Source organism: Kaistia dalseonensis, assembly GCF_030814715.1.
Classification (GTDB): Bacteria; Pseudomonadota; Alphaproteobacteria; order Rhizobiales; family Kaistiaceae; genus Kaistia; species Kaistia dalseonensis.
In genome coordinates, this window is record NZ_JAUSVO010000001.1 from 230,687 (window position 1) to 346,029 (window position 115,343).

Annotated in this window: 105 protein-coding genes, 1 tRNA gene and 1 pseudogene (2 of these 107 running past the window's edge); 38 read left to right on the forward strand and 69 right to left on the reverse strand. The window is 64.9% G+C overall.

The window, feature by feature from the left end:
* On the reverse strand, window positions 1-10 hold the 5' portion of the coding sequence (gene hutC, locus QO014_RS01060) for a histidine utilization transcriptional repressor HutC (protein WP_266346800.1). The gene continues 746 nt to the left of window position 1, outside the view; the window shows 10 of its 756 coding nt (coding positions 1-10); its start codon is at window positions 8-10; its stop codon lies off the left edge, out of view.
* Between the two features lie 106 nt (window positions 11-116).
* On the opposite strand from hutC, the gene hutF reads away from it, so the two are divergent.
* From hutF to hutG, 9 genes are all read left to right on the forward strand, one after another.
* Window positions 117-1,496 (forward strand): formimidoylglutamate deiminase, encoded by a 1,380-nt coding sequence (hutF, locus tag QO014_RS01065; RefSeq protein ID WP_266346801.1) that lies wholly within the window; start codon window positions 117-119, stop codon window positions 1,494-1,496.
* Window positions 1,497-1,525: 29 nt separating this feature from the next.
* A complete protein-coding gene (locus QO014_RS01070; RefSeq protein WP_266346802.1) occupies window positions 1,526-2,371 on the forward strand; it encodes a transporter substrate-binding domain-containing protein in 846 nt (281 codons plus the stop codon).
* A 363-nt stretch (window positions 2,372-2,734) separates the two neighbouring features.
* Window positions 2,735-3,457, forward strand: a complete 723-nt coding sequence (locus QO014_RS01075) for an ABC transporter permease (RefSeq protein ID WP_266346803.1) — start codon at window positions 2,735-2,737, stop codon at window positions 3,455-3,457.
* Window positions 3,458-3,466: 9 nt separating this feature from the next.
* Window positions 3,467-4,210, forward strand: a complete 744-nt coding sequence (locus tag QO014_RS01080; protein ID WP_266346804.1) for an ABC transporter permease — start codon at window positions 3,467-3,469, stop codon at window positions 4,208-4,210.
* A complete protein-coding gene (locus tag QO014_RS01085; RefSeq protein ID WP_266346805.1) occupies window positions 4,207-4,986 on the forward strand; it encodes an ABC transporter ATP-binding protein in 780 nt (259 codons plus the stop codon). The genes QO014_RS01080 and QO014_RS01085 overlap by 4 nt, the downstream gene beginning before the upstream one ends.
* Before the next feature lie 2 nt (window positions 4,987-4,988).
* Window positions 4,989-6,503 carry an HAL/PAL/TAL family ammonia-lyase gene (locus tag QO014_RS01090; protein WP_266347753.1) on the forward strand — a complete coding sequence of 505 codons (1,515 nt, stop codon included), beginning with the start codon at window positions 4,989-4,991 and terminating at the stop codon, window positions 6,501-6,503.
* A gap of 7 nt (window positions 6,504-6,510) precedes the next feature.
* The gene (gene hutI, locus QO014_RS01095) at window positions 6,511-7,713 is read left to right on the forward strand and encodes an imidazolonepropionase (protein WP_266346806.1); all 1,203 of its coding nucleotides are present in this window, start codon (window positions 6,511-6,513) and stop codon (window positions 7,711-7,713) included.
* Window positions 7,710-9,254, forward strand: coding sequence for a histidine ammonia-lyase (hutH, locus tag QO014_RS01100; RefSeq protein ID WP_266346807.1), 1,545 nt, complete (start codon window positions 7,710-7,712; stop codon window positions 9,252-9,254). The genes hutI and hutH overlap by 4 nt, the downstream gene beginning before the upstream one ends.
* Window positions 9,251-10,072, forward strand: a complete 822-nt coding sequence (gene hutG, locus QO014_RS01105) for an N-formylglutamate deformylase (RefSeq protein ID WP_370877051.1) — start codon at window positions 9,251-9,253, stop codon at window positions 10,070-10,072. Before hutH ends, hutG begins: the two co-directional genes overlap by 4 nt.
* 23 nt (window positions 10,073-10,095) lie before the next feature.
* Here hutG and QO014_RS01110 read toward each other — a convergent pair whose 3' ends face one another.
* Genes QO014_RS01110 through QO014_RS01140 form a run of 7 tightly spaced genes read right to left on the reverse strand, consistent with a single transcriptional unit; the run spans window position 10,096 to window position 18,560 of the window.
* The gene (locus QO014_RS01110) at window positions 10,096-11,115 is read right to left on the reverse strand and encodes a diguanylate cyclase (protein WP_266346808.1); all 1,020 of its coding nucleotides are present in this window, start codon (window positions 11,113-11,115) and stop codon (window positions 10,096-10,098) included.
* Between the two features lie 9 nt (window positions 11,116-11,124).
* The gene (locus QO014_RS01115; protein ID WP_266346809.1) at window positions 11,125-12,144 is read right to left on the reverse strand and encodes a chemotaxis response regulator protein-glutamate methylesterase; all 1,020 of its coding nucleotides are present in this window, start codon (window positions 12,142-12,144) and stop codon (window positions 11,125-11,127) included.
* 22 nt (window positions 12,145-12,166) lie between these two features.
* Window positions 12,167-14,455: a hybrid sensor histidine kinase/response regulator gene (locus tag QO014_RS01120; protein ID WP_266346810.1), complete on the reverse strand. Its 2,289-nt coding sequence runs from the start codon at window positions 14,453-14,455 to the stop codon at window positions 12,167-12,169.
* Window positions 14,452-15,165 carry a chemotaxis protein CheW gene (locus tag QO014_RS01125; RefSeq protein WP_266346811.1) on the reverse strand — a complete coding sequence of 238 codons (714 nt, stop codon included), beginning with the start codon at window positions 15,163-15,165 and terminating at the stop codon, window positions 14,452-14,454. The genes QO014_RS01120 and QO014_RS01125 overlap by 4 nt, the downstream gene beginning before the upstream one ends.
* Window positions 15,162-16,427 (reverse strand): CheR family methyltransferase, encoded by a 1,266-nt coding sequence (locus tag QO014_RS01130; protein ID WP_266346812.1) that lies wholly within the window; start codon window positions 16,425-16,427, stop codon window positions 15,162-15,164. Before QO014_RS01130 ends, QO014_RS01125 begins: the two co-directional genes overlap by 4 nt.
* Window positions 16,428-16,429: 2 nt before the next feature.
* Entirely contained in the window at window positions 16,430-16,894 is a 465-nt protein-coding gene (locus QO014_RS01135) for a chemotaxis protein CheW (RefSeq protein WP_266346813.1), read from the reverse strand.
* Between the two features lie 28 nt (window positions 16,895-16,922).
* Window positions 16,923-18,560: a methyl-accepting chemotaxis protein gene (locus QO014_RS01140; protein ID WP_266346814.1), complete on the reverse strand. Its 1,638-nt coding sequence runs from the start codon at window positions 18,558-18,560 to the stop codon at window positions 16,923-16,925.
* A gap of 223 nt (window positions 18,561-18,783) precedes the next feature.
* Between QO014_RS01140 and htpG the strand changes: the two genes are divergently transcribed.
* Window positions 18,784-20,667: a molecular chaperone HtpG gene (htpG, locus tag QO014_RS01145; protein WP_266346815.1), complete on the forward strand. Its 1,884-nt coding sequence runs from the start codon at window positions 18,784-18,786 to the stop codon at window positions 20,665-20,667.
* A 542-nt stretch (window positions 20,668-21,209) separates the two neighbouring features.
* On the opposite strand, the gene QO014_RS01150 is transcribed toward htpG, so the two are convergent.
* On the reverse strand, window positions 21,210-23,210 hold the full coding sequence (locus QO014_RS01150) for a sensor histidine kinase (RefSeq protein WP_266346816.1): 2,001 nt from the start codon (window positions 23,208-23,210) through the stop codon (window positions 21,210-21,212).
* 69 nt (window positions 23,211-23,279) lie between these two features.
* On the opposite strand from QO014_RS01150, the gene QO014_RS01155 reads away from it, so the two are divergent.
* The gene (locus tag QO014_RS01155; protein ID WP_266346817.1) at window positions 23,280-23,984 is read left to right on the forward strand and encodes a response regulator transcription factor; all 705 of its coding nucleotides are present in this window, start codon (window positions 23,280-23,282) and stop codon (window positions 23,982-23,984) included.
* A 15-nt stretch (window positions 23,985-23,999) separates the two neighbouring features.
* Here the strand turns inward: QO014_RS01155 and QO014_RS01160 are convergent, their stop codons facing one another.
* Window positions 24,000-24,737, reverse strand: coding sequence for a GntR family transcriptional regulator (locus QO014_RS01160; RefSeq protein ID WP_266346818.1), 738 nt, complete (start codon window positions 24,735-24,737; stop codon window positions 24,000-24,002).
* 108 nt (window positions 24,738-24,845) lie between these two features.
* A complete protein-coding gene (gene moaA, locus QO014_RS01165) occupies window positions 24,846-25,871 on the reverse strand; it encodes a GTP 3',8-cyclase MoaA (RefSeq protein WP_266346819.1) in 1,026 nt (341 codons plus the stop codon).
* Window positions 25,872-26,074: 203 nt separating this feature from the next.
* Here moaA and QO014_RS01170 point away from each other — a divergent pair, with 203 nt between their 5' ends.
* Window positions 26,075-26,443: a gamma-butyrobetaine hydroxylase family protein gene (locus QO014_RS01170; protein WP_266346820.1), complete on the forward strand. Its 369-nt coding sequence runs from the start codon at window positions 26,075-26,077 to the stop codon at window positions 26,441-26,443.
* 11 nt (window positions 26,444-26,454) lie between these two features.
* Here QO014_RS01170 and QO014_RS01175 read toward each other — a convergent pair whose 3' ends face one another.
* From QO014_RS01175 to QO014_RS01185, 3 genes are all read right to left on the reverse strand, one after another.
* Entirely contained in the window at window positions 26,455-27,942 is a 1,488-nt protein-coding gene (locus QO014_RS01175; RefSeq protein ID WP_266346821.1) for an ArnT family glycosyltransferase, read from the reverse strand.
* A 200-nt stretch (window positions 27,943-28,142) separates the two neighbouring features.
* Window positions 28,143-29,453, reverse strand: coding sequence for an ATP-binding protein (locus QO014_RS01180; protein ID WP_266346822.1), 1,311 nt, complete (start codon window positions 29,451-29,453; stop codon window positions 28,143-28,145).
* Complete coding sequence (locus QO014_RS01185) at window positions 29,453-30,118, reverse strand: response regulator transcription factor (RefSeq protein ID WP_266346823.1); 666 nt, start codon at window positions 30,116-30,118, stop codon at window positions 29,453-29,455. Before QO014_RS01185 ends, QO014_RS01180 begins: the two co-directional genes overlap by 1 nt.
* Before the next feature lie 270 nt (window positions 30,119-30,388).
* Here QO014_RS01185 and QO014_RS01190 point away from each other — a divergent pair, with 270 nt between their 5' ends.
* Entirely contained in the window at window positions 30,389-31,021 is a 633-nt protein-coding gene (locus tag QO014_RS01190) for a DedA family protein (RefSeq protein WP_266346824.1), read from the forward strand.
* A 35-nt stretch (window positions 31,022-31,056) separates the two neighbouring features.
* Here the strand turns inward: QO014_RS01190 and QO014_RS01195 are convergent, their stop codons facing one another.
* From QO014_RS01195 to QO014_RS01250, 12 genes are all read right to left on the reverse strand, one after another.
* Window positions 31,057-32,244, reverse strand: a complete 1,188-nt coding sequence (locus QO014_RS01195; RefSeq protein ID WP_266346825.1) for a pyridoxal phosphate-dependent aminotransferase — start codon at window positions 32,242-32,244, stop codon at window positions 31,057-31,059.
* A 76-nt stretch (window positions 32,245-32,320) separates the two neighbouring features.
* Window positions 32,321-33,898 (reverse strand): ABC transporter substrate-binding protein, encoded by a 1,578-nt coding sequence (locus QO014_RS01200; protein ID WP_266346826.1) that lies wholly within the window; start codon window positions 33,896-33,898, stop codon window positions 32,321-32,323.
* Between the two features lie 65 nt (window positions 33,899-33,963).
* Window positions 33,964-35,052, reverse strand: coding sequence for an S-methyl thiohydantoin desulfurase family protein (locus QO014_RS01205; protein WP_266346827.1), 1,089 nt, complete (start codon window positions 35,050-35,052; stop codon window positions 33,964-33,966).
* 10 nt (window positions 35,053-35,062) lie between these two features.
* Window positions 35,063-36,178 (reverse strand): S-methyl thiohydantoin desulfurase family protein, encoded by a 1,116-nt coding sequence (locus QO014_RS01210; RefSeq protein WP_266346828.1) that lies wholly within the window; start codon window positions 36,176-36,178, stop codon window positions 35,063-35,065.
* A complete protein-coding gene (locus tag QO014_RS01215) occupies window positions 36,171-37,727 on the reverse strand; it encodes a hydantoinase/oxoprolinase N-terminal domain-containing protein (RefSeq protein ID WP_266346829.1) in 1,557 nt (518 codons plus the stop codon). Before QO014_RS01215 ends, QO014_RS01210 begins: the two co-directional genes overlap by 8 nt.
* Before the next feature lie 24 nt (window positions 37,728-37,751).
* The gene (locus QO014_RS01220) at window positions 37,752-39,422 is read right to left on the reverse strand and encodes a dipeptide ABC transporter ATP-binding protein (protein ID WP_266346830.1); all 1,671 of its coding nucleotides are present in this window, start codon (window positions 39,420-39,422) and stop codon (window positions 37,752-37,754) included.
* Window positions 39,423-39,426: 4 nt separating this feature from the next.
* Complete coding sequence (locus QO014_RS01225) at window positions 39,427-40,317, reverse strand: ABC transporter permease (RefSeq protein ID WP_266346831.1); 891 nt, start codon at window positions 40,315-40,317, stop codon at window positions 39,427-39,429.
* Window positions 40,317-41,333, reverse strand: coding sequence for an ABC transporter permease (locus tag QO014_RS01230; protein ID WP_266346832.1), 1,017 nt, complete (start codon window positions 41,331-41,333; stop codon window positions 40,317-40,319). The genes QO014_RS01225 and QO014_RS01230 overlap by 1 nt, the downstream gene beginning before the upstream one ends.
* 178 nt (window positions 41,334-41,511) lie before the next feature.
* Window positions 41,512-43,956 carry a LuxR family transcriptional regulator gene (locus tag QO014_RS01235; RefSeq protein ID WP_266346833.1) on the reverse strand — a complete coding sequence of 815 codons (2,445 nt, stop codon included), beginning with the start codon at window positions 43,954-43,956 and terminating at the stop codon, window positions 41,512-41,514.
* A 68-nt stretch (window positions 43,957-44,024) separates the two neighbouring features.
* Complete coding sequence (locus QO014_RS01240; RefSeq protein WP_266346834.1) at window positions 44,025-45,341, reverse strand: alpha-L-fucosidase; 1,317 nt, start codon at window positions 45,339-45,341, stop codon at window positions 44,025-44,027.
* A 28-nt stretch (window positions 45,342-45,369) separates the two neighbouring features.
* Window positions 45,370-46,377, reverse strand: a complete 1,008-nt coding sequence (locus tag QO014_RS01245) for an aldo/keto reductase (protein ID WP_266347755.1) — start codon at window positions 46,375-46,377, stop codon at window positions 45,370-45,372.
* Window positions 46,378-46,384: 7 nt separating this feature from the next.
* Entirely contained in the window at window positions 46,385-47,662 is a 1,278-nt protein-coding gene (locus QO014_RS01250) for an L-fuconate dehydratase (protein WP_266346835.1), read from the reverse strand.
* Window positions 47,663-48,008: 346 nt separating this feature from the next.
* On the opposite strand from QO014_RS01250, the gene QO014_RS01255 reads away from it, so the two are divergent.
* Window positions 48,009-48,797: an IclR family transcriptional regulator gene (locus QO014_RS01255; RefSeq protein ID WP_266346836.1), complete on the forward strand. Its 789-nt coding sequence runs from the start codon at window positions 48,009-48,011 to the stop codon at window positions 48,795-48,797.
* Between the two features lie 73 nt (window positions 48,798-48,870).
* Here the strand turns inward: QO014_RS01255 and QO014_RS01260 are convergent, their stop codons facing one another.
* Window positions 48,871-49,902 (reverse strand): aldo/keto reductase, encoded by a 1,032-nt coding sequence (locus QO014_RS01260; protein WP_266346837.1) that lies wholly within the window; start codon window positions 49,900-49,902, stop codon window positions 48,871-48,873.
* A 63-nt stretch (window positions 49,903-49,965) separates the two neighbouring features.
* Complete coding sequence (locus tag QO014_RS01265) at window positions 49,966-50,916, reverse strand: nucleoside hydrolase (RefSeq protein ID WP_266346838.1); 951 nt, start codon at window positions 50,914-50,916, stop codon at window positions 49,966-49,968.
* Between the two features lie 510 nt (window positions 50,917-51,426).
* Here QO014_RS01265 and ku (QO014_RS01270) point away from each other — a divergent pair.
* Window positions 51,427-52,287 (forward strand): non-homologous end joining protein Ku, encoded by an 861-nt coding sequence (gene ku, locus QO014_RS01270; protein ID WP_266346839.1) that lies wholly within the window; start codon window positions 51,427-51,429, stop codon window positions 52,285-52,287.
* Here the strand turns inward: ku (QO014_RS01270) and ligD are convergent.
* The 8 genes from ligD to QO014_RS01310 all read right to left on the reverse strand — a co-directional run bounded on the left by ligD (window position 52,284) and on the right by QO014_RS01310 (window position 61,612).
* Window positions 52,284-54,833, reverse strand: coding sequence for a DNA ligase D (ligD, locus tag QO014_RS01275; RefSeq protein ID WP_266346840.1), 2,550 nt, complete (start codon window positions 54,831-54,833; stop codon window positions 52,284-52,286). The genes ku (QO014_RS01270) and ligD overlap by 4 nt on opposite strands.
* Window position 54,834: 1 nt before the next feature.
* The gene (ku, locus tag QO014_RS01280) at window positions 54,835-55,659 is read right to left on the reverse strand and encodes a non-homologous end joining protein Ku (RefSeq protein ID WP_266346841.1); all 825 of its coding nucleotides are present in this window, start codon (window positions 55,657-55,659) and stop codon (window positions 54,835-54,837) included.
* An 89-nt stretch (window positions 55,660-55,748) separates the two neighbouring features.
* Window positions 55,749-56,534: an SDR family oxidoreductase gene (locus tag QO014_RS01285; RefSeq protein ID WP_266346842.1), complete on the reverse strand. Its 786-nt coding sequence runs from the start codon at window positions 56,532-56,534 to the stop codon at window positions 55,749-55,751.
* Between the two features lie 138 nt (window positions 56,535-56,672).
* On the reverse strand, window positions 56,673-57,263 hold the full coding sequence (locus QO014_RS01290) for a DJ-1/PfpI family protein (RefSeq protein WP_266346843.1): 591 nt from the start codon (window positions 57,261-57,263) through the stop codon (window positions 56,673-56,675).
* Between the two features lie 65 nt (window positions 57,264-57,328).
* Window positions 57,329-58,279, reverse strand: a complete 951-nt coding sequence (locus tag QO014_RS01295; RefSeq protein ID WP_266346844.1) for a substrate-binding domain-containing protein — start codon at window positions 58,277-58,279, stop codon at window positions 57,329-57,331.
* Between the two features lie 59 nt (window positions 58,280-58,338).
* A complete protein-coding gene (locus QO014_RS01300; protein WP_266346845.1) occupies window positions 58,339-59,331 on the reverse strand; it encodes an ABC transporter permease in 993 nt (330 codons plus the stop codon).
* Window positions 59,328-60,884: a sugar ABC transporter ATP-binding protein gene (locus tag QO014_RS01305; protein WP_266346846.1), complete on the reverse strand. Its 1,557-nt coding sequence runs from the start codon at window positions 60,882-60,884 to the stop codon at window positions 59,328-59,330. The genes QO014_RS01300 and QO014_RS01305 overlap by 4 nt, the downstream gene beginning before the upstream one ends.
* Before the next feature lie 35 nt (window positions 60,885-60,919).
* On the reverse strand, window positions 60,920-61,612 hold the full coding sequence (locus QO014_RS01310) for a GntR family transcriptional regulator (protein WP_266346847.1): 693 nt from the start codon (window positions 61,610-61,612) through the stop codon (window positions 60,920-60,922).
* 98 nt (window positions 61,613-61,710) lie between these two features.
* Between QO014_RS01310 and QO014_RS01315 the strand changes: the two genes are divergently transcribed.
* The 6 genes from QO014_RS01315 (at window position 61,711) to lldD (ending at window position 68,412) form a co-directional block, all read left to right on the forward strand.
* Window positions 61,711-62,730 carry an Ldh family oxidoreductase gene (locus tag QO014_RS01315; RefSeq protein ID WP_266346848.1) on the forward strand — a complete coding sequence of 340 codons (1,020 nt, stop codon included), beginning with the start codon at window positions 61,711-61,713 and terminating at the stop codon, window positions 62,728-62,730.
* An 11-nt stretch (window positions 62,731-62,741) separates the two neighbouring features.
* Window positions 62,742-63,968 carry an iron-containing alcohol dehydrogenase gene (locus QO014_RS01320; RefSeq protein WP_266346849.1) on the forward strand — a complete coding sequence of 409 codons (1,227 nt, stop codon included), beginning with the start codon at window positions 62,742-62,744 and terminating at the stop codon, window positions 63,966-63,968.
* Between the two features lie 20 nt (window positions 63,969-63,988).
* Window positions 63,989-65,476, forward strand: coding sequence for an NAD-dependent succinate-semialdehyde dehydrogenase (locus QO014_RS01325; protein WP_266346850.1), 1,488 nt, complete (start codon window positions 63,989-63,991; stop codon window positions 65,474-65,476).
* A gap of 13 nt (window positions 65,477-65,489) precedes the next feature.
* Window positions 65,490-66,308, forward strand: coding sequence for an alpha/beta hydrolase (locus QO014_RS01330; RefSeq protein WP_266346851.1), 819 nt, complete (start codon window positions 65,490-65,492; stop codon window positions 66,306-66,308).
* A gap of 185 nt (window positions 66,309-66,493) precedes the next feature.
* A complete protein-coding gene (locus tag QO014_RS01335; protein WP_266346852.1) occupies window positions 66,494-67,252 on the forward strand; it encodes an FCD domain-containing protein in 759 nt (252 codons plus the stop codon).
* Window positions 67,249-68,412, forward strand: a complete 1,164-nt coding sequence (lldD, locus tag QO014_RS01340) for an FMN-dependent L-lactate dehydrogenase LldD (RefSeq protein ID WP_266346853.1) — start codon at window positions 67,249-67,251, stop codon at window positions 68,410-68,412. Before QO014_RS01335 ends, lldD begins: the two co-directional genes overlap by 4 nt.
* Window positions 68,413-68,743: 331 nt before the next feature.
* On the opposite strand, the gene QO014_RS01345 is transcribed toward lldD, so the two are convergent.
* The 5 genes from QO014_RS01345 to QO014_RS01365 form a co-directional block, all read right to left on the reverse strand.
* Window positions 68,744-69,091, reverse strand: a complete 348-nt coding sequence (locus QO014_RS01345) for a YcgJ family protein (protein ID WP_266346854.1) — start codon at window positions 69,089-69,091, stop codon at window positions 68,744-68,746.
* Between the two features lie 13 nt (window positions 69,092-69,104).
* Window positions 69,105-72,260 (reverse strand): efflux RND transporter permease subunit, encoded by a 3,156-nt coding sequence (locus QO014_RS01350; protein ID WP_266346855.1) that lies wholly within the window; start codon window positions 72,258-72,260, stop codon window positions 69,105-69,107.
* A gap of 4 nt (window positions 72,261-72,264) precedes the next feature.
* Window positions 72,265-73,392 (reverse strand): efflux RND transporter periplasmic adaptor subunit, encoded by a 1,128-nt coding sequence (locus QO014_RS01355; protein ID WP_266346856.1) that lies wholly within the window; start codon window positions 73,390-73,392, stop codon window positions 72,265-72,267.
* 276 nt (window positions 73,393-73,668) lie between these two features.
* Window positions 73,669-74,121, reverse strand: a complete 453-nt coding sequence (locus QO014_RS01360; RefSeq protein WP_266346857.1) for a hypothetical protein — start codon at window positions 74,119-74,121, stop codon at window positions 73,669-73,671.
* A gap of 13 nt (window positions 74,122-74,134) precedes the next feature.
* Entirely contained in the window at window positions 74,135-74,431 is a 297-nt protein-coding gene (locus QO014_RS01365; protein WP_266346858.1) for a hypothetical protein, read from the reverse strand.
* 489 nt (window positions 74,432-74,920) lie between these two features.
* On the opposite strand from QO014_RS01365, the gene QO014_RS01370 reads away from it, so the two are divergent.
* Complete coding sequence (locus QO014_RS01370) at window positions 74,921-75,943, forward strand: helix-turn-helix domain-containing protein (protein ID WP_266346859.1); 1,023 nt, start codon at window positions 74,921-74,923, stop codon at window positions 75,941-75,943.
* Window positions 75,944-76,392: 449 nt separating this feature from the next.
* On the opposite strand, the gene QO014_RS01380 is transcribed toward QO014_RS01370, so the two are convergent.
* From QO014_RS01380 to QO014_RS01410, 7 genes and pseudogenes are all read right to left on the reverse strand, one after another.
* The gene (locus QO014_RS01380; protein ID WP_266346860.1) at window positions 76,393-77,145 is read right to left on the reverse strand and encodes an SDR family NAD(P)-dependent oxidoreductase; all 753 of its coding nucleotides are present in this window, start codon (window positions 77,143-77,145) and stop codon (window positions 76,393-76,395) included.
* A gap of 52 nt (window positions 77,146-77,197) precedes the next feature.
* Window positions 77,198-78,169 carry a substrate-binding domain-containing protein gene (locus tag QO014_RS01385; protein ID WP_266346861.1) on the reverse strand — a complete coding sequence of 324 codons (972 nt, stop codon included), beginning with the start codon at window positions 78,167-78,169 and terminating at the stop codon, window positions 77,198-77,200.
* A 47-nt stretch (window positions 78,170-78,216) separates the two neighbouring features.
* Window positions 78,217-79,203: an ABC transporter permease gene (locus QO014_RS01390; RefSeq protein ID WP_266346862.1), complete on the reverse strand. Its 987-nt coding sequence runs from the start codon at window positions 79,201-79,203 to the stop codon at window positions 78,217-78,219.
* Window positions 79,145-80,050: an ATP-binding cassette domain-containing protein gene (locus tag QO014_RS01395; protein WP_307257658.1), complete on the reverse strand. Its 906-nt coding sequence runs from the start codon at window positions 80,048-80,050 to the stop codon at window positions 79,145-79,147. The genes QO014_RS01390 and QO014_RS01395 overlap by 59 nt, the downstream gene beginning before the upstream one ends.
* Window positions 80,051-80,272: 222 nt before the next feature.
* Window positions 80,273-80,725, reverse strand: a pseudogene (locus QO014_RS01400) (ATP-binding cassette domain-containing protein); the annotation flags it as partial.
* Window positions 80,726-80,762: 37 nt separating this feature from the next.
* Window positions 80,763-81,551, reverse strand: coding sequence for a glucose 1-dehydrogenase (locus QO014_RS01405; RefSeq protein WP_266346863.1), 789 nt, complete (start codon window positions 81,549-81,551; stop codon window positions 80,763-80,765).
* Between the two features lie 187 nt (window positions 81,552-81,738).
* Window positions 81,739-83,610, reverse strand: coding sequence for a sigma-54-dependent Fis family transcriptional regulator (locus QO014_RS01410; protein WP_266346864.1), 1,872 nt, complete (start codon window positions 83,608-83,610; stop codon window positions 81,739-81,741).
* Between the two features lie 297 nt (window positions 83,611-83,907).
* Between QO014_RS01410 and QO014_RS01415 the strand changes: the two genes are divergently transcribed.
* From QO014_RS01415 to QO014_RS01430, 4 genes are all read left to right on the forward strand, one after another.
* On the forward strand, window positions 83,908-84,981 hold the full coding sequence (locus QO014_RS01415) for an SDR family oxidoreductase (RefSeq protein WP_266346865.1): 1,074 nt from the start codon (window positions 83,908-83,910) through the stop codon (window positions 84,979-84,981).
* A gap of 29 nt (window positions 84,982-85,010) precedes the next feature.
* Complete coding sequence (locus tag QO014_RS01420) at window positions 85,011-85,427, forward strand: cupin domain-containing protein (protein ID WP_266346866.1); 417 nt, start codon at window positions 85,011-85,013, stop codon at window positions 85,425-85,427.
* Between the two features lie 112 nt (window positions 85,428-85,539).
* Complete coding sequence (locus QO014_RS01425) at window positions 85,540-85,767, forward strand: hypothetical protein (RefSeq protein ID WP_266346867.1); 228 nt, start codon at window positions 85,540-85,542, stop codon at window positions 85,765-85,767.
* Window positions 85,745-85,900, forward strand: a complete 156-nt coding sequence (locus tag QO014_RS01430) for a hypothetical protein (protein WP_266346868.1) — start codon at window positions 85,745-85,747, stop codon at window positions 85,898-85,900. Before QO014_RS01425 ends, QO014_RS01430 begins: the two co-directional genes overlap by 23 nt.
* A 171-nt stretch (window positions 85,901-86,071) precedes the next feature.
* Here the strand turns inward: QO014_RS01430 and QO014_RS24525 are convergent, their stop codons facing one another.
* The 6 genes from QO014_RS24525 to add form a co-directional block, all read right to left on the reverse strand.
* On the reverse strand, window positions 86,072-86,263 hold the full coding sequence (locus QO014_RS24525) for a hypothetical protein (RefSeq protein ID WP_370877055.1): 192 nt from the start codon (window positions 86,261-86,263) through the stop codon (window positions 86,072-86,074).
* Between the two features lie 88 nt (window positions 86,264-86,351).
* Complete coding sequence (locus QO014_RS24530; RefSeq protein WP_370877056.1) at window positions 86,352-86,861, reverse strand: FAD-binding protein; 510 nt, start codon at window positions 86,859-86,861, stop codon at window positions 86,352-86,354.
* Window positions 86,812-87,837 carry an L-glyceraldehyde 3-phosphate reductase gene (gene mgrA, locus QO014_RS01440; protein WP_266346870.1) on the reverse strand — a complete coding sequence of 342 codons (1,026 nt, stop codon included), beginning with the start codon at window positions 87,835-87,837 and terminating at the stop codon, window positions 86,812-86,814. Before mgrA ends, QO014_RS24530 begins: the two co-directional genes overlap by 50 nt.
* Window positions 87,838-87,891: 54 nt before the next feature.
* Window positions 87,892-88,410 carry a flavin reductase family protein gene (locus QO014_RS01445; RefSeq protein WP_266346871.1) on the reverse strand — a complete coding sequence of 173 codons (519 nt, stop codon included), beginning with the start codon at window positions 88,408-88,410 and terminating at the stop codon, window positions 87,892-87,894.
* The gene (locus QO014_RS01450) at window positions 88,410-89,786 is read right to left on the reverse strand and encodes an NtaA/DmoA family FMN-dependent monooxygenase (protein WP_266346872.1); all 1,377 of its coding nucleotides are present in this window, start codon (window positions 89,784-89,786) and stop codon (window positions 88,410-88,412) included. Before QO014_RS01450 ends, QO014_RS01445 begins: the two co-directional genes overlap by 1 nt.
* Entirely contained in the window at window positions 89,783-90,805 is a 1,023-nt protein-coding gene (gene add / locus QO014_RS01455) for an adenosine deaminase (RefSeq protein WP_266346873.1), read from the reverse strand. Before add ends, QO014_RS01450 begins: the two co-directional genes overlap by 4 nt.
* A 180-nt stretch (window positions 90,806-90,985) precedes the next feature.
* On the opposite strand from add, the gene QO014_RS01460 reads away from it, so the two are divergent.
* Window positions 90,986-91,873: a LysR family transcriptional regulator gene (locus QO014_RS01460; protein WP_266346874.1), complete on the forward strand. Its 888-nt coding sequence runs from the start codon at window positions 90,986-90,988 to the stop codon at window positions 91,871-91,873.
* Window positions 91,874-91,941: 68 nt separating this feature from the next.
* Here QO014_RS01460 and QO014_RS01465 read toward each other — a convergent pair whose 3' ends face one another.
* The 5 genes from QO014_RS01465 to QO014_RS01485 form a co-directional block, all read right to left on the reverse strand.
* Window positions 91,942-93,009 carry an extracellular solute-binding protein gene (locus tag QO014_RS01465; RefSeq protein ID WP_266346875.1) on the reverse strand — a complete coding sequence of 356 codons (1,068 nt, stop codon included), beginning with the start codon at window positions 93,007-93,009 and terminating at the stop codon, window positions 91,942-91,944.
* Between the two features lie 80 nt (window positions 93,010-93,089).
* Window positions 93,090-93,884, reverse strand: a complete 795-nt coding sequence (locus QO014_RS01470) for an ABC transporter permease (RefSeq protein ID WP_266346876.1) — start codon at window positions 93,882-93,884, stop codon at window positions 93,090-93,092.
* Window positions 93,881-94,774, reverse strand: coding sequence for an ABC transporter permease (locus tag QO014_RS01475; protein WP_266346877.1), 894 nt, complete (start codon window positions 94,772-94,774; stop codon window positions 93,881-93,883). The genes QO014_RS01470 and QO014_RS01475 overlap by 4 nt, the downstream gene beginning before the upstream one ends.
* Before the next feature lie 3 nt (window positions 94,775-94,777).
* Window positions 94,778-95,842 (reverse strand): ABC transporter ATP-binding protein, encoded by a 1,065-nt coding sequence (locus tag QO014_RS01480; protein WP_370877058.1) that lies wholly within the window; start codon window positions 95,840-95,842, stop codon window positions 94,778-94,780.
* Between the two features lie 285 nt (window positions 95,843-96,127).
* Window positions 96,128-97,021 carry a LysR family transcriptional regulator gene (locus QO014_RS01485; RefSeq protein WP_370877059.1) on the reverse strand — a complete coding sequence of 298 codons (894 nt, stop codon included), beginning with the start codon at window positions 97,019-97,021 and terminating at the stop codon, window positions 96,128-96,130.
* 112 nt (window positions 97,022-97,133) lie between these two features.
* Between QO014_RS01485 and QO014_RS01490 the strand changes: the two genes are divergently transcribed.
* The 3 genes from QO014_RS01490 (at window position 97,134) to QO014_RS01500 (ending at window position 99,091) form a co-directional block, all read left to right on the forward strand.
* Entirely contained in the window at window positions 97,134-97,886 is a 753-nt protein-coding gene (locus tag QO014_RS01490; protein ID WP_266346878.1) for an SDR family NAD(P)-dependent oxidoreductase, read from the forward strand.
* Window positions 97,887-97,975: 89 nt separating this feature from the next.
* Window positions 97,976-98,386: a nuclear transport factor 2 family protein gene (locus QO014_RS01495; protein WP_266346879.1), complete on the forward strand. Its 411-nt coding sequence runs from the start codon at window positions 97,976-97,978 to the stop codon at window positions 98,384-98,386.
* 546 nt (window positions 98,387-98,932) lie between these two features.
* Window positions 98,933-99,091 (forward strand): hypothetical protein, encoded by a 159-nt coding sequence (locus QO014_RS01500; protein ID WP_266346880.1) that lies wholly within the window; start codon window positions 98,933-98,935, stop codon window positions 99,089-99,091.
* Between the two features lie 135 nt (window positions 99,092-99,226).
* Here the strand turns inward: QO014_RS01500 and QO014_RS01505 are convergent, their stop codons facing one another.
* Window positions 99,227-99,961, reverse strand: coding sequence for a D-alanyl-D-alanine carboxypeptidase (locus QO014_RS01505; RefSeq protein WP_307257660.1), 735 nt, complete (start codon window positions 99,959-99,961; stop codon window positions 99,227-99,229).
* Window positions 99,955-100,818: a D-alanyl-D-alanine carboxypeptidase gene (locus QO014_RS01510; RefSeq protein WP_266346881.1), complete on the reverse strand. Its 864-nt coding sequence runs from the start codon at window positions 100,816-100,818 to the stop codon at window positions 99,955-99,957. Before QO014_RS01510 ends, QO014_RS01505 begins: the two co-directional genes overlap by 7 nt.
* 118 nt (window positions 100,819-100,936) lie before the next feature.
* Here QO014_RS01510 and QO014_RS01515 point away from each other — a divergent pair, with 118 nt between their 5' ends.
* The 6 genes from QO014_RS01515 (at window position 100,937) to QO014_RS01540 (ending at window position 105,055) form a co-directional block, all read left to right on the forward strand.
* Window positions 100,937-101,881, forward strand: a complete 945-nt coding sequence (locus QO014_RS01515; RefSeq protein ID WP_266346882.1) for an alpha/beta fold hydrolase — start codon at window positions 100,937-100,939, stop codon at window positions 101,879-101,881.
* Between the two features lie 178 nt (window positions 101,882-102,059).
* On the forward strand, window positions 102,060-102,266 hold the full coding sequence (locus QO014_RS01520; RefSeq protein ID WP_266346883.1) for a hypothetical protein: 207 nt from the start codon (window positions 102,060-102,062) through the stop codon (window positions 102,264-102,266).
* A 1-nt stretch (window position 102,267) separates the two neighbouring features.
* Window positions 102,268-102,780 (forward strand): RHS repeat domain-containing protein, encoded by a 513-nt coding sequence (locus QO014_RS01525; RefSeq protein WP_266346884.1) that lies wholly within the window; start codon window positions 102,268-102,270, stop codon window positions 102,778-102,780.
* Window positions 102,781-102,865: 85 nt separating this feature from the next.
* Window positions 102,866-103,927, forward strand: a complete 1,062-nt coding sequence (locus QO014_RS01530) for an RHS repeat-associated core domain-containing protein (protein ID WP_266346885.1) — start codon at window positions 102,866-102,868, stop codon at window positions 103,925-103,927.
* Window positions 103,928-103,937: 10 nt separating this feature from the next.
* Complete coding sequence (locus QO014_RS01535; RefSeq protein WP_266346886.1) at window positions 103,938-104,303, forward strand: hypothetical protein; 366 nt, start codon at window positions 103,938-103,940, stop codon at window positions 104,301-104,303.
* 116 nt (window positions 104,304-104,419) lie between these two features.
* The gene (locus tag QO014_RS01540) at window positions 104,420-105,055 is read left to right on the forward strand and encodes a hypothetical protein (protein ID WP_266346887.1); all 636 of its coding nucleotides are present in this window, start codon (window positions 104,420-104,422) and stop codon (window positions 105,053-105,055) included.
* 72 nt (window positions 105,056-105,127) lie between these two features.
* Here the strand turns inward: QO014_RS01540 and QO014_RS01545 are convergent.
* Window positions 105,128-105,220: transfer RNA gene (locus QO014_RS01545), tRNA-Ser, on the reverse strand.
* A gap of 176 nt (window positions 105,221-105,396) precedes the next feature.
* Between QO014_RS01545 and QO014_RS01550 the strand changes: the two genes are divergently transcribed.
* Entirely contained in the window at window positions 105,397-105,777 is a 381-nt protein-coding gene (locus QO014_RS01550; RefSeq protein ID WP_266346888.1) for a hypothetical protein, read from the forward strand.
* A gap of 70 nt (window positions 105,778-105,847) precedes the next feature.
* Here the strand turns inward: QO014_RS01550 and QO014_RS01555 are convergent, their stop codons facing one another.
* The 7 genes from QO014_RS01555 to QO014_RS01585 all read right to left on the reverse strand — a co-directional run bounded on the left by QO014_RS01555 (window position 105,848) and on the right by QO014_RS01585 (window position 114,701).
* Window positions 105,848-107,803, reverse strand: a complete 1,956-nt coding sequence (locus tag QO014_RS01555; protein ID WP_266346889.1) for a beta-galactosidase — start codon at window positions 107,801-107,803, stop codon at window positions 105,848-105,850.
* Window positions 107,804-108,053: 250 nt separating this feature from the next.
* The gene (locus tag QO014_RS01560) at window positions 108,054-109,787 is read right to left on the reverse strand and encodes a beta-L-arabinofuranosidase domain-containing protein (RefSeq protein WP_266346890.1); all 1,734 of its coding nucleotides are present in this window, start codon (window positions 109,785-109,787) and stop codon (window positions 108,054-108,056) included.
* A 78-nt stretch (window positions 109,788-109,865) separates the two neighbouring features.
* Window positions 109,866-110,621, reverse strand: a complete 756-nt coding sequence (locus QO014_RS01565) for an ABC transporter ATP-binding protein (RefSeq protein ID WP_266346891.1) — start codon at window positions 110,619-110,621, stop codon at window positions 109,866-109,868.
* Entirely contained in the window at window positions 110,618-111,391 is a 774-nt protein-coding gene (locus tag QO014_RS01570; RefSeq protein WP_266346892.1) for an ABC transporter ATP-binding protein, read from the reverse strand. The genes QO014_RS01565 and QO014_RS01570 overlap by 4 nt, the downstream gene beginning before the upstream one ends.
* A 1-nt stretch (window position 111,392) precedes the next feature.
* Window positions 111,393-112,370 (reverse strand): branched-chain amino acid ABC transporter permease, encoded by a 978-nt coding sequence (locus QO014_RS01575; protein WP_266346893.1) that lies wholly within the window; start codon window positions 112,368-112,370, stop codon window positions 111,393-111,395.
* Window positions 112,370-113,257, reverse strand: a complete 888-nt coding sequence (locus QO014_RS01580; RefSeq protein WP_266346894.1) for a branched-chain amino acid ABC transporter permease — start codon at window positions 113,255-113,257, stop codon at window positions 112,370-112,372. The genes QO014_RS01575 and QO014_RS01580 overlap by 1 nt, the downstream gene beginning before the upstream one ends.
* 181 nt (window positions 113,258-113,438) lie before the next feature.
* Window positions 113,439-114,701: an ABC transporter substrate-binding protein gene (locus tag QO014_RS01585; RefSeq protein WP_266346895.1), complete on the reverse strand. Its 1,263-nt coding sequence runs from the start codon at window positions 114,699-114,701 to the stop codon at window positions 113,439-113,441.
* A 309-nt stretch (window positions 114,702-115,010) separates the two neighbouring features.
* Between QO014_RS01585 and QO014_RS01590 the strand changes: the two genes are divergently transcribed.
* Window positions 115,011-115,343, forward strand: partial view of a DMT family transporter gene (locus QO014_RS01590; protein ID WP_266346896.1) — the 5' portion only. 573 nt of this gene lie beyond the right edge of the window; 333 of the gene's 906 nt are visible here — the first part of the coding sequence; its start codon is at window positions 115,011-115,013; its stop codon lies beyond the right edge, outside the window.

Consider the following 115,343-nt stretch of genomic DNA (forward strand, 5'->3'; position numbering starts at 1 on the left):
TTCTGCTCACTTCTTCATCACTCCGGCCGTCTGAATAATTGGCAGTCAAGAACGCTTGCGTCCAGCCTGATTTTGAATATCATACTTGTATGTACAGGTGATGGTGCCTTGAACAGATGAATCAGTCTAGTCCCCGATCCATCTTCGCCGAAAGGGCGCTCCTGCCGGAAGGCTGGGCGGTGAATGTCCGTATCGACATTGCCGCCGATGGATCGATCGGCGCCATCGCCGTCGACGCCGCGCCCGAGGGCAGCGAGATCGCCGCCGGCCCTGTCATCCCCGCTATGCCGAACCTGCATTCGCACGCCTTCCAGCGCGCCATGGCCGGACTCGCCGAGATCGCGGGTTCGGGAGAGGACAGTTTCTGGACCTGGCGGGAGGAGATGTACCGGACCGTCGGCCTGCTCTCGCCCGAGGATGTCGAGGCGGTCGCGACCCGGCTCTATGTCGACATGATGAAGGGCGGCTATGGCGCCGTCGCCGAGTTCCATTATCTCCATCACGATGCGTCCGGAAGCGCCCATGCCGATCCGTCGGAGATGTCGCGGCGCATCCTGGCTGCGGCTTCGACGAGTGGCATCGGCCTGACGCTGCTTCCCGTCTTCTATGCCCATGCCAATTTCGGCGGTGCGCCGCCGAGCCCCGGCCAGCGCCGTTTCGTCCATGATGTCGACGGCTTCCTGGCCTTGATCGAGGCGCTCCGCCCGGCCGCATCCGAAACGGGCGCGACGCTCGGCTGCGCCTTCCATTCGCTCCGTGCCGCGATGCCCGAGGAGATGCGCGCGATCCTCGGCGGACTTCCGGCATCCGGCCCGATCCATATCCATGTGGCCGAGCAGCAGCGCGAGGTCGATGATTGTCTGGCCTGGAGCGGCCGTCGTCCGGTCGCATGGCTGCTCGACGAGATGCCGGTCGATCATCGCTGGTGCGCGATCCATGCGACCCACATGAATGATGACGAGACGCGGCGCCTCGCCGCGAGCGGCGCGGTTGCGGGCCTCTGCCCGGTGACCGAGGCCAATCTCGGCGACGGCATCTTTCCGGCCGTTGCCTATCAGGCGGCCGGCGGGCGCTTCGGCATCGGCTCCGACAGCGAGGTCTCCACCAGCGTCGCGGAAGAATTGCGCCTGCTCGAATATGGCCAGAGACTCCGTGACCAGCGCAGGAATAGGCTGGCGCGCGGGCCGGGCCGTTCGGTCGGGCGCGATCTCTTCGATGCGGCCTGTGCCGGCGGCGCGCAGGCGCTCGGACAGAAGATCGGGGCGATCGAGCCGGGCAGGGCGGCGAGCCTCGTCGTGCTCGATGGCGCCGACGCGTTCATCGCGGCGGCGACGGGCGATCAGGTGATCGATCGCTTCCTGTTCGCGCTCGGCGATCGCGCCGTTCGCGATGTGATGGTTGCGGGAACATGGCAGATCCGGAACGGGCGCCATGAACGGGACGAAGAGATTGACCGCGCCTTTGCCGGCGCGGTTCGAAGACTGGCGCAGGGCTGAAGGCCCGGCCGAACAGAGGGGAATTCATCATGAAAGTCACGAAGCTGATCCTTGCCGGCGCCCTGGCGCTCGCGGCCTTCGCCGGTGCTCCGGCGCAGGCGAAGGAATGGAAGACCGTCACCATCGCGCTCGAGGGCGCCTATGCGCCCTGGAACCTGACCAACCCCGACGGCACGCTCGGCGGTTTCGAGCCCGAACTCGCCAAGTATCTCTGCGAGCATGCCAAGGTCGAGTGCAAGCTGATCACCCAGGATTGGGACGGCATGATCTCGGCGCTGAACGCCGGCAAGTTCGACATCATCATGGATGCGCTGTCGATCACGCCGGAGCGCAAGGAAGTCATCGCCTTCACCGTGCCTTATGCGGCGACGCCCGCCGCCTTCGCGACGCTGAAGGACAGCCCGCTCGCCAACCTCGCCGGCACCGGCACGACGATCAAGCTGACGGCCGACGTGGCCGAGCAGAAGAAGGCCGTCGAGGCGCTGCGCACGGCGCTGACCGGCAAGACCATCGGCATCCAGGCCGCGACCGTCTATGCCAAGTTCATCTATGACAATTTCGGCGATGTCGCGACGGTGCGCGAATACAAGACCTCGGCGGATCGCGATCTCGACGTGGTGGCCGGCCGCATCGACGTCGCCTTCGACGACGGCGTCTACCTGATCTCGGCCTTCGCCAACCCCGACACGGCCGATCTCGCCTTCACCGGCCCGGAAATCGCCGGCTCGATCTGGGGCGAGGGCGAAGGCCTCGGCCTGCGCAAGGAAGACACCGAGCTGAAGGCCAAGTTCGACGAGGCGATCAAATCCGCGCTCGCCGACGGCACGGTCAAGACGCTGTCGCTGAAGTGGTTCAAGGTCGACGTCGCCCCGTAAGGCGGCACTGCAGTCCGCGCGGCTCCGGCCAGCTTGAGACTTCGTCGTCTTCCGTCATCCCGGGCGAGGCGCAGCCGAGACCCGGGATCCATTCGGCCTGAGCCCCGATCATCTGCGCCCCGGGCTGTATGGATCCCCGCTTTCGCGGTGATGACGGAAAGTGGGGGCGGGGATGACGGCAAGTGGGGGCGGAGATGACGAAAAACGGGGCGCAGCGGAAAGCGAGGACGGGGCGGGAAGCCGGGCGGGGGCGGGACGTCAGTCCGCCGGCAGCCGGAGGGCCGAGCGTCCTCCGCCCGTCCGTCCGCCGCCCGTCCGTCCGCCGAACACCATCCTCTCCCAACTCACCGAGGAGCGTCTTGCATGGCCTTCATTGAAACGCTCGGTTTCGGTTCGACCGGCTGGGGCGGCCTGCTCCTGATCGGCGCGCTGACCACGCTCGCCGTGACGCTCGCATCGCTTGGCGTCGGCGCCGTGCTCGGCACGCTCGTTGCCTGGGCCAAGCTTTCCGGCAATCGCATCGCGGGTTTCGTGGGCGATGCCTATACGACGATCTTCCGCGGCGTGCCGGAATTGCTCGTCATCTATCTCGTCTATTTCGGCGGTTCGCATGCCGTCACCTCCGCCGGCAAGGCGCTGGGCTTCGAGGGGTTTCTCGGGCTTCCCTCCTTCCTTGCCGGCGCGATCGCCGTCGGCGTGATTTCGGGCGCGTACCAGGCCGAGGTCTATCGCGGCGCCTTCCTCGCCGTGCTGCCGGGCGAGATCGAGGCGGCGCGCGCGATCGGCATGCCGCGCTTGCTGCGCTTTCGCCGCATCATCGTACCGCAGATCCTGCGCTTCGCGCTGCCGGGCCTCGGCAATGTCTGGCAGTTGAGCCTGAAGGATTCCGCGCTCGTCTCGGTAACGGGCCTTGCAGAGCTGATGCGCACCTCGCAGGTCGCCGCCGGTTCGACGCGCCAGTATTTCCTGTTCTACATCGTCGGTGGCTGTCTCTATCTCGTGCTGACCAGCTTCTCCGATCGCGCCTTCGGCGCTGCGGAAGCCCATACCGGCAAGAGCTTTCGCCGCGGCCTCGGGCGGGCGTGAGGGCAGGCCATGGATTTTCCCTTTCTCATCGACACGCTCGGCAAGCTGATGGCGGCCCTGCCGACCACGCTCGGCCTGTTCTCGCTCTCGGTCACGATTGGCGGCCTGCTGGCGATCGGCATCGTATGGATGCGCGTCAGCGGCCATTTCGTGCTGGAGCGCTTCGCGCGGGCCTATGTCTTCGTCTTTCGCGGCTCGCCGCTGCTGATCCAGATGTTCCTGGTCTATTACGGCCTCGGCCAGTTTCCGGCCGTTCGCCACAGCCTGTTCTGGCCGCTGCTGCGCGAGCCCTTCGCCTGCGCCGTGATCTCGCTCGCGCTCTGCACGGCCGGCTATACGGCGGAGATCTTCCGGGGCGGCCTGCTCGCCGTGCCGGCCCGCGAGGTCGAGGCGGCGCGGGCGACCGGCATGTCCGGCTTCCTGCTGCTGCGCCGGATCATCGCGCCGATCGCGCTCCGCCAGGCGCTGCCATCCTATTCGACCGAGATCGTGCTGATGGTGAAGTCGACAGCGCTGGCGAGCCTCGTCACCGTCTGGGAGGTGACAGGCGTGGCGCAGCGCATCATCTCGCAGACCTATCGCACGATGGAAGTCTTCCTCTGCGCGGCCGCGATCTATCTCGTGCTCAACTTCATCATCGTCCGCCTGATCGGGCTCTGGGAACATCGCCTGTCGCGCCATCGTCGCGGTATGCCGGTATCGAGCCTGTCCAAGCCGCTTCAAGCCGGCGGAAACCTCGGAGACGCCTCATGACCGCTACGCCTCCGACCGCCCTGACCGTCAGGGATCTGCGCAAGAGCTTCGGCGATCTGCCGGTGCTGAAGGGCATCTCGCTCGATGCCCGCGAGGGCGACGTCATCTCGATCCTCGGCGCCAGCGGCTCCGGCAAGAGCACGTTCCTGCGCTGCATCAACCTGCTGGAAACGCCCGATTCCGGCGAGATCACCGTCGCGGGCGAGACGATCGCGATGAGAAGGCGCCGCGATGGGCACATGGAGCCCAGCGATCGCAAGCAGGTTGATCGCATCCGTTCCGAACTCGGCATGGTGTTCCAGAATTTCAATCTCTGGTCCCACATGACCATCCTCGAAAACCTGATCGAGGGGCCGATCCATGTGCTGAAGCGGTCCCGCGCCGAGGCGATCGCAGAGGCCGAGGTGCTGCTGGAAAAGGTCGGCATTGCCGATAAGCGCCATCATTATCCGGCACTGCTCTCGGGCGGACAGCAGCAGCGCGCCGCGATCGCCCGCGCGCTCGCCATGCGGCCCAAGGTAATGCTGTTCGACGAGCCCACCTCGGCGCTCGATCCCGAACTCGTCGGTGAGGTGCTGCGGGTTATGCGCGCGCTTGCCGAAGAAGGCCGCACCATGCTGGTCGTGACGCATGAGATGGGCTTTGCCCGCAATGTCTCGAACAAGGTCATGTTCCTGCATCAGGGGCTCGTCGAGGCGGAAGGCTCGCCTGGCGAGGTGTTCGACGAGCTGAAATCGGATCGCTTCCGCCAGTTCATTTCGGGCTTCAAGAAGTAGGCATCATGCGGACCATTCTCCTCGACCAGCCGCTCGGCTGGCGCGATATCGCCGCCATTGCCGAGGGCGCGGACATCCTGCTCGCCGATCCGGCCCGCCAGCGGATCGCCACGGCGCGCGCCATCGTCGAGACCATCGTCGCGCGCGGCATTCGCGCCTATGGCGTCAATACCGGCGTCGGGGCGCTCAGCGATGTCGCCGTCGATCGCGATCATCAGCGCCAGCTCTCGCGCAATCTGCTGATGAGCCATGCCTGTGGCGTCGGCGAGCGGCTCGGGGCGCGCGAGGTTCGCGCCATCATCGCGGCGCAGGTCAACAATTATGCTCATGGCCATTCCGGCGTGCGGCCGGCGGTGGTCGATGGGCTGATCGCGCTGCTCCAGCATGATTGCATCCCCGATGTTCCCGCGCGCGGTTCGGTCGGCTACCTCACGCATATGGCCCATATCGCGCTGGTGCTGATCGGCGAGGGCAGGGCGCATCTCGGTGGCGAGGCGCTCAGCGGTGCCGAGGCGCTGGCGCGGATCGGTATCGAGCCGCTGGTGCTGGAGGCGAAGGAAGGCCTCAGCCTCGTCAATGGCACGCCCTGCGCGACGGGCCTTGCGTCGCTCGCGCTTGCTCGCTCGGAGCGCCTGCTCGATTGGGCCGATGCAACTGCGGCCATGAGCTTCGAGAATCTTCACGGCCAGCCCAACGCCTTCGACGCGGTGCCGCTGGCGCTCCGCGTCTCGGCCGGCCTCGCCGAAACGGGACGGAACCTGCGGGAGCGGCTGGCGGGCAGCGAGATCCTCGCCGCGACGGCCGGCGCGCGCACGCAGGATGCGCTCAGCCTGCGCGCGGTGCCACATGTCCACGGCGCCGCCCGCGACAGTCTCGCCCATGTGGGACGCGCCATCGACCAGGAACTCGCCTCGGTGACGGATAATCCCGCCATCGCCGGAACGCCCGAGGCGCCGCTGGTCTATTCCGAGGCCCATGCGGTCAGTCCCGCGCTCGGCCTTGCCATGGACAGCCTCGGCATCGCCGTCGCAGAAGTGGCCGCCATGGCGGAGCGCCGGCTCGACCGCCTCGTCAATCCGCTGGTGAGCGGCCTGCCGGCCTTTCTCGCCGGCAATAGCGGCGTCGGCTCCGGCTTCATGATCGCGCAATATACCGCTGTCGCGCTCGTCAACGAGAACCGACGCCTGGCGGCACCGGCGAGCCTCGATGGCGGCATCACCTCGGCGCTGCAGGAAGATCATTTGAGCCATGCGACGCCGGCCGCGACCAAGGCGCTGGCGATCCTCGACAATGCCGAGGCGATCGTCGCGATCGAGCTGATGGCCGCCGCGCAGGCCTATGAATTCCAGGAACCGGCGCTGAAGCGCGCGCCGGGCACGGATGGGCTCTACCGCGCGGTCCGCGCCATCCTGCCGCCCTATGCCGATGACCGTCCGCTGGCCGACGACATGGCCAAGGCGCGCGCGCTGATCCGCCAGGCGCGCCCTGCCGCCGCCCCGCCCTTGGCTGCATCCTGAGGACATCATGGAAACGCTCTATCGTAACGCCCGCATCGCGACGCTCGCGCCCTTTGCCGAAGGGCTCGGCATCATCGAGCATGGCGCGATCCTCCTCTCCGGCGAGCGCATCGCCTGGGTCGGGCCGATGGAGGACCTGCCGACGGGCATCAATCCAGCCCGTTCGATCAATCTGGAGGATCGCTGGGTTACGCCTGGCCTGATCGATTGCCATACCCATCTCGTCTTTGGCGGCGACCGCGCGCAGGAGTTCGAGATGCGCCTCGCCGGCGCCAGCTATGAGGAGATCGCGCGCGCCGGCGGCGGCATCGTCTCGTCGGTGCGGGCGACGCGGGCGGCAAGCGAGGATGAACTCGTCGCCGCCGCGCTCCGCCGCCTCGATGCGCTGATCGCGGAAGGCGTCACCACGATCGAGGTCAAATCCGGCTATGGCCTCGATATCGAGACCGAGCGCCGCCTGCTCGCCGCCGCGCGCCGGCTCGGCCGGGAGCGCGACGTCACGGTGCTGGCGACGTTCCTTGCGCTGCATGCCCTGCCGCCCGAGGCGCGGGACGATCGCGCCGGCTTCGTGCGCATGATGTGCGATGAGGCGCTGCCGGCCTTCGCCGCTGACGGCCTCGTCGATGCGGTCGATGCGTTCTGCGAAGGCATCGCCTTTTCGCCGGAGGAGACCGCGCGGCTCTTCACGGCCGCGCGCGCCCTCGGCCTGCCGGTCAAGCTGCATGCCGACCAGCTTTCCAACCTGCATGGCGCTCGGCTCGCGGCAGAATTTGGCGCGCTTTCGGCCGATCATCTTGAACACACCGACGCCGACGGCGCGGCCGCCATGGCCGCTGCCGGCACCGTCGCCGTGCTGCTTCCCGGCGCGTTCTATTTCCTGCGCGAGACGGTGAAGCCGCCAGTCGAGGCGTTTCGCGCGCACGGCACGCGGATGGCGATCGCGACCGACTGCAATCCGGGAACCTCGCCGGTCACCTCGCTGCTGACGATCATGAACATGGCCGCGACGCTCTTCCGCCTGACCGTCGACGAATGCATCGCCGGCGTCACGCGCGAGGCGGCGCGGGCGCTCGGCAAGCTCGGCGAAACCGGGACGATCGAGCCCGGCAAATTTGGCGACTTGGCGATCTGGGACATAGAGCGCCCGGCCGAGCTCGTCTACCGCGTGGGGTTCAACCCGCTGCACAAGAGAATCCGGAGGGGACGATGAAAGAGCTGATGACACTGGAGCCGGGGGCGGTTTCGCTCGCCGCATGGCGCAGCATCTATTTTGGCGCCGAGGCCGTGCTTGATCCGTCCTGCCGACCGGTGGTCGAGGCGAGCGCCGCCACGGTCGAGGCGATCATCGCCAAGGGTGAGCCCGTCTATGGCATCAATACCGGCTTCGGCAAGCTCGCCAGCGTGCGCATCCAGGACGCCGATCTCGCGACCTTGCAGCGCAATCTCGTGCTGTCGCATGCGGCCGGCGTGGGCGAGGCCCTGCCGGTGCCGATCGTGCGCCTGATCATGGCGCTGAAGCTCGCGAGCCTGGCGCAGGGCGCCTCGGGCGTGCGCTGGTCGACGATCGTTCATCTCACGCAATGTCTGGAGCGCGGTCTCGTCCCGGTGGTCCCCGGGCAGGGCTCCGTCGGCGCCTCGGGCGATCTCGCGCCGCTCGCGCACATGACCGCCGCGCTGATCGGCGAAGGCGCCTTCATCGTCGATGGCGTGACGCTGCCGGCCGGAGAAGCGCTGGCGGCGGCCGGCATGGAGCCGCTGGTGCTCGGGCCGAAAGAAGGGCTCGCGCTGTTGAACGGCACGCAGGTCTCGACCGGCCTGGCGTTCGCCGGCCTGTTCGAGGCGGAGCGCGTGTTCCAGGCGGCGCTCGTCACCGGCGCACTTTCGACCGATGCGGCGCGCGGCTCTGATGGGCCGTTCGATGCCCGCGTCCACGCCGTCCGCCGGCATCGCGGCCAGACCGAGGTCGCGGCGACGCTGCGGGCGCTGATGGCCGGCAGTGCGATCCGCGCCTCGCATCTCCTGGGCGATGAGCGCGTGCAGGATCCCTATTGCCTGCGCTGCCAGCCGCAGGTGATGGGGGCCTGCCTCGATATATTGCGGCAGGCCGGCCACACGTTGCTGATCGAGGCGAATGGCGTGTCCGACAATCCGCTCGTCTTCGCGGCCGAGGGCGAGGTGATCTCCGGCGGCAATTTCCACGCCGAGCCGGTGGCCTTCGCCGCCGACATGATCGCCATGGCGATCTGCGAGATCGGTTCGCTCACGGAGAGGCGGCTCGCCATGCTGGTCGATCCCGTACTCTCTGGCCTGCCGGCCTTCCTCGCGCCGAAGCCGGGCCTGAATTCCGGCTTCATGATCCCGCAGGTGACGGCGGCCGCGCTCGTCTCGGAGAACAAGCAGCGCGCCTATCCCGCCAGCGTCGATTCGATCCCGACTTCCGCCAATCAGGAGGATCACGTCTCGATGGCGGCGCATGGCGCGCGGCGGCTGCTGCCGATGGCGGAGAACGCCGCGAACGTGGTCGGCATCGAATTGCTGGCGGCCGCGCAGGGCTGCGATTTCCACGCGCCGACGCGTTCGAGCGCCGCGCTCGAGCGGGTCCGTGCGCGACTGCGCGACGATGTCGCCCATCTCGCCGATGATCGCTTCTTCGCTCCCGATCTCGCCGCCGCCACCGCGCTGGTGCGGTCCGGCGTTATCGCCGCGACGGCCGGTGCCGACCTGCTGCCCGATCTGGCCGAGGCCGCATGATGAACGCGACTGAAGAGACAATCGACTGGCTCACGATCCGGCGTGGCGCGGCGCCGCTGCTGGTGAGCCTGCCGCATACCGGAACGACGCTTCCCGACGCGGTCGCCGCACGGTTGCTGTCGCGCTCGCGCGCGCTCAAGGACACGGACTGGTGGATCGACCGGCTTTATGATTTCGCCGCCGCGCTCGACGCCACCATCGTGCATACGGCGATTTCGCGCACCGTGATCGACGTGAACCGCGACCCTTCGGGCGCCTCGCTCTATCCCGGCCAGGCGACGACGGGGCTTTGCCCGACGACGACCTTCGACGGCGATCCGCTCTACCACGCCGGTCAGGAGCCCGATCAGGCCGAGATCGAGCGTCGTCGCGACGCCTATTTCGCGCCCTATCATGCGGCGCTCGCGTCCGAGATCGCGCGGCTGCGCGGAAGCCATGAGCGCATCGTCGTCTATGATTGCCACTCGATCCGGTCCGAGGTGCCGCGCCTCTTCGAAGGCACGCTGCCGAATTTCAACATCGGCACCAATGACGGGCGGAGCGCTGCACCTGAATTGACGGCGCTGGCGGAGGCGATCTGCGACGCATCGGGTTTCTCGCGCGTCACCAATGGCCGCTTCAAGGGCGGCTGGATCACGCGGAGCCTCGGCGATCCGGCAGGAGGCGTCCACGCCATCCAGATGGAGCTCGCCTGCCGCGGCTATATGGACGAGCTTGCCGGCGACGAGCCCGCTCCCTATGACGCGGACCGCGCCGCGCCGATGCGGGCGGTGCTGGTCGAACTTCTCACGGCCCTGAAGGACTGGGCCGGGCGCTGAAGCGTCCCCGGCCGCGAGGCGGCTCAGCCCTCGCTGGCTTCGTGGATGACGATACGATCGCGCCCGGCCGCCTTGGCGCGGAAGAGCGCGAGATCGGCCGCGTTGATCAGTTCGTCGGGCATGCCGTCCGCCTCGGGCGTCGTCGTGGCGACCCCGATGCTGACGGTCAGGCGTTCCGTTCCGTGCTGGATATCGAGCGCATGCACCTCGCGCAGCAGCCGCTCCGCAACCTGATGGGCGCCGGCGGCCGTAACGTCGTTCAGGATCACGACGAATTCCTCGCCGCCAAAGCGCGCGGCGAGATCGCTCGAGCGGATCACGCCGTCCTTCAGCACATGGGCGACCTGCTTCAGCACTTCGTCGCCGGCCAGATGGCCATAGGCGTCGTTGTAGCGCTTGAAATTGTCGACATCGATCATGAGCACGGAAATCGGGCTGCCCGAGCGCAGCGCGCGCTTCCACTCGGCCGCGATGTATTCGTCGAAATAGCGCCGGTTGCCGAGGCCGGTCAGCCCGTCGATCCGGGTCAGCCGCTCCAGCTCGATATTGGCCCGCATCAATTCGCGCTGGCTCTCGCGCAGCGCGCGATAGGCCTGGTCGCGCTGGAGGTGATCGAGATAGGCGCGCGTGTGATAGCGGATGCGCGCGATCAGCTCGATGCGGTCCGGCAGCTTGACGAGATAGTCGTTGGCGCCCGCCTGGAACGCCGCGCTCTTGGTCGCCGGATCGTCCTTGGTCGAGAGGACGATGACCGGCACGGTGTGCGTCGCCTCTTGCGCGCGATACTGGCGAACCAGATCCAGCCCGTCGACGCCGGGCATGACGAGGTCCTGCAGGATGACCGTGGGCTTCACTTCCTGGGCCACGCGAAGCGCATCGAGCGGCTCGGTGCAATAATGAAAATCGAGGTCCGACTGGTTGGCGAGCGCGCGACGCACGGCCTCGCAGACCATCACCTGGTCGTCGATCAGCAGCACCATGGAGAGATAATTATCGGCGGGAGGCGGCACGGCGGTGTCACTCGAATCGGACGCACTGGTCATGGGGGGCTTTCAGTGAGAGCGTTCGCTGAGTTCGATGAGGCGTGGTGCTATCGATGGAAGCGGCAGGATTTCAACTGCTGCACCGATCGCCGCGGCGGCTTTCGGCATGCCATAGACGGCACTTGTCCCCTTGTCCTGAGCAATCGTCAAATGACCTTTATCACGGAGTGTTTTCAACCCCTTTGCGCCATCTCGCCCCATCCCGGTCAACAGCACGCCCGTGACGTCGCCTGGCCACCAGCGCGCCGCGCTCTCGAAGAAGACGTCGATCGATGGCCGGTACACATAGTCGCGCGGCTCGGCTGTATAGCCGAGTTCCGACGTCGATTTTAAGACGAGATGGTCGGCCGTCGCCGCCACGAACACCGTGCCGGGCTCCAGATGGTCGCCCTCTTCGGCCGAGCGGATCGAAAGCCCCGAATGCGCGCCCAGCCAGGTCGTCAGGCCAGGCACGAATTGCGGATCGACGTGCTGGACGAGAACGAAGGCGGCGGGAAAGTCGGCCGGTATGGTGGCGAGGAGGGCGGCAACGGCAGCCGGCCCGCCGGCCGAAGCGCCGATGGCGATCAGCGAGCCGGCAGCGGCCCGCGCCGGGCGCGCCGTCGGCCGGATCCGCGGAGCCATCGGGCTGTCCTTGGAGAGCTTGCCGATCATCGCGATCTTCGCGAGCAGCGGGCCGGACTGGATGGAGGCCGCGCCGCCGGGACCAGCCGAGGGCATGTCGACGGCGTCGAGCGCGCCGAAGCCCATGGCCTCGTAGACGCCGGGCACATTGGCATCGATGCTCGCGGTGACCAGCAGGATGGGGCAGGGCGTCTCCGCCATGATGCGCCGGGTCGCCTCGACCCCGTCCATCTCCGGCATGGTGATGTCCATCAGCACCAGGTCCGGCAGGTCGCGGCGGCACGCGCTCACGGCCTCGCGCCCATTGCTGGCGATCCAGGCCACCTGATGCTCGGGCACGCTGCCCAAGGCACGCCGCAGCACTTCCACCGCGATGGGAAGATCGTTGACGATGCCGATCCTCACCGGGAATGCCTTTCGATGCGCTTCATTCGGTCGCTTCGCCAATAAGGTCGCCCACGGCGTGGATCAGGGTCTCGTCGTGAAAGCTGCCCTTGGTCAGGTAGTAGTCGGCTCCGGCATCGAGCCCGCGCCGACGGTCTTCCTCGCGATCCTTGTAGGAAACAATCATGACTGGAATGGCGCGCAGTTGCACGTCCTTCTTGATGAGTGTCACCAACTCGATGCCGTCCATGCGAGGCATGTCGATATCGGTCACCACGAGGTCGAACGGATCGGAGCGGACGGCGTTCCACCCATCCATGCCATCGACGGCGACATCGACCTGATAGCCGTGCTGCGACAGCAGCTTGCGCTCGAGTTCGCGCACGGTGAGCGAATCGTCGACGACGAGGACGCGCTTGCGCCGCGCCTTGCCGGCGTCATGCGCCTCACCCTGGATCGACCGGACCCGGCCCAGGGAAGCAAGCTTCTCGACCGAGCGGACGAGGTCGTCCACGTCGATGATCAGGAGCGGCGAGCCGTCCTCCATCAGCGCCGCCGCGCTGATGTCCTTGACCTTGCCGAGGCGCGGATCGAGCGGCCGGACCACGAGTTCGCGCTCGCCCAGGAAGCGATCCACGATGACCCCATAGGCATCGTCATGCTCGCCCACGACGACGACCGATATTTCGCCTTCCCCCGAGTGCGGCTCGCTTCGCTCCAGAAGTTCATGGGCGGTGACGAGGCCGATCTGGCGGCCCTCGAAACGGAAATGCGGCCGGCCTTCCAGCACTTCGACCTCGGCATGTCCGAGCCTGAGTGTCCTGATGATGCCGGCGAGCGGAAACGCATAGGGCTCGCCATCGACTTCGACGATGAGGGTGCGGATGACCGAGAGCGTCAGCGGCAGTTCGAGCTGGAAGCGCGTGCCCGCGCCGAATGTCGAGCTGACGCTCGCAACGCCGCGCACCTGCTTGGCCATGGCCTGGACGGCATCGAGGCCGACGCCACGGCCGGAAATGTCGCTGACCGTCCCCTTCATCGAGAAACCCGGCAGGAAAAGGAACTCGAGCAGCTCCGCCTCGCTCAGCTGCGTTGCCGCTTCCGGCGTGATCAGGCGGCGGTCGAGCACCGCGGTGCGCAACTGATCGAGATCGACGCCATGGCCATCGTCGGCCACGATAATCTGCAACAGCCCGGCATTGTGGCGCGCTTCGAGGCGGATGACGCCTTCCTCCGCCTTCCCGGCCCGGCGCCTTTCCTCTGGCGTCTCGAGGCCGTGGTCGACGGCGTTGCGGAGCAGATGGCCGAGCGGCGCGTCGAGCTGGTCGAGGATGTCGCGGTCGATGCTGGTCGATCCGCCGATGATCTCGACACGAACGCGCTTGCCGAGCGCGCGGCCGAGATCGCGCACCATGCGCGAGAAATGCCGCACGCCGTCCTCGAACGGGCGCATGCGACTTTCGAGCGTTTCGTCGTAAAGCCGGTTGGCGAGGTCGGTGGCGCGACGGTCGAGTGCGTCGATCTCGGCGAGCCGCTCGACCAGATAGTCCTGGCTGCGGCGCAGCCTTTCCTCGACCTCGGTAAGCGCCTCCAGCGTTCTCTCGTCCACGCCGCCGGCCGGCAGGAGCGTGCGGACCGCGTCGAACGACTTGGCGACATCAGACTGCAGCCGGCGCAGGCGGAGCAGGCCATCGCTGAAGGGGCGAATGCGGCGCGCCTGCATGAGGGATTCGCCGGCAAGACCAAGCAGCCGGTTCAGGCTTTCGGCCGTCACGCGCACCATGCGGTCATTGCCATGGTTGCCGGCCAACGGTCCAACCGGATCGCCGGCCTCGACCAGAGGCAGCACGGAGGGCAGGTCGAACTCCGGCTCGGCGACTGGCACGACCGGAGACCGCAGGGTCGAAGGGGGCTCGCTTGCCGGCGGTGCCGGCTCGGACGCGAGGACCTCGTCCAGGGTCTTCAGGAAAGCGTCGACGTCCCTTTCCGCCTTGGCTTCATCCAGCTCGGGCGCCGAGGCGATCGCGACGAGCAGGTCGAGCCCCTTCAACAGCGCGTCGATATGGCCGTGATGCAGTTTCAGCCGGCCATGCTGGGCGGAAACCAGGCACTCCTCCATCGCATGCGCGACGCGGACGGCCGGTGCCAGATCGATGATCCGAGCAGCACCCTTCAGCGAATGGGCAGCCCGCATGCAGGCTTCGAGATGATCGGCGGCGATGGGGTCGCGCTCCAGAGCGAGCAATCCGCTGGTCAGCGCCTCCGACTGCGTGTCGAGTTCGGCCTTGAACAGGTCGAGCATGGAAAACTGGCTGAAATCCTCGTTGCTCATGCGAGGCTCCGATCGAATGCCGCGAGCAGCCGTGCCTCGTCGAGGCAACCCACCGTCTGGTCTTTCCAGGGCAGGGCAGCGATCGAGAATGCCGAGGGAGTCTTGCCAATGGTCGCCGGCACAGGCCGCAATTCGCTTCGGCGATGGCGGAGGATGCCGTGAACCTCGTCGACGATGAACGCCATGCGCCCTTGGTCATGGCCGATCACGACCAGTCGCCTGAAGCCATTGGCGCGCGCACTGCGCTCGGTGGCGCCCTGTTCGTCGATGCCGATCAGCGCGGCGAGCGAAGCGCAGACGATGAGTTCGCCCCTCACATTCACGATGCCGAGGATCGCCTTGTTGCGGCGATGCGGCAGCGAACGGATCGGCCGTGGCTCGGCGATTTCCTCGAAGATCGCCGTTGGCAATGCCAGCCATTCATCGCCGAGCCGGAAGACAACGACCGTCTGGAGCGCGTCTTCCGCGTCGCCTGTACCAGACCCACCCGTCTCCGGGTTTGCATAATGCCGCGCCCATTCCTCGCGATATTCGGCCGGCAGCGGCCGGTCGAGCAGGCGCCTGGCGGCCGCCTCGTGCACCGGGCAGTTGCGGCAATGAAGATGCTCGGCCAGCTTGGGACACGAGCGATCGCCACTGACACCGATCCGCCGCCAGCAAGCATCGATCGGCTGGTCCAGCCGGGTTTCGTCCGCGCCTGTCCCCGTCATGCCGGGCTCCCATTGCCGATCCGCCCGAGGCGGCTGCTCAGCGTCTTCGCCCCGGCAATGTCACCCCGGCGCCTCAGCAGCAGCGCGAGCTGGGCGAGCGTTTCCGCATGGTTCGGCGCGAGATAGAGCGCCTTGCGGTAATATTGGACGGCCTCGTCGGAGGCATCGGCCGCCTCATGGGCGAGGCCAAGCAGATAGAAGATCTCGGCCGAAGGGCCGAAGGCTTCGAGATGGGCGAGCGCCGCTTGCCTCGCCTCGGCGATGCGCCCGGCATTGGCGGACGCCTCGATGGCGGCGAGGCTTGCAGCCGGCAATTCCGGCGCGGGCGCTTGCGCCACGACGGGGGCAGGGCGGGGTCGTGGTGGAGCTGTGCGCGGTATGGGAACGGTCCTGGTCCCGGCAGGCCTGCTCGCCTTCGCGACCCCGATCGCCTTGGGCGGGGTGGCAGCCGGCTTCGCAGCCAGCGGCTGAGTGATTATTGCCTCGGCCTTCCGGAAGGCAAACGCCATCGGCAGGCGTGCGGACACGAAGCCATGGGACGCCGGCAGGCCGGATTCGGCAGGGCCGACGAAGAGCAGTCCGTTCGGCGCGAGCAGGGCGCGGAGGCGCTCGAGGGCGCCGGCCTGTGTGTCACGATCGAAATAGATCAGCAGGTTGCGGCAGAAGATGACGTCATAGGGGGCCGTCCCGGCAAGGAGCGCCGGGTCAAACAGGTTGCCCGCCCGGAAGCGGACACGACCGCGCACCGTTGCGACAGGCGTGTGTCCACCCTCGACGGCTTCGAAATAGCGATCGCGGAAATCGAGATCGGCGCCGCGAAACGAGTTGCGCCCATAGACCGCGCGCTCGGCCTCAACGAGATTGTGGGTCGAGACATCGATGCCGTCGACGGTGAAATCCGTCTCTGCGAAACCGGCGTCGAACATCGCCATGGCGATCGAATAGGGTTCCTCTCCGGTCGAGCAGGGGAGGCTCAGGATGCTGATCGGTCGTCCGGGCACGCGCTCGGCGCGCGCATGGCGCACCATCGCGGCAAAGGCCTCGCGGTCGCGGAAGAACCATGTCTCCGGCACAATAGTGGCGTTGATCAGCTCCTGCACTTCGTGCCGCGACGCCTTCAGCAGGTCTCGATAGGCGGCGATTTCGGCAATGTCGCAGGCGGCCATGCGCTTGCGCACGGCATGGCGGATGATCGAGGGGCCGACCGTGCGGCTGTCGAGCCCGATCTCATCCTTGAGCAATCGTTCGATGGCCGACAGCATGCTCAATCCGTCTCCGCCCGCCGGAACAATATGTCACGAATGTCGGCCGGCAGAAGCCGCTCGGTCCTGACGCGCTGGATCAGTCCGCGCGCGTCGGAGGCGACCGGGCCGAGATAGGCCGGTATGCCGGCCTCGACGCCCGAGGCGACGAAATCCGATGCCGCGCGCTCGATCGTCTCCGTCGCGCGCTCGGCGATGAGCCCGAGGAGATGGATATCACCGTCGGCCGCCGGATAGCGCACGAGGATGATGCGCGTGCTCAGCACCGCCGCGGCCGGGCGGCCGAGCGTCAGCACGTTGAGATCGATGAGCGGGACCGGGCGGCCGCGATAGTTGATCGCGCCGACGACGCCCCTCGGGGCGCCGGGCAGGGCCTTGGTCGCCATCAGCGGCAGGATGGCCTCGACTTCGCCCGCGTCGAGCACATAGCGATCCGTGCCCAGGCTGAACATGAGAAACAGCATCATGCGGCTCCGGCCGGGTGGTGCGGGCGTCTCATGCCCTGACTTTGAAGCGCGAGATGCTGCTGCGCAGGCCGCTCGACACCTGGTTGAGCTCGTCGATGGTGATCGTCGATTGCTGCAGGGATTCGACCGTCTGCTGCACGGCCTCGCTCAATTGCGACAGCGCCTCGCTGATCTGGCCCGCGCCGGTTGCCTGCGCCTGCATGCCTTCATTGGCGATCTCGAAGCGCGGCACGAGGCCCTGGACCTGCTGGATGATCTCGGAGAGCTGATCGCCGACCTGCTGCATGTCGAGCATGCCGCGCCGGACTTCCTCGGAGAACTTGTCCATGCCCATCACGCCCGCCGCGACGGCCGACTGGATGTCCTTGACCATCTGCTCAATGTCGAAGGAGGACACCGCCGTCTGGTCGGCGAGGCGGCGGATCTCGGTCGCCACCACCGCGAAGCCGCGGCCATACTGACCGGCTTTTTCCGCCTCGATGGCGGCGTTCAGCGACAGGAGGTTGGTCTGGTCGGCGACCTTGGTGATGGTGGTGACGACCTGATTGATGTTGCCGGCCTTCTCGCTCAGCACGGCGAGCTTCGCGTTGATGGCGCTGGCCGCCTCCATGACGCGGCGCATGGTCTCCTCCATGCGTGACAGGCCTGCCTGGCCGCCGCCGGCGAGCGTGGCCGTCTGTTCGGCGACGTCGGAGACCTCGTCCATCGTGCGCACCAATTCGTGCGAGGTGGCTGCGATCTGCTTGGCCGTGGCGCCTATCTCCGTCGTGGTCGCGGCGATCTCGCTCGCGGTCGCCTGCTGCTGCTTCGATGTAGCCGCGACCTCGGTGATGGAGGTGTTGACCTGGATGCTCGACCGCTGCACCTGCCCGATCAGCAGCATCAGATCGTCGGCCATCGCATTGACGCCATCGGCGAGCGTGTTGAATTCGTCCTGGTTCTTGAGCTGGAGCCGCTCGGTGAAATCGCCCTTGCGCATGGTGGCGACGATGTCGACCAGCCGCCCGAGCGGGCGCGTGATCGTGCGGAACAGCATAAAGCCGCAGAAGAACGAGAGCAGGAGCGCCGTCGCCGCGCCGATGAGCAGCCCCGTCTCGGCCGAGCGCACGATCGAGACGATCTTCTGCGTCGAGCTATCCGCCTCGGCGCGGTTTAATTCCACCATGGATGTGAGCGCCGCCCGGATCTGGTCGGTGATCGGATTGAGCTTGTCCTTGATCGCGGCCTTCTGGTCATCGCTCTGGAGGCTCGCGAGTGCGCGGCGCTTGGCTTCCAGGATCGCGTCCTCGACCGGAACATAGTTGGCCGAGAGCTGCTGGACCGTGACGAGATTCTGGCGGTCCTGGTCCGTGTCGACGGTCTTGTCGAAGGCGGCCGTCAGATCCTTGAGCCGCGCGCGATTGGTCTGGATCGCCTCGCCGACCTTGTCCATCTCCGCCGGATCGTCCTGGACGACGAATTCCTGCAGCAGGCTCTTCGCCTCCATCCAGCCGGCCATCAGCTGCCCGCTCAGATAGAGCGCCGGGACGGTGTTCTGCTCGACGCTGGTCGCCTCGCGCTCGGTCCTGAGGAACCAGCGATAGGTGACGGTGGCGATGGCGCTCAGGACCAGAAGGATCGCCAGGAAGCTCAATATGATGCGCTGACGTATCGTCACATTCTTCATCGGCTCAATCCGTGGTCGAGGCTTTGCGTGGAACGGCCACGCTCCGCGGCACCCGGCCGGCGGATCGTCGCGGCTGGATGTCCCGGAGGGCCGAAGGACAGAGTGCTCAGCCTAGAAGGGAATTGTTTCATCTCCGTTGAGGCGTGGGATACAGGGCACTTGAAATCCGGCCCGTCTCCGGCCATCTGGTCCGGCGCATCAACGGACGAGGACAGCCACGATCATGACGACCGCCGAAGCAGCCCCCGAAAGCCGCAGTTTTGAGGCTGATGTCGCGAAGCTTCTGCACCTGATGGTGCACTCGATCTATTCCGACAAGGATGTGTTCCTGCGCGAGCTGATCTCGAATGCGGCTGACGCCTGCGAGAAGCTGCGCTACGAGGCCGTCACGACGCCGGCCCTGCTGGGCGACGATCCGCAGCCGCGCATCACGCTCGCCATCGACGCCGAGAAGCGACTGCTGACGGTCGAGGACAATGGCATCGGCATGAGCCGCGACGAGATGGTCGAGGCGCTCGGCACGATCGCCCGCTCGGGCACCAAGGCGTTCATGGACCGCCTCGAGGCGGCGCAGGGCGCCGAGGGCGCGCAACTGATCGGCCAGTTCGGCGTCGGCTTCTATTCGGCCTTCATGGTCGCTGAGCGGGTCGACGTGATCTCGCGCCGCGCCGGCAGCGATACCGCCGCGATCTGGTCCTCGGACGGCAAGGGCGCCTATACGGTCGCCCCGATCGATCTGGACGCGGCGCCGGCGCGCGGCACGCGCGTCGTCCTCCATCTGATGGAGGATGCCACCGACTATACCGAGCGCTTCACGCTGGAGCGCACCGTCAAGGCGCAGTCCGGCCATGTGCCGGTGCCGATCTCGATCATCGAGAAGCCGGGCGCCGAGCCGGAGCAGATCGCCGATGGCGCCGCCCTCTGGACTCGCCCGAAGAGCGAGATCACGAAGGACGAATACACCGATTTCTATCGCAGCGTCGCCGGCCAGTTCGACGAGCCGGCCCTGACCGTGCATTACCGCGCCGAAGGGCGACAGGAATATAGCGCGCTCGTCTTCGTGCCGGAGACGCGGCCCTTCGATCTGTTCGATCCCGACCGCAAGGGCCGGGTGAAGCTCTATGTGAAGCGCGTCTTCATCACCGACGATACCGAGATCCTGCCGCGCTATCTGCGTTTCGTGCGCGGTCTCGTCGATTCGGCCGACATCCCGCTCAACGTCTCGCGCGAGATGATCCAGCAGAGCCCGATCCTCGCTGCGATCAAGAAGGGCGTCACCAACCGCGTGCTCGGCGATCTCGAAAAGCTGGCACAGAGCGATGCCGAGGCATTCGAGAAGATCTGGGAGACCTTCGGCGCCGTCATCAAGGAGGGGCTCTATGAGGACTTCGAGCGGCGCCAGCAATTACTGTCGCTCGCCCGCTTCAAGACGACCGGTTCGGCCGGAAAATGGCGCACGCTCAAGGACTATGTCGGCGGGCTGAAGGAAAACCAGACGGCGATCTATTATATCGTCGGCGATCCGGCGCGGCTTGAATCCTCGCCGCAGCTCGAAGGATTCCGGGCGCGCGGCATCGAGGTGCTGCTGCTTTCCGACCAGGTCGACAGCTTCTGGGTGACGGCGGGCATCGATCACGAGGGCAAGCCGTTCAAGTCGGTGACGCAGGGCGCGGCCGATCTGAAGCTGATCCCGCTGACCGACGCCAAGCCTGAGGAGCCGGCCGAGACGAAGGAGACCGTCACGGCCTTCATCGACTTCGTGAAATCCACATTGGGCGAGGATGTGTCGGATGTGCGCGCATCGGACCGGCTGACGACGAGCGCCGTGTGCCTGGTGGCTCCGGAGAGCGGTATGGACCGGCAACTCGAGCGACTGCTGGCTGAAGCCGGTCGCGGCAATCTCGGGCCGAAGCCTGTGCTCGAGATCAACCCGCGCCATGATCTGGTCGTTGCGCTTTCGGGTCTCGGCGAAGGTGATTCTGTGTTTCGCGAGGATGCCGCCCGGCTTCTCTATGACGAGGCGCGCGTCCTCGATGGTGACAAGCCGCTTGATCCCGCCGCCTTCTCCGAGCGGCTGATGCGGATCATCGAACGCGGCATTCGCTAGGCGGCACGAAGCCCGGCTCCGGAGCACACGCGAAGGGTTCGCGAGAATGCTCCGGGGTGGGCGCGGCGGGGCCGGGCATCACGAAGATCGTCACCCCAGAAACGGCGAAGCCCGGCATCTCGCGATGCCGGGCTTCAATTGGGCTGTGGTCCAAGCCCTTCGCGTGACGAACACTGCCCCCCGGCAATTCGTCACCCGCCGCCAATGCACCTGATCGGTCACCGGACGCCTGATTACATATCAGCCGGCCACCGACTCCCGCTGCTAGTCGGTACAGGTGCATGTGCTGGCCGACCAAGCCCAATATGTTCTTGGCAGCCATACCAAGATGGCGTTGGCCGGATGAGCGCGAGATGAGGCATGTTGGAACATACCCTGCTCGAAATGCTCGTCCGCACCGCCGACCCCCCGATAAGGAACAGATCCGCGGCAAGCTGCTCTATTGAGTCCTTGCCGCTCAAGAACTCTGGCGCGGGCTCGGCTTGCGGTCTACCTACAAATGATCAGGAATTCTTTCAAATCCTTGCAGGTCGATGCGGCCGCTATGTCGACCGGCGATCGAAATAAAGCATGACACGGCCGCCCTTGGCGTGATTGCCGATCCAGAGCGTGCCGCGATGGGCTTCCGCCGCCCGGCGCGCAAGATAAAGGCCGAGGCCCATACCCGGCAGGGACGGCCGTGTGGTGCCACGGAAGAAGGGCGTCGCGAGATAGACGATGTCGTCGACCGGGAAGCCGGGTCCTTCATCGTCGACCGTGATCTCGAACCGTTCCGGGCCAGCCTCGATTCGGACCCGGACCGGCGAGCGCGCCGGCGCAAATTTGAGCGCGTTGCCGATGATGTTTGAGAGCGCCAGCTTGAGCAGCATGGGATCGGCGAGGATGCTGCCATCCGGATCATTCGTTGAAATCCGGATCCGGGCCGCCTCATACCGGTCGAGCTCGAGCGAGCGCACGATCCCCTCCACGGCGGCGGCGGAGAGCGGAATGGGCTCGGCCTCCAGTTCGCCGCGTTCGAGCGGGCCTGCGGCCAGGAAGCGGCTCACCAGCCCGGCCGCATCGCCGGCGCGGGCCTGCATGTTGACGATGCGCGCCTTCTGCGCAGCAGAGAGGCCATCACCACGATAGAGCAGCATCTGCGCCGAGCGCACGATGGTCGCGAGCGGGGTGCGGACCTCGTGGGCCAGCATGGCGAGCATGTTGCGCTGGTTGGCCCGCAGCATGCGCTCATCCGCAAGGGCTCTTGTCAGTTCCTGCTGGACGGCCGTCAGCGTGGCGGTTCGCTCGGCGACCGTCGTCTCGAGCCCGCTCTGCGCGTCGACAAGGGCCTGTCGCGCCGCCTGTCGGTCGGCGGCGAAGCGATAGAGCTGCCAGGCGAGAGCGAGGTTGAGAAAGGCGAGTTGCCCTGCAGATCCGATCAGGAAGCCGAACACGGAGAAGCTGCTGACCGGCAGCGTTCCGGTCTGATCCAGCCGCTGGATCGTGAAGGCGACAATCAGGGTCGCAAGGCCGAGCCCGAAAAAGATCAGGTCGCCTTCGGCTTCGTGACGGATCCAACGCCGGATGATGATGGCGAGCGTCAGGATCGCGATCAGGGCGGCAATCACATAGGCGTTGTTCGATACGGGAACGTACCAGCGGGTACCGATCAGGCAGTAGACACTGGCGAGAACCAGCGGGGCGGCGAGGTAAATCGTGCGAAGGATCCGCTGTGACGGCTTCAGGTCGAGGATCTGCCCGCAGAGCGCCGCGCCCAATATGGAGCAGGCAGGCAGGGCGATGCTGGCGAAGAGTTCGTTTGCCGACTGGCTGTTGATTCCGGTCAGCGACGGAAAGAACCCGATCTGCACCGCCGCCACGCCCGCGACCGATACGAAATAGCCGGCGCTGAAGAGGGCGACACGATTGCGAAGGGCAACGCCGGCAATGAGATGGATGAAGGCGAACAGCAGGGTGACGCCGAGATAGATGCCGCTCCATATCTGCGACGACAGCTGCTGCGCTACGAAGGTTTCGAGCGGCACGGCACGGCCGATCAGCACCTTGGCGCGCATGCCGCTCAGCCGGATGAGGACAAGCGATGTCCTGCCGCCGGGCTCATCGATCAGGAAGGCGTGGCGGATGCGCGGCATCGCCTGATTCTCGACGATCGTTTCCCGGCCTGGTCCGGTGGCGGTGAAAACCCGGAGATCGTCCAGGAAGGCCGGCATCAGCCGGAGCACCCAATCTTCCGGCTTGCCCGGTGGCGGCGCCAGTTGGAAGGCGAGCCAATAGGTGTGTTGCGACAGCCAGGCCGAAAAGAAGCCGGGCAAGGGCGTGAAGGCGCCTTCGCCAAAGAGCGCCTTCGCCTCCTCCGGATCCAGCTTGCCCTCGGGGTCATCGAGCACGGAGAGATGCCCCGCGAGGCTGCCGGGCGCCATCAGGGCGGCTACCGGCGCCGAGGCCAGCGCATGTCCGGCCCAACCGATCAGGACGAATGCGAGAGCGAGCCGCCCGAGGCCGGCGAGCACGGTATCGCGAAGGGGGCAACAGCGTCGGCTCATTTGGATTTCGTAAGGGAACGACGTTAGAATGCGTGGCAGTTCATCACCCCAGCGCGGCCTGTAGCGAACGTGTCAGCCGGAATCGTTGTTGTCGAGGACACTGTCTCGTTACGGGAGGATCTCGTCGAGTTCCTGCTCGATCGTGGCTTTGATGCTTTCGGGGCCGGGGATGGCCGCGCGCTCGATGCGGTCATGGCCAATCATGCCATCGATCTCGTGCTGCTCGATCTGAACCTGCCGCTGGAAGGCGGGTTCAGCATTGCGCGGCGGCTGCGCCAGACATCGGATGTCGGCATCGTCATCCTCTCGTGCCGCGATGCCGATCGCGACCGGGTATCGGGCATAGAGGCAGGGGCCGATGCCTATCTCGTCAAGGAAGCGAGTCTCGAACTGATCGAGGCGACGTGTCGCGGCGTGCTGCGGCGTGTCCGTCCGGGCCGGCCGAATATCGCTCCCGCCGACCATGCCGTGCCATGGCGGCTGGAGACCACGGGATGGCGGCTCAGCGGCCCGACGGGCGGCGCGGTCCGCCTGACCGGCTCCGAATTCGAGCTTCTCGCGGTGATCATGCAGGAACCCGGCGCGACGATCGCGCGCGAGGAGATCCTGAGCCGCATGGGCCGCGTGCCGACACGCGAGAACGAGCGCGCGATCGAAGTTCGAATCAGCCGGCTGAAGCGTCGCGTCGGCGCCGAGATCGGCCAGCCGCTGCCGTTGCAGAGCATTTATGGCCGCGGCTACTGCTTCCAGGCCGCAGCGCTCGTGACGCCGTAGCGGCAAGTGCCGGCCTCAGTCGTCGAGCTGGAGTTCGTTGCCGACCGTCGGCGACATGAAGCGCTTCAACTGGCCGATAATCTGCTCGGCGTGCTGTCGGCCCAGCTCGTCGGCGCGGCGCATGTCATGCGCCTCGATCGCCTCGATGATCTGCTCATGTTCCTTGACGTATTGCGGCGGCAGGTGATCCTCGAAGATCGCGTAATAAAGCCTGAGCAGCCGTGTCCCCTCGTTGAGCAGGCGCGCGAACAGCTCGATATAGTACCGGTTGCCGCCGGCCTCGGCGATGGCGAGGTGGAACTGTCGGTTCCGTTCGATCATGGCGATGGCATCGGCCTCGTCCACAGCGCGGGCGAATTCGAGCTGCCGGGCATGGATTTCGAGGAGGTCGGCATCGCTGCGGCGCTCGGCGGCGAGTCGCGTCGTCACGCGGTACATCAGCATGAGCGCGTCGAGATAGGCCGGCAGCTCCGCATAGTCGATCGCGGAGACAATGGTGTTGCGGTTCGGCAGGGTCGTTGCGAGCCCTTCCGAAACGAGCTTCACCAGCGCCTCGCGGATCGGCGTCCGCGACAGGCCGAAGCGAAGCGCCAGGCCGGTCTCGTCGAGCTGGTCGCCGGGCGCAATCGTCATGTCGAGAATGTCGCGCTTCAGCGCTTCATAAACCGTCGCGACGCCCGCACCGCGCCGCGGCCCGACCTTTTCCGGTCCGGGTTTTCCAGCCCCGGTCTTCCCGTCTGTCTCGCGCTTCACCCCGACACCTCAAATCTGGCACGGCGCAGGAAGAGCACAGAGCGGGGAGGAAGCGCAATCATTTACCCGACGAACGGCGCCGTCGACGCGCTTATGCCGCGAGGCCGATCAGCCGCCGGTCATGCTCATATGGCGGCCGACCGCCGGGCGCTGATGATCGCGGTCGATGATGAAATCATGGCCCTTGGGCTTCCGGAGGATCGCCTCGTCGATCGCCGCGGCGAGCAGTTCATTACCCTCCGAGGCGCGAAGCGGCGCGCGCAGGTCCTTCGCGTCCTCCTGGCCGAGGCACATGAAGAGCGTTCCCGTGCAGGTCACGCGTACCCTGTTGCAGCTCTCGCAGAAATTGTGCGTGAGCGGCGTGATGAAGCCGATCCGGCCACCCGTCTCCGCCACTTCGACATAGCGCGCGGGGCCGCCCGTCCGGTACCCGATCTCGCCGAGCGTCCAGCTTTTCGAAAGGCGATCCCGCACGGTCGAGAGCGGCAGATACTGGTCGGTCCGGTCTTCGCCAATTTCGCCGAGCGGCATGGTCTCGATCAGCGTCAGGTCCATGCCGCGACCATGCGCCCAGCGAATCATGTCGTCGAATTCGTGCTCGTTGACGCCCTTGAGCGCGACGGCGTTGATCTTGACCTTGATTCCGGCCGCCAGGGCGGCATCGATCCCGGCCAGCACCTTGCCCAGATCGCCCCACCGCGTGATGGCGCGGAAGCGGTCCGGATCGAGCGTGTCGACCGACACGTTGATCCGCCGGACCCCGGCCTCGGCGAGTTCGCCCGCATAGCGGGAGAGCTGCGAGCCATTGGTGGTCAGCGTCAGTTCCTGGAGCGCGCCGCTTTCGAGATGCCGCGACAGCGAGCGGATCAGGCTCATGATGTTGCGGCGGACGAGCGGTTCGCCGCCGGTCAGCCGCAGCCGTCGGACGCCTTTCTCGATGAAGGCCGAGCAGAGCCGGTCGAGCTCTTCCAGCGTCAGCACGTCGCGCTTCGGCAGGAAGGTCATGTCTTCCGCCATGCAATAGACGCAACGGAAATCGCAACGATCGGTAACCGAAACGCGCAGATAGCTGATCGTTCGCCCGAACGGATCAACCATCGGGGCCTGCCTGGGGGAAGGAAGCGGCTGGTTCATGCTGTATCCCTGGCTGCCGTAAACATGACCGCCTTCTCCTCCTATTTAGAGGACTATGGGGAGCGTTCAAAGTGCCACCGCATCGGATTTTGCCATGAGGGTCGCTCTGACCTTTTCGGCGCTGTGCACACCGGCCGTTGCGATCGTCGCGGGGAAGGCTAAACAGGAGCCCGACCGGGTCGCCATGACCCAAGGAGATCGCCATGTCCGAGACTGCCCCCTGGCCGACGGAAATCCGTCTTTCGCCTGACAAGCGCACGCTGACCGTCGCCTTCGAGGACGGTCAGAAATACGCGCTTTCAGCCGAATATCTCCGCGTGACCAGCCCTTCGGCCGAAGTGCAGGGCCACACGCCGGACCAGAAGATCACCGTGCCGGGCAAGATCAACGTAGCGATCCGCTCCGTCGATCCCGTGGGGAACTACGCCGTGCGCCTCAATTTCGACGACGGTCACCATACCGGCCTCTATTCATGGACGTATCTCGCCGAGCTCGGGCGCGATCATGCCAGGATCTGGGGCCAGTATCTGAGCGAAGTCGAGGCCAAGGGTCTCTCGCGCGCGCGGCTCTGACGCCGCGCGATCTACTTCTTTTCAACCCGATAGGTCGCGAGCGAAGCGATCTCGACGTCGCCGAACCGTCTTGTGAGATCGCCCACGAAGACGGGCGTCCCGAAGGAGAGGCCGAGCGCGGCGCCGGCGTCGTCAGGGCTGCCGACGAGTAGCCCGACGCCCGAGACGCCTGCCGGCGACCGTCCGGCCATGGATCCATAGCGCTCGGGCTCGTTCGCCTGCAGGACCGTCACGCCGGGCAGGTTGCGCACCAGTTCGGCGTTGAGCTGGTAATTGTCGGTCAGCACATAGGCTGCGCCAATCTCCCGTCGCCGTTCATCGACAGCGGCGGCCAGTTCCGGCCAGCCTCGCGTCATCCGGATGATCGGGTCATGCTCGCCAAACAGCGTGACAGGCGTGATGCAGGCCTGGATGATGCCGAGGGCGAGAATGAGAGCGGCCAGCGGCAGAGCAATGGTCCTGGCCGTTCGGAAACGCACGACGTCGCTCTGAAAGGCGCGCAGCAGCGCGGTCGCGGCTGTGATCGCCAACGCCGGATAGAGGAAGCCCGGCCAGTTGCCTTCGACCCGCGCCCGCAGGGCGTGGAAAGCGAAGTAAGCCGCGGGCACGAGAATGAGGCAGAGCAGCAGACGGCGCTTCTCAGGTGTCTCGTAAAGGAACCGGCATGCCGGGCCGAGGCCTGCGAACGCGAAAACGAGGATGAGCGGAGAGGCGAGGCCGAGTTGCGCGCCGAAGAGTTCGAGCAGGTATTCCGGAGCGAACGTCCAGTGTTGCGCCGCGCGGCCACCCTGCTTGGCGAACGTCGCCCATTCGTGCTGCGCGTTCCACAGGATATTGGGCGCGAAGATCGAACACGCCACCAGCAGGCCGATCCAGGGCCAGGGACCCGCCAAGCGTCGCCGCCAGGCCGGGATGGTCAGCAAGGCCAGGACCAGGCCGGCCGCCAGGAGAGCGGCTGAATATTTCGATTGCAGCGCCAGGCCGGTTGCGAGGCCGCCGGCAATCCAGAGACCGCTCGCGCCGTCTTCATCGACGAGGCGCGCGGCGCAATAGACCATCGCGGAAGAGAAGAGCAACAGTGGCGCATCGGGAGTGGCCAGCGCCATGCCGAAGAAGCCCATCGGCGTCAGGTTGAAGATGAGCGCCGCCAGCGGACCGGCGCGCTGGTCATCCACGAGCCGCTCTGCCGCCTGCCAGATGAACCAGCTCGCGGCCGCAGCGCCGAGCAGCCCGAGCAGGCGGACGCCGAGCGGATTGTCGCCCGCGATCGTGATCCCGGCGCGAATGAACAGAGCGATCATCGGCGGATGATCGAAATAGCCGAAGGAGAGGTTATGCGCCCAAAGCGCGTAATAGGCTTCGTCGGGTACGAGCGGCACGCTGGCCGCGACGAACAGGCGCGCGAGCTGCAGCATCGCCAACATGAGGAAGACTGTAGCCCTGACGTCGAATGTGAAGGCAAAGCCTGCCCGGCCCCGTCCTTCTGCGAGATCGGTCATGCGGCGATCCAGAGAGGCGTGGCAGTCTGTTCACGCGACAACGCGCCCACTGCGATCGCTGCGAATGGGGCGTTCACGGGGTTGGCTCGCGACGGTGCGCCGATCCGGGCCCGCACGAAAGAAGTGTTCCTGAGCATGAATATGACGCGCTGACCTCGCTCTGCACAGCACGGTGCTAGGGCAGCCGAATTAGCCGGGAATTAGCCCCGCACAGAGATGTCGAGGCGCGCGACGAGCCCGGGTCCGGGCGTTCGGTTGGCGAGCGTGATGACAGCCTTGCTTCGCTCGGCCGCGGCTCGGGCGATGGCGAGGCCGAGCCCGCTTCCCTCAATGTCGGGCGGCGCCGCCCGGTAGAAGCGCTCGAAGACGTGTTGCAGGGCGGCTTCGTCTATACCCGGTCCGGTATCGCGGATCTCGATGCTCGCTCCGTCGGGCGCCGCGATGATTGCCACATCGACCGTTCCGCCCGGCGGGGTGTAGCGGATCGCGTTATCGAGGAGATTGTCGATTGCCACGGCCAGATCGGCCGCAGATCCCATGATCTCGGCCGCATCCTGTCGAACGACGCCGAGATCGATCCCGCGCTGTTCGGCAACCGGCGCGATGCGGGCGATGCAATCGAGCGTCAAGGCGGTGAGATCGAGGGGCGTCATGGCCCCACGAATCTCGCTTGCATCGTAGCGAGCGAGGCTGAGCAACTGGCTCACAAGCGCCGAACTGCGCTGGACGCCTTGATCGAGTTCCGCCAGGCGAGCGCTCAATTCGGTCGGTTTCGCCGTCTGCAGCCCGCCGATCTGGATGCGGAGCGCGGTCAGGGGCGTTCGAAGCTGGTGCGCGGCGTCGGATACGAAGCGGCGCTGACGTTCGAGGCTCGTCCGCAGCCGGGCGAGCAGGACATTGATCGATGTGACGAACGGGATGACTTCCTGCGGGACGTCGTCCAGCGGGATCGGCGTGCCGTCGGACGGGTCGCGCCGGCCGACAGCGAGCGCCAGCTGGTCGAGCCGTCCGATGACCCGGCTTATGATCCAGTTCAGGATCAGCCAGGATAGCGGGATCAGCAGCGTGGTCGGGATGGCCGCCTGCACCGCGGCACTGGTCGCAAACTCGTTCCTGACCGTCATTTGCTGCGAGATTTGGACGGTTCGGCCTTCATCGGCGAGCGTGTAGACGCGCCAGGTCTCGCCCGAGGCCGATGCGCTCGTGAAACCCGTCAATGTCTGGCGGGGGATCGAGATGCTCGGATCAGAGATCCGGATGAGATCGCCGTTCCTGTTCCAGACCTGGACCAGGAAATCATCGTCCGGATCGTTCTCGTCATCGGATGTCGGGGGCGGCGCGGTCGATTTGGGCTCGCCATCGCCGACATAGATGGCGATGCGCCGCAACTGACCATCGAGAAAATCATCGGCCTCGGCCCGCATCAGCCCATATGAAACGATCGCGGCAATGAGCCCGATGATCGTCATCAAGGCCGCGAGCCAGAGGAATGCCGTGGTCTTGAGCGACATCAGGCCTTGCCTTTGGCGACCATCCAGCCGGCGCCGCGCACATTGTAGATGATGTCCTTGTCGAACTTCCGGCGCACATAATGGATCAGGACGTCGATCGCATTGCTTTCGACCTCGTCGCCCCAGCCATAGATGCTCTCCTCGAGCTGAGTCCGGGAGAGGATCGTGCCCGGTCGCTTGAGCAACGCGTGCATCAACGCGAATTCGCGAGCCGGCAAGATCTGCGTCTGGCCGCGATAGGTCAGTTCATGGCTGGCGAGGTCGATCTCGATTTCGCCATTGCCGATGACCGAGGCCGCCTGGCCGGCATGCCGGCGGACGACGGCGCGGATGCGGGCCATCAGTTCCCTGAGGTCGAACGGCTTCGCCAGATAGTCGTCGGCTCCGAGATCGAGGCTTGCGATCCGGTCGTCCAGCTCATCGCGCGCCGTGATGACGAGAACCGGCGTCTTGTCGCCGCTTCCTCTGACCGTGCGCAATATCTCGGTTCCGTCGCGACCGGGCAGACCGAGATCGAGCAATACGATCGCATAGTCGCCAACCGTGATCGCTTCGGCACCCATCTGGCCGTCGCGGACCCAGTCCACCGACATGCCGGCGTCCTCCAGGCTGCGGCGGAGCCCTTGCCCGATCATCGGGTCGTCCTCGATCAGCAGAATGCGCATGATGCAATTCTATGCCGGGCCGCGCCGGGAAGACAGTCGCCCCGGGCGTATTGATCGCTTCGGGCCGCCAAATGAACCTCGGCGCAGGCACATCCAATTGGATGGTCATATTGCTGGCTCGCTTTGGCGCTACCATGTTCGGCATGGGTGATCGATGGGGCGCGACTATTGTCGAGCGGATCGGGCGCCTCGGGAAAGATCAATGAATCAGCCAGATAGCAGCGGCCGAAAGGCCTTCTGCATTGGGAGTATCATGCGCGGCATGGTCCGATGACACACTGGGTCCAGGTGATCATCGACCTGATCGCGCAACATCCGCATTGGACGAACTGGGCGGTCTTCTTGACCGCGATGACCGAATCGCTCGCGATCGTGGGCATTTTCGTGCCCGGAACAGCGATTCTGATCGCGGTCGGCTCGGTCGCGGGGCTCGGCCATGTCAGCCTCGGCGCCGTCATCTTCTTCGCGATTCTGGGCGCGATCATCGGCGACGGCATCTCCTATTGGCTCGGCCATCGCTACAAGGCGTTGATTCCGACCGTCTGGCCGTTCCGACAGCGCCCCGGAATCCTGGCCCTGGGAGAGGCTTTCTTTCGCAGTCATGGCGCGAAGAGCGTCTTCATCGGGCGCTTCGTGCCGACGATCCGCGCGATCATACCGCTGGTCGCCGGAATCGTCGGGATGAAGCCGGCGCGATTCTACGTCGCCAACGTGCTGTCAGCGGCTGTGTGGGGGCCCGCCCATATCCTGCCGGGGGCCTTTATCGGCCTGTCGCTGGACTGGCTGGACCTGCCGGCCGACCGGGTCGTGCCCTGGTCGATCGGCGCGATCGTGGTGGCATTGCTCGGCTATGTGCTCTTCAAGCTCGTCGCCCGGCGTTACCAACGGGTTGGCCGCGGCTAGCTCTCCGTTGCGTTGGCGTTGCCTGCCGTTGCGTTTCAGCGCAGGAACGTGCGCAGCCGGTCGAGCCCGTCCTCGATCTTCTCCGGCGCGGCCGCGAAGCACCAGCGCAGCCAGCCATCGCCCTCAGGCCCGAAGGCGCTTCCCGGCGCCAGGCCGAGGCCGACCTTCTCGACGAGACCGCGCGCGAGCTCCATGCAGTCCGGCCGGCCCTCGATCCGGAAGAATGTGTACATCGCACCATCCGCCTCAGGCACATCCACCGAACCGAGCGCGCGCAGCCCGTCGACGAGGAGCGCGCGCGAGCGGGCGAGGTCGGCGCGGAAGCGAAGCACCTCGTCCTCGCTGCGGGGATCGCTGACCGCGGCGATCGCGGCATGCTGGGTGAAGTCGGGAATGCAGGAGGTATTATATTCGATGACCTTGGCGAGATCGTCCATGATCGCCGTCGGCGCAGTGATCCAGCCGACGCGCCAGCCGGTCATGCGCCAGGCCTTCGAGAAGCTGTTGACGACGATCAGCCGGTCCTCGGGATCGGCGAGGCTCAGCATGGACGGCGCGGCATTGAGGCCGGGCCGGAAGACGATCCGCTCATAGACATCGTCCGAGAGGATCCAGATGCCATGGCGCCGGCAATGGGCGAAAAGAGCGGCCTGGTCCTCGGCCTCGATCGTCCAGCCCGTCGGGTTGTTGGGCGAGTTGACGATCAACATGCGGGTATCCGGCGTCAGTTCCTCGATCAGCCGTTCGACGTCGAGGCGCCAGCGGCCATTCTCGATAACGAGGGAGTGGCGGACCACGTCGGCGCCCATGATCTTCGGGATCTCGGCGATGTTCGGCCAGATCGGCGTGACGACGACGACGCGGTCGCCGGGCGAGACGATCAATTGCGAGGTCAGCATCAGGCCTGAATCGCCGGAGGCGACGGCCGCAACGCGGCCTTCGTCGATCGAAATCCCGTGCAGGGCGCTGCTATAGCGGGCAATGGCGCTCCGCAGCGCCGGGCGGCCGAGATTCTGGCTGTAGAAGGTCTCATGCCGTCGCAGCGAGGCGATGCCGGCCTCGGTGATGAAATCGGGGGTCGGCTGGTCGCTTTCGCCGAACCAGAACGCGGCCATGTCCCGCCGTCCCATGGCGGCATTGGCGATGACGCGAATGCGGGAGGCGGCCAGCGCGCCGATGGCGGGGCGGGCGGTCGGCGGGAAGGCGGAAGTCTCACGCGTCATTCGGGATCTCCAGATATCAGGAGGGGCCGGTCGTCCGACCGGCCCCTCGCTCTTTGGCATTGGCTGCGTCGGGCGATCAGCCCTTGCTGCAATCCCACCAGAAGTTCGAGAAATTCAGGTCCCAGCTCATCATCGGCACCCACTGGTAGCCCTGCAAGCACTTGTTCGCCGCATAACGCTGCGATTCCGCGAGCATATAGACATCGCTCTGCCGGTCGACCAGCTTCTGCTGCAGATCCTTGTAGATCGCGTTCTGCGCCGGCACATCCGTCGTCTCGCGGGCCTTGTCGATCAGCGCGTCGATCTCCGGATCTTCCAGCCACTCCATCGACGACCAGGTGCCCTTGGCCTTGGAATGATACTGGACGTAGAAGATGCTGTCCGGCGAGGGATAGGTGGCGCCGTTGAAGACCTGCGTCGTGTTCGGCGTGGTCTCGGGCTTGGCGGCGAGCTCGGTGATGCGGTTCCAGGGCTCGGGCTGCAGCGCGACCTCGAAGCCGATCTGCTCGAGGTTCGACTTGAACATCAGGCCAATCTCATCCTCGAAGCCGAGGCCGGCGACATAGGCGTGGCTGATCTTGATGGGCTCCTGGCCGGCATATTTCGACAGCGCGACTTCGGCCTTGGCCTTTTCGAGATCGAAGACCGGCGCGGAGAGCGTGTCGAGATAGGCGCCCTTGAAGGTCGAGGCGAGCGGGCCGTTCAGCGGTGCGCCCGGGAAGATCACGTTGCGGATCGTGTCATAGTCCATGGCGAGCGCGATCGCGCGGCGGATATGGACGTCGTCGGTCGGCGCCAGCTTGCTGTTCAGCTTGATATAGAAGCCGGTCGAGGTGGCGTGCTCGAGGATCTTGTAGTTCGGCAGCGCGCCAATCGCGTCGAAGGTGGCGCTGGTCAGCGTCGAGGAGGAGAGGCCGAGTTCGCCGGTCTGGGCGAGCGCCTTGGCGGTGGCGTCGTCCGAGGTGATGACGAAGCGGATCTCGTCGATCGGCGTGCCCTTGGTCCAGCCGCCATGATAGCCCTCGTAACGGCCGATCACGAGTTCCGAGCCGCGGGTGTTCTTGATCAGCTTGTACGGACCGGCGCCTGCGGTGGCGTCCGAGAGATAGGCCTCGCCCCAGGTGTCCTTGCTGTTCGCCTTGACCAGCTTTTCATTGACCACGAGGATCAGCGGCGTCGATGCGATGAACGGCGCATAGACCTTGTTCAGCGTGATCTCGACCGTCTGCGGATCGATCGCCTTGACGCTCTCCGGGCCGATCAGGCCGGCGAACAGATAGGACGGGCCTTCATTGAGCGCGAGCAGGCGTTGGAGCGAATAGACGACGTCGGAGGCCTGCACCGGGGTGCCGTCCTGGAAGGTGGCGCCGGGCTTCAGCTTGAAGGTGTAGGTCTTGTTGTCGGGCGAGACGGTCCAGCTCTCGGCGAGCTGCGGGATGATCGTGCCGTCCGGTGCGACGGTGGTGAGCCCGTCATAGAGGTTCACCGCGGCCATGTAGCTCGTATAGTCGGTGACCTTGGCCGGATCGATCGTGCCGAAGATCTGCGTCGCATTGACCGTGATCGCAACCTTCTCGGCGGCGAGCGCGGGCGGGGTCAGGCTGGCGGTGCAGGCGAGGGCGAAGAGCCCTGCCGCAAGAAGCGTCTTTCTCATCGTCGATTCTCCTTTGGTTCCCCGGTTTGCGGGAGTCATTGTCATTGTCTGGAAGGCAGTTGACGTCAGGGATGCAGGGCTTCGACCGGCGTGAACGGGTGGTCGTAGCCGAAGTATTTCGGGCCCACGAGATCGAGGCCGGCCGGCGTGCGCCATTGCGGATTGGCGGGCAGGCCGATGAACGAGACCGCGAGGCCGAAGCGGAGCTGTTCGGTGGTGACGGGCAGGCCGCCATCGGCGTCGAGCGCGCAGATCAGGTCCGGCGTGGTCGCGAGCAGGCGGCCTTCGCCATCCTTTGCGACCAGGAACTCGTTCTGGAAGTCGATCGAGAAGGTCCGTCCCGCATAGGCGTCGACGCCCTTGAAGATCGCCTTGCCGCGGGCAAAGCCGCCCGTGGTCGCCCGCTCGATGTCGGTCACGCGGCCGGTGAAGAGCTTGCGGCCGTCGAAGCGCCTGGTCAGCACGTCGCCCGGGTGGCGCTTGGCGTCGCGCTCCGACTTGATCGTCTCGCCGACACCCTTGATGAGCGAGAGCGTGTCGTGCAGCAGCCCGACCTTCATCTGCGCGCCGGTCATGGGGTAGGAGGCGATCAGCGCCGCCCCGCCCATCTGCACCGTCTGCGCGCGGGCGAGCCGTTCCGTCCACAGATTGGAGACGGTGTTCAGGATCGAGGTGTTGCCCTTCTCGTCGGCGAGCACCAGCGGCGTCGCCTTGATGCCGTGCATGGTCAGGCTGACCATCTGCAGCTCCGGGAAGGCCCGGCCCATGCCGTCGCCATCGATCAGCGGCAGGCCCGTCGCGGCCGCGACCGCGAAGGGAATGGTCGAGTTGAGGCCGCCGGCCTCGATGCAGATCAGCGCATCGGCCTTCTTGCCGAGGAAGCGCTCCAACTGGCGCAGCGCTTCCAGCGCCTCGTCGCCGCGCGGCAGCTTTTCCAGCATGACCGTCGGCGCACCCATCATGGCGACCGGCACGCAGAGCGCGTCATCCGCCACATCCATCGGCGAGATCACCGTGACGGGGCCGTGCTCGCGGATCGCCTGCTGCGCCATCAGCTTGCCGATATAGGGATCGCCGCCGCCGCCGGTTCCGAGGAAGGCACCACCGAGCGCGATGGCGTCCATGTCCTCGGCGTTGATCAGAACGCTGCTCATTGTCCGTTCCTCAATTCTCGGCCATCGGGCGATAGATCATGTCGTGGAAGCCGAAGGCCTTGGGGCCGACGACTTCGAGCGCCGCCGGTGTCCGCATCAGCGGATGGCAGGGCAGCGCCAGGATCGCGACGCGCTGGCCATAGCGCAGCATTTCCGTCGTGATGGCCGTGCCGGTGTCGATGTCGAGCACGATGATCAGGTCGGGGACGACGACTTCCATCTCGCCATTGCGGTGGAAGACGAGGTTCTCGTTCTGGATCAGGACGGAAGCCTCGTCGCCGGCATAGGCATCGAAGCCCGTCAGCAACGCTTCGCCGAACACGAAGCCGCCGCGCATATGCCGCTTCAGGTCCGTGATCTTGCCGCTGAAGATCCGGCGGCCGCCTTCCTGCTCGCAGATCGCCGCGATCGGATCGGCATGGGTCCGCTGCGCTTCAAGTACCGCGCGGCCGAGCGCGACCGCGTGGGTATAGGCGTGCGGAATGCCGAATTTCTTGACGAAGGCCCCGCTCATCGGTGCGCTGGCCAGCGTCGACGCGCCGCCCTGCGAAACGACCAGCGCGCGCGCCATGCGCTCGTGCCAGAGTTCCGAGGCGGCATGGTCGAAGATCACGACATTGCCGTGCAGGTCGCACATGACGCTCGGCGTCGAGCGATGGCCATAGATCGAATAGGTCGTCATCTGCATTTCGGGGAAGGCGCGGCCCATGCCGTCGCAATCGACCACCGGGAGGCCCGCCTGCGCGGCCGCGATCAGCGGCTCCATCGCATTGGCGCCGCCGATTTCCTCGCAGCCGATCGCGTCGATCTTGATCTGCAGCCGCTCTTCCAGCGCGCGGATGCAGCGCACGCCCTCGCGGCCTTCCTTGATGCGCTCATAGGCCACGAGCGGGGCGCCGATGCCGCCGAGCGAGACGACCTTCGCCTCATCCGGCACCGCGTCGAGCGGCAGGATGGAGAGCTTGTGGCCGTTGCGGATCGCCTCGCGGGCGCGGAGCTTGCCGATATAGGGATTGCCGCCGCCGCCCGTGCCGAGGATCGCCGCGCCGACTTCGAGCGCGTCGAGATCGGCCTCGGTCAGCACCCACAACTTTTCATTGTCGATCAGTGCGCTCGCATCAGACATGGGTGCCGCCCATCTCGCCCACGACCTTGACGTGGATGCGCGTGGCATTGCCGGGCAGGTAGGCGAGCGGCACGTCTTCGCGTTCGAGAACCTGGATGGTCTCCAGCACCGCGCCGGCGGCGATCGCCTTGCCGGTCGCCTCTTCCTCCGCCTGCTTCAGGCAGATTTCGCGCGTCAGGCCGTTTTCGAGCGCATAGACGCGGTCGACCTCGCCGGAGATCTGCGCGATCGCGGCACCGACCGCGTTGGCGACGGCGAAGTTTTCCGGCCGGATGACGGTCAGGTCGCCGAGCTTGTCGGGCATGAGGATCGAGCCGCCGCCGACCGCGATCACGGGGATCAGGTCGGGCGAGATGCGGCTGCGCTCCACCGAGGTTTCGAGCAGGCGCACGATTTCGGCCAGCGCGGCTTCGACGAGCGCGCGGTCGACATTCGCAACGCGCGAGGCATCGCCGACATCGGCCTTGCCGAGCGCGACGGCTATATCGGTCGCCGTCAGCGTCTCGCCGCCGAAGACCATGGCTTCCTTGGTAATCCGGTAGCCGACCGATTGCGGGCCGACCGTGACCTTGCCCGAGGGCGCCGTCCGCACCAGCGAGCCGCCGCCGAGGCCGATCGAGAACACGTCGGGCATGCGGAAATTGGTGCGCACGCCGCCAATGTCGACGACCGTCGCCGCCTGGCGCGGGAAGCCCAGATGCAGCGCGCCGACATCTGACGTGGTGCCGCCGATATCGACGACGATTGCTTCCTTGACGCCGGTCAGGAAGGCGGCGCCGCGCATCGAATTGGTCGGGCCGGAGGCGAAGGTCAGCACCGGGAAGGCCTTGACCGTCTCGGCCCCCATCAGCGTGCCGTCATTCTGCGTGATGTAGAACGGGCAGGAGAGGCCGGCATCCTTGAGCGCCTTGGCGAAGGCGTCGACGGTGCGGGTCGAAAGCGAGAGCAGGCTCGCATTCATGATCGCGGCGCTTTCGCGCTCGAGCAGGCCGATGCGGCCAATATCGCTCGAGAGCGTCACGGGCAGGTCGCAGCGCGCCTCGATGATCGCCTTGGCGCGCTCTTCCATCGCGCGGTTGATCGGACCGAAGACGGAGGTGATCGCGACGGCCTTCATGCCCTTGGCGTTGATGTCGCCGGCGATGCGCTCGATCTCGGCCTCGTCGAGGGGCGCGATCGGGTTGCCGTCGAACTCGTAGCCGCCGCGGACGAGGTAGCCATTATAGCCGACGGCCTCGCGCAGATCCTCGGGCCAGTCGACCATGGGCGGCAGGCACGCGGTCGCCGGCAGGCCGAGCCGGATCGCGGCGACGGGGTTCAGATGCTTGCGCTCGATCACGGCATTGGTGAAATGCGTCGTGCCGATCATGACATTCGAGATCTTCGACCGGTCGATGCCGGCCTTTTCGATTGCGCCTTCCAGCGCCTCGATCACGCCCGACGTGACGTCCTCGGTCGTCGATGCCTTGACGCCGGCCAGAACCGTCGAGCCCTGCATGACCACGGCATCGGTATTCGTGCCGCCAACGTCTATTCCCAAACGGTACAACAAAGCTCTCCTTCGAAATGCCTCTCAGCCCGCTTGGCGGACCAGGAAACGTTCTCTTTCTTCGCGTGTGACTTGGGGCTTCTCGCGCTCTTCCGCGTCGCTCATGACGGGGATCGCGGCGATCAGGGCCTTGGTATAGGGGTGCTCGGGCGCGGCGAAGACCTTGGCCGGCGTGCCTTCCTCGACGATCTCGCCCTTCAGCATGATGGCGATGCGCGAGCAGAAATTGCGCATCAGCGAGAGATCGTGGGAGATGAACAGATAGGTGAGGCCAAGCTCGTCGCGCAGCTTCTGCAAAAGCGCGATGACGTTCTTCTGCACTGAGACGTCGAGCGCCGAGGTCGGCTCGTCGAGCACCAGGATGCGCGGATTGGCGGCGAGCGCGCGGGCGATGGCGACGCGCTGCTTCTGCCCGCCGGAAAGCTCGTGCGGATATTTGTCGAGATAGGCGGCCGGCAGGTCGACCTGGCGCAGCAACTCGATCATGCGGGCCTGGCGCGCGGCACGGTCGAGGCCGGAATGGACCAGCGGCACGGACAGCGTCTGCGCCACGCTGCGCTTGGGATTGAGCGAGGTTCCGGGGTTCTGGTAGACGATCTGGATCGGGCGCAGGCGCGACGCCATCTGCTCGGGCGAAATCGCGACGTCGATCGTGCCGGAGGAGGGCGCGATCATGCCCATGATCATGCGCGCCACCGTCGTCTTGCCGGAGCCGCTCTCGCCGGCGAGGCCGAACACCTCGCCCTCGGCGATCGAGAGGTTCACATCCTTGACGGCGTGATGCTTGCGGCCGCGGCCGAAGAAGCTCTTCTCCTCGAAGATCTTGTCGACGCCCCTAACCGTGATGATCGGCTTGCCGCCGGAGAGCGGCTGGTCCACGACCCGGGGGCCATAGAGCGTCGGGATCGCGTCGATCAGCGCGCGGGTATAGTCCTTCTTGGGTGCAGTCAGGATCTCGTCGATCGAGCCGGTCTCGACGATCTCGCCCTTGCGCATCACATAGATCTGGTCGGCGGTCTGACGCACCACGCCGAGATTATGCGTGATCATCAGGAGCGACAGGCCGTTCTCGTCGACGAGGCGGTTGATCAGCTTGATGATCTCGTCCTGCGTCGTGACGTCGAGCGCGGTGCCGGGCTCGTCGGCGATCAAGAGCTTGGGTTGATGCAGCAGGGCGAGCGCGATCAGCACGCGCTGGCGCATGCCGCCGGAGAGCTGCGAGGGATAGGCGTTGAAGACGCGTTCGGGATCGTCGAGCTGCACCTGGCGCAGCACCTCGAAGATGCGCGCCTGCCGTTCCCGGGCGCCCGACGCGCGGTTCAGGCGCTGGTCGGCGTAATACATCACGTCGTCGAGGTGCCGGCCGATGCGGAACACCGGATTAAACGACGAGAGCGGGTCCTGCATGATGATCGAGAAGGCGGTGCCCTTCAGCGCCTCGCGCTCGCCCGGCGACATCGAGAAGAGCTGGTAGCCGTCATAGGCGATCGAGCCGCCCTCGACGGTCGCGTTCTCCGGCAGCGTGCCAAGGATCGCCTTGGCGGTGACGGATTTGCCGGAGCCGGATTCGCCGATCAGGGCGACGCGCTGGCCCTTCTCGATCGAGAGCGACACGTCCTTCAGCGCATGGAAGCGGCGGCCATAGGTCGTGAAGCCGACATTGAGCTTGTCGAGGCTGAGAAGCGGAACGGCCACGGGCTCAGGTCTCCACATCGAACATGTCGCGGAGGCCGTCACCGAGCAGGTTGAAGCCGAGCGTCGCGTAGAAGATCGCCATGCCGGGGGCGAGGACTTCCCACCATTTCTCCGGCAGGAACTGGCGGCTCTCGGCGATCATCGAGCCGAGATCGGGCGTCGGCGGCTGTACGCCGAGGCCGAGGAAGGAGAGCGTCGCGCCGAACATGATCACGAAGGCCGCGTCGAGCGTCGTCTTGACCGAGATGACCGAGATGCAGTTCGGCAGGATCTCGCGGGTCAGGATGTGGAAGTGGCTGGCGCCGGAGAGCCGCGCCGCCTCGATGAAATCCTCGACCGCCACGGATTTCGCCACGCGATAGACGAGGCGGGCATGCCAGGTCCACCAGAGCACGGTGATCGCGAGCATGGCGTTGACGAGGTTCGGCTCCAGCACATTGCCGACGGCGAGCGCCATGACGAGCGGCGGGATCGCCAGCATCACATTGGTGAAGCCGGAGATGAAGCGCTCGACCGGACCCTTGAAATAGCCGGCGAGCAGGCCGAGCGTGACGCCGATCGGCACCGAAATGCCGAGCACGCCGACGACCAGCAGCAGCGAGACACGGAAGCCGAACAAGACGCGCGTGAAGATATCGCGACCGGCCTTGTCGGTGCCGAACCAGTGCAGCGCATCGGGCGGCAGGTGGCGGGCGCGGAAATCGACCACGGCGCCGACATGCTTGGGATAGGTCGCGAGCAGGGGCGCGAAGATCGCGATCAGAACGACGGAGACGACGATGATCGTGCCGATGATCGCGGCTGGGTTCCGGCTGAAGCGGTACCACGTCATGTAGCGCGCGGTCAGCGCCGGTGCGTCGGTGGCCTCGACGATGGAAATGTCCTCGACCGACATCAGCGTGCCTCCCTGAGGCGCAGCCGTGGATCGAGCAGGGTCAGGATCACGTCGATCACCAGATTGGCGACCACGAAGAAGCAGCCGGAGACGAGCACCACCGCCATCACGGCATTGAGGTCCTTCTGCATGATGGCGGAGAGGCCGTAGGAGGCGAAGCCGCCCCAGGAAAACACCATTTCCACGACGAAGGCGTTGCCGATCAGCGAGGCGAATTCGAGCCCGAGAATGGTGAGCGGCGCGATCGAGGAGAGCTTGAGCAGATAGCGGAACACGATCACCCGCGTCGGCACGCCGAAGGAGCGCAGCGTCAGCACGTGATCCTTGCGCTGGTTCTCGATCATGGCCGAGCGCGTGATGCGCGTGATCTGGCCGATGGAGGCGAGGGCGAGCGCCAGCGTCGGCAGCGTCAGGTATTTGAGCGCGGCCAGGAAGACATCGGGCCGGCCATGCACGATCGAATCGATCAGATAGAGCCCGGTCGGCCCCGTCGGCGGCGCGAGATTGTAATCCATGCGGCCGAGGATCGGCCAGCCGGGCACGAAGCGCGCCACGAAGAGCTGCAGCAGCACCGCGAACAGGAAGCCCGGCATGGTGACGCCGACCAGCGAGAAGAAGCGGCCGAGATGGTCGATCCAGCCATTGCGATAGCGCGCGGTCAGCACGCCCAGCGGAATAGACACCGCGAAGACGAGGATGACGGTCGCGAGCACGAGTTCCAGCGTCGCGGGCAGGAAGGTGGCGAGGTCGTCGCGGACGGGCTTGTGCGAGAGCAGGGATTCGCCGAGGTCGCCGTGCAGGACCTTGCCGATATAGGTGAAATACTGGCCGATCAGCGGCTCGTCGAGGCCCATGCTGATCCGCATCGCATCGACCTGCTCCTGCGTGGCGCGGGGGCCGAGGGCGATGCGCGCCGGGTCGCCGGGCACCACGCGGGCGAGCACGAAGATGATCAGTGAAAGGACGAAGAGGACGAGAACGAAACCCGCAATGCGTCGGAGAAAGAGTTCGATCATTCCGGCGTTCATCGGTTGGGCTCGACCTTCCGTTTCTTCAATCCGGATCGGATCGCCGCCGAAAGAGGCACCGACCGTCCCTGCCTCCCTAGAAGGCCCCATATGAGGCCGCGCCCTCAAGGCGACAGACGGCTAGGTTTTGGAGAAATCAGTCTAGGTTTTGCGCTGGCTAGCCTGCTCAGGCGATGAGGCGGAGGGCGCGGGCGGCGGCGATCGCCTCGCGGCGGCCGGTGCAGCCGAGCTTGCGATAGAGATTGGAGAGGTGAAACTTCACCGTGGCCTCGCTGATGCCGAGGTGGCGGGCGACGAACTTGTTCGAGCCGCCCTCGGCGATCAGCAGCAGGACGCGCGTCTCGCGCCGCGACAGGCCGGCGGTATTGGCCGAGGAGGTCGTGGTCGGCGCGTCGATCGCATCGAGGCGACGCGCGACCTGCCGCGCCATGGGCGAGGATTGCAGGAATTCGCTGACGCGCTTGTCGTCGATCATCTCCTTGAGGAAGACCATTTCCTCCATCAGCGGCGCGATGCAGGCGAGCCGCGCCGCCTCCTCATAGGCCTTGAGCAGCGTGGCGCGCGCATTGGTCAGGTCGCGCTGGCGGCGTGCGACATAGGCGCTCCAGACGAGGAGCGCGATCTTCTGCCGCCGCGTGACGTGATCGTTGATCTGCAATGCCGCGATCTGGCTCTGCAATTCCCGCCGCATCGGCACCTCATGCACGAGATGGCGCAGCCAGGAGAGGACGAGCGCCAGTTCGTCATGGTCGGCGACGCGGACGAGCTGGTCGACGGCGGCCTCGACCCAGGTCCGGTTGATGCGCGACTGCAGGACGGAGAGCTTTTCCGCCGCCTCCAGCCAGCGATTGACGTTCTGCAGGATCGCCGCTTCCCGCATCTCGATCATCATGCGAAACCGGCGGCTCTGCCATTGCTGGATGCGCCAGAGTTCGAGGAAGCTCCGCGCGGCAAAGGTGGAGAGGTGCCGGCTCAGTGTCTGGCTGCCATAATGGATCGCGAATTCGGCGAGGCTCGGCCAGATCTCGCCCATGGCGAAATGATCGAGATCGTCGCTGAGGAAGACGGCCAGTTGCTCGATATTGCCATCCTCATAGGCGATGCAGGCCTCGAGCAGGATGAGGATGCGCCGGTCGGACGGGCTCTCGAAGGGAAGCTTCGCCATGCTGGCGCGGGCGGCGTCTGTGTTCGGGCGTGCCTGCCGGACATTCCCCTGCATCAGCGCGATCGCCGCCAGGAAGATGTGGATGTAGAAGACGAGGAGATGCGCGTCGATCTGGCGATAGCTGACGAGCGCCCGCTCCGCGATCCCCTCCGCCTCGGCGAAGCGCCGCCGCCGGACATAGATTTCAAGTACGGAATTGTAGAACGTGCCGCGGCGCTGGTGATCATGCACCGGCAGCTCGGCCAATATGCCGAAGATCTGTTCGAGCGTCCGGTCCGAGATCGTGACCTCCTCATAGATCATCGTGATCAGGCGGAAGCAGCGAAAGGCTAGGCTGAACTCGGAATCCGGCGCGAAGACCTTGGTGAGGCTATGGGCATTGGGACCGAAGCGCTCGGTGATCAGCAGGCGCGCGCGGGGCAGGTTGCCGCTCTTCAGCGCCTGCAGGGCGAGGCTGAAGACCAGCACGTCGCTCTCGCGGGCCAACTCGTCGGGAAAGCCGGCGAGGACGCGGTCGAAGGCCTCATAGCCGTAATAGTAGATGTAGTTGAACCCGTGCGCCTCGGTGAACCAGTCGAGGGCGAGGCTGTGGAGCCCGGCCTGCTGCAGCGTGTTGATCGCCTCGGTGATCTGCCCGCCGGAGCGGAAGATTTCCGCGCGCGCTTCGGCCTGCGTCGCCTTTCCCGTCCGCTTCATCGCGGCCGCAACCGCGCTGGCGAGCTCGTGCCGGATCGAGGGAATGCCGAGGCTGTAGCCCGTGCCCTCTGTGTCGGTCCGCACGATCGGCGCCAGCCGCGCGAATTCCGCCGCGACGGTCGGGTCCGGAGCTGCGAAGGTGACGGGGCCAGCCGCATGGACCAGCATGTCGAGCGCCGCGAGCGTGCGTGGATCGAGCTCGGCCAGGATCTCCGCTTCGAGAAAGGCTGGAAGCGCGGCGGCCCGGCGGCCCGCGTCGGCGGGCGGCGCGCAGAGGACGGCCCAGCCGGCCGTCAACGCGAGGGGCAATCCGGTGGCTTCCATGCCGTCAAACGACGGCTCGTCCGGCCGCAGCGCGAGGGCGCCAAAGTCGAGGATCACGGCCTTGCCGTAGAGCACGGCCCGATCGAGGCCGGCGAGCGCCGCGCCGGGCCGTTTCGCGACCAGCGCTCGCCGTCTCGGCTGAGCCTCGACCCAGGCGAAGAGCGCTTCGCTTTCGGCCTCGGTGGGTGCATGCCGGGAGAGGTCCCAGAGCAGTATTTCCGTGCCGTCGGGCAGGGTGGCGGGCAGGGGCCCGGTATGAAGCGGCTGGCCGAGCCGGTGCGCCAGGGCCGACAGCAGCGTGGTCTTGCCCGTGCCGGCGATCGCGCTCAGCACCACGACGCTCTCGGGTCGCGCGAGGAGACCGTCCGCAAGCGTCGGCCGGGCCAGCGGCGATGTCGAAGGGCGCGGGAAGGCGTGTGTCGTCATGCCCGCCATATAGGACAAGAAAGCGGCCGGACGTCACCCGTCAATTGCGACGGGTGACGTCCGGTCTGTCAGTCCTTCAGGAACAGCTCGATGACCGGCACGGTCACGTTCGGCTTCTTGACCGGCAGTTCGAGCGTCAGCGTATCGGCCGCGATCCGCACGCCGACATTGCTGTCGACCGGGGCGTGCGGATCGATCCAGCGCACTTCGCTGGCATCGTGCAGGAGCTGGGCATAGGCGACCTTGCCGCCGAGGCCGGGAATGTGCAGATGCGCGAAGGGCCAGTTGAAGACATGGACATAGAGGCGATTGCCACGCTGCGTCAGCCGGCAGTCCTTCGGTGCCACATAGTCGGAGGCGCCGGCACCGTAGATGGCGCGGCCATGCAGGCGGAGCCATTCGCCATAAACGTCGAGTGCCGCGATCGCGCGATGATCGAACGTGCCGCGCGCCGTCGGACCGACATTCATGAGCAGGTTGCCGCCGAGCGCCACCGCGTCGACCAGGATCTGCACGAGCTGTTCAGGGCTCTTCCAGCTTTCCTCGTCGCGATAATAGCCCCAGGAGCCGGAGAAGGTGTGGCAGCCCTCCCAGGTCGCCTTTTCCCCGTGAATGACGGGCCAGGACTGCGGGACATATTGTTCGGGCGTGGTCACGTCGGGCAATTCGCCCGTCGCATTGATCAGGTCGAGGCGGTTGTTGACGATGATATCGGGCTGCAGCTCGCGCACGAGCCTGAGCAGTTCCTCGCTCTGCCAATCCTCGCGGCCCTTGCCGGCGAGGCCGTTATAGGGCCGGTCGGGATAGGAGAAATCGAACCAGATGACATCGATCTTGCCGTAGCCCGTCAGCAGTTCGCGCACCTGGTCTCGCATATAGGCGGCATAGCGCGTGACGTCGCGGCCTTTATTGAACGCGTCCGGATCGCGGTTGCGCTCGGGGTGGAAGATATCCGCCTTGAAGTCGGGATGATGCCAGTCGATCAGCGAATAATAGAAGCCGATCTTGAGCCCCTCGGCGCGGAACGCCGCGACATATTCCGCCACCAGATCGCGCCCGCCCGGCGTGTTGGTCGCCTTGTAGTCGGTGACCTTCGAATCCCAGAGGCAGAAGCCTTCATGATGCTTGGCGGTCAGCACGACATATTTCATGCCGGCGGCCTTGGCCCGCCGCGCCCATTCCCTGGCGTCGTAAAGGTCGGGGTCGAAATGGTCGAAATATTTCTGGTAGTCGACGTTCGAGATTTCCTCGCGGCTCTTCACCCATTCGTGCCGCGCGGCGAGGCTGTAGAGCCCCCAATGGATGAACATGCCGAAGCGGTCGTGGAGGAACCACGCCTTCTTCTCCGGCGGCAGGAACAGGCTGTCTGGCACGGGCGCGTTCATGAGATCACTCGCTGTTCGCGTCTGCCGATCAGCGCGGTGCCAGATCGGCGGCGAGCAGGCCTTCCGCCACCAGATCCGCCCAGAGCGCATCAGGGATGACGACGTCCATCGAGGCGAGGTTGCGATCGAGGTTGCGCTTGTTGCTGACGCCGAGCAGCACGCTGGCGACAGCCGGGTTGCTCAGCGGGAAGCGCTGGGCTGCGGCGGCGAGCGGCACATCATGGCGGGCGCAGACCGCCTGCAGGCGGCGCACGCGCTCGACGATCTCGGCCGGCGGTTCGGCGTAATTATAGTGCGCGCCCGGGACCGGGCCGGTGGCGAGGATGCCCGAATTGAACACGCCGCCAATGACGAGGCTGGCGCCGCGCGCGAGGCAGGCGGCGATCAGCGGCCGTGCGGCTTCCTGCTCCAGCAGCGTGAAGCGGCCGGCGAGCAGGAACGCGTCGAGATCGGCATGGTCGAGCGCGCGGAGGCAGACCTCGACCTCGTTGACGCCGAGGCCGATCGCCTTGACGTCGCCCGCCGCGCGAAGCTCCTGCATCGCCTTCAGGCCGCCGGAAAACGCGACGGGCTCATATTCGGCGTTCTGTGCCTCGCCATGCGTGTCGGTGCCGATATCGTGCATGTAGAGCACGTCGATGCGGTCGAGCCCGAGGCGGTGCAGGCTCGCCTCGTGCGAGCGCATGATGCCATCATAGGAATAGTCGTATTCCTGCTCGAAGGGCAGCACGTCGACGAAGCCGTAATCGCCCATGACGCGGCCGCGCAGCGGGGTCAGGATGCGCCCGACCTTGGTCGAGAGCACATAGCTGTCGCGCGGCTTGTCGCGGAGGAAATCGCCGAGACGGCGCTCGGAGAGGCCGTGGCCATAGCGCGGCGCGGTATCGAAGAAGCGGATGCCGGCGTCCCACGCCGCCTGCAGCGTCTCGTGAGCGGCCTGGTTGGTCACCGCCTGGTAGAGATTGCCGATGCTGGCGCCGCCGAAGCTGAGCGCGGTGACGTCGAGGCCGGTGCGGCCGAGGGGGCGTGTTGCAATCGTCATGTCAGCCTCGAAACTCGTTGTTGGCAATCGAAGCCGGCTTCATCTCGATCGAGAAGCCGGGACGCTGGGGCGGCATGTAGGCCGCATGGCGGATGTCGCAGGGGTCGATGAAATGTTCGTGCAGATGATCGACATATTCGATCACCCGGCCATCCTTGGTGCCGGAGACGACCAGATAGTCGATCATGGAGAGGTGCTGGACATATTCGCAGAGGCCGACGCCGCCGGCATGCGGCCAGACGGGCCGGCCATATTTCGCCGCCATCAGCAGGACGGCGAAGACCTCGTTCAGCCCGCCGATGCGGCAGGCGTCGATCTGGACGATGTCGATCGCGCCTTCCATGATGAACTGCTTGAAGAGGGTGCGGTTCTGGCACATCTCGCCGGTCGCGACCTTCACCGGCGCCACGCCCGCGCGGATGCGGCGATGGCCGGCGACGTCGTCGGGGCTCGTCGGCTCCTCGATGAAATAGGGATTGGCGAAACGGAGCTTGCCGACCCAGTCGATCGCCTGCTCGACTTCCCAGACCTGGTTGGCGTCGATCATCAGGAAGCGGTCGGGCCCCATGACCTCGCGCACGGCCTTTAGCCGGCGAATATCATCGTCGAGGTCGCGGCCGACCTTCATCTTGATGTGGGTGAAGCCGGCATCGACCGCCTCCTGTGCGAGGCGCCGCAATTTCTCGTCGGAATAACCGAGCCATCCGGCCGAGGTGGTGTAGCAAGGATAGCCCTCGGCGAGCAGCCTGGCCTTGCGCTCCGCCTTGCGGGCGCTCGCCTTGGTGAGCAGGTCCAGCGCCTCGTCCGGCGTGATGCAATCGGTCAGGTAGCGGAAATCGACGATCCGGACGAGTTCCTCCGGGCTCATGTCGGCGACGAACTGCCAGACCGGCTTGCCGGCCTCCTTCGCCATCAGGTCCCAGAGCGCGTTGACGACGGCGCCGGTCGCCAGATGCATCGCGCCCTTGTCCGGCCCGATCCAGCGCAGCTGGCTGTCGCCGGTCAGATGGTGCCAGGCGCGGCCGGGATTCTCGCGCACCCAATCCATGTCGAGGCCGACGACCAGGTGGCGCATGGCGCGAATGGCGGCGCAGCAGACATCATTGCCGCGGCCGATGGTGAAGGTCAGGCCGTGTCCTTCGAGGCCGTCGCGATCCGTGACGAGGATGACGTAAGCCGCCGAATAATCGGGATCCGGATTCATCGCATCCGAGCCATCGAGCGATTGCGATGTCGGGAAGCGGAGATCATGGACGCGAATGTCGACGATGCGGGTCATGGCGATCAATCCGATCTGGAACGAGACGCGTTTTTGAAATGGCGGCGAGACGATGCCCGATGGCGTTGCCGTGGCGGCGTGAAGAGCCGGGCGTATGGCGCTTCCTCATCGTGCCCGGCACGCCGGACACGATCAGGCATCACATCATCGTTCTTCCCCTCCCAGGGCGGCGGCGACGCCGGCTCCGATCCACGCGCTCAGTCAATGATAGATTTAGCATTTGAATGGATTATTTACAGGTAAGCATGAGAGGGCCGGCCGGTCAATCGTGGATATGCTCCGCCGGTCACGTTGCCGGCGGCGATGTGGAAATGTGAAGATCGGCCGGCAGGCAGGGGACGGGACGATGGCGGACGACGACCAGAACGAGAAATATCGCGCGCCGGCGCTCGACAAGGGCCTCGATATTCTCGAGCTGCTGTCGGAGACGCAGGAGGGCCTGTCCCAGGGCGAGATCTCCAAGGCGCTGAACCGGACGCCCAACGAGATCTACCGCATGCTGGAGCGGCTGGTGCGGCGCGACTATGTCGTGCGCACGGCCAATGACAGCTATGAGCTGACGCTGAAACTCTTCGCGCTGGCCCATCGCCATCCCCCCATGCACCGGCTGATCAGCCGCGCCACGCCGATGATGCGGCGCTTCGCGCGCGCCTCGGGACAGGCGGCGCATCTCGTCGTCTTCGATCGCGGCAATGTCGTCGTCATCGCGCAGGTCGACGCCCCCGGCTATTGGAGCCTCGCGATCAAGGTCGGCTCGCATATCGGGCTGATGAACACCGGCTCCGGCCATGTGCTCCTCGCCTTTGCCCGCGACGAGGAACGGCGGCTGATGATCGAGGAACATGAGCGCATGCCGCACGAGCAGGCGCCCGACGATCTCGACCAGATCCTGGAACTGGTCCGCCAGCGCGGCTATGAGGCGCGTGCGAGCCAGCAGATCAGCGCGGTGCAGAACCTGTCCGTGCCGGTGATGGGATCGGAGGGCAGGGTGCTGGCCGCGCTGACCTGCCCCTTCGTCGAGCGCATCGACAGCGCGGCGGCGCCGAAGCGCGACGATGTCCTGGCTCTCGTCATCGAGCTGGGCCAGGACCTGTCGCGCACGATGACCGCTCTCGAAGCCTCCGATCGGACATAGCCGTTACGGCGATCATCGCCCTCCGTCCGCATCGAGAGCGGGGGGAGGGCGACGATCGATCGCCCTGGGGTGGCTACCGGCCGCCCTCGATCTTGCGATGGCGCTGGTCGCGACCGCCGGTGCCATAGGGGTAGTCGGCCCAGGCGGGTGCGCTGACTTCGCTCAAATGCGCGATCTCCTGCGGCGTCAGCACGAGCTTGGCCGCCTTCAGATTGTCGGCGAGCTGCGTCTGGTTGCGGGCGCCGAGAATGACGGAGGTCACGGCGGGCTGGGCCGCGACCCAGGCGAGCGCGACCTGCGCCATGCTGACGCCCCGCGCTTTCGCGATCTCGTCGACGGCGTCGATGATCAGCCAGGTCCGTTCCTGCGCATTGCGGGGCTTGAACGCCTCCATGCCGCGATCGGGATTTTCGCCGAGCCGCGTCGCGCCGCTCGGGCTGGTGTCGCGCTTGTATTTGCCCGTCAGCCAGCCGCCGCCGAGCGGCGACCATGGCAGCAGGCCGATGCCGGCATCGAGCGAGGCCGGCACGATCTCGACCTCGATGTCGCGGACCAGGAGGCTGTATTGCGGCTGCAGCGTCACCGGCGCGGCATAGCCCTGCGCCTTCGCGATATGGACGGCCTTGGTCAAATGCCAGCCGACAAAGTTCGAGAAGCCGTAATAGCCGATCTTGCCGTTGGAGACGGAGTCGTCGAGGAAGCGCAGCGTCTCCTCGAGCGGGGTCAGGGCGTCCCAGGCGTGCATCTGGTAGAGGTCGATATGCTCGACGCCCAGGCGCTTCAGCGAGGCGTCGAGCGCCTGGTTCAGATGCCGGCGCGAGAGGCCGATATCGTTCGGTCCCGGTCCCATCGGAAAGCGGCCCTTGGTCGCGACGACCATCTGGTCGCGCTCGGTCGGGTGGGCTTTCAGCCAGCGGCCGATGATCTCCTCCGAGACACCGGTGCTGTAGACATCGGCCGTATCGATGAAATTGCCGCCGGCGGCGACATAGTCATCGAGAACCGCATGCGACGTCGTTTCGTCGGATTCGGCGCCGAAGGTCATCGTGCCGAGGGCGTAGTTCGAAACCACGGCACCACTTGTGCCGAGCGTGCGATATTCCATGATCATATCCTCCCAGGGATTGGACAGAAGCGACGGGGGCGGAGCCCCCATCGAAGGGGCGCGTCAGGCGCGCTTGAAGACGTCCATCATCATGTTGATGAAGATGTCCTTGTTGGCGCCGAAGGCGACATGGCAGTTCGGGGCAGCGTCGCCGCGCTTGTTGACGTCGAAGACCGTGCGGCCGACCGTGTGGATGCCCTGCGTCTCGATCTGGACATTGACGAATTTGGTCTCGAGCAGGTCGGGGCGAACGAGATAGGCGACACAGACCGCGTCATGCACGGGCGCGGAGCCCAGCGTCTTCATCGGCTGCGTGGAATCATAGCCCTTGATGCGCTGCGCGATGAAGCGCGAGGCGGCGATGCCGGCATTGGTGCCGAGATCCTCGAGCGCTTTGGCCTCCGCGCCGGATACCAGCGCCTGGAAGGTCGCGTCGAGCGGCACCAGCGTGATTTTCCTGAAGCCGGCCGCGAAAACCACGGCGGCGGCTTCCGGATCGGCCCAGATGTTGAACTCGGCCGAGGCGGTGATGTTGCCGGTATAATGGGCGCCGCCCATGATGACGACTTCCGGCACGTTCTTGACGAAATCCGGATCGGCGGCGATCGCGGCTGCGATGTTGGTCAGCGGGCCGACCGGCACGAGGACGATCTCCTCGGTCGCGTTGCGGAAGGTCTCGATCAGGAATTCGACCGCGCCCTTGTCCTGCTTCCTGCTCACCGGATCGGGCAGCGGCAGCACGTTGACATGCATGCCGCCATCCTTCTTCACCGCGCGCGGGATCGGGAAATCGGCGCGGACCAGCGGCTTGGGGCAACCCTCATAGACCGGGATATCGCCGCGACCGATGAAATCGAGCGTGCGCAGCGAATTGTCGGTGCAATAGCGGATCTCGACATTGCCGTTCACGGTTGTGACCGCGATCAGCTCCAGCTCCGGATGCAGGGCCGCAAGCGTGATGGCCACGGCATCGTCAGTTCCGGTATCGACGTCCAAAATCAGCTTGCGAGGCAAGATGCATCTCCATGCGCTGCGGAAAAATTCGGCTCGCCGTCAAGCGGCCGGCCGGGTTTGTGTCGTGGGCGCCCGGCCCAGGGCGATAGTGCCCGCCGACTGCCCCGCTTCAGGCGGCTGATCGGGAGCGGCGTCATGCAGTCCATCGCGCATGGTCTTTCGAAATCGGGCGGCCGATTGCCGATCCGGCGGCGGATCGACGAGCGGGAAAAGGGTGGCTTGCTGCGGCCGAGCGGCGATCCGCGAAACATCGGGCGGAAGGGCTCGAACCTGTCGAGGCGAGCGCATCCTAGCGCATCCGACACAGGATCATAGTCCTTTTGAACCGGTTCATCTCTTCTGCCGCATCTTAATGCGTGCGGCATGCCACCATCGGTCGAAGTCGCAAGCACGCTCTCGTGACGCGCGTTTTCGTGCAGGGAGCGCCGCTTGGCAGACGACATCTCCATGGAGCAACATCAGCACGGGGAACCGGCCGCCGCGAGCGACGTTTCGGATCAGGAGATCCTCATGGCAGGGCGCGCATTCTGGAAGGGCTACCTGAAGCTGTCGCTCGTGACATGCTCGGTATCGATGATGCCGGCGACGACCGACGCGGAGAAGGTGCGCTTTCACACGCTGAACGGCCGGACCGGCCATCGCGTCGTGAGCCAGTATGTCGATGCGGTCACCGGCAAGCCGGTCGCCGAGGAGGACGAGGCCAAGGGCTATCCGCGCGGCGAGGACGACTATGTGATCCTCGAAGAGGACGAGCTGGCATCGGTTCGCCTTGCCAGTGCGCGCACGATCCAGATCGACCAGTTCGTGGATCGCGACAGCATCGACTGGATCTGGCTCGATCGACCGCATTACCTCCTGCCGGATGACGAGGTCGGCGAGGAGGCCTTCTGCGTCATCCGCGATGCCATGGCTTCGAGCGGACAAGTCGGAATTGCGCGGCTCGTGCTCTATAGCCGCGAGCGGGCCGTGATGCTGGAGGCGCGCGACAAGGGCATCGCGCTGTGGACGCTGCGCTATGGCGACGAGGTCCGCGACGCCGCCGACTATTTCGGCGCGATCGGCGAGGCCGAATCCGATCCGCCGGCCGTGGAACTGCTCACCAGGCTGATCGAGTCGCAGACGCGGCCCTGGGACCCGGCCATGCTGGATGATCCCGTGCAGGCACGCCTGCTCGATATGATCGCGGCGAAGAAGAAGGGCCGCAAGCGCAGGCGGAAGCCGGTGGTCGAGACATCGGGCAATGTCATCAACATCATGGACGCCCTCCGCCGCAGCCTCGCCACGGAAGCGAAGGGCAAGAACCCGACGAAGAGCCCGAGCAAGAGCGCCGGCAAGGATCCGGGCTCGGCCCCGAAGAAGCCCGGCCGCTAGGCTGCTTTGCGCCGGCTGGGCTTCGCCGTCACCAGCGGCGCCGCCGCCGTGAAAAAATCGGCCCAGGGGTCGTTCGCCAGCGCGGCGAGACGGGCCGGCATCGACATGACCGTGAAATGCGTCGGGCCTATGCCCGATGCCGCCTCATCCCAGCTGATCGGAGCCGAGATGGCCGCGCCGGGCCGGGCGCGGGTCGAATAGGGCGCGACCGCCGTCGAGCCGCGCTGGTTGCGGAGATAGTCGATCAGGATCTTGCCGCCGCGCTTGGCCTTGCTGATCGTCGCGACGAAGCGCTCGGGACTGTCGGCCGCCATCGCGGAGGCGAGCCCCTTGGTGAACGCCTTGATCGCCGGCCAATCGGCTTTTGGCGTCAGCGGCGCCACGATATGGAGGCCCTTGCCGCCGGAGGTCTTCACGAAGCCGGCGAGCCCGGCATCGGCGAAGCGCTGGCGCACTTCCTGGGCCGCATCGATCACGGCCTGCCAGGCGACGTTTTCGCCCGGATCGAGATCGATGATGATGCGATCGGGCCGTTCCCAATCGGCGATCGTCGAGCCCCAGGGGTGGATTTCGAGCACCGCCGACTGGACGAGGGCGAGCAGCCCGTCGAGATCCGATATGCCGACGAGCGGTTCGCCCGCCTTGTCCTTGGGGTCGCGGATCAGCTGAATCTTCGGGCTGATGCCGGCCCATGCGTGCTTCTGGAAGAAGCTCGGGCCGTCTATGCCATTGGGGCAGCGCAACAGGGCCAGCGGTCGCCCGACAATGTGCGGCGCGATGAAACGCCAGACATCGGCATAATAGTCGGCGAGCCCCGCCTTGGTGATGCCTTCGGCCGGCCAGTAGACGCGATCGGGATGGGTGAGCTTGACGGTCCGTTTCGGCTCCGGGGGATCGCTTTTCGTCATCTTCACCACCTCGCGAACGATATCACGCGCGGGCTTGTCGTCCCTGAGGCCCCTGAACGATGCGTGCCGCAGGTGCCCGTCGGCCGTCCAGGCCCGAAACTCGACTTCCGCCACGCGCTCGGGCCGGACGAAGACGACGTCCCGCGCTTCGTCGGATGTGAGCGGAACGCCGAACGGGCTCGAATCTGTCCGGATGGCATCGAGCGCCTTGAAGAGGTCCGCGGCCACGGCCTGGGTGAAGCCCGTGCCGACGCGGCCGACCGGCTGCAACTCATCACCTTCATAGGCGCCGAGGACCAGCGAGCCGATCGCGTGGCGCGACGTGGTCGACGGCACATAGCCCGCCACGACGAATTCCTGCCGGGCAGAGCATTTCGACTTGACCCAGCTCTTGCTGCGGCCGGACCGATAGGGCGCATCGCGGAGCTTCGAAACCACGCCTTCGAGGCTGAGGCGGCAGGCATGCCGGAGCACCAGCGCGCCATCCTCGTCGAAATGGCCGCTATAGCGCACAAGGCCGTTATCGCTCGGGATGATCCCTTCGAGCGCGGCCTTGCGCCGGATCAGCGGCAGGGCGCGGAGGTCCTGGCCGTCGAGATAGAGGCAATCGAAGGCGTAGAAGACGAACCGATCGCTGCGACCTGCGCTGAGATCGGCCTGCAATGCCGAGAAATCGGAAGAGCCCGTGCTCGTCTCGACCACCAGTTCGCCGTCGATCAGAGCCGTTCGGACGGGAAGGGCCGCGAGCCCATCCATGATCGCCGTGCCGAATTTCGTCGTCCAGTCCAGGCCGCTCCGGGTGAGCAGCTTCACATGGCCCGCCTCGATCCGCGCCTGCAGGCGGTAGCCGTCGAACTTGATCTCGTGGATCCAGCGTTCGCCGGCCGGCGCCGTGGCGACGAGGGTCGCCAGCATGGGCTCGACGAAGGCGGGCAGGGGGCCTTCTTTGGCGCCCTCGATCTTCGTGTCCTTGGTCGTTTCGGCCTCGGTTGGCGCGGGGTCCGTCGTCTTGGGACGAGGCTTGGCTTTGGCCGCTTTCCTGATCGGTCCCGTCCTGGACGACCAGCCGGGCTCTTCGCCCGCCACGTCGGCGAGCGCACGACCGGTCTTGGCCGAATCCGGCAACGCATCGAGAATGTCGGGCGCGCCTTCCGGCTGGGCATAGTCGTCGTCGCCCTTGATCAGCAGCCAGTTCTCGCGCTTCTCCCCCGGCTTGCCGTGCATGCGCACGAGATGCCAGCGGCCGTGCAGCTTCTCGCCGTCGAGCTCGAAATCGAGATGGCCCTTGGCATAGCCTTGATGCGGATCGCCGATCGGTGTCCACGTGCCGCGATCCCAGACGATGACGGTGCCGCCGCCATATTCGCCCTTGGGGATTGTTCCTTCGAAATCGCCATATTGCAGCGGGTGATCCTCGACATGGACGGCGAGGCGCTTCTCGCCGGCGACCAGGCTCGGGCCGCGCGTGACGGCCCAGCTCTTCAGCACGCCGTCGAGCTCGAGGCGAAAATCATAATGCAGGCGGCGCGCATCGTGCTTCTGCACGACGAAGCTGTGGCCGGCCTTGGTGATCTGGCGACCGCGCGGCTCCGACGTCGCCTTGAAGTTCCGTTTCTTGCGGTAGGTGTCGAGCGCCATGTCAGCCAGCCCTGCGCCGTGGCGCCGTCGCGCGGGCTTTTTTCGCCGGCGCCGGGGCAGCGCTCTCGCGCAACGCCTCCAGCAGGCTCAGCGAGCGATCGGCCTTCCGTTCCTTGGGCGGCCGGATCTTCCGCCCCTCGATCTTTGCCTTGACCAGTTCGGCCAGCGCCGCCTCATAGCGGTCGTCGAAGGTCGAGGGATCGTAAGTCCCGTGCTTGGTCTCGATGATGTGGCGGGCGAGGTCGAGCATTTCGCCGGCGATCTTGATGTCCGGTATGCCGGCGAACGCCTCTTCGGCCGGGCGAACCTCATAGTTGAAGTTGAGCGTCGTCGCGACCAGCCCGTCGCCGAGCGGCCGGACCAACAGCGTGCGAACGCGGCGGAACAACACAGTCTGCACGAGGGCTGCGACCTGCTTCCGGCGCATGGTGTCGCGCAGCAGGGCGAAGACCTCATGCGCGTCCGCGGCCGCCGGGGCGAGATAATAGGGCCGGTCGAAATAGACGTCGTCGATCTCGGCACAGGGCACGAAGGCGACCAGCGACAGGGTCTTGTCGCTCTCGGGGACAGCGGCGGCGACATCGTCGGGATCGAGCTGGATATAGTCGTCGGGCCCGACTTCGTAGCCCTTGACCTGATCGGCCGGATCGACGGCCTCGCCCGTCTCACTGTCGACGAAGCGCCGCTGGACGCGGTTCCCGGTTTTGCGGTTGATGGTGTGAAAGGTGACGCGTTCCGAAGTCGAGCTCGCCGAATAGAGCGCGACCGGACAGATCAGTGCGGCGATCTTCAGCTGGCCCTTCCAGTTCGCTCTCGGCTCACCCATGGCTGTCACTCCGGCTGGCGCCAACGAAATCCTGAGCGCGAAGCAAGGTTTGAACGCCAGATCGTGGCGTTTCGTTCCGCTAGTCGAGCTTATACCAGCAGTGATTGCCCGCCATCGATAAAGACCGGTGTTCCGGTGATGTGGCGTGACTGGTCGGAAGCGAGGAAGAGCGCGAGATCGGCGACATCGGCGCTCATCCCCGGCTTGCCGCCGGTCAGCGGCACCTGGCCGTCGGGATAGATCGCGCGGACCCGCGCGGCGTCGGTATCGCGCTGGTTGGTGTTGACGTCGATCTCCGTCTCGATCGCGCCGGGACAGATTACATTGACGCGGATGGCATAGCGGGCAAGCTCCAGCGCCGCCATTTTGGCGAGCGCCACCTGTCCGGCCTTGGAGGCCGAATAGGCCGAGGCGTCCGCCGTGGTGAAGGTGCGCGTGCCGTTGATCGAGGCGGTGATGATGATCGAGCCGCCGTGCTGCATCATGAAGGGGATGGCATAATGCAGCGTCAGGAAAGTGCCGCGCAGGTTGATGGCGATCGTCTGGTCGAACTCGTCAGGCTCCAGCTCATGCAGCGGGGCCCAAACGCCGTTGATGCCGGCATTCGCGAAGACGATGTCGAGCCCGCCGAGCGAGGCGACCGTGCGCTTGATGGCGCTCTCGACCGAGGCGGCGTCCGAGACATCGGCGCTGATCGCCTCCGCCCTGCGCCCATAGCCCCTGATCTCATGGGCGACAGCGTCGATCTCGTCCTGCGAGCGGCTCAGCACCGCCACGTCGGCGCCAGCCTCGGCGAAGGCGAGCGCCGTCGCCCGGCCTATGCCCGAGCCGCCGCCCGTCACCAGCGCCTTCTTGCCATCGAGTCTCGCCGTCATGTCCACCATCCCGCGTCGCACCGTTCCTGATGCAATGGCGTTTGGCGGCGGACGTTCCGTGGCGGCGATGCGCGAACGAAAAAGGGCCTGGCGATCGCTCGCCGGGCCCGCATGTCGAGGCGTGTCGAGATGGCTCGATCAGAGCTTGATCTCGGTGCCGAGAACCTTGAGGCATTCGCGGATGAAAGCGGCCAGCGCCGTCCAGCCCTTGGCCGAGACCATCGTGCCGTCGACATAGGCGTCGGTGGGCGACAGGTCGATATAGGTTCCGCCGGCGAGGATCACTTCGGGCTCGCAGGCGCCGAGCGCCGCGACCTTCTTGCCGCGCACCACGCCGTCGACAGCGATCAGGATCTGCACGCCATGGCAGATCGTGAAGATCGGCTTCTGCTTCTCGTGGAAGTGACGGACGATCGCCTGAACGCGCTTGTCGGTGCGGATATATTCCGGGCCGCGGCCTCCGGCGGCATAGACCGCGTCATAGAGATCGAGCTGCACTTCGGCTTCCGAGAACGTCTTGTTGATGACGACGTTGTGGCCGGGCTTTTCCGTATAGGTCTGGTCGCCTTCGAAATCATGCAGCGACGTCTTGAGGATGTCGCCGGCCTTCTTGTCGGGGCAGATGACGTGAACGGTGTGGCCGACGGCTTCCATCGCCTGCTGGAATACGAAGATCTCGTATTCCTCGGTGAAGTCGCCGGTCAGCATGAGGATTTTCTTGCCAGGCATGGTCTCTTCCTTGTTGCGTCAGGAGGTGGCGGGCGGAACTTGCGTCCCGCCCGCGCCGATCAGCTTCAGAACGGCGAATCGGGGAAATAGTATTCTTCGGCATTCTCTTTGGTGATCAGCGGCGCGTCGAGCTTGACGGCGCCGCGCACCGGCGCATGGCCGACGAGATTGGCGACCGTCATGTAGATCGCAGTCTTGATCATGGACGGCGGGTAGGGCGTCTCGACCGGGGTCATGGCGTCGCCGTCGATCACCTTCTTGATGATCTCCTTCATGCCATTGCCGCCGAGCGCGTATTTGATCTCCGTCCGCTTCGATTCCTTGATGGCTTCGAGCACGCCGAGCAGCATGTCGTCGTCATTGGCCCAGACCGCATCGATCTCAGGATATTTGGCCAGATAGTCCTGCATCAGCTTGAAGGCGTCGTCGCTGTTCCAGTTGGCATACTGGATGTCGAGGATCTTGAGGTCGGAACCCGCGATCCCGTCCTGAAAGCCCTTGATGCGCTCATCGTCGATGACCGTCGGGATACCGCGCAGGACGACGAGGTTGCCCTTGCCGCCGAGCTTGTCGACGAGGAACTTCGCCGTGTTGCGGCCGACCGCGATGTTGTCGCCGGCGACGTAGAGATCCTGGATCGCCGGATCGTTCAGGCCTCGATCGACCACGGTGATGAAGGTTCCCCCATCCTTCACCGCCTTGACCGGCATCGTCAGCTCTTCCGAGGTGTGCGGCAGGATGACCAGCGCGTCGAGCTTGCGCCCGGCAGAGAGGTCTTCCAGCGCGCTCACCTGCGCGGTCGCCGACGGCGAGGTCTTCACCACGACTTCCACATCCGGGAAGGCCGCGTTGATTTCCTTGGCGGCTGCCTGCGCGTGATAGACGACACCCGCCGTCCAGCCATGGTCGGCGGCGGGGATCGAGACGGCAACCACCTTCTTGTCGGCTGCCAGGGCTTGCCCGGCCAGCAGAAGCGCGCCGAGCGTCGCGGCCGCCACCCACTTTGATCTGGTCATTGATTCCTCCCTTGAAATGGACCGATCGAGAACGACACCCGCGTGGTCCGGACGCGGGGCTATTTCGAGAACCTCTGGATGAGCATGGCGATGATGATGATGACGCCCTGGACGGCGGCCACGAGGTATTCGGAGACGAAGTCCGACAGCACCATCAGATTGGCGATGAGCTCGAGGATGACGGCGCCCGCGACCGTGCCCCAGATGTGGCCCTTGCCCCCGCGCAGCGCCGTTCCGCCGATCACGACCGCGGTGATGACCTGCAATTCCCAGAGCACGCCGGTCGTGGGCGTCGCGGCGCCGAGGCGCGGCACGTAGCAGATGGCGGCGATCGCCACGCACGCACCCTGGATCACATAGGCGATGGTGCGGGTGCGGACGATCGAGATGCCGGAATAGCGCGCCACATCCTCATTGGCGCCGGCAGCGGCGCATTTGCGGCCATATTTCGTCTTGTAGAGCACGAAGGAGGCGATCGCGGCGACGGCGAGCGAGATGATGATCGGCAGCGGAATGCCGGCCACCGTGCCGAAATAGACCGGGCGATAGGCCTCGCGCAGCGAGCGGTCGATCGGGATCGTGCCGCCATCGGACATATAGGTGATGAGCGCGCGAAAGATGCCCATTGTGCCGAGCGTCGCGATGAAGGGCTCGATCTTGCCGACCGTGACGATGATGCCGTTGACGAGGCCGCAGGCGATGCCGGCCAGAAGGGCGATGCCCATGCCGGCGGGGATCGACCACGTGCCCATGCTCGGCGCCATCATGTTCATGAACATGATGGTGATGCCGGTGATGAAGGCGGCCATGGAGCCGACCGAGAGGTCGAGGCCGCCCGAGGAGATCACGAAGGTCGCGCCGACGGCGATGATGGCGATGAAGGCGCTGCGGGTGATGACATTGCTGAGATTGGTCGGCGACAGGAAGTCGGGATTGACTAGGAAGCCGATGACGAGAAGAGCCAGCAGCGCCAGAAACGGACCCGCATCGGCCCAGTTGAAGCTGAAATCTCTTTCCCGCCCCAGCCTGGCGGGTTGCGATACGACGCTCATGCTCTTCCTCCCTCGCTCGCGCGTCCGCTGTCCGCCTCGGCGGTGGCGAGCAGCGCGATGTTGCTTTCGGTCATCTGCTCGCCGAAGACTTCGCCGTTGATCCTCCCCTGGCGCATGACCAGGATCCGGTCGCAGAGCCCGATCAGCTCCTGCATCTCGGACGAGATCACGATGCAGGCCTTGCCCTCGCCGACGAGCTTGCGGATGAACGTGTAGATCTGCGCCTTGTTGGCGATGTCGATGCCGCGCGTCGGCTCGTCGATGATCACCACCGACGGGTTGGTCAGCAGGATCTTGGCGAGCAGCAGCTTCTGCTGGTTGCCGCCCGAGAGCTGGCCGGCATTGAGCCTGAGGCTTCGGACACGGATGTCGTATTGGTCGACGGCGTCCTCGAGCGCGGCCGATTCCCGGCGCTTGCGCAGATAGAGCCCCGGATTGAAGCGCCCGAGCGCGGAAAGGGTCAGGTTGGGCGCCAGCCGCTCCTGCAGCAACAGGCCCTTGGCCTTGCGGTCCTCGGTCAGATAGCCGATGCCGGCATCGATCGCCTCGCGCTGCGAGCGGATATTGAGCGGCGCGCCGTTGAGCTCGACCGTGGCGTGGCCGGGCCGCAGGCCGACGATCCCCTCGAACAGCTCCGTGCGCCCCGCGCCGATCATGCCGGCAAAGCCGAGGATCTCGCCCTTGTGCGCCGTGAATGAGACGTCGTCGACATAGCCGGGCACTGTCGCGCTGGTGACGCGCAGCATCGCGTCGCGCGCCCGCGCCTCGGTCTTCGGCGGATAGAGCGCCGAGAGCTCGCGCCCGACCATCAGCTCCGCCATGTCCATCTGGCTCAGCGAGCGGCCGGGATAGGTGCCGATCATCTTGCCGTCGCGCAGCACCGTGACCTTGTCGGCGAGCCGCTGCACTTCGTCCAGCCGGTGGCTGATATAGAGCACGCCCATGTTGCGGGCCTTGAGGCGGAGCACGATATCGAGCAGCCGCTCGACCTCGTCGCCGGTCAGCACCGCTGTCGGCTCGTCGAAGATCACGAGCTTGTAGTCGTCGAGCAGGGCGCGGGCGATCTGCACGAGCTGCCGATCAGCGAGGGCGACATCGCGCACCAGCATGTTCGGCGAGATGTTGCAGCCGAGTTCGGCGAGCTTTTCGCTCGCGATCCGCCGCATGGCCCGGTCGTCGACGATGCCGTTTCGCGTGAGTTCGCGCCCGAGAAAGAGGTTTTCGGCGACTGTCAGCCCTTCCGCGAGCAGGATCTCCTGGTGCACCAGCACGATGCCGGCGTCCTGGGCCTGATGCGGCGTGGTGAAGGTGACGGGCTGGCCGTCGACCACGAGGCCGCCGACGCTCGGATTGATATAGCCCGATATCAGCCGCATCAGCGTCGACTTGCCGGCGCCGTTCTCGCCGATGATGGCGTGGATTTCGCCCGCATTGATGTCGATCGAGATGTTCGAGAGCACGGTCACGGACCCGTACTGCTTGGACAGGTTCTCTGTCCGTACGAGGCAAGTCCCGGCCTTGACGCTGTCGTCGCGCTGCAACGTACGTTCCATGTCCAGATCGTGTGCGGTTGCTGTGTGGGCTTGATTCATTCGAATGCCGGCAGCAGCCGGTCACGCGAATGCTCGATATGCAGGCGCATCGCCCTGGCGGCGGCGGCGGGATCGCGCGCGGCAAAGGCGTCGAGCAGCGCCTGATGCTCGTCCAGCGCCTCGGCGGTGACACGCCAGTGGAACATCAAGCGGAAGATGTGGAAGTGCGTGTGCTGGAAGGTCAGCATCTCGCGGATCAACTGGTTGCCGGCGAACTCCATGATCCGGTCGTGAAAGATCGCGTCGAGACGGGCGAAGGTCGAATAATGGACATGCTCGTCCTTGCCTTCGCGCCCGGCCATGACGCCGGCCGCCTCGCGCAGGATCGCGAGCCTGTCCTCGGTCATCGCGGCCGCCGCCTTGGCGGCGCCGTCCGGCTCCAGCAGCAGACGCAGCTCATAGAGCTCGTCGAAGCGGCGCCGCGTGATCTGCGGCGCGGCGCGATAGCCGACCAGGTGCGTCTTCACGACGAGGCCTTCGCCCTCCAGACGGCCCAGCGCCTCGCGGATCGGCGTCTGCGAAACGCTGAACTCCTTGACGAGGCTGTCGACCGTTATCCGCGAGCCCGGCGGGATCTTCAGCGACATCAGCTGGTTGAAGATCGCCTCATAGACGTCTTCCGCCAGGCTGTTGGCACGATGGATGGTCGTGCTTCCTGGAGTTGTATCGGTGAGCCGGGGTGAGGTCATCGTCGTCCGTCTTTTGCCTCTTGACAGGATCAAGGCCTAGCAGGATATCTGGCGCAATGCAATACGATATCCTATAGGATCTGATATAGAGAGGCGCCGTGAACATTACAGAACAGGCGGCCATGGCGCTGGCGGTCCAATTGCTGGGCCAGCGCAACGTATTGAAAGATCATGCGATCACCCAGGCGCGCGTGCTGGTCGAGGCGGAGTTGAAGGGGCATCCCTCGCACGGGCTGCAACGCCTTCCGCGCGTGCTGAAGCGCATTGAGCGCGGCCTGATTGATCCGCGGACGGAAGGCGAGGGGCGCTGGCGTTCCGGCGTCATACTTGATGTTGACGGGCAGTCGGGGCTCGGCCCGGTTGTGGCCATGGCCGCGCTGCGCCGGCTCGACGAGCGCATCGGCGCGTCCGGCATGGCGCTCGCGGCGATCCGCAACAACAACCATCTCGGCATGCTCGCCTATTATGTCGAGCAGATCGCGGCCGGCGGACGGATCGGGATCGCCATGTCGTCGAGCGAGGCGCTGGTCCATCCCTATGGCGGCACGCGCGCCATGCTCGGCACCAATCCGATCGCGATCGCCGTTCCGACGACCGGCCGGCCGCTGGTCCTCGATCTCGCCACCAGCACGGTCTCCATGGGCAAGATCCATTATCATGCGGCGAATGGCCGGCCGATCCCGCCCGGCTGGGCGCGCGACGCCGACGGGCTGCCGACGACGGATGCGGCGCGGGCCACCAAGGGGGCGATCGCGCCCTTCGGCGGCGCCAAGGGCTATGGGCTCGGCATCGCGATCGAGCTTCTGGTCGCAGCCCTTGCCGGCTCAGCGCTGGCGCCGGACATCCGGGGAACGCTCGACGACCAGTCCATCTGCAACAAGGGCGACGTGCTGATCGCGATCGATGCGCTCGCGGCGCCCGATCTCGCCGGGCGCCTTGCCGATTATCTCGACGCCGTTCGCGCCTCGCCGGCGGCCGACCCGGACCATCCCGTCAGCGTGCCGGGCGATGGCGCCGACAGGCGGCGGCAGGCGTCGCTTTCCCGGGGCTTCGATGTCGAACCACAGCTGTGGGACGAACTGAACGCGCTGTCTCTTTCCGCTTCCTCTGTTCACTAAGGAACATCATTGTGAGCCTGTTTGCAGCCTTGAGGCTTCCGCGCGAAATCCTGTTCGGCAAGGGTCAGCGCCATGCGCTTCCAGCCGTGGCCGGCAGGCTCGGCAAGCGGGCCCTGATCTGCACCGATGAACGATTTGCCGGCACCGAACTGTTCGCCCGCATCGTCGACGGGTTGAAGGGAGCCTCGATCGAGGTGCTCGTGCATGACCGCGTGCTGCCCGATGTCCCGCGCGACAGCGTCGCCGTCTGCGTCGAGGAGGCGAGGGCGTTTCAGCCGGACATGGTGATCGGCGTTGGCGGCGGCAGCTGCCTCGACATGGCGAAATGCGCGGCGCTGCTGCTCGCCCATGGCGGCGCGCTGCAGGGCTATTACGGGGAGTTCAAGGTTCCCGGCCCCGTCACTCCCGTGATCGCGGTTCCGACGACAGCGGGAACGGGGTCGGAGGTGACGCCGGTTGCCGTGATCTCGGACCCGGACCGCACCCTCAAGGTCGGCATATCGAGCCCCTATCTCATCGCGTCCGTGGCGATCTGCGATCCGGAGCTCACCATGAGCTGCCCGCCCGGATTGACCGCGATTGCCGGCGCCGACGCGTTGACCCATGCGATCGAGGCCTTCACCGCGGCGCGCCGTGGCGGCGGTTCTGATCTGGCGCAGCAGCATGTCTTTGTCGGCAAGAGCGCGCTCACGGATCACTTCGCCCTGCTCGCGATCAAGCTGCTCGGCCGGAGCCTGGAGAAGGCCTATCGGGATGGCAGCGACGAGGATGCGCGCGCCGATGTGCTGATGGGGGCGCTCGCCGCGGGTTGCGCCTTCGGCACGGCCGGCACGGCGGCTGCCCATGCCGTGCAATATCCGGCGGGCGCCTTGACCCACACGCCGCACGGCCTCGGCGTCGCCACCATGCTTCCCTATGTCATGAGCTACAACCGCTCGGCCGCGACTGCAGAAATGGCCGAGATCGCGCTGGCGCTCGGCATTGACGGCAACGGCCGCAGCACCGACGAACTGGCGGACGCCGCAATCCAGGAGGTCAGCCGGCTGTTCGCGGCGATCGGCATCACACCGACGCTGGCAGCACTGGGCCTTGCTGCCGACAAGCTCGACTGGACGGCCGAGCAGGCGATCGGCATTGGCCGGCTGATCAAGAATAATCCGCGTCCCATTGGTCTCGACGATATGCGCCGCCTGATCCAGGCCGCCTATGACGGCGACCTCGCAGCTTCCGCCTCCTGACCCGCAAGGTGAACGAACCCATGAACGTCATTCAGCAGAACGCCCAATTCGCAAACGAGCCCGGCGATCTCGGCGCCTTCTCGAAGGGCCTCTATATTGACGGCGATTGGCGGCCGTCGGCGACTGGCGCCGTGATCGCGGTCGTCGACCCCTCGACGGGCGCCACGCTCGCGAGCGTGCCGGACGCTACGCTCGACGATGCCGCCGCAGCTGTAGAGGCCGCGGCCAGGGCTGCCGAGGGGTGGCGGACCACCGCGCCGCGCAAGCGCTCGGAGATATTGCGCCGCTGCTTCGAGCTGATGATCGAGCGCTCGGAAATGCTCGCCACGCTGATCTCGCTCGAAAACGGCAAGGCGCTGCGCGATGCGCGCGGGGAGGTCGCCTATGCGGCCGAGTTCTTCCGCTGGAATGCGGAAGAGGCGGTTCGCATCAGCGGTGAGTTCGGCATTTCGCCGGCCGGCACCAATCGGATCGTCGTCGACTATCAGCCGATCGGGATCTGCGTCCTTGTCACGCCGTGGAACTTCCCGGCGGCGATGGCAACCCGCAAGATCGCGCCGGCGCTCGCGGCGGGATGCACCGTCATCCTAAAGCCGGCGAGCGAGACCCCGCTCACCGCCTATGCGCTCGCGGCGCTCTATGAGGAGGCCGGCGTTCCACCTGGCGTCGTCAATGTGATCACCACCTCCAGCCCCGGCCCGGTGACGGCGGCCATGTTGGCCGATCCGCGCGTCCGCAAGCTCTCCTTCACCGGCTCGACCGGCGTTGGTCGCACGCTGCTGGCCGAGGCGGCCAAGCATGTCATCTCCTGCTCGATGGAACTCGGCGGCAACGCGCCCTTCATCGTCTTCGACGATGCCGATCTCGAGGAGGCCCTCGATGGCGCGATGATCGCCAAGATGCGCAATGCCGGCGAGGCCTGCACGGCCGCGAACCGGATCTATGTGCAATCGGGCATCCATGACGCCTTTGCCGAGGGCTTGAGCCGCCGCATGGCGGCGCTGAAGGTCGGCGCCGGACGGGAGGCCGCGACCGAATGCGGCCCGATGATCACGCGGAAGGCCGTCGACAAGATCGATCGGCTGGTGAAGGACGCGACCGACCGCGGCGCCCGTATCCTTTGCGGCGGCACGGTTCCGGACGGCGCCGGCTTCTTCTATCTGCCGACGGTTCTGGCCGATGTTCCACCGGATGCCGAGATGGCGCGCGAGGAGATCTTCGGCCCGGTCGCGCCGCTCTCGCGCTTCGAGACGGAAAGCGAGGCGATCGCGCGCGCCAACGACACCGAATACGGTCTCGCGGCCTATATCTATACAGGCGATGTCGGACGCGGCCTGCGCGTGGCATCCAGGGTCGAGGCCGGCATGATCGGGCTCAATCGCGGGCTGGTCTCGGACCCGGCGGCGCCGTTTGGCGGCGTCAAGCAGAGCGGGCTCGGGCGCGAAGGCGGCCAGCATCACGGCATCGCGGAGTTCATGGAAGCGAAGTATATAGCGGTCGACTTCTAAGGAGCCCGCCGCCGTGACCAGCGATCCCTTCCGCATTCGCGACCATGTCGCTGATTTCGATGACATTGTGCGCGATATCATCAGGCGGAGCGAGACCACGCGCTCCGTCCTGCCGATGGAAGGCGATATCGCCTATGGGCAGGACCCGACCGAGACGGTCGACCTGTTCTTTCCCGTCGAGCGGCGTCCTGCCATGCCGGTGCACATCTTCATCCATGGCGGCTATTGGCGGATGTTCTCGAAGCGCGACTATTCCTATGTCGCGGACACGGTCACGCGCGCGGGCGCGATCGCCGTCATCGTCGATTACGCGCTGATGCCGAGGGTCAGGATGGCGACGATCGTCGACCAGGTGCGGCGGGCCAAGCGCTGGGTCGTCGACAACATCGCCCGGCATGGCGGCGACCCCGCCCGGCTGACGGTCAGCGGCCATTCGGCCGGTGCCCACCTCGCCACCTTCCTCTTCAATGAGCCGGACGCTCCCTCGGGCATAGAGGCCGCCTTGCTGCTGGGCGGGCTCTATGAGCTCAAGCCGCTCCAGGCCTCCTTCCTCGAGAAAGAAATCGGCATCACCGACGACGAGGTCGCGGCGTTCTCGCCGAGGGATCAACGCCACGACGTCGCCACCAGGGTCACGGTCGCGGTCGGGGCGGATGAGACGCCGCCCTTTCACGCCCAGGCCGATGCGTTTGCGGGCGCGCTTCGCCAGCAGGGCCTCGCTGTGGCGCGAACCGATCTCGCCGACCGCAATCACATGAACAGCGTGCGCGACCTGGGCGTCGCTGATTCAGCGGCGGCTCGCTCGCTGGTGTCGCTCATCCAGAGCGATTGACGGCCCGCGGGCCGGCTGATGCGCTGCCTTGAGGGCGTAGAAGCAAATACGGCAAGTGGTACGACCAATATCGCTTGATCGCGGTTCTTTGCGGGGATATGCAGGCTTTACTTCAGCTCGTACCGTTGTCTGGCTCATAAGTGGTCGGACCTATCGGCGGTATGGGCGAGAATGAGGTGAAGCCGATGGCCTCTCTGGCCGAAAGGATCGAAGCGCTGATTGCCGCCCGCAGCCTCAAGCCGGGCGACCGGATGCCGGCCGAGCGCAGCCTGGCGGCCGAGTTTCAGGTCTCGCGTTCGAGCCTTCGCGAGGCGATCCAGCAACTCGTGAGCCGTGGTCTCCTGATCAGCCGGCATGGTGGCGGCACCTTTGTCGCCGCCCCTGACGAGGCCGAGCCGGTTCGCACCGCCTTGCTGCCGTTGGTATCGCTCGCCCAGAGCGAGGCGGGCTATTGGCGCGACGTCATGGAAATCCGCAAGCTGCTCGACAGCGACACCGCCAGTTTTGCGGCGCTGCGGGCGGATGAAGCCGACAAGGCCCGCCTGGTTTCGGCCTATCAGGCCGTGGCCAATGCGCCGGCGGACGACCCGGAGACGCAGGCGCGCGCGGACGCCGCCTTCCATATGGCGATCGCCCAAGCCGCGCATAATGCCGTTCTGCATCAGATCATGGCGGGCCTGCACGGTCTGCTGGAGATCAGCATTTCGGACAGCCTGCGACGGCTCTACGACCTGCCGGGAATCCTCGATCTGCTGAACCAGCAGCATCGGCAGATCCTTGATTGCATCCTCGCTGGCAATGCCGAGGCCGCGCGCCAGGCTGCCGCCGACCATCTCACCTTTGTTGAAAGTCGCTTGCGGCTCATCGAAGACTCCGCGACGCGCCAGCGGAGATCGTCGCGAGCCCTGCAGCACATTGCCGAAGAGAAAGAAGCCCTGTCATGATCATCTCGTCGCCCCTCGATTATCGCGAGGCCGCCCGTCGTCGCCTGCCGCCGTTCCTCTTCCACTATATCGATGGCGGCGCCTATGCCGAGGAGACGCTGCGGCGCAATTCGGACGATCTGAACAAGCTGGCGCTGCGCCAGCGTGTCCTGAAGGAAGTGGGCGACGTCGATCTGTCGACGCAGATTTTCGGCCAGTCGCTCAGCATGCCGGTGGCGCTCGCGCCCGTCGGCCTGACCGGCATGTATGCACGGCGCGGCGAAGTTCAGGCGGCCAAGGCGGCGACCGCGAAGGGCATTCCGTTCACCCTGTCCACCGTTTCGGTCTGCCCGATCGAGGAGGTGCAGAGCCAGGTGGATCGCCCGATCTGGTTCCAGCTCTACGTCCTCAAGGACCGCGGCTTCATGAAGAACGCGCTGGAGCGGGCCTGGGCGGCCGGCATCCGCACGCTGGTCTTCACGGTCGACATGCCCGTGCCGGGCGCGCGCTATCGCGATGCGCATTCCGGCATGTCGGGCCCGAACGCCGCGATGCGCCGCTATCTGCAGGCCGTGCTTCATCCGCACTGGGCATGGGATGTCGGCCTGCTCGGCCGCCCGCACGATCTGGGCAATGTCTCAGCCTATCTGAAGAAGAAGATCGAGCTCGAAGACTATATCGGCTGGCTCGGCGCCAATTTCGATCCGGCGATCGGTTGGCGCGACCTCGAGTGGATCCGCGAGTTCTGGAAGGGCGCGATGGTGATCAAGGGCATCCTCGATCCGCAGGACGCCCGCGACGCCGTCAAGTTCGGTGCCGATGGCGTCGTGGTGTCGAACCATGGCGGCCGCCAGCTCGATGGCGTGCTGTCTACGGCGCGGGCACTGCCCTCGATTGCCGATGCGGTGAAGAGCGACCTGACCATCCTGGTCGATTCCGGCGTGCGGTCCGGCCTCGACGTCGTGCGCATGCTGGCGCAGGGGGCGGATACGGTTCTGCTCGGCCGCGCCTTCGTCTATGCGCTGGCCGCCGACGGCCAGAAGGGCGTCGCCAACCTGCTCGACCTCTTCGCCAAGGAAATGCGCGTCGCCATGACCCTCACCGGCGCCCGCCGCATCGCCGACATCTCCCGTGACAGCCTGATCCCCGGCGGCCTCGACGCGGTAACAAGCGCCGCATGACGGTTGGCATAAGCGGTTGATGCTGAGAGCACGGACGAGCGCTGATGTTCAGCGCTCGTCAGGAGGGGCGGGCAATCCCGGCGCTGCGCGCTGTCTTTTTCGGCTTCGAGGCCGTTCAGGCGCGAGTCGCCGGTCCTACGTGTCAGTCGCACCCGCCCGGGTTGCCAGCACCTCGTCTCGCATTAGGCGCATCGGGCCTCATGGCTTGAACAGTACCAAGAGAACCCGGTGAACCTCGCTCTTTGTGGGGTCTGCCGGGCCGGAGCCGCCGAAATATCCGCACGAGCGACCTATGCGGGTCCGGTCCAGCCGCCCTGTTCGATCTGCGGCGCTATTTGTTGAATAGCTGAGCGGTCGCCTGGGCGTCCACCGGGCTTCGCTTTCCGTTGGCATCGAAATAGCGGTCCTTGTGGCAGGCTCGCTCCTTCACGTCGCAGAACACGCCGTTTGCAAAGGTGAATTCGCTCGTATCGAACGCCCCTTGCGAGAACAGCTTCGTCGCAACGGCCTTGCCGAGGAATGTCTCGGTCAGCCGCTTCGAGACACCGTTGGCGTCGGCACACATATACGGGTCGCAGAGCACGCCGGCTTGCGGTGACTGCAGGATCTTGCCTGATGCGGCAAAAGCTGGCGTCCCCATCAGAGCCAATGCCAACATTGTCCAAGCGATGGTCTTCATCGGAGTTCGCTCCCTATCTGCGTGATGTTGTTTCGGGCATTTCGCGCCGGTCATGGCCACGACCACCCTTGATCCGTTCGCGCAGTCCCTGAAACACGACATAGAGTGCGGGAATGGCAAAGATCCCTATGAACGATGCGGCGAGCATGCCGCCGAACACCGGGGTCGAGACATGGCGCCGTGCCAGCATGGCGGCGCCGGTGCCGAAAACGAGAGGCACCAGCCCGAGGATGAAGGCGAAGGAGGTCATCATCACCGGACGGAACCGCAAGCGGGCGCCCTCGACGGCGGCTTCCAGCAGCGGTGTTCCATTCTCGCGTCGCGCCTTGGCGAATTCGACGATCAGGATGCCGTTCTTTGCCGCCAGGCCGATCAGCACGATCAGGCCAATCTGCGCGTAAAGGTCCAAAGCCATCCGCCCGATCACCACGGCGAGGAAGGCACCGAGCACCGCAACCGAGACCGACAGCAGCACGGGTACGGGAATGGTCCAGCTCTCGTAGAGCGCCACCAGAAACAGGAAGGCGAACAGCAGCGCGAAGCCGAGGATGATTCCGGTCTGGCCGCCCGCCCGCTTTTCCTGGAACGAGATGTCGGTCCACGCGCCGGCATAGCCGGCCGGCAGGACGCGGGCCGCGACCTCGTCCATCGCGGCCAGCGCCTGACCGGACGAGACACCCGGTGCCGGGCCGCCCTGTACGGTGACGGCGAGTTTATTGTCGTAGCGGATCAGGGCCTGCGGTCCGAGCTCGAGACGGGGTTCGACCAGACTCCGCAGCGCGACCATCTCGCCGGTGCGGCTTCTCACATTGATGCGGTCGATGTCGGTGATCGCCCGGCGGTCGGAGGCTTCCGCCTGCACCTGCACCTGCCAGGTGCGACCGAACAGGTTCATGTCGTTGACATAGCCCCCGCCGAGCGACGTCTGCAGCGCCTCGAAGATCGACGCGATATCGACACCGAGGATCTCGGCCTTGTCGCGATCGATATCGAGGAAGATCGACGGATTGGAGGCCGAAAAGGAGGAGAACACGCCGGAGAGCCGTGGGTCCTGATTTGCCGCCACGAGCAGCCCGCGCAGCGCCTGCGAGAGGGCAGTCGGGTCGTTATTGGACATGGCGCGCAGCATGTAGGTGAAGCCGCCGCCAGTGCCGAGGCCGATGATCGGCGGCGGCGCGAGAGGCATCGAGATGCCGCCTTTGATGCCCATCAGCTTCGGCGCCAGACGCTCGATCACGGCGGATGCGGACTGCCCGGCTCCCTGTCGTTCCTCGAACGGCTTCAGCGTGACGATGAGAAAGGCCGCATTTGGCTGGGAATACCCATCGACGAAGTTGAAGCCGATGATCGAGGAGGTATCGGCGATGGTCGGCTCCTGCTTCAGGATCGCCTCGACCTCCGCGACGGCCTGGCTGGTGCGTCCGACAGATGCGCCGTCCGGCGCCTGCACCACCACGAAGAAGGCACCCTGATCCTCCTCGGGAAGGAAGCCGGTCGGCGTGATCCCGTTCAGCGCATAGATGCCGGCGCCCGAGGCCAGAACCATGACGAGACCGATGACGGCGATGCGCACGAGGCGCGCCACCACCGCGCCATAAGCGTCGCGCACAGCGTCGATACCGCGCATCAGCGCACCCAAGGGCCCGCGCCGGGGACCATGATGCGGCTTGAGCAGGATGGCGCAGAGCGCTGGCGACAGGGTCAGCGCGTTGATCGCGGAGAGCAGCATCGACACCGCGACGGTGACGGCGAACTGGCGGAACAACTCGCCAGTGATGCCGGGGATGAAGGCCACCGGCACGAATACCGAGAGCAGCACCAGCGTGATGCCGATGATCGGCGCGGTGATCTCGGTCATCGCCTCCTTGGTCGCCGCGGCGGGAGAAAGCTCCGGCTTCTGCTCCATCTTGGCCTCGACCGCCTCGACGACGACGATGGCGTCGTCGACCACGATGCCGATGGCGAGAACGAGCGCGAGCAACGACACGGTATTGGCGGAATAGCCGATCGCGTTCAGCACGATGAAGGTGCCGATGAGGCTCACGGGCACGGCGATGGTCGGGATCAGTGTGGCGCGCAGGTTGCCGAGGAAAAGGAACACCACCAGCACGACGAGCACGAAGGCTTCGACCAGGGTGTGCCGCACAATCTCGATCGTCGCGGTGACGAAGGTGGTGGGGTCGTAGGTGACGCTCCAGGTGAGGTCGTCGGGGAACCGGCTCTGCGCCTCGGCGAGCTTCTGCTTCACGGCGGCGAGCGTCGTCAGCGCATTGGCGCCCGGAGACTGATAGATGCCGATCAGGGTCGCCGGCTGGCCGTTCAGCCGGGTCGAACGGTCGAGATTGGCGGCGCCGAGCTCGACGCGCGCCACGTCGGACAGCCGCAGCACCGAGCCGTCGGCGTTGCTGCGGATGATGACGTTGTTGAACTCGTTTACCGAGGCGAGGCGGCCCTTGGTCTGGATGTTGAGCTGGAGCTGCTGATCGTCGGAGATCGGCCGCGCACCGATGCGCCCGACGGCGGCCTGCACGTTCTGGCCGCGGATCGCGTTGACGACGTCCGTCGCGGTCAGCCCGAGCCCGGTCAGGCGGTCGGTCTGGACCCAGGCGCGCACGGCATAGTCCTGCGGTCCGAAGAGAGTCGCTTCGCCCACACCCTGCGTGGAGCGGATGTCGTCGACCAGATTGATGGTGGCGTAGTTGGAAATGAACAGCTCGTCATGGCTGCCCTTAGGCGAAGTCAGCGCGATCACGCCGAGCAGCGCGGAGGACTGCTTCTTGACGGTCACGCCCTGCTGCTGCACGTCCTGCGGCAGCTTGGAGAGCGCCACCTGGACGCGGTTGTTGACGTTGACCGCGTTGATGTCGGGATCGGAGCCGAGCTCGAAAGAGACGGTGAGCGTGTAGCTACCATCATTGCCCGAGACGCTCTTCATGTAGATCGACTTGTCGACGCCGACGATCTGGCTCTCGAGCGGTTGGGCAACGGTTGCCTCCACCACCGCGGCCGAGGCGCCGGGATAGAAGGCCGTCACGGAGACTTGCGGCGGCACGATGTCGGGATATTGCGCGATCGGGATGGCAAGCAGCGACAGGAGGCCGGCGATCACCGTCACCAATGCGATGACGATGGCGAAGCGGGGCCGGTCGACGAACAGTGAGGAGATCATCGTCTCAGCCCGCCTTCGGCTGAAGCATGGTAGCCGGCTGGGCTGAAACCGGCGCGCCGGGCCGGAGGGTGGATATGCCTTCGACGATGATCTGGTCGCCAACCGTGAGGCCGGAATCGACCACGACGCTGGTGCCGATCTCATCGTCGAGCGTGACGCGGCGGATGGCGGCCTTGCCGTCCTCGACGACGAAAACGTAGAAGCCCTGCTGATCGGCGATCAGTGCCGATTGGGGCACGAGGATCTTCTCGATCGGCGTTTCAAGCTGCAGCGTCACCTTCACCAGCTGGCCGTCGATCAGGCGGCCGTTCGGATTGGGGACCACCGCGCGCATGGTGACGCTGTCGGTAGACCTGTTCACGGAGGCGTCGACGAAGTCGATCTTGCCCGGGTGCTCGTAGGGCGAGCCATCCGAGAAATGGATGAGCGCCGCCAGTTCGTCCTTGGCGGCCACTCGATCGGCGCTCCTGAGCGTCAGGAACTCGCGCTGGCTGACGGGAACCGTCACATGCATCGGGTCCTCGCTGACGATCGTGGTCAGTACGCCGCGATCCGGGCCCACCACATTGCCTCGGGTGATATTGGTGCGCCCGATCAGGCCGCTTATGGGCGCTCGGATCTCCGTATAGCCGAGGTCGATTTCGGCGGCCTGCACATTCGCTTCTGCGATCTGCACATTGCCCTTGGCGGTCAATTGCTCGGCAAGGCGCTGGTCGCGCGTGGCGGCACTGCCGGCCTGCGTCTTCAACAGATCTTCGGCGCGCGAGAGCTGCGCGTCGGCGAAGGCCGCCTGTCCGCGCGCCTGTTCGAGCGCGCCCTGGGCACGCGACAGCGCCGCCTGGAACGGCGCCGGCTCGATCCGGTAGAGAAGATCACCTTCCTTGACCGGCTGCCCGTCCTGAAACGACACTTCCTGAAGGAAGCCGGTCACACGGGCCCGCAGTTCCACCCTTTCGCGCGCTTCAATGCGGCCGACGAACTCCTTGCCGGGGTTGATCGGCTGCAAGGTCACCGTCAGCGTGCCCACCCGCACGGGAGGCGCATCCTGCGCCTGAGCGAACGAACCAGGTGCGGTCAGGCAAAGGCCGACCATGAGCGCGACCAACAACCCGCCCGGATGCATCTTCATCATTTGCGATATCCTCGTGAAGAAGGACGGTCGGCACCTGCGGCGGCGCCTATCCCGATGGTCAGAAGGGCAGCCAGCCCGATCACATCCTTCTTCATCGTCCAAGGGACCAGTTCGAAGTGCTCAGGGAGCGCCGCGCGCGGACCCGCCAGAGGCCCGCGCGGCATGCCCGCGCCGTGTTCCAGCTCGGCTGGCGACACTATTGGCGGATCTGGCACGCGCGCGCAGCGCTGCCAGCGCACAGGCGGGAAGCGCGCTCGGCCGTTCCGACGGCAGACGTCACTTCAGGAACAGCGGCAGGTTGCCGGACCCATCCTTGAGCTTCGCGGCCGACTCGCAGAAAGCCTTCTTGTCGAGGTGGGCTTCGGCAATGAAGAGGCCGTAGCGCGCACCGAAGGCGATGAGGATCGCCGCCGTCCTCTCATCCTGCTGTTCGGGAGCCAATTTCTGCTCGGCCTGCGTCAACAGCTTGTCGAGCGCCTTGCCGACGGCGTCCTTGTCCAGCGTATGGCTGTCGCATACGCGCACCACCGCCGTCTGATAGGCCAGACTGGTCAACTGGGTGAATTGAGCGCCGCTGAGAAGGTCGCCCTCGGTCTCGGCGAGATCCGCCCACGCGCCGTTCAGCGGGTCGACCGCGACCGGAGGGGTGTCTTCGGCAAAGCCGGGACCTGCGGTGAGAAGCGTCAAGCCAACACCGGTCACAGCCGTCAAAATGAAGCGTCGAAACATGAGTCAGCCCTCGTCACTGCGCGAAAACACGGTCGGTCCAGGTCCAGTCGAGCAGGCCATTGGGCATGTAGCACTGCCGGCGCGCGGGATAGCAGCTCACACCGGGTGTCGGAGAGAAGGGGGGCGGGGGGCCGTAATAGGTGGTCGCAGGCGCGCCGTAGACGCCCGGGTCGCGGGGACGGGCGCTGTCTGCGACCGCGGCGCCGACGGCGAGGCCGAGAATTCCTGCGGCAATTGCTGCTCCGGTATAATTGTGCGCGGAACTTGGCACCGTCTGAAGCGACAGTGCTACGGCGATCGTTGAGGTCATGATTATCGATCGAACTATATTTGGCATCCTGCACCTGATTGCTGGATAGACTAATATTATATCTAAATTGAACTGCGGACATGCATAAAGGTTTGATACGCTGACATGCGACGTACCATCAGGATCGCGCAGTAAGCGGCGTCAAATCTCCAGGACGCGCAGGGCATTGGTGGTTCGCCAGTTACACGCCGCACCGCTCATCGTCCAGACGTCTGGGAAGCTCCGCCCGGACATTGGGACAGCCGGCCAATGGAAATGGGACGACAGGACAATCCCGGTCCACCTCCACGCGCCGCCCCGCGACGCGAACGAGGCTACGGACGCCGGACGATTCTGGCGTGTCGAATGCTCCGCCTGCGGCGCCTGTGTTGGCGCTCCGGCGACAGACCGTTTCGCTCGCCGTGAGCACCGCTATCTTGACGGTGACGGCATGCCAGAGACAGACTCCCGCACGGCAGGACCGAGCAGGCGGCACACAGAGGACGAGGAATGCCATCCAGGCCGAAGAAGCTCTTTCTATCCTCGGACATGATCGACCCGAAGATCCGGGACGAATACTGGCGTGACGTTTCCAGCGTCATTTTCGAGATCGATCCGTGGGATATCAACGGAGATACGGGGTTTCGCGGAACCGTCGTCTCCCGTCCGTTCGGTTCTCTCACCGTCGGGAATACGACCTTCAACGACCAGAAGGTCTGGCGCACGCGCCGGACCGTAGTGAGGTCGGCGCTGGAGGTGTGCATCGTCCAACTGGTGATATCGGGCGAATCGCAGGGAGACTTCAACGGAGCGGACGTCGCCATCAGGCCCGGTGACATCATGATCCACGACATGACGCAGGTGATGGACTCCCAGGTCACCGCCGGCGCCCGCATCTCCATCGTGATCCCGCGCTCGGAACTGCAGAAATGCGTGTCGCGCCAGACGCTCCACGGCATCGTGCTGCGCGGGGAATGGCCGACGACGCGTCTTCTTGCCGACTACATCAAGGGGCTCGACAAGATTCTCACGGATCTCCCGGTCGACGCCGTCCCGGCCGCTGAGGAGGCCCTGATGATCCTGCTTGCCTCGGCGATCAATGGCCGGGAGGCCGGCTTGCGGGATGACCTGCCCGTCAATCTGCCGATGAAGCAGCGCATAATCGACTACATTGATCGCAGCATCATGGATCCCGAGTTGGGGCCACAGGCGATCATGAAGCGCTTTCGCCTGTCCCGTTCTCACCTCTATCGGACCTTCGCCGCAGAAGGCGGCGTTGCCAAGCTCATCCGGGACCGGCGGCTCGATAGCGCTTACCGGATGCTGAGCAGCAGAAGCACCAACATGTGGTCGAACAAGGAAATCCTGCTTCGCTGCGGCCTGCCGGACGGCGTCCACTTCGCCAGGATATTCAAGGAACGCTTTGGCGTGCTGCCCAATGAAGCGCGGAACCATGAAATTCTCGAATACAAAGAGCGCGTCGGCACCTCCACGCTGCACAGCTATCTCGGTGACTACGTCTCCAAGCTGTAGTGTGCCGGTGGCCGCCTAACCTCCGAGAATTGCGGCGAGCTGAATTTCCGCTCTGGGCACGACCCGGCTCCTTGGTCGCTCGCCCGCGCGGAACAGCGCGGCAAGACCTCCCATGGGATTCGGTGTTTTCATTCATCGGACTGGTTCGATCTGTGACGACAGCCCGTCGGGGCGGCGTCAGTGCCCGCGGCAGTATCTCAGCCGCGTGGAGGCCTTAATCACGTTCCTGCGCCTGTCCGACAGGAACATCCAGGCAACGCACGGGAGTTCCAGCCAGCGCCGTTTCAGCCGATCGACGGCGATCAAATCACAGCACAGAGCGCCGATACGGCTGCGCGGCGGTGCGCAGCAGCTTCCGCTGCCACGCCTGCCCGGGATTGGCTCCGCCCGACGCACCGACCGCACTTTCGTACCGCTCGGGGGGTCTTTCGTCGGGCGGCGCCGCGCGCTCATACGGCTGTAAACCCGCCATCGACCGTCATTTCGGATCCGGTCATGTAGGAGGCCGCATCTGACAGCAGGAAGGCGACAGCCTCCGACACCTCGCGCGGCTGGCCGATGCGGCCCATTGCTGTCACACCGACCAGCATCTGGTGTTTGCTCGGGTCGGCCTCGAACTCCGCCGTCATCGGCGTCGAAATGGTTCCTGGATGGACGGAATTACAGCGGATCTTGTAGGGCGCATAGTCGACGGCCACGCCCTTGGTGAGCAATCTGATGGCGCCCTTGGTGGCGCAATAGGCGCTCATACCCTCCATATTGGCGACATAGCCGGAAATCGAGGACACGTTGACGATCGAGCCCGACCCGGTGTCGCGCATTGCTGGCAGCACATGCTTGCATCCGAGGAAGGTGCCCTTGACGTTGATGTCGAACAGGGCGGTCCAGTCGTCGAGCGTGATCTCGGGTACCGGCTTGCGGATCAGGATGCCCGCATTGTTGACGAGGCCGTCGATCCGGCCGAATTCGGCGATGGCCCAGTCGACGCACTCCCTCCATTGCGTCTCGCTGGTGACATCGAGCGCACGGAAATGCGAATTGCCGCCAGCGGCTTTGATGGCCTCCGCCACGGCCGCTCCCTTCGGATCGAAATCCGTAACCAGCACCGTCGCGCCGCGCTCGGCGAAGAGCTTCGAATGCGACTCGCCCATCCCCTTGGCACCGCCGGTAACGAGGATCACTTTACCGTTCAACATGGTCATCACGTCCCTCCCGGATCAGATGGGGGCGGATCGAGCCCGCCCCCTCACGACCTCATTTCAGAAACTTGTCGGCGTTCTCAGGTGTGACCGCGATCCACGGCACGTTGTACTGCTTGGCCGTGCCGCCATTCCACTTCATGTCGCTCTGCCAGATGTCAGCCTTCGGCTGGTAACTGTCGCCGGCCGCGGCCCGGACCGCCAGGTCCAGCGCGCCCTGGCCTTCATGATGCGCGGACTTGAAGAGCGTGTAGAGGCCATGCGTCTTGACCGCGCGCACGGCATCCTGGATGCCGTCGATTGAGACGACCTTGACCTGCTTCGTAGTCAGACCCTTGGCCTCCAGCGCCTGGATCGCTCCGAGCGCCATCTCATCATTCTGCGCGATCACGCCATTGATCTGATCGCCATAGAGCGACAGCCAGTTCTCCATGACGGCGAGCCCCTCCGCGCGTGACCAATTGGCCGTCTTCGAGGCGAGCAGCTTGATGTCGGGATTCTTGGCAAGGACGGAATCGATGCCCTGGCGGCGCAGAAGCTGCGGCGAGTTGCCGATCGGCCCCTCGAGGATGACGACGTTGCCCTTTCCACCCAGTTCCTCGACCAGATGCTCGGTGATGTTGGCGCCGCCCTCGACGTCGTTCGTGCCGACATAGGCAAAGAGCAGATCGGAGTTCGCGCGGGTCACCGCACCGACCACCGGAATGCCCGCCTCCTGTGCACGGGCAACCGGTGCGGCAGCGGCATCCGCGTCGATCGGCGAGAAGATGATGGCATCGACCTTTTGCGTGATCAGCGTATCCATCTGGTTGCTTTGCACGCTGGCATCGAAACGCCCGTCGAGCACCGTGATTTCGACCGTGCCGTCCTTGACCAGCGGGTGCTGCTGGATTTCGTTGACGAAGGTCGACATGTATTCCGGTAGGCCGAAGGGCATGAGCGCGATCTTGTATTGAGCCGCCCAGGTCACGGTTGTCGACGCCAAGATAGCTGCCGTTGCGGCGAGCATCATCAGTCTGTGTTTCACAGTTGTATCCTCCCAAGGTTGCTGTGATTCTGTGATCGAAGTTCGTGCTAACGCCGGCGGCTGACGTCGAGAAGGACGGCGCCCACGATGATCGAACCCTTGACGACTTGCTGGTAGTATGAAGAGATACCAAGCAGGTCCAAGCCGTTATTGATGGTGCCGATGATCAGCGCGCCGAACAGGGTGCCGATCAGCGTGCCACGCCCGCCGGCGAGACTGGTCCCGCCGATGACTACCGCGGCGATGGCGTCCAGCTCATAGGCGACCCCGGCCTGAGGCAGGGCCGCTGTCGAGCGGGCCGTCAGGATGATACCGGCGAACGCGGCCAGGGCTCCCGAGATGGCGTAGGTGAGGGCCGTGACGCGCCGGGTATTGACGCCATTCGTGATGGCCGCGCGTTCGCTGCCACCGACGGCATAGACGTGACGCCCGAACACGGTGTGGCGCAATGTGAACCAGCAGACCGCGAAGACGACGGCCAGCGCGACGATCGGCACAGGGATGTTGAGGATGGTGCCGTTGCCGAACCAGAGGAATGGCTTCGACAGGTTGGAGATCGGGCGGCCGTCCGTGTAGATGAAGGTCAGGCCGCGTGCGACGCTCAGCATGCCGAGCGTCGCCACGAACGCGGGGATGCGCAAATAGGCGACGAGAAAGCCATTCACCAGACCGGCCGTAAGCCCGGTCGCGAGTCCGGCGATGACGACTAGGCCGATGAAGGACTCGCTCGCCGTCGTCGAGAAGCTGGCGGCCACCGCGCCGCACAGCGCCATCACCGACGCGACCGATAGGTCGATCCCTCCCGCCAGGATCACGAAAGTCACGCCGATCGCCAGAATGCCGTTGATCGCCGTTTGGCGAATGATGTTCGTCCAGTTGTTCCAGGTCAGAAAGAACTCGCTGGACATGCTGAGCACGACGCACAGCAGAATGAACGCGATGAGAATTCCCTGATTCTGAAGGATATTACGCAGGTTAGCCGTAGCTTGCGACAAGGCCGGGCTTGGCGCCGTTCGAATGCTTGGACTGTTCATGGACATGCTCCTCCCCTTCCTGAACGGCGTCGTTCAGGGATGCTTCATGCAACAATGTCTTCTGAGTGGACTGGGCGGCATCGACGAATTTCTTGAGACGCCCCTTCTTGAAGATCGCGACGCGGCTGCACAGCTGCAGCAGCTCCGGGGCCTCTGATGAGCACACCAGCACCGCGCCGCCTGCGGCGGCGAAGTCGCGCAGGAGCTGATAGATCTCCTGCTTGGCGCCCTCATCGATCCCGCGTGTCGGCTCGTCACAGATCAGGACGCGCGGCTCCGAGGCGAGGCAGCGCGCAATCACGACCTTCTGCTGGTTGCCGCCGCTCAGAGATCCGACGTTGAGGCGATCGCTTGCGGCGCGCACGGCGAGGTGCTTCATCATGCGGGCGCTGAGGGCCCTCTCGCGGCCCTGGCGCACGATGCCGAGCCTTGCAAGACGGCCGAGGATCGACAGCGAGATGTTGTGGCGGATCGGAGCTCCCAGCACGAGACCGGAGTCCTTCCGGTCTTCGGTGATCATCGCCAGGCCGCGCTTGATCGCAACCTTCGGCCGCAGCGGCGGCAGCATGGCGCCGCACAGGGTAACGACTCCGCTGCTGCGCGGGCCGATGCCGTAAACGCCATTCAGGAATTCGCTACGGCCCGAGCCCATCAGCCCGTAGATGCCAAGGATATCGCCCTGCTTCAGCGACATCGAAATGTCCTGAAACTGCTTGCCGTGAGAAAGCCCCTGAATGTCCAGGAGAATTTCAGCGTCGGATTGTCCGACATTTGCCGGGCGTCTTTGGTGGGCGACTTCGTGGCCGACGATCTGGTGGACCAGACGGGCGCGATCGATGGTCTTCATGGGACCGGTCTCGACGAAGCGCCCGTCCCGGAACACCGTATAGCGATCCGCAAGCTCGAAGAGCTCTTCGAGCCGATGGCTGACATAGATGACGCCGACGCCGCCTGCGGTCAGTCTGCGAATGGCGGAGAAGAGCACCAGCGTCTCATGCTCGCCGATCGCCGAGGTGGGCTCGTCCATGATCAGGATGCGCGCATTCTGGCTGATGGCGCGCGCGATCTCGACGAGCTGGATCTGCGCCAGCGAAAGCTGGCTCATTTTCCGCGTCGCCTCGACCTCGAAATGCAGTTCGTCCAGCAGCTGTCTCGCCTGTCGCACGATCGCCACGTGATCGACCAGACCGGGCAGGCGCCGGGGCTCGCGGCCGAGAAAGATGTTCTCGGCCACGGTCATGTCACGGATGGGCGACAGTTCCTGCGTGATGATGGCGATCCGCTCGGCCAAGGCATCCGAAGGCGATTTGAAGTGAACCTCCTTGCCATGCACCCGTATGGTGCCGGCATCGCGCTGCAGCAGGCCCATGAGGATATTGAGGAACGTCGACTTGCCCGCGCCGTTGCCTCCGCACAGCGCGTGCACCTCGCCGGCTGCCAGCAGGAGCTCGCCATGGAGCAGTGCCGGCACGCCATCGAAGGATTTGGCGACGCCGGTCGCCTCGACCAGTAGTTCGGCCATCTCTGCCTCGTCGGTTGGATGGAAGCAGGATGGCTGTTCAGGTGGCGAGATAGCCGCCGTCCATGACCAGCTCGCTGCCGGTCATGTAGGCGGACTCGTCGGACGCCAGGAAAAGCACGCCGTTGGCGATCTCTTCCGCCTGGGCCGGCCGTCCCAGCAGCGATGGACCGAGCAGTGCCTTCGTCGCCACCGGGTCGTTGACGATGTCCTTCGACAGATGCGTGATCGTCAGGCTCGGATGGACCGAGTTGACGCGAATCCCGTCCTTGGCGACCTCGGACGCGGTTGCCTTGGTCAAGAGGCGGACGGCACCCTTGGACGCCACATAGGCGGCTGCATCGGGGAAGCCGACGATGCCCCAATTTGAACTGATATTGATGATCGAACCGCCGCCGCCCTTGCGCATCAGCGGGATCAGGGCGCGCGAACCGAGAAACACACCCTTTGCATTGATGGCGAAGGTCTTGTCCCAGGCCGCGCTGTCGGTTCTCTCGGTCGTGCCGGCGAGATAGATTCCGGCATTGTTGACGAGGATATCAGCCTTGCCGTAGGTCCTCTCGACCAGGTCCGCCAGCTTCGTCCACGCTTCTTCGCAGGCGACGTCAAGTTCGACGAACTGCGCACGACCGCCCTTCGCTTCGATCTCGGCCACGACCTTGTGGCCCTCGTCGGCATTGATGTCCGAGACGACGACGGCGGCGCCTTCTTCCGCCAGCCGGAGCGAGAAGGCGCGACCCATGCCTAGGGCGCCACCGGTCACGACGGCGATCTTGCCGTTGACGCGGCCGTGGCTGGTTGCGCTGGCGGAATTCTCTTGGGTGGACATATCGATCTCTCTCCCTTGCAGCCGTCTATCGATCCGGCGATGCAGGAATGAGAGCAGATTGCGTGCCACTCCAAAAAATATAGTAAAATCAGCAATTTATGGCGAATTGACCGTGTCGCAACGCTGGAGGTGAGCGACAGGTGCGTGTCGCAATTGCGACACGTGGGCTCGCCACATTCGAAGCCGGCTAGTGAGTGTCGCCGACGACACGAGCGAGACCGAAAGCCGAGATGCGTCGATGCAGCGTGGCACGGGATACTCCGAGCCGCTGCGCCGCGAGCTTCACGTTCCAGCCAGTTTGCTGCAGTGCCAGCTCGACCGCTTGGCGTTCGCCATCCGTCGTCTGCGCGGCGCCCCGCGATGCCGGCGACAGCGGGGTAGGGAGATCGTCGACGGTAATGACGGCGCCCTCGGCCAGCGTCGTTGCAAAGCGGGCAACATGGCGCAGTTCCCGCATATTGCCCGGCCATGAATAGGCGAACAGCAGCTTGCGTGCTGCGGGGTCGAGTTGGACCTCCGTCAGACGCGTTTCCGTCGCTTCCTCCTTGAAAACTCGTTCAATCACCGCATGCCGATCGGCCCGTTCGCGCAGAGGCGGCATCGCCAGGCTTGCGCCGTTGAGGCGGAAGTAGAGATCTTGCCTGAAGCGGCCCAGTGCGACCAGGGCGGGAATATCGTGCAGGCTTGCCGAGATCAGCGCGAACTCGACCCGTGTCTGCTCGGTCGCGCCGATGGCGACGAACTCGCCGTCAGAAAGGACTTGCAGGAGCCGCGTCTGCAGCGCGAGCGGCATGTCCCCGATCTCGTCCAGAAACAGGGTGCCACCATGCGCCTCCGCGATCCGGCCCTTGGATCCGCTCTTCGAGGCGCCGGTAAAAGCGCCTGGACGATAGCCGAATAGCTCGCTCTCGATCAGTTCCGCCGGTATTGCCGCGCAATTGATCGAAACGAAGGGGCCATCGGCGTGATCGCTCGCCGCGTGCAAAGCCTTGGCGAGCGCCGTCTTTCCGGCGCCGGTTTCTCCCTGGAGCAGGATCGGCAGCCGTCGGTTGACCAGCTTCTGAACGCGTCCCACCAGCGCACTCATCGTCGGGTCGTCGCCGACCAGGAGGCGTGTATCGGGTGCTTGCGGGCGAGCCCGCGGCAACGCGCGCGCCTTCTGCGCGGCACTGAACTTCGCGGGCGCGGGACCCGTACGCTTGAGAAAGAGCCGGTTGCCATGAACCGTCAGGGAAACGACGCCGTCCGCGAAGATATCATCCCGCTCGAGTTCGCCGACATCCGACAGCGGACGGCCCAGCACGGGCATGTTCGGCCGTGACATCAGGCGTAGCGCATCCGGCGTGGCGTCCAGCACCTTGCCGGACGAGTCGAGAGCGATGCTCATCTCCACGCCCGCATCGCAGAAGTCTTCGTAGCGCGAGACGCGCAGCATTTCTCGGCCCGCATATCGGCGTGCGAAGAACCGGTTTTCGATGCGCCGCGCAGATCTGCGGACGACCTCTCGGACAATCGACTGCGTCGCATGATCGCTGTTGGCAGATGTGCTCACATTGAGCGCCGCGGCGAGCTTGCCACCGCCGCCGAAGATGGGCGCGACCGCGCAGCTGAAGTCGATGAGGCGTGGATCGAAATGATTGTCCATGACGATCGAGATCGGCCGAGCCTCCTTGATGCAGGTGCCGATGCCATTGGTGCCCTGCAGTTCCTCCGACCAAATCGCGCCGAGTTGCAGACCCGACGTCGTGCATTTAACGGCGAACGGGTCCTGCGAGCGAAAGAGGACCGTCACGCCGTTCTCATCCGTCATGGAGACAATGTAGTCATGCTCCACGAAGCGTTCGAATAGGCGCTCCACCTCGGGCATGGCGAGCGCGATCAGGTCTTCTATGGGAGCACGGTAGTTGTTCAGCTCGTTCCTTGTGACGATCGTCGGGTACGCGACCTTGTAGGGTTCGAGACCGTATTTCTCGACGCAGCGCTGCCAGGACGCAATGACGCTCGCCTGGCGCTCCTTATTCGGAACGCCTTCCTCCGATCTGCGACCGACGGCCGACATGATCGTGTCGGCATGGCTTCTTGCGCTCATGACTCCTCCTGTCGGTCGCGCACCGTCACTTGGGCACAGCATCTGTGCGCAGGCGAACCGCCATTTTTAACATGTGCTTAGCCAGCCTGTCATCAGGCGCGGCATGTGTTGCAGATGCGACAGTCCACTGTCTCACTGGCGAAACATTGCGACAGTGATGCAGCCGCAAATGCCCGGATTCTGCGCCGCCTTGCGCTGGCACGATACCTGCGACAGGCGCTTCGCGGCTTTCAATACTGCCGCAAGCTAAAGGCAAGGTAGGGCGGAATGGCTTTCAAGAAGGCTTTGGTTGTCGGCGCATCCGGCGTCATCGGGCATGGCATCATGCGCCATTTGGAGAACCTCGCCGGTTGGAGTGTCGTCGGCATGAGCCGCGGCCTCGCGCCGCGATCGATGGCGGCCATGCCGTGGATCACGGTCGATATCAACGACGCGCGCGCGCTCGAATTGCATCGCGACATGCTGGCGGACGTCACGCATGTCTTCTACGCCGCCTATGTGCCCGACGCCGATCTGGCGCGCGAAGCCGAGGTCAATGCCGCGATGCTGCGGGGGCTGCTGGATGGGCTGCAAAGCTGCAGGTCGCCGCTGCAACGCGTCGTGCTGTTCCAGGGCGGCAAGGTCTATGGCCTGCATCTCGGTCCGGTCAAGACGCCAATGCGCGAGAGCGACCCGCGCCATATGCCGCCCAACTTCTATTACGATCTCGAGGATCTCCTTGTTGAGCGATCGTCGATGAGCGACTGGACCTACACACTGCTGCGTCCGGATATCGTTCTCGGTGCCATACCCGGCCAGCCCCTCAATCTGGCGATGGTGATCGGTGCCTATGCGGCGTTCTGCAAGGCATTGCGCGTGCCCTTCCGTTTTCCGGGAAGTCAGGCAGGCTACCGCGTGCTGATGCAGGCTACGGATGCCGATCTGCTGGCGCGCGTCAGCGTCTGGGCGGCGGAGGCGTCCATTGCCGCTGGACAGGCGTACAACGTCACGAACGGCGATCTGTTCCGCTGGGAGAATCTCTGGCCGGCGCTCGCCGATCATCTCGGCCTCGACGTGGGGCCGCCGATGTCGATCCGGCTCGTCGATCACATGAAGGACAAGGGAGAGCTGTGGGCCGACTTCGCCCGGCGCTTCGGCCTCGTGACGCAGGACTATCGACAGGCCATCGGGTGGGCCTTTGGCGACTGGGTGTTCCACACCGGGTTCGATGTCGTGTCCGATCTGACGAAGCTCAGATTGCATGGCTGCCACGAATTGAGGTCGACCGACGAAGTGCTTGTCGAAAAGCTGGGGCAGTTGCAGGCGCGGCGTCTGATCCCGCCGCTGCACGACGTGGCGTGAACGATAAAGCGAAAGGGAGATTGAATAATATGACGTCGCATTCGGGAACGGAGCGGCCCGCAGCCTTCATCGACTGGGCCGATGATCGCTACGCCGAGCTTCTCGCCAATCAGCGGAACGGGCGCGTTGGCAGCCTCCTGGTTTCAGAGACGGATCGGGTCCGGGTGTGGCACCTGAGCGTCGCCCCAGGCGAGCGTTTGCCGTTTCATCGGCATGTGCTGGACTACTTCTGGACGACGCTCACCGCCGGCCGCTCCCGCAGCCATTATGGCGACGGACGCATTCTCGAAACTGCCTATGCCGCCGGCGACACAAAACACTTCACGTTCGGCCGAGACGAGTACATGCTTCACGATCTCGAGAACATCGGCGATGACATTCTGGTGTTCGTGACGGTGGAGTTGAAGCAGGGTGCCAATGAGCCACTGGAGCTGGCCACCAGCTGAGTCAAGCAACAGGGAAGTTCGCGACGGCACTTTCCTCCTGGGGGCAGGATCTAGAACGGGCTATTCTGCCTTCTCTCAGACTTATACCCAAGATGCGATCGACCGGCTGATCTTGGCTGCAAATATCAGCGACACGACGAGCAACCGGATCTTCACCTGCGATCTGGCCGGCAATATGCTGACCAATTCGGCGGTCGGCACCCCGAGCTATCCCTCGCAGGGCTATGGCGTTGTCAGACCTCATGCGCCGCTCGGCGTGGGCGGCGTCGCGCAGAGCTACAATGGCGATCTTACCGTCGAGGGCGGCCGGACGCTGAGTGGAGCCTGCCCTCCGACTTGATCGGAGGGACGGCGAGAACCGGCTGATCTCGGTCGTCACCGCGACCGGCAGCACGAGCTATGCCTATGGCCCGGACGGCGGACGGGCGAAGACTGTCTCCACCGTCGGTGCCAATCCGGCGACGACGACATGACGAGCAACCGGATGAGGGGCATCCGAGGGCGGGCTGATATATGCGCTGAAATCGCGCAAAACCTTGGCCATCCGTCGTCCCTACGCTTTGCCGTCGCGCCGGATGGGAGAGCGTGGCTCCTGGCCGCCCGCGGCGCTCCCAGCCCGCTTCGCTCGCAAGATCGGCGATGGCTCAGGACGATATCCCACTGAGCGGATTGACGAACAGGCCAGTCGGATCATGACGACGGACGATCGCCTGCAAACGTGCCCGTGCCTCGGGCGCAAAGCATTTGGTTAGGCGGTCGGGGCGGTGGGTCCAGTCGGTCTCGTTGATGAGCGCACCTTTCTCATATTGTTCCAGCCTGGCCAGCGCGTCATCCATCCAGCGCTGGTTCGGCGCGTCGTCACTCTCGGCGTGCCAAGCCGCATCGAGGAAGAGAAAGACGCTCCCGGCGACCGAGCTGGCGAGATTATCGGTGGGCGGTTGTTTCCGACGCACCGCTATGTCGATGAGGCTTAGCGGGGACGGCGCATTCGAGTTCGGCATCGAACGCCGCCACGCGGACACCAGGCTGGACAGATCCCGAAAGGCCGACCGGATCGACATCCGCCGATATCAGCCGGGACAGATCGAGCAGGACTCTATCGTCCTGAACGGCATGCCCGATATGGCTGTGGCCGCCAGCCACGATGGAGACGAGGCGCCCCTCCGAGCGCGCATAGTAGAGCGCCTCGACAATGTCGCTGTCCGATTGCGCCGTCCAGATCACGTGGGGGTGCCGATCCGGCTTCATCGCCTGCCAGACGAGCGACCGGCGACGCGGCTCGAAGGTCACATCCCCATTGCGGCAGATCGGAGGGCCAGTGTTGTATCCACGGATGTCTCGCTGGACAGGCTTTGGAACAGGCGGGCCGAATGTATGCCTCGCGTCAGTCTTCGCTCGACCGCTGCCAGAGATTGATCCCAAGATCGACGGCATGGCGATCGATCTCGGCGAGTTCCGCTGCGTCGAACGACGTCTTGCCCGCTGCCGCCAGGTTTTCCTCAAGTTGGCGGACGCTGGATGCGCCGATGAGTGCCGAGGTCACCTTGTCGTTTCGTAACGACCAGGACAGAGCGAGCTGCGCCAGGGTCTGGCCGCGCGCCGAGGCGATCTTGTCCAGTTCGCGGATGCGGCCGATCGTTTCGTCCGAAAGAAATTCCGGCCGGAGCGATCCCTGCTTCGCGCCGCGCGAATCCGCTGGCACGCCGTTCAGATAGCGGGTGGTCAGCAGGCCCTGGGCCAGAGGAGAGAAGGCGATGATGCCGACGCCGAGCTCGCCGGCCGTATCGATCAGCTCCTTCTCGATCCAGCGATTGAACATCGAATAGGACGGCTGGTGGATCAGAAGCAGCGTGCCAAGCCGCTTCAGGATGTCTGCCGCTTCGCGGGTACGTCGCGGCGAATAGCTGGAAATGCCGGCATAGAGCGCCTTGCCGGAGACGACGGCCTGGTGCAGCGCGCCCATGGTCTCCTCAAGCGGCGTCGAGGGGTCGAAGCGGTGCGAATAGAAGATGTCGACGTAGTCGATATTCATCCGCTTCAGCGACTGGTCGAGGCTCGCCAGCACATGTTTGCGCGATCCCCATTCGCCATAGGGACCTTTCCACATATTGTATCCGGCCTTCGTCGAGACGATCAGTTCATCCCGATGCGCCTTGAGATCGTCGCCGAGAATCCGGCCGAAATTGATCTCGGCGCTGCCGGGGGGCGGGCCGTAATTGTTGGCTAGGTCGAAATGGGTGACGCCGAGATCGAAGGCGCGGCGGACAATGCCGCGCTGCGTTTCGAGCGGCACGTCGTCGCCGAAATTCTGCCAGAGGCCGAGCGAAATAGCGGGCAAGCACAGGCCGCTGCGCCCGACGCGCCGGTAGGGCTGCTGTTCATATCGTTCGCTGGAAGGCTGGTAGGTCATCGGATGCCTGTCGTGAAGGTTCGAGGAGTGGCGGCGACTTCGACAGCGGCGACGTCAGAGGCCGGCTTCGGGAAGCTGCAACTGGAGAAAGGCGGAACGGTAGAAGACGAGCGGTCGGAGGTTGGGGTCCGCCCCGACCCGGCGCACTTGCAGGAGGGCAACCATGTGGTCGCCGGCTGGGAATTCTCCGGCAAAGCTCGCTTCGAACCAGACCGGAGCCCCGGCAATGAACCGCGCCGACGAACCGGTATGGCGGAGTGGCACGTCAGTGAAACGCTCGGCGACGTTTGGCGATGCAATCTGGCGGGCCAGCGCGCCGTGGTCCTCGGCCAGGACCGATATTCCCAGCCTCGCCGCCTGCTTGATCTGCGGCCAGGTCGACGAGGTCTTTTGGATAGCGCAGGAGACGAGCGGTGGATCGATCGAGACGCCAACCGTGAACGACGATGCGATCATGCCCTTCGGCTCGCCGTCGATCTCCGCGAGCAGGGCGATGACGCCCGAGGGAAAGCAGGAGAACATTTCTCGAAGGTGCTTGGGATCGCCTTCGTAATGGGGGAGGTTCGCCTCCATCAGACGACGTTCCGCATCGGGGTTGCCATGGCGCCCACACGCTGGCGCGCCGCCGGGTGCGTCTCGGGCAGGCGTGCTTGGCCTGCGCCGAACAGCCTTTCGCGGAATGTCGAAGGACTGCGCGTGCTGCGCATCAGGCCAATCCGCTGAAGCTCCGGCACCACATGGTCGATGAGATCCGTGTAGGATCCAGGCGTGACGAAGGGCGTGAAGTTGAAGCCGTCCAGATCGGTTTCCTCGACGATGGCGCGGATCTCTTCGGCGGCCTCCGATGGCGTGCCGACCACGATCAGTTCCCGCATGCCGCGACGGATGAAATCGGCCGAGGCGTCGCGCACGGATACGTCTGAATACCGTTCGACCTGCGTCCGGCTGCCTTCGGTCTTGACCGTGGAGAAGGATGCGTTCGGGTCGAGCTTCGCGAGATCGACGCCGGTCATCATGGCGTAATAGGCGCGCGCCGCGTCGGCGTTGACCCAGGAAAGATACTCCTCGAGCTTGTCCTCGGCCTCGCTTCGGGACGCTGCGGTGACGACTGAGAGGCCGGACACCGCCTTCAGCGATTCGGCCTCTCGTCCGGAAGAAACGGCGCGGCTCCTCAGATCGTCGACCTGACTGCGGAGCATCTTGGCGTCCTTGCCTTGCACGAACACCACTTCGACATTCGCCGCCGCAAAAGCCCTTCCCGTTGCCGAAGCCCCAGCCTGCACCAGCACGGGCGTGCGCTGCGGCGAAGGCTCGCTGTTGAAATAGCCATGCGAGGTGAAGTAGGGGCCCTCATGCGAGATCGGGTGGATGCGGCGCGGGTCGGCATAGAGACGACGCGCCTTGTCGACGACGACTGCGCCATCCTCCCATGAGCCTTCGAACAGCTTGTAGCTCAGGTCGAGAAAGTCCTGCGCCATCGCGTAGCGTTCGTCATGGGGCAATTGCCGCGTGCCGAGGAGCTCCGAGACGACGGCGCTGCTCGTGGTGACGATGTTCCAGGCGATCCGCCCCTGCGTCAGATGATCCAAAGTCGCGAAACGGCGAGCATTGGCATAGGGCTGTTCGCAGGTCGTGGACGTCGTGACAATGAAGTTCAGATCGCTCGTGGCGGCGGCGAGCGCCGGAATCAGGAGCATCGGATCGTTCTTCGGAAGCTCCACCGCCTGTTCGAAGGTGACGTCTGGGGTCTCCCCGGAAAGGAGCGGGTATCCGAAGGAATCGGCCAGGAACAGAAAATCGAAATAGCCGCGCTCGAGAAGCTGGGCCAGATCCGTCCAGTAGGACAGTTCCTTGTAGCGATAGGTCGTCTGCTCCGGATGAGCCCACAGCCCCTGGCTCGTCAGGTTGACCTGGTTGATCTCGAAGGCACCCAGGATGATCGTCTTCATGGTTCATTCCCCTTGTCGAGCCACGCGTTGACGCCGCCCAGCAGCCGGTCCCGCGTCCCCATGCTCATTCCGGCAGCTAGCGCCCCTGCCTGGGCGAACGAGGCAATCGCCGTATCCGGGAGGCCCCAGACGCTTCGGGCGATCTCGTACTGATCGGTGATGCCGGCCGAGAACCACAGCGGATCGTCGGCATTCAGCGTGATCGGCACGCCGGCTGCCTGAAGCCGTGGAGCTGGATGGCGTGCGAGATCGGCGACCACGCCGAGCCTGACATTGGATACCGGACACATGTCGCAGCAGATGCGTCCCTCGGCGAGTCGATCGACCAGATCGGAACATTCGATGGCGCGGAAGCCGTGGGAGATGCGCGTGGCGCCGAGTTCATCCAGGGCCTCGCGGATGCTGTCAGCACCTCCCGTCTGCCCGGCATGGCTGACGACAGGCAGCCCCACGGCCTGCGCGATCCGAGCCGAACTGCGATAGCGCCCGAGATTGCCCGGCTCGACGAAGCCGGCTGTTCCAAGTCCCGTCACGCCGCGGCCGGCGTGGTTCGCCGCGATGCGGGCCAGGTCCTCGGCGATCTCGAAGTTCTCGTCGGTATTGATCGTAAGCAGCGCGCCGACTTCGATGCCAGTGTCCCGGGAAGCTTCCGCGAAGGCGTTCAGGATCGTCAGCGTCACTTGCTCCAGCGAGCCGATCCGCGGAGCATAAAGCTGAGGTTCGATGGCCGGTTCGAGATAGATGACGCCTTCGGCAGCTTCGGCATGAACGAGCGCCCGGCAGAGACCGGCCAGATCCTCGTGGCTCTCGACCAGAGCCGGCACGGTCGAATAGGCGTCAAAGAAGGTCCAGACGTCCGGAAAGTCCTGTGGCACGCTGAAAGGAACACCACGCCGTCGGGCCAGCGCCTCAACCGCATAGAACGGATATGAGCCGTCGAGATGAACGTGCAGATGGGCCTTCGGAAGCCGCCTAAGCGAGCGCGGTTCGCGGGGTGTCAGAGGAATAGCGTCCGTCATCCGATCCTTGTCCAGTTCGCAAGCGACTGCCGAGGCGCGCTGCGGCCGAAGCCGCCGCTCTGCCTGAGGGCTCTTTTTTCGTGGGTGGCTGAGGAATGTTAGGTTGACAGGTCGCCACAATCGAGCACTGTCTCGATCGAAACTTATAAGCGCTCGTTATAACCTGGCTGGAGGCGCCTGTTGCGGGACCTTGATCTTCGGCTGCTTCGTTATTTCATCGCGATCGCCGAACATGCGAGCTTCAGCGCGGCAGCCGATGCGCTCGGCGTATCGCAGCCAGCGCTCAGTCAGGGGCTCCGCCGGCTGGAAGATGTGGTCGGTACGCCCCTGATCCGACGGGCGCCGCGGGGGTCGCCAAAGGCGCTCGCTCTGACCAAGGTGGGCGAGGGGCTGCTGGAGGATTCGCGAAGCCTGCTCGCGCATGCAAGCCGTGTCCTGAAACGCGTCGCAGACCATGCCGACAAAACGAAGATTCGGATCGGGTTCGGAACCAGCACGCCGCAGATACTCACCCGCGATATCCTCAGGCGGGCCGGAGAGCTGGGCAATACCGAAGTGTCGCTGGAGTTCGTCAGTTGGGGCGACGAAGTGGGGAGCCTTGAACGCGGCGATGTCGACATCATCGTCCTACAGGCGCGCGACCGCTTCCTAGACCCGCGACTACTGGTCATTCCCCTCATGACCGTCCAGCGCGTTGCGATCTTTCATGTCGATCATGCTCTCGCCGCCCGGTCCAGCGTCGCGATGCGGGATCTCGACGACGTGCCCATCATCGATGCGGCATCCGATCGCGACTACTGGATCGTCAATCCGAGACCAACAGGCCGTGCGCCGGTCACGGTCGGGCCGGCCGCGCGCACGGTAGACGAGATGCTGACCTTCGTATCCGCCGGGCGGGGCATGGCCATCACCAGCGCCACGGTGGCCGAGAAGCACAACTGGCCGGATCTCAGGTTCATACCGATCGCTGATCTCGAACCGGCGACCGTGTTTCTGGCGGGGCTCCAGTCGGAGCGGCGCCGCGAAATCCGAACCTTGATCGAGAGCTTCGCGAAACCAAAGCTCTAGCCGAAGCCAACTTTCGTGGTGGCTCCGCGCCTTTGGTGCGCAGAGCCAGGGGAGTTTCGGATCGATTTCTATCCGCGAACCTTGGTCCAGATCCGGTCATAGGCCCGCGTTGCCGCCTCCGGGCAGACATGCCCGAAGGAAATCTTTTCGTCCTTCGGCGGATTGATTTCCGGCGCTTCCGCCAAGGCCTTGGTCATGAAGGCGGAACTGCCCGTGATCCCGTTTTGCGAGCCGGTGAAGTTGGAGAGCATCGCCGCGTTTTCGGGCTGGAGAAGGAAGTTCAGGAACGCCTTCGCGTTCTCGGGATGCTGGGCGGTCTTCGGCACGACGGCATTGTCGGCCCAGCCATAGACGCCCTCCTTGCCATAGATGTAGTGCAGGCTCGCGCGCTGCTGTCGGGCCTGGTAGGCGGCGCCGCTCCAGGTTTGCGAGGCCACCAGTTCGCCGGCGCCGAGGCGTTCGGCGACACCCGCTGCGTCATAGACCTTCACGAATGGCTTCTGCGCTTCGAGCAGGGCGGACAGAGCCTTCAAATCTTCCTTCTCGCTCGTGCATTGCGGCTTGCCGAGATAGACCAGCGCGAGCGATATGACCTCGCTCATCGCGCCCGACATGCCGATCTTGCCCTGGAGTTCGGCCGGCGGATTGAAGAGCAGCCCGAGGGAATCCGTCGGGCCTTTGTAGACGGCCGTATCGACGACCGCCGAGGTCGTTCCCCAGTTCCAGACGATCGAGTAGTGGTTGCCCGGATCCCACTCGCGCGTCTTCCATTCCGGCGCGAGATGCTCGTAGTTCTTGAAGGTCGATGCGTCGATCGGCTGGATCAGGCCCTGCTCGATCATGATCGGAACGAAGTCGGAGGACGCTACCGCGATGTCGTAACCCGAGGAGCCGGCTGAGAGCTTGGCGAGCAAGGTCTCGTTGCTGTCATAAGTGTCGATGGACACCTTGATGCCAGTCTCCCTTTCGAATTTCTCGATCATGTCGGGGGCCGTGTAGCTCGACCAGTTATAGATCCTCAGTTCCTTCCCTTCCTCAGCATGCGCCGCCGTGGCGGCAGACGATGCCGCGGCGAGCGAGAGGAGGGCTACGGCGACGCCGTGGGACCGTCGTGTGGGGAGACGATGGGTCTTCATGGTTTTCCCTGTGGAATGACAAGCTCTGGTTGGATCGCGGAGGCGCGGCTCGTCGTTCGAGCCCCCGCTTGGGGCGCGACTCAGGCGGAGTTGCGGGGGCGGTTCAGATATTGCGCGATGCCGGCGAGCAGCAGCGAGACGGCAAGGAGGATGGTCGATGCTGCGTTCACCTCGGGCGTGATCCCGCGTCGGATCATGCCGTAGACATAGACCGGCAAGGTCGTCGTGCCGGCATCGCCGACCATGGCGCTCAGGACGAAATCGTCGAGCGAGACGACGAAGGCGAGCACCGCGCCGCTGACGATGCCCGGGCTCAGCAAGGGCAGCGTGACCCGGAGGAAGACCTTGATGGGCGGCGCATACAGATCACGTGCCGCATTTTCGAGTTGGTCGCCCATGCCCCGCAACCGCGCCCGGATGGGCATCATGGCGAAGGCGATGCAGAACACCGTGTGCGCGATGACGAGATTGCTGATGCCCCAGCGCAGATGGATGCTCGAAAAGAACACCAGCGTCGTCACCGCAGTCACGATCTCCGGGACGAGCAGCGGCAGGGCGAACAGGGCGGCGAACGGACCCGCCCACCTCGAAGGCCCGCGCTCCAGCCCAATCGCAGCAAAGGTGGCAATGATCGTGGCGAGGGCTGTCGCCGAGGCGGCCACGATCAGGCTGTTGAGGGCTGCCTCCTGGATGTCGCCATTGGCCGCCGCGATGGCGAACCATTGGAAGCTGAAGCCGGCCCAGACTGTCACCAGGCTTCCAGCATTGAAGGAATAGGCCACCAGCACAAAAAGCGGAGCATAGAGAAAGACGAGGATGAGGGCGGTATAGGGGCCCAGTCCCGGCGTCTTGCGCCAATCGAAATGGCTCTTCACAGCTGGTCCCCCACAATGTCGCTGAGCTTGCGCCGCTTGCCGCGCATAGCGCCGATCATGAGGACGAGCATGACGGCTCCGGTGACGAGGACCGAAAGCGCTGCCCCGAAGGGCCAGTTGCGACCGCTCGTGAATTCGATCTGGATCAGATTGCCGATCATCAGGTTGCGGCCGCCGCCGAGCAGATCGGGCACGAGGAAATAGCCAAGCGCAGGGGCGAAGACCAGGAGGGCGCCGGCCTTCAGGCCGGGGAGGGCAAGCGGAATAATGATCCGCGAAAAGACCTTCGCCCGGGTCGCGTAGAGATCATGCGCCGCCTCGATCAGGCGCGGATCGAGCCGTTCCAGGGCGGCATAGATCGGCAGCACCATGAAGGGGAGGAAATTATAGACGAGGCCAAGGAGGGTCGCCCCGTCATTGTACATGAGGCCGATGGGGCCGGAGGTCAGCCCGCTCTTCTGCAGGGCGAGATTGATCAGTCCCTGGTCGCGGAGCAGCAGCACCCAGCAATAGGTGCGGATCAGGCTGTTGACCCAGAAAGGCAATGTGACGACGAACACCAGCCAGGTGCGCCACTTCGCCGGCTGGCACGCGATGAACCAGGCGACCGGCAGTCCGAGCACCGCGCAGAGGATCGCCGCCGCGGAAGCCAGAACCACCGAGCGAAAGATGATCGCCAGATAGGTGGTCGTGAAATAGAGGCTTTCGTCGAAATCACGCTGGAAGAGTACCTGCTGGTACCCTTCGAACGTGAAGGGCAGCTGGGCGCCGCCATAGGGGCTCGCCGTCAGGAACGAATAGGCGACGCCATAGCCGAGCGGCACCAGCATGAAGATGCCGATGACCAGGAGGGCCGGCAGCGTGAGGAGGAGCGGCGAGGCGCGATGCATCGCTCAACCCTCCAATACGCGTTCGGCCCTGTCCGGCCAGACGAGCCCGACCCGGCGACCTACCGCCTGGCCATGGTTCAGCACCGCGGCGGCGCCGGCCGACCGTGTCCGGATCGCGTTGCCAGCGTCGGTGACGACAGTTAACTCGACCGTTCCGCCCAGGAAGCGCATGTCGGAGATCGTTCCGCGGACGCGGGCAGCGTCGGATTCGGGGGCGATGGCGATGTCTTCGGGCCGCACCATCACCAGCCCGGCTACACCGGCCCGGCCAAGCGCGGACGCCTGGATCAGATTGGCCTCGCCGATGAAATCGGCGACGAAAGTGTCGCTGGGCTCGCGATAGATCACCTCGGGCGAGCCGATCTGACGGACCCGACCATCCTTCATGACGGCGATCCTGTCGGAAAGGGTCAGCGCCTCTTCTTGGTCGTGCGTCACCAGAACGAAGGTGATGCCGGCTTCGCGGTGCAGGCGTTTCAATTCCTGCTGGGTTTCTTTCCTGAGCTTCAGATCCAGCGCCGACATCGGTTCGTCGAGCAGAAGCACCCGCGGCCGGGGCGCCAGCGCACGGGCGAGCGCCACGCGCTGCTGTTGTCCGCCGGAAAGCTGTTCCGTCCGCCGCTCGCCGTAGCTTGAGAGGCCGACCAGCGACAGAACCTCGGGGATCCGCTTCTGGATGGCTGCTGCTTGCCAGCGCAGCATTTCCAGCCCGAAGGCAACATTGCGCGCGACGGTCAGATGCGGGAACAGCGCGTAGCTCTGAAAGACCGTGTTCACCGGCCGCCGGTGTGGCGGAACGCCGGTGATGTCCTGACCGTCGAGCCGGATATGACCCGATGTCGGAATCTGCAATCCGGCCAATAACCGAAGCAGACTGGTCTTGCCGCATCCCGAAGGGCCGAGCAGGGTAAAGAATTCGCCAGCGCGGATATTGATGTTGACGTCATCGAGAGCTGTCGTTGCTCCGAAGCGCAGTGTTATCTTCGAAAGCTCGAGGATCGAATCGACCTGCCCTGATCCGTCAGTTCCACTCGCCATTTTCAAACGACAATCCCCGCTGATGCACACACATCGATTTGTCTCCCGGAAGGCTCGCTGAATTTTGCATTCACGCCGTTTTCGGCTGCGATGAGAGCGAAAGTAAATTGCCGCAGCGCAACAATCGAGGCTTGTTTGCTAGGCATGTTATAATTGCCGCTTATAGCTTGGAGCGGCTCGCTAACAGGCCTGTGGCTGATGCCATGGCAGGCCGGACAAAGAAACCAAGCCTGCCTCGGAGGGGCGTCCTGGCTTCCGCCGTCGGGGGAAGTCGGCGCCCGGCAAGCCATTAACGCTTGCCTCATCTGTTCTTCCCTAAGGCTCGGGTGGAAAACCCGCAGCCAGATGATCGATCAGCGCCCGTACGGCGGGAGGCAGACCTCGCCGCGTCGTGAAGACCAGATGGACGATCCCCTGCAGACCATGCCACTCTGGGAGAATCCGCACGAGCCGCCCCGCCTCGAGTGCCTCGCGGCAGACATGATCGGGCAGGAGCGCCACGCCCAGGCCATCCACGGCCGCGTCTCGAACCGCCGCCATATCCTCGCATCCCAGTCTCGGCTCGACTCGAACGACTTGCCTTCTGCCGTCGCCGGCTTCGAGGTGCCATTCCAAATCATCGGCTGCGTCGTTGGTCGCGAGAGCCGGCAGGGAACGCAACTGCTCGATCCCCGTGATCATGCCGCCGAGCTGAGGGCTGGCAACGAGTATCCTTGTTGATCGCCCGAGCGATCGCATCGTCAGTGCGGCGTCGCTTGTGAGACTGGTTCGAATACGCAGCGCCACATCGATCCGCTCATCGATCAGGTCGACGGCGCGATCTGTCGCCAGGAGTTGCAGCCTCACTTTCGGATAGCGGAGCAGAAAGGAGGAGACCAGATCGGATATGGGCTGCAACATGCCCGTCGGACAGCTGAAACGGATACGTCCGTGTGGCTCGGCCTGCGCGTTCACCACCAACGCCTCGGCCAGTTCAGCTTCCGCCAGCATCGCGCGACATCGCTCGTAAAAGGCCAGGCCAGTATCCGTCACACGGAACCGACGGCTGGACCGCTCGATCAATCGCAAGCCCAACCGGTTCTCCAATGCTGCGACACGCCGGCTGAGCTTCGACTTCGGTTCGCGTAGTGCCCGGCCCGCCGCGGCAAACCCGCCATGGGCGACAACCTCGGCGAAGTAGGCGAGATCGTTCAGATCGGTCCGCATCATCGTTCCTCCCATAGAACGCTAAGTGCCATATCCGTCAACTACACGCATCAGCGTTCTCATCGCATCTACATTGCCCATGGCGCTTCGCCGTGGCGCAAACAGGAGACGGACGATGACGGACCGGTTCAACAACAAGGTCGTGGTGGTGACGGGCGGGACGAGCGGAATCGGGCTTGCAACCGCCAAGGCGTTTGCGGCTGAGGGCGCATCGGTATTCATCACGGGACGACGCCAGGATGCGCTCGACGCCGCATTGAAGCAGATCGGCGGCCAGGTCACGGGCATTCGTGGGGATATGGCCAAGCTCGCCGACATCGACCGGCTCTACGATACCGTCCAACAGAAGCATGCCCAGATCGATGTCGTCTTCGCCAATGCGGGCGGCGGCGAGATGACGGCGCTCGGTGCGATCACCGAGGAGCATTACACGCGCACCTTCGATACGAATGTGAAGGGCGTGCTCTTCACCGTTCAGAAGGCGTTGCCGCTCCTGAAGGACGGCGCTTCGGTGATCCTCACCGGCTCGACGACAAGCATTTCGGGAACGCCGGCGTTCAGCGTCTATTCCGCAACCAAGGCAGCGATTCGCAACTTCGCTCGCAGTTGGATACTCGATCTCAAAGACCGCCATATCCGGGTCAACACGATCAGCCCTGGCGTCACCGACACCGCCGGATTGAACGAACTATTTGGCGGCGGTGCGCAGGCGCAGAACACCCGGGACTATCTCGCAAGCCTTATTCCCGCCGGTCGCGTCGGCCAGCCGGAGGAGATCGCGAAAGCCGTCTTGTTCCTCGCGTCCGATGAGGCCAGCTTCGTGAATGGCGTCGAACTGTTTGTGGATGGCGGCCAAACGCAAATCTGAACATCGACAACAGATCCGGGGCCGGATCGCGATCGAACGCGTCGCGTGCCCCGGCTCCAGCGATCCCTATTCCTCAGAAGGAGAACCGAATGATTCAGCAATCGGAATCTGCGGAGCGCATCCGCGAACTGCTCACCCGCAATCTTCAGGAAGTCTTCGGTGAAGCAGACGAGAACCGCCGACGCGCGGCACTGGAAGAGCTCTGGGCCGCCGACGGAGTCCTCCACGTGCCGCCGGGCTCGGTCGTCGGCCACGAGGCGATCAGCAAGGTCGCAGGCGATCTTCGGGCAACCCATCCGAACTTCGTCTACACGCCGAGCGGCAAGCCGCAGGTCGTGCAAAATGCCGGCCGCTTTGCGTGGGGATCGGGCCCGCGCGGCGAGGCGCCTGCTTATACAGGCTGGGACGTGGCTATCGTCAGGGATGGGAAGATCGCGGCTCTCTATGTCTTCCTGGATGAAACTTCAGGAGAGTTTCATCGCGTCACCGCCCAGTCCTAGGGTTGGCTGTCATCACGTCGCCGCGATGTTGGCTTGGCTCTCTTGGCGTGGCCGTGGAAAATACGTCCCTCTCACGCCATCGAGACGAAGATCTGAACGTCACCGGGCTCGCGTCTGTCGAATGGACCGCTTCGAACTGGACGCCGACTTGTCGCCGCTCGCCATCGGCGACATGCCAGAACCAGCATTGCTGAGGCGAGCCGCCGCCGCAGCCCCATGACATCGTCATCGACGCAACGAAGGGCCACGGTTCCTCGGGCCGATCGGCGAAGAGGATGGGGCTAGGGCGAAAGAGACGATCGCGTTCTGCGAGACGCTGCTGATGCAGGATGTTCTCGACAAGCGATCCACCACCGGCTCAGCGGCGAGCCCCTGACCGAGCCCGGTTCGGCGATACTGCTGTTCTACGCCCTGCAACAGAGCATCCGGCCGCGGCTGCGGCTATCCGATACCGAGATACTCCTGCGCTCGATAAAGTGCGAGGTATGGCCGAAGCGCCGGCTTCTCAAGGTCCTGCATCAGGCCTGGCACGACCTGGGGAAGCCCATGCCCCGCGGCACCGTCATGTCAAATCTCGGCGCTACCCGAAAGCGCCTCGCCTTTCTGGTTGACCTCGCCATCGCCACCAGCGGGGAAAGGATCGACATGGATGCCGAGGTCTCGATCGGCGCCGACAATTGCCCCGAGTGTATTCAAAACTTATGATGAAAGTTAGATAGTTGGGTCGATCTAGGCTAAGACTGGTATTCCGCGCCTGTTCACCGCTCGGCTGCACTTTGGCGACAGCCGTTGCACAGCAAAGGCTTCTCGCTTGGGCGAGACGAGTGCCGCAAACTCGACCTAATAACCCTGTTGAATGGCGACAGCGACGGCGGCGACGTCCGCCCGCGCGGCGTTGTAGTCTTCCAGCGATGGGAACGGTACGTTGTTGACCATTACGCTGTAGGCGAGCCGGCGCCCGCTCCTGGCGTCGATATAGCCGGTCTGGGTGGTGGCCAGCGCGACGAGCTTCCCGGCGGCGCTCCCCGCGACGATGTCGCCGTCCTTGATCCGGACATGGCCTGCCGCTGGGGTTCCGACGCCGTTTGGCGCCTGCGAGCCGTCAACGCCGAGCACAGCCATGCCATCGTGAATAGCAGCTCCCCAGCGGGTGGGCGCGATCTCGCGCAGGAATGTCGCAAGGTCCGACGGCGTCGTTCTGTTGTTGTTGCTTGTCCCCGCGCCATCAAAGATATAGGTGCCGGTTGGCGACATGCCGTGCTCGGCGAGGAGCTTCGAGACTTCATGCAGCCCCTTGCCGCAATCGCGGCTTCCAGCCTTCACCGCGGCGAGACAGACCATGAGGTCGGCGCCGCGGTTGTAGCTTACCTTCAGGATAATCTTGACGAATTCCGACAGCGGCGGCGAGACATATTCCGCCACCCGACTGGCGTCACCGTAGTCAGCTGCGTTTGGAAGTCCGCCGGGGGCACCGAGTGGCGCTGCCGCGACCTTGATGCCGGCCCGGACCAGCGCCTCGATGAAGGCGGTACGTGCGAAGGCGGTGGGATCGGCGATTTGGGAGATCGTCAGAATAGGGGGCTGTCCGAGACAATCTTGCCGTTGACTTGGATCACGCCCGGGCGGGGTGACGTGACTTCGAGCGCCCCGGCCGGCCCGTCGATCGTGGTGACATCGTTCTCGACGCTTATGGCTGCGCTCTTCGGACGCCAGTCGATCTCGGCTTTCTCGCCGGCCTTGGTCGGCGTCACCAGGATATCGATGTTGTTCTCGTTGACCCAGATGGGCGCAATGGCTCCGGCGGAAAACCCCAGGTGAGTCTCGAAAAGCCGATCGTCGATCGCTACGTTGCCGGCGATTTCGTCGATGCCCTCCGCCTTCATCTGGGCCGCCAATGCATCGAGCGCCACGAGCGGGTCGCTGTTCTTGACATAAGCCCCGCCGGGGAAGCCGGTATAGGTCGTGTTGTGATCGACCTCCGGCAGGCTGTTGAAGCCAAGGGTGCCGTCCGGCTGGGTTCGGAGCCCGAAGTTGAAATCGCCCGAGGCGACGAGCACGAGGTCGCCGGCAAGGACGTGATCCTTGACCTCCCCGAGCCTGTACACCGGCGTGCGGAAGCGATAGTTGGCGCCATAGTCATGGAGTGCGGTCGCGACGCTGTAGATCTTCATGACGGAGGCCGGCAGCAGAGATTTTTCGCCCGCCTCGTCGATCAGCACGTCACCCGTGGCGATATCTACCAGGTGAATGCCCCAACTGCTATGGGCGAACACCGCCTTGGCCTGAATATTCCGTATGGCGTCGGCAACGGAAGCCGGAATAGCCCTGGACACCTCCGCCCCGCTGGCGGCAGTCACAGCACTTCCAAACCCCAGCAGGAGGGTGAGAGCCAGCCCGGCGCCTCCGAACTTTGTCGATGCGGGAATGGTCATGCGATGCCCTTCCTTGCGGAATAGGCGCAATCTTCGCATGCTTGTTGCTGCAAGTCGAAGGTGTTCGATGTTCCTTCCGAACACTGGATCTTGCTATTGCACCGGGGAGGTACGGCCGATGTTGCGTCGCCATTCTCTGTTTGTCGCAATTGTTCTCGCCGCGTCCTCTGCCGTGTGGCCGGCTGAAGCACGGAGCAGCGATATTGACGGCCGCTTCGAAATTGGCGGTGGGCGCAAAATGTACCTCGAATGCCGGGGTATGGGGGTGCCGGTCGTCGTCGTCGTGGCGGGCATGCGGGCGTCCGCCGAGGATTGGACCAAGGCCGAGCCGGGGAAGTTGGATGTCTTCTCGGAACTGGCCGGATTCACGCGGGTCTGCGCCTATGACAGGCCGGGAACGCCGGTGGGCGACGCGCCCAGCCGCAGCGACCCGGTTCCGCAGCCCGTCACCGCGGGCGATGCCGTGGCAGATCTCCATGCGTTGCTGGCCGCTGGTGGCATCACGGCGCCGTTCGTTATGGTTGCGCACTCCTATGGCGGTCTGATCGCCCGATTATACGCGATGAACTACCCGGAGCAGGTCAAAGGGATGGTTCTTGTCCATACTCTATCCGAGGGTCTTCAGGATGCGGAGACGCCGGAAGAGTGGGTGATCCAACGCGCCCTCCTGAATGGTGATCTGACGGAGGCGTTGAGGCTCTATCCTCCGATCGAGCGGGCGGATGCCGAACGCAGCTTTGATCAAATCCGCGCTGCCCGACCGCTCAGGCCAATGCCGCTGATCGTCCTTAGCGCCGACCGGCCCTGGGGGCCGCTGATCCCCAAGCTCATCGCCGACGGCGTACTGCCGGCGAGTACGCCTCCTGACTTCGGCTACGTGACCGACAGGGCGCAAAGGTTGGCGCAGGCAAAGCTCGCTGCGCTGGTCCCCGGCGCACGGCATGTGACGAACACGGATAGCGGTCACGAGATTCATAAGGACCAGCCACAATTGGTCGTCGACTCGATCCGTGAGGTTGTCGAGGCAGTTCGACGTGGCAAGGCAAGCCTGGATCGCCAATAGGATGAATCGAATATCGTACGTCGGCTAAGTTCCCCTGTGGGACAGGACCTGGCAGCGTCTGGGCCATGCAGGCGTTGCGATCGGCTAGGTCTGATTGACAGGGTCGAGCGGCGGCGCCCAAATCCATCCCGGATAGTCCGGCCCCGGCAAACGGACCGCGGGATGGGGGCTAGGATGGTTGAATCGCATTCGCGCTTTGCGGGCGGTCTTTTTGGTCTCGGCGGCTACCGTCCTGCTCGTCAATCTGGGATTGACCGCGATCCCGTGTACCGCCGCAGCAACCGAGGATGGCGGGAGCGGTGTTGCCGGCCAGCTCGCGAAATGGTCGCTCGGGCAGGCGGGCGGCTTGGTCGACCGGCTCATCCTCTGCGCCCTGGACCTATGATATGGCCGGGCGGCTTGAATCCATTCCCGGTCTGATCACGTCGATCCGCGACAATCCGGCCGGTCAGGTGATCGCGATCGACTATGCCAACGGCGTCACGACGGAGAACAGCTACAACGCCGCGCGCGACTGGCTGATGAGCGTCACGACCAAGAAGGGCGCGACGGTGCTGCAGAGCATCAGCTACACGCGCGACGCCACCGGCCGGATCACCGGCATGACGACGAGCCCGGCCGGTGAGAACTGGAGCTACAGCTATGACGAGATCGATCGCCTGATCCAGGCGACGAACACGGGCGACACGACGAGCAGCCGCAGCTTCAGCTATGACATGGCCGGCAACATGCTGACCAATTCGGCGGTCGGCACCCTGAGCTATCCCTCGCAGGGCTATGGCGTGGCCAGACCTCATGCGCCGCTCAGTGTGGGCGGCGTCGCGCAGAGCTACGACGCCAATGGCAATCTCACCACCGGTGGCGGCCGGGCGCTGAGCGGAGCCTGCCCTCCGACTTGATCGGAGGGACGGCGAAAACCGGCTCGTCTCCGTCGTCACCGCGACCGGCAGCACCCAATATGCCTATGGCCCGGATGGCGGACGGGTGAAGACTGTCTCCACCGTCGGCACCAATCCATCGACGACGACATGGCTGCTCGGCGGTACCGAGATCGACGATGCCGGGGTCTATACCAAGATCCCGCATCCCGATGTGCGCGTGGTCGGCGCGACCAACTGCTTCGTCCATCGAGACCATCTCGCCACCGTCAAGATGGAGACCACGAGCACGGGAGCGGCGGCGATGACACAGCGCTTCGCACCCTATGGCGAGCGCATCCCGGTCTCCTCCACCGCCTGCGGATCAGAGGCCCGCGGCTTCATCGGCGAGCGGCGCGACGACAATACCGGGCTGATCGATCTGAATGCCCGCTGGTACGACCCCAAGCTCGGCCGTTTCATCACGCCCGACGATTACGACCCGATCGACGCCGCTCAGGCCCTCGCCGGAAATCCCATCGGCTGGCTGAACAACCCCGTCGGAACCAACAAATACGCCTATGCCGGAAATGATCCGGTCAATAAGAGCGATCGGAACGGGCATCAGGTAACAACCGCGGTTGAAATGAAGGCCGCGGAAACTGCGACTAGCACTTTCTCTAAAGCCATCGGAAACGCCATCAGTCAGTGGACGAGCACATTTGCTAGCGCTGGGACGTATGCCGGCAGCGCGGCAGTTGCCGTAGGCACCCGGGCAATCCCTGTCGCCGGCACCTTATTGGCTATGACGAGCTCGACAGCGGCTGATGACCAGCCTTACGCCAATGACTCCGACGTCGCCAAGAATTCGAAGAGCGGCGTGAAGGAAAAAACTGACGCAGAGAACAGCAACGAGAGCTCTGGGCAAAGGCGAAAGAACCGTATCCCTGATCGCGGCTCGCCCGGAACAGTCGAAAGCAATGACCCTGACACGACGAGAAAGAAGTATGGTGAAGACGGTTGGGTTCAAAAGGAATGGAATAAAGGTCATGGGCATAATGCGCCTGTTGGTGAGCAAGAGGACCACGTCCACGACCACAATCCCAATCCGAATCATCCGGAAGGCCGGCCTAATAGGCAGCCTGGTCGACAGCCGACTGCGGATGACCTAAAAGATTTTGGGTTCTAGGGCAAAAAAAATGAGCATCTTGAAACGAAATAGCGAAGCAGTAATTTTTCTAAGCGGAGAGAATAGTCTCCTTGATGCAAGTGTCACTTCGATCAATTGTTCTCGCGACGACGATCAGGTTACGGTTTCAATAAAAGCATTGGCAAGACCAAACGCCACCTTCAAGACGTTGACGCTGGATTTTATGCGCGTTATAGAGTATGGTTTTTATTATAGAAATGATTATAATTTTGGGACGGTAGAGCGATTTAAATTTCTGGAAATTGACCGAGATAAGTATTATATATCGCTGGATCCTGATGAGGCTATTTTTGGTAAATCTAACAAGGATCAGGATTTCATCTTATCGCATTCTGTCCAGCTGATTGCTATCTAGTTCTGCAGAATAATTCTGACCGAAGCTCTCTTTGGCTCTGCAGAGCGCGAAGCGACACCTTGGTTGTCACATCGACCGGTAGCACGAGCTATGCCTATGGTCCGGACGGCAGCCGGATGAAGACGGTGTCGATCGTCGGCACCAATCCGGCGACGACCAGCTTCCTGCTCGGCAAGACCGAGATCGACAATGCCGGGGTCATGACCAAGGTCCCGCATCCCGACATCCGCCGCGTCGGTGCGGCCAATTGCTTCCTCCATCGCGACCATCTCGCCACCGTCAAGATGGAGACCACGAGCACCGGCACGGGCGCCTTCTGTCATACCTGGCTTCCGATCGAGTGGGCGGCACAGCGCCAGACGCTCGGGTTCGAATGGCTGGGCGATGACAGCGCAGCGACAGGATCATGGATCGCCGTTGGATCCTGTCGTCGAGGCTCACTGATTCCCGATCCAGCCCAATTCCAGGCAGGCGCGCTCAAGACTATCGCGGGCATCACAGCTGCCGCCGTTCACACCGCTCCGGCAGCGCTGTTGATTGCGATCCGAAACCAATGTCTGCCCGATCCCACGAGAGTGCCGGACCACTGTCTTCCTGTGCCTCGCCCGCCCAGACCGGCCAGCACGCAGTCTGCGAAACGCTCAGTCCCGGTCCGACCGAGCTTTGGTACTGCCAGCCGGCGGGGAGGCACGGCCGAGAAAGCGGCGCAGAATCGGCGGGGAAAAGGTCTCTCCAAACCCCACCGAAGATGAAGCCGCCGCAATGACGGACTATTCCTAGCGTCAAAAGACAAAAAGAATAACTATATCAAATAGATTGGTTAGTGGCGGAGAGGAAGGGATTCGAACCCTCGAGACGGTTTTAAGCCGTCTACTCCCTTAGCAGGGGAGCGCCTTCGGCCACTCGGCCACCTCTCCGCTGCCGGGTCTAATGGAGAGAAGCGCGGCAAACAAGGGGTTTCTGAGCCCATCCGGACAATCTCCCCAGCCGTGAGGCGATCATGTGCCGCCGTTCACCATGCGGTCAGCCCGGCAGGCGGCGGCAGGAGACAGGCCATGGCCGATCGAATATGGTTCGGCGAAGGAGATTCATCATGTTCAAACCGCTCTTTGTGATCGCATTGCTCGCCGGTACCGGCATCGCCCATGCTTCCGATGATCCGGCCGTGACGGCCTGCGAAATCGCCGTCGAATCCGTGATGCAGACGCCCGCCACCTATGCGCGGATCGGCGTCACGATCGAGAAGAACATCGTCAAGCTGACCTATGATTCGCATGACAGCGCCGGCGCGCTGGTGCGCGACCGGGCCGAATGCACCTTCACCTCGTCGAATGGCAGCTTCCAGATGACCGGGCTGTTCGTGAACGGCAAGAATCTGGAGCGTGAGATCTTTTCCGCGGTCGCACAGCCGCAATGGCAAGCTGCCGGCGTCGACCAGATCGCGCCCGATTTCAGCCAGCTCTCCGACCCCTGATCAGGCTTCGCGGCCGGCGCGGTCCTGTCGCTTTGGCCGGTCGCCGGTTCGTTCCAGCCGTCTTGCGGCCTCAGGACAGCTGATCCGTCCAGCATGCGAGATCGCGCGGCGGGATTTCGGCCGCGCCGATGCGGAGGGCTGGACCGGCCGCCGGGATCGGCCAGGGTTCCGTGCCGTAATTGAAGGCGAAGACCAGATCGCCGCGCCGGCGCAGGCGGATGTGATCGGGCAGGTCTATGACGTCCAGCCCGGCTTCGACGAGCAGCGAGCGGGCGAAGCGGCGCAGTGTTTCGCCCTCGATCCAGGCGCCGAGATAGAGGCGCCGGCCATCGCGGACGAGCACGGGCTCGCCGGCATCGTCAACGGCCGCAGGCGCGAGCGCGGTCTCGATCGTCTCGATCCACCGCCCGCCCGTTCCCGAGACTGCGCCGGAAAGGCCGAATGCGAGGCCGGGTCGCAGCGATGAGACCTCGGCGACCTTGAGCGCGATCAATTCCTGCAGCGGGCCGGGCGGCTGGTTTTCGGGAATGGCGTAGTGGCGGGTCTTCGAGCCGCTGCGTGGGCCGAATAGTATAATGCCGTCAAAGGCCTGGAAGGCGGCAAGCGCTGCCGGCGAGACATGCGGCAGGGTGGGCACGATGACGAGCGCATAGCCGGCGAGCGACGCGCCCGGCGCGACGAAATCGATGTCGACGCCGCAGCGGCGCAGCGCCTCGTACCAGTTATGGACGAGGACGGAATAGTTGAAATCCTGGCCTTGTGGCTGGATCTTCAGGATCCAGGACGCTTCATAGTCGAAGACGATCGCGACTTTGGCTTGCTGCGAGGCGGGCAAGGCGCAGAAATCCGCGATCTCCTGGGCGACCCGGCGCGCTTCCCGGCCGCCCGGCGAGATCTGCCCGTCCGGCCGGTGCAGGCCGGAATGCATCTGCTCCTGCGCCACGCCGAACTGGCGCCAGCGGAAATAGCTGACCGTCTCGGCGCCATGGGCGAAGGCTTCCCAACTCCAGAGCCGCACCATGCCCGGCGCGGGCGCCGGGTTCCACTTGCCCCAATTTACCGGGCCCGGCTGCTGTTCCATGACCCAGAACGAATTGCCGGCCATGCCGCGGAAGAGATCGTGGTGCAGCGCCGACATGTCGGGATGCGAGGTCCGCGCCCAGCGGATGCGCTCGTCGTCGCTGAACGGGAAGCTCTCGACCTTGCCGAGCGGATAGGAGTCCCAGCTCGCGAAATCCAGGCTTTCGGCCATTTTGAAATGGTCGAAATCGTGGAACAGGCTCATGAAATTATGAGTGACGAACCGTCCGGGCGACAGGCGGCGGATGATGGCCGCCTGCATGGCGCAATATTCGGCGAAACGGTCGGAGAAATAGCGGCGATAGTCGAGCCGTGCCGATGGATTGGCCTCGCCGACCGTCCCGACCGGCGCGCCGACATCGTCGAAGCTCGAAACCTCCATCGACCAGAAGACATTACTCCAGGCCTCGTTCAGCGCCTCGGGCGTCTGGTAGCGACCGCGCAGCCAGCGGCGGAATCCAGCAATATCTTCAGGACCATAGGAGAGGATCGAGTCATTGTCGCCGAACTCGTTGTCGATCTGCCAGCCGACGACCTTGGGATGGTCGCCATAGCGCGCCGCCATCGACTCGACGATGCGCGCGCTCTCGCGCCAGTAGGTATCGCTCGAGGCTGTATAATGGCGCCGCGAGCCGAAGCCGCGGACATGGCCCTTCTCGTCATGGGGGAGAATGTCGGGATGGCGGTCAACGAGCCATTTCGGCGGGCTCGCGGTCGGTGTGCCCAGCACGATGTCGAGGCCAGCTTCGGCCAGCGTCCGGATCGCGCGGTCGAGCCATGACCAGTCATGAATGCCGGGCTCCGGCTCCATCCGTCCCCAGGCGAACTCGCCGATGCGGACGTAACGAATGCCGAATTCGCGCATCGCAGCCGCGTCTTCGGCCCAGCGCGCCTCGGGCCAATGCTCGGGATAATAGCAGACGCCGAGGGCGGGGCCGGTGGTCATGGGGAGGTTTCCAAAGGGGAGGTTTTCAACGGTTGTCATTGCCGGGGGCGAGCCCGGCGGTGACAGAGGCCTGTCGTCGGGCGGGACGGCGCGCAGCGCTGTCATCCCGGGCGGAGCGCAGTTGAGACACGGGATCCATTTAGCCGTGAAGCCAGTCGCGACGAACGCTCCGGCTGCATGGATCCCCGCTTTCGCGGGGATGACGCAATTTTTGAGGGCGCTGATCGGACTGCCGACGTCGATACACGGCCTAATAGAGCGAGGGGGCGTGAAGGTCGAAATAAACCCAATAGGGCCAGTCCTTTGGGAAGGAATAGAGCGGCACGAGATAGCGTGTGTGGCGCTCCGGCACGGCGTTGGTGATGCGGAAGCGCGGGCCATCGCCATCCTTGATCAGCCGGGTTTCAAGTGCGGTATCCGGCGCGATGGTCAGTGGACGGCGGCAGCAGGCCTCGTCCTGGGCCAGCACGATCGGGCCGTACATCATGGCGACGCGGTCGGGGTGCTGCTCGTCGATGGGTACGGCGCGGAGCGCCATCGGGATGGTGATGGTCACGCTGTCGGAGGGCATCCAGAGCCGGTCGATCACGGCCCAGTCGCCGGGCCGGGCGGCGACGGGGACCCGCTCGCCATTGACCGCGATCACGGCACCCTTGGCCCAGCCGGGAATGCGGAAGCGCAGCGCGAACTCGGCCGCTTCCGCCATGTCGAAACGCAGGGTCGAGCTGTCACGCTCCGGATAGAGCGTCTCCTGCGTCACCGTGATCGTCTGGCCGCCATGGGTCCAGCTCAGCTGAGACGGCAGATAGAGATTGACGTAGAGCCCGGCCGCATCCTTGAAGAAGACGAGATTGTGGTATTCGGCCATGTCCTGGATGTAGGTTCCTGAACAGCACGGCCATTGCTGCCAGTAATATTCCTTAGCGCCCGCCGATATACGATAATCGCCATAATAGAACGCGGTGCCGTCCTGCTGGACGGGGAGGGCGCTGCCAATTGCATTATAGAGCAGCGTCTCGATCCAGTCGCCATAGCGCGCTTCACCGGTGAAGCTCATTAGATAGCGCGAGAGCTTGAAGCCGGCCCAGGAACCGCATGGCACCTCGGCGTGATAGGCGCAGCATTCGAGCGAACGGCCGAGGCTGCCATTGGGCGGCATCAGCCGCTCGTCGGGACCATAGGCACCCGTAGCGTAGACCTGCGTCTTCTGAATGAAATCATAGCCATGGACGCAAATGTCGAGATAGCGCTTCTCGCCGGTGACGGCATAGGCCATGGCCGCGCTCGAAAAGGCGTTCACATGGCTATAGGCGTGGACGGCTTCAACCGTTTCGGGCGCCTTCCCTTCAGCGAAGGGCGCCCAATAGTCCTCATAGAGCCAGAGGTCGGCGAACTCCTTGAAAACGCTGTCGTTTGTCGCCTGGTATATGCGATAGAACGCCTCCGGCAGGATGTACCATTCCGAGGTGTCACCCGGGCCGGCGCCCCAGAAATCATGCGTATTGGCGAGCGGGCGGGTGCGATCGAAGGTGCGCTCCGCCCAGCCGGTGGTGGCGCGGAGCGCGGGCAGGGCGCTTTCGACTTGGGCGAGCAGATGCAGGTCGATCAGGCCCTGCGCCAGCTTCTCCCAATCATAGAGGCGCATCCTGGCGTTGCCATCGGCGGGCAGGGTGGCGAGCCAGCCCTCGTGCAGGGAAATCGCTTTGTCGACAAGGGCTTGGTTGTGGGTGGCGCGGCCGAGGCGGACCATGCCGGAGACGAGCTGGCCGAAAATCACGGCGCTGTTGGCGGCGCACCAGCCACCCATGGCGTCGCCCGGCGCGTCCTGGCCGGACTGGGCGCGGAAGCCTTTCAGGATCGAATCGTTGGAGAGCGCGCCATAGGTCGCGGCCGCCTCGTCGACCTGGGTGCGGAAACGGCCGGGCAGGAGCGTGACGCTGCCGAAGCCGAACTCTTCGAGGAGGACCTTGCCGCCTGCCGTCATCGCCGTTCTTCCCTTTGATCGTGCCGTTTTCTTGTTGCCGTTCGTTAGCTTTGGCATTGCCTGTGTTGCCTTTGCCGTTCAGGCCGCGCTCTTCTTGCCGCCGCCGAGATAGAGACGGATCACTTCCGGATCGTCGATCATCGCAGCACCCGTTCCTTCGAGTCGGTTGCGGCCCTGTTCCAGCACATAGCCATAATCGGCGATGGCGAGACACTGGCGCGCTCGCTGCTCCACCATCAGGATCGAAACGCCGAGGGCGTTGATCTCGCGCGTCTTGCTGAAGATCTCTTCCTGCACCATCGGGGCGAGGCCGGCCGAGGGCTCGTCGAGGAGCAGCAGGCTCGGATCCGACATCAGCGCGCGGCCGAAGGCAACCATCTGGCGCTGGCCGCCGGAGAGGGTGGCGGCGCGCTTCGACAGCATGCCCTTGATCAGGGGCAGGGCATCGAGCACCCGCTCGTAGCGCTCGGCATATTTGTGCCGCGCGGGGAGGGAGCCCATCTGCAGGTTTTCAAGAACGGTCATGTCGGCGAAGACATTGGCGAGCTGCGGCACCATGTTCATGCCGAGCGCGGTGATCGCGTTGGAGCGCTTGCCGACCAGCGAGACCGGCTTCTCCTCGGCGTCGAAAAGGGTGACGCTGCCGCCGCGGATCGAGACCAGGCCATAGATGCTCTTCAGCAGCGTCGACTTGCCGGAGCCGTTCGGGCCGATGATCGCGACGATCGACCGGCGCGGCACGCGGATCGAGATGCCGTGCAGGATGTTCTCCTCACCATAGCCCGCCTTGAGGCCTTCGACCTTGAGGACGTCGCTTCTCGCGTCAATATTCATGCGGCGGCTCCCGCGTTGCGGCCGAGATAGGCCGTGATGACCCGCTCATTGGCCTGGATCGCGTCGGGCGGGCCGTCGGCGATGACGCGGCCCTCATCCATGACGATGACGCGGTCGCTGATCGACATGACGAGGTCGATGTCGTGCTCGATGATCAGGACGGTGATGCCGGCCTTCTCGCGCAATTCCTTGATGTGCTCCATCAATTGCTCGCCCAGCACTGGCGCGACGCCGGCCATCGGCTCGTCGAGCAGGATCATCTTGGGCTGAACCATCAGCGCGCGGGCGAGCTCGAGCAGCTTGCGCTGGCCGCCGGAAAGCGCGCCGGCGCGCTCATGGGTGAGGTGGGTCAGGCGCACGAGCGCCAGCCGCTCCTCGGCCTCGCGGCGGATCTCCCGCTCGCGCCGGGACGTGCGGCCGGGCATCAGCCAAGCCGCGCCGAACTTTTCGCCGGGCTGGTGGCGGGCGGCGATCAGGAGGTTTTCGAGCACGGTCATCTGCGTGAACACGCGCGCGGTCTGGAACACGCGGACGAGGCCGTGCCGGGCAACCGTGTGGCCCGAGAGCCGCTCGGTGCGACGGCCGTCGAACTGGATGGTGCCTTCATCCGGCCGCATGAAGCCCGAGACCAGGTTGAAGGCAGTGGTCTTGCCGGCGCCGTTCGGCCCGATCAGTGCGGTGATCGAGCCCTCCTTGACGTCGAAGCTCGCACCCTGCACGGCCTTGACGCCGCCGAACGCCTTGGTGATGCCGTCGACTTTCAGCAGCATCTCACTTCTCCAGGATCTGGCGGCGGTCGCCGAAGATGCCCTGCGGGCGGAACGCCAGGAAGAGCACCAGCAGCAGCCCGACGAGGAACAGGCGGAGATAGGCGCGCTCGCCGGAGTCGAACAGCGTCAGCGGATAGACGTTCAGGAAGCGCGTGCCGGTATAGAGCAGCGTGAACAGGATCGCGCCGACGGGCACCGACCAGATCCGGTTCATGCCGCCCAAGATGATGATCAGATAGGCATAGAAGGTGATGGTCGGCTGGTAGTCGTCCGGGCTGAACACGCCGATCTGCAGCGCGAGCAGCATGCCCGAAACGGCGCCGAGCAGCGCGCCGATGATGAGCGCCTGCATCTTGAAGCCGACAACGTTCTTGCCGATCGCGGCCACGGCCGTGTCGTCCTCGCGAATGCCCTGCATGACGCGGCCCCAGGGCGAACGCTCCATGCGCCAGAGCACGAGGATCGCGGCGAAGGCGAACACCCAGACGACGATCGCCATGGCCGTATCGGGGCGGCCATATTTGCCGAAGATGGGTTTCAGATAGAAGGCGATATCGCCCATGAAGACCTGCCAGCTGCCGTTGAAGGTCGCGATCTTGCCGGGGCCGAGCAGGCCGATCGAGCCGATCGGACCGCCGGTCAGGCCCTGCAGGTTCATGGCGAGATAGCGCACGATCTCGCCGCCGGCGACCGTCGCGATCGCGAGATAATCGGCACGGAGGCGCAGCGCCGGGACGCCGACCAGGATCGCCAGGATCACCGCGGCGACGAGGCCGCCGAGAATGCCGACCGGCAGCGGCAGGCCGTAGCGGGCGACGAGGATCGCCATCGCATAGGCCGCGACCGCCATGAAGGCGACGTGACCGAAATTCGGCAGGCCGGCGAGCGAGAACTGCACATAGAGGCCGAGCGCCATGATGGTGTAGATGCCGCCGGTCGTGGCGACGAAGATCCAGAAGACGGGATTGAAGATATCCATCAGAGCACCCGCTCCTTGCCGAAGAGGCCCTGCGGCCGATAGAGGAGCAGGAGGATCAGCACGACGAAGGCGAGCACGGATTTGAACCGTGGCTCCAGCCCGCCGGCGAACCCTTCCCAGGTCGAAAGCTCCATGACGAGACCGAGCACCACGCCGCCGATCAGCGCGCCATAGGCATTGCCGATGCCGCCGAGCACGATGGTGGTGAAGATCAGGAACAGGATCTGTGTGCCGAGGTTCGGGTTGAATGTGCCCTGCACGATGGCGAGCATGACGCCGCCAATGCCGGCGAGCGCCCCGGCAAGCAGCCAGACATAGGTGCCGATCCGCTCGACATCGATGCCGGTCACGGCGGCGAGATCGCGATTATCGGCGACGGCGCGCATCGACTTGCCGATCGTGGTGCGGGAGAGAAAGAGCGCGACGGCCGGGGCCACGACGATTGCAATGCCGATCGCCAGCGCCTGGCCGGGCGAAATGCGGATGAGGCCGAGATCGAACACGCGCGTCTGGTCGATGTCGAGCGAGCGGATCTGCGGGCCGGCGACGAGAAAGATGACGTTCCGGAGCATCATGCCGAGGCCGACTGTGATCAGCGACATGGCGACGAGGCCGCGACCGCGCAACGGCTTCAGCACGAGGAAATGCAGGAGAAGCGCGAGCAGCGCGCCGCCCGCCATCGCCAGCAACGCGGACGAGACGAGGTCGAGCCCGAAGACGACATTGGCGATGAAAGCAATATAGGCCGCCGTCGTCAGATATTCGCCATAGGCGAAATTGGCCAGGCGCTGGATGCCGAAGACGAGGGTCAGGCCGACGCCGGTCAGGCCGAGGATCGTGCCGGTGATCAGGCCGTTTATCGTGAGCTGGGCGAGTTGTTGCAGCATGGACTCTGTCAATCGTGGCCAAGCGCGGCCTGTTCCCTCTCCCCGAAAGGGGGGAGGGCTAGGGAGGGGCCCAACGCTCGAAGGGTATGTCAATGGAAAGGAGGGAGCCTCAGGAAGCCCACACTCCAACTCTCCCCGCTTCGCGGGAGAGAGGCTTGTCCGGACCCGGTCCACTCAAGCCTTACGGCTTGAACGCGATCGTCTCGATCACGGTCGCGGGCGCATTGTCGGGCTGGTGCTGCCAGACGTCGAAGAGCGAGGCGTTGACGCGGCCGTCGGGGCCGAAGTTCAGCGGGCCGCTCGCGCCCATATAATGGATCTTCTCGCCCTTCAGCACTGCCTTGATGGCGTCGTCGATCTGCTCGTAGGTGTAGGGCGTGCCGGGATCGTTGGTCACGTTCTGGACGTGGTTGGCGATCTCGGTCGGGTCGGAGGACTTGGCTTCGAGAGCCGCCAGGAACACGACGAAGGTGCTGTCGAAGGGCTGCGCCATGGTCGATTCAAAGGGAATGCCCTTGTCGACCTTCTCGGCGAAGAGCTTCTGGAAGGCGCCGAACGAGGTGCCGCCGGCCGCGCTCGCCTGGGTCGCACGGAAGCCCGGATAGCTCTTGCCGCCCTGGCGCGCGCACTGGGCGAGCGAGTCGGCGCCGAAAGACTTGGCCGGATCCCACTTGCCGGTGCGGCCGAGCGGCAGCGCCAGCTTCTCGAAGGTCGGGCAGAAATCGATGAACAGCCAGCCATCCGGCGCGCCGTCCACGAGCTGCTGCGCCTCGGTGTCGAGGGTCGGCTGCTCGGGATTATAGAGCACTTCCTTCGGCACGGTGCCGCCGCCGGCCTTCCAGGCCGTGGTGAACACTTCGGCGAGCGCGGTGCCATAGGCGTCGTTGCGGGCCGCGACGTTGATCTTGGCGTTGGCGCCGAACTCCTTGGCGATGATCTGCGCCAGCACCTTGCCCTGGAGGTCATCGGCCGGCACCGGCTGCCACAGCATGGCCGGCGTCGACGTATTGAGCTTGGAGAGCGCCGGGCTGGTGCCGCCGGTGAAGATCAGCTTGCCGTTCGGCATGGTGACGGCGGTGGCGACGGCGCTGGTGATCGAGGAATAGAAATCGCCGACGATTACGTCGACATTGTCGATCTGCACCAGCTTCTGGGCGCCCTCGACGCCGGCGGCGGGCGAGCCCTGGCTGTCCTGGCTGTCGGTCAGTTCCAGCGTGATGCCCTCGAGGCCGAGGCGATCGATCGAGGCCTTGATCTGGTCGATGCCGAGCTTGGTCGCGGCATTCCAGGCCTGGCCGGCGGGCGCCGATTCACCCGTCAGGCTGACGAGCACGCCATATTTGAGATCGAAGGAGACATCGTCCGCGGCCAGCGCCGGGGCGAGGGTGGCGATGAGGGCGATCGAGCCCAGCAGGCCACGAATGGTCGAGCGGTTGAAGCGCATGGGAACCCCTGTTTGTCTGGATATCGCCCCTTTGGGGTCTTGTTGTCGACAGTTTGGATACGGAGAGAGAATGTGTCAACTGCGTTGCACCATTCGGGCTATAACGAGTTGTGCGTAGCAGCATGACGCGTGTTTTGCCGGAGCGGGGAGGGACTGGCCCAAACGGCGATGAACCGCGCGCCGAACGGTCTCGATGGCACCGGTCCAGTTGCGGTTTGCCGCATTCTTGGTCAAACTGATGTCGTCGCGACCATTCCGTGCGACCCGGTTTTCCGGCTCCGTCAGCCGACGCTTGCCCCGACGTTCCCGATGACATCCTTCGCCAATAATGCCCGCGGCATCATCATGATGACGCTCTCCAACCTCGTCTTCATCTTCAACGATACGCTGATCAAGATCGCGGCCGAGCGGCTGGCCGTCGGCCAGATCCTCGTTCTGCGCGGCGCCATGGCCTTGGTCGTGATCGGCATCCTGCTCTATGCGACGGGCGGCTATCGGGCTTGGCGCATGGCGCTCAACCGGCTCGTGGCCTGGCGCACGGTGGGCGAGGTCGGCGCGGCCGTGCTCTATCTTTATGCATTGTTCCGCATGCCGATCGCCAATGTCTCGGCGATCGGGCAGGTGGTGCCGCTGATGACGACG

Coding starts and splice junctions, on each gene's coding strand:
- hutF (WP_266346801.1), top strand. CDS start 117: ATGAATCAGTCTAGTCCCCGATCCATCTTCGCCGAAAGGGCGCTCCTG.
- QO014_RS01070 (WP_266346802.1), top strand. CDS start 1,526: ATGAAAGTCACGAAGCTGATCCTTGCCGGCGCCCTGGCGCTCGCGGCC.
- QO014_RS01075 (WP_266346803.1), top strand. CDS start 2,735: ATGGCCTTCATTGAAACGCTCGGTTTCGGTTCGACCGGCTGGGGCGGC.
- QO014_RS01080 (WP_266346804.1), top strand. CDS start 3,467: ATGGATTTTCCCTTTCTCATCGACACGCTCGGCAAGCTGATGGCGGCC.
- QO014_RS01085 (WP_266346805.1), top strand. CDS start 4,207: ATGACCGCTACGCCTCCGACCGCCCTGACCGTCAGGGATCTGCGCAAG.
- hutI (WP_266346806.1), top strand. CDS start 6,511: ATGGAAACGCTCTATCGTAACGCCCGCATCGCGACGCTCGCGCCCTTT.
- hutH (WP_266346807.1), top strand. CDS start 7,710: ATGAAAGAGCTGATGACACTGGAGCCGGGGGCGGTTTCGCTCGCCGCA.
- hutG (WP_370877051.1), top strand. CDS start 9,251: ATGATGAACGCGACTGAAGAGACAATCGACTGGCTCACGATCCGGCGT.
- QO014_RS01110 (WP_266346808.1), bottom strand. CDS start 11,115: ATGACCAGTGCGTCCGATTCGAGTGACACCGCCGTGCCGCCTCCCGCC.
- QO014_RS01120 (WP_266346810.1), bottom strand. CDS start 14,455: ATGAGCAACGAGGATTTCAGCCAGTTTTCCATGCTCGACCTGTTCAAG.
- QO014_RS01125 (WP_266346811.1), bottom strand. CDS start 15,165: ATGACGGGGACAGGCGCGGACGAAACCCGGCTGGACCAGCCGATCGAT.
- QO014_RS01130 (WP_266346812.1), bottom strand. CDS start 16,427: ATGCTGTCGGCCATCGAACGATTGCTCAAGGATGAGATCGGGCTCGAC.
- QO014_RS01135 (WP_266346813.1), bottom strand. CDS start 16,894: ATGATGCTGTTTCTCATGTTCAGCCTGGGCACGGATCGCTATGTGCTC.
- QO014_RS01140 (WP_266346814.1), bottom strand. CDS start 18,560: ATGAAGAATGTGACGATACGTCAGCGCATCATATTGAGCTTCCTGGCG.
- htpG (WP_266346815.1), top strand. CDS start 18,784: ATGACGACCGCCGAAGCAGCCCCCGAAAGCCGCAGTTTTGAGGCTGAT.
- QO014_RS01150 (WP_266346816.1), bottom strand. CDS start 23,210: ATGAGCCGACGCTGTTGCCCCCTTCGCGATACCGTGCTCGCCGGCCTC.
- moaA (WP_266346819.1), bottom strand. CDS start 25,871: ATGAACCAGCCGCTTCCTTCCCCCAGGCAGGCCCCGATGGTTGATCCG.
- QO014_RS01170 (WP_266346820.1), top strand. CDS start 26,075: ATGTCCGAGACTGCCCCCTGGCCGACGGAAATCCGTCTTTCGCCTGAC.
- QO014_RS01175 (WP_266346821.1), bottom strand. CDS start 27,942: ATGACCGATCTCGCAGAAGGACGGGGCCGGGCAGGCTTTGCCTTCACA.
- QO014_RS01180 (WP_266346822.1), bottom strand. CDS start 29,453: ATGTCGCTCAAGACCACGGCATTCCTCTGGCTCGCGGCCTTGATGACG.
- QO014_RS01185 (WP_266346823.1), bottom strand. CDS start 30,118: ATGCGCATTCTGCTGATCGAGGACGACCCGATGATCGGGCAAGGGCTC.
- QO014_RS01190 (WP_266346824.1), top strand. CDS start 30,389: ATGACACACTGGGTCCAGGTGATCATCGACCTGATCGCGCAACATCCG.
- QO014_RS01195 (WP_266346825.1), bottom strand. CDS start 32,244: ATGACGCGTGAGACTTCCGCCTTCCCGCCGACCGCCCGCCCCGCCATC.
- QO014_RS01200 (WP_266346826.1), bottom strand. CDS start 33,898: ATGAGAAAGACGCTTCTTGCGGCAGGGCTCTTCGCCCTCGCCTGCACC.
- QO014_RS01205 (WP_266346827.1), bottom strand. CDS start 35,052: ATGAGCAGCGTTCTGATCAACGCCGAGGACATGGACGCCATCGCGCTC.
- QO014_RS01210 (WP_266346828.1), bottom strand. CDS start 36,178: ATGTCTGATGCGAGCGCACTGATCGACAATGAAAAGTTGTGGGTGCTG.
- QO014_RS01225 (WP_266346831.1), bottom strand. CDS start 40,317: ATGTCGGTCGAGGACATTTCCATCGTCGAGGCCACCGACGCACCGGCG.
- QO014_RS01230 (WP_266346832.1), bottom strand. CDS start 41,333: ATGATCGAACTCTTTCTCCGACGCATTGCGGGTTTCGTTCTCGTCCTC.
- QO014_RS01235 (WP_266346833.1), bottom strand. CDS start 43,956: ATGACGACACACGCCTTCCCGCGCCCTTCGACATCGCCGCTGGCCCGG.
- QO014_RS01240 (WP_266346834.1), bottom strand. CDS start 45,341: ATGAACGCGCCCGTGCCAGACAGCCTGTTCCTGCCGCCGGAGAAGAAG.
- QO014_RS01250 (WP_266346835.1), bottom strand. CDS start 47,662: ATGACCCGCATCGTCGACATTCGCGTCCATGATCTCCGCTTCCCGACA.
- QO014_RS01255 (WP_266346836.1), top strand. CDS start 48,009: ATGGCGGACGACGACCAGAACGAGAAATATCGCGCGCCGGCGCTCGAC.
- QO014_RS01260 (WP_266346837.1), bottom strand. CDS start 49,902: ATGGAATATCGCACGCTCGGCACAAGTGGTGCCGTGGTTTCGAACTAC.
- ku (WP_266346839.1), top strand. CDS start 51,427: ATGGCAGGGCGCGCATTCTGGAAGGGCTACCTGAAGCTGTCGCTCGTG.
- ligD (WP_266346840.1), bottom strand. CDS start 54,833: ATGGCGCTCGACACCTACCGCAAGAAACGGAACTTCAAGGCGACGTCG.
- ku (WP_266346841.1), bottom strand. CDS start 55,659: ATGGGTGAGCCGAGAGCGAACTGGAAGGGCCAGCTGAAGATCGCCGCA.
- QO014_RS01285 (WP_266346842.1), bottom strand. CDS start 56,534: ATGACGGCGAGACTCGATGGCAAGAAGGCGCTGGTGACGGGCGGCGGC.
- QO014_RS01290 (WP_266346843.1), bottom strand. CDS start 57,263: ATGCCTGGCAAGAAAATCCTCATGCTGACCGGCGACTTCACCGAGGAA.
- QO014_RS01295 (WP_266346844.1), bottom strand. CDS start 58,279: ATGACCAGATCAAAGTGGGTGGCGGCCGCGACGCTCGGCGCGCTTCTG.
- QO014_RS01300 (WP_266346845.1), bottom strand. CDS start 59,331: ATGAGCGTCGTATCGCAACCCGCCAGGCTGGGGCGGGAAAGAGATTTC.
- QO014_RS01305 (WP_266346846.1), bottom strand. CDS start 60,884: ATGGAACGTACGTTGCAGCGCGACGACAGCGTCAAGGCCGGGACTTGC.
- QO014_RS01310 (WP_266346847.1), bottom strand. CDS start 61,612: ATGACCTCACCCCGGCTCACCGATACAACTCCAGGAAGCACGACCATC.
- QO014_RS01325 (WP_266346850.1), top strand. CDS start 63,989: ATGAACGTCATTCAGCAGAACGCCCAATTCGCAAACGAGCCCGGCGAT.
- QO014_RS01335 (WP_266346852.1), top strand. CDS start 66,494: ATGGCCTCTCTGGCCGAAAGGATCGAAGCGCTGATTGCCGCCCGCAGC.
- lldD (WP_266346853.1), top strand. CDS start 67,249: ATGATCATCTCGTCGCCCCTCGATTATCGCGAGGCCGCCCGTCGTCGC.
- QO014_RS01345 (WP_266346854.1), bottom strand. CDS start 69,091: ATGAAGACCATCGCTTGGACAATGTTGGCATTGGCTCTGATGGGGACG.
- QO014_RS01350 (WP_266346855.1), bottom strand. CDS start 72,260: ATGATCTCCTCACTGTTCGTCGACCGGCCCCGCTTCGCCATCGTCATC.
- QO014_RS01355 (WP_266346856.1), bottom strand. CDS start 73,392: ATGATGAAGATGCATCCGGGCGGGTTGTTGGTCGCGCTCATGGTCGGC.
- QO014_RS01360 (WP_266346857.1), bottom strand. CDS start 74,121: ATGTTTCGACGCTTCATTTTGACGGCTGTGACCGGTGTTGGCTTGACG.
- QO014_RS01365 (WP_266346858.1), bottom strand. CDS start 74,431: ATGACCTCAACGATCGCCGTAGCACTGTCGCTTCAGACGGTGCCAAGT.
- QO014_RS01370 (WP_266346859.1), top strand. CDS start 74,921: ATGCCATCCAGGCCGAAGAAGCTCTTTCTATCCTCGGACATGATCGAC.
- QO014_RS01380 (WP_266346860.1), bottom strand. CDS start 77,145: ATGACCATGTTGAACGGTAAAGTGATCCTCGTTACCGGCGGTGCCAAG.
- QO014_RS01390 (WP_266346862.1), bottom strand. CDS start 79,203: ATGAACAGTCCAAGCATTCGAACGGCGCCAAGCCCGGCCTTGTCGCAA.
- QO014_RS01395 (WP_307257658.1), bottom strand. CDS start 80,050: ATGAAGACCATCGATCGCGCCCGTCTGGTCCACCAGATCGTCGGCCAC.
- QO014_RS01405 (WP_266346863.1), bottom strand. CDS start 81,551: ATGTCCACCCAAGAGAATTCCGCCAGCGCAACCAGCCACGGCCGCGTC.
- QO014_RS01410 (WP_266346864.1), bottom strand. CDS start 83,610: ATGTCGGCCGTCGGTCGCAGATCGGAGGAAGGCGTTCCGAATAAGGAG.
- QO014_RS01415 (WP_266346865.1), top strand. CDS start 83,908: ATGGCTTTCAAGAAGGCTTTGGTTGTCGGCGCATCCGGCGTCATCGGG.
- QO014_RS01420 (WP_266346866.1), top strand. CDS start 85,011: ATGACGTCGCATTCGGGAACGGAGCGGCCCGCAGCCTTCATCGACTGG.
- QO014_RS24525 (WP_370877055.1), bottom strand. CDS start 86,263: ATGGATGACGCGCTGGCCAGGCTGGAACAATATGAGAAAGGTGCGCTC.
- QO014_RS24530 (WP_370877056.1), bottom strand. CDS start 86,861: ATGCCGTCGATCTTGGGATCAATCTCTGGCAGCGGTCGAGCGAAGACT.
- mgrA (WP_266346870.1), bottom strand. CDS start 87,837: ATGACCTACCAGCCTTCCAGCGAACGATATGAACAGCAGCCCTACCGG.
- QO014_RS01445 (WP_266346871.1), bottom strand. CDS start 88,410: ATGGAGGCGAACCTCCCCCATTACGAAGGCGATCCCAAGCACCTTCGA.
- QO014_RS01450 (WP_266346872.1), bottom strand. CDS start 89,786: ATGAAGACGATCATCCTGGGTGCCTTCGAGATCAACCAGGTCAACCTG.
- add (WP_266346873.1), bottom strand. CDS start 90,805: ATGACGGACGCTATTCCTCTGACACCCCGCGAACCGCGCTCGCTTAGG.
- QO014_RS01465 (WP_266346875.1), bottom strand. CDS start 93,009: ATGAAGACCCATCGTCTCCCCACACGACGGTCCCACGGCGTCGCCGTA.
- QO014_RS01475 (WP_266346877.1), bottom strand. CDS start 94,774: ATGCATCGCGCCTCGCCGCTCCTCCTCACGCTGCCGGCCCTCCTGGTC.
- QO014_RS01485 (WP_370877059.1), bottom strand. CDS start 97,021: ATGATGCGGACCGATCTGAACGATCTCGCCTACTTCGCCGAGGTTGTC.
- QO014_RS01490 (WP_266346878.1), top strand. CDS start 97,134: ATGACGGACCGGTTCAACAACAAGGTCGTGGTGGTGACGGGCGGGACG.
- QO014_RS01495 (WP_266346879.1), top strand. CDS start 97,976: ATGATTCAGCAATCGGAATCTGCGGAGCGCATCCGCGAACTGCTCACC.
- QO014_RS01500 (WP_266346880.1), top strand. CDS start 98,933: ATGCCCCGCGGCACCGTCATGTCAAATCTCGGCGCTACCCGAAAGCGC.
- QO014_RS01510 (WP_266346881.1), bottom strand. CDS start 100,818: ATGACCATTCCCGCATCGACAAAGTTCGGAGGCGCCGGGCTGGCTCTC.
- QO014_RS01515 (WP_266346882.1), top strand. CDS start 100,937: ATGTTGCGTCGCCATTCTCTGTTTGTCGCAATTGTTCTCGCCGCGTCC.
- QO014_RS01525 (WP_266346884.1), top strand. CDS start 102,268: ATGGCCGGGCGGCTTGAATCCATTCCCGGTCTGATCACGTCGATCCGC.
- QO014_RS01535 (WP_266346886.1), top strand. CDS start 103,938: ATGAGCATCTTGAAACGAAATAGCGAAGCAGTAATTTTTCTAAGCGGA.
- QO014_RS01540 (WP_266346887.1), top strand. CDS start 104,420: ATGAAGACGGTGTCGATCGTCGGCACCAATCCGGCGACGACCAGCTTC.
- QO014_RS01550 (WP_266346888.1), top strand. CDS start 105,397: ATGTTCAAACCGCTCTTTGTGATCGCATTGCTCGCCGGTACCGGCATC.
- QO014_RS01555 (WP_266346889.1), bottom strand. CDS start 107,803: ATGACCACCGGCCCCGCCCTCGGCGTCTGCTATTATCCCGAGCATTGG.
- QO014_RS01560 (WP_266346890.1), bottom strand. CDS start 109,787: ATGACGGCAGGCGGCAAGGTCCTCCTCGAAGAGTTCGGCTTCGGCAGC.
- QO014_RS01565 (WP_266346891.1), bottom strand. CDS start 110,621: ATGAATATTGACGCGAGAAGCGACGTCCTCAAGGTCGAAGGCCTCAAG.
- QO014_RS01570 (WP_266346892.1), bottom strand. CDS start 111,391: ATGCTGCTGAAAGTCGACGGCATCACCAAGGCGTTCGGCGGCGTCAAG.
- QO014_RS01575 (WP_266346893.1), bottom strand. CDS start 112,370: ATGGATATCTTCAATCCCGTCTTCTGGATCTTCGTCGCCACGACCGGC.
- QO014_RS01580 (WP_266346894.1), bottom strand. CDS start 113,257: ATGCTGCAACAACTCGCCCAGCTCACGATAAACGGCCTGATCACCGGC.
- QO014_RS01585 (WP_266346895.1), bottom strand. CDS start 114,701: ATGCGCTTCAACCGCTCGACCATTCGTGGCCTGCTGGGCTCGATCGCC.